This is a genomic window from Morganella morganii, from assembly GCF_041099235.1.
GTDB classification, from domain to species: domain Bacteria; phylum Pseudomonadota; class Gammaproteobacteria; order Enterobacterales; family Enterobacteriaceae; genus Morganella; species Morganella morganii_E.
On sequence record NZ_JBFZSO010000001.1, the window covers coordinates 313,110 to 428,452 of the forward strand.

112 protein-coding genes and 1 other annotated feature (1 of these 113 only partly in view) are annotated in these 115,343 nt (G+C 49.9%); of the genes, 63 read left to right on the top strand and 49 right to left on the bottom strand.

Features of this window, described 5'->3' with window-relative positions; genetic code table 11:
* The first annotated feature begins 138 nt into the window (after window positions 1–138).
* The 15 genes from rhuM (at window position 139) to AB7038_RS01670 (ending at window position 6,788) form a co-directional block, all read left to right on the top strand.
* Window positions 139–1,164 (top strand): RhuM family protein, encoded by a 1,026-nt coding sequence (gene rhuM, locus AB7038_RS01600; RefSeq protein ID WP_195432923.1) that lies wholly within the window; start codon window positions 139–141, stop codon window positions 1,162–1,164.
* A gap of 221 nt (window positions 1,165–1,385) precedes the next feature.
* Window positions 1,386–1,781, top strand: a complete 396-nt coding sequence (locus AB7038_RS01605; RefSeq protein ID WP_369452638.1) for a hypothetical protein — start codon at window positions 1,386–1,388, stop codon at window positions 1,779–1,781.
* 1 nt (window position 1,782) lies between these two features.
* Window positions 1,783–1,956, top strand: a complete 174-nt coding sequence (locus AB7038_RS01610; RefSeq protein ID WP_004242323.1) for a hypothetical protein — start codon at window positions 1,783–1,785, stop codon at window positions 1,954–1,956.
* Window positions 1,949–2,344: a hypothetical protein gene (locus tag AB7038_RS01615; protein WP_195432924.1), complete on the top strand. Its 396-nt coding sequence runs from the start codon at window positions 1,949–1,951 to the stop codon at window positions 2,342–2,344. Before AB7038_RS01610 ends, AB7038_RS01615 begins: the two co-directional genes overlap by 8 nt.
* 2 nt (window positions 2,345–2,346) lie before the next feature.
* Window positions 2,347–2,841 carry a hypothetical protein gene (locus AB7038_RS01620; RefSeq protein WP_195432925.1) on the top strand — a complete coding sequence of 165 codons (495 nt, stop codon included), beginning with the start codon at window positions 2,347–2,349 and terminating at the stop codon, window positions 2,839–2,841.
* Window positions 2,834–3,256, top strand: a complete 423-nt coding sequence (locus tag AB7038_RS01625) for a hypothetical protein (protein ID WP_195432926.1) — start codon at window positions 2,834–2,836, stop codon at window positions 3,254–3,256. Before AB7038_RS01620 ends, AB7038_RS01625 begins: the two co-directional genes overlap by 8 nt.
* 74 nt (window positions 3,257–3,330) lie before the next feature.
* A complete protein-coding gene (locus AB7038_RS01630) occupies window positions 3,331–3,678 on the top strand; it encodes a hypothetical protein (RefSeq protein WP_195432927.1) in 348 nt (115 codons plus the stop codon).
* A 42-nt stretch (window positions 3,679–3,720) separates the two neighbouring features.
* A complete protein-coding gene (locus AB7038_RS01635; protein ID WP_195432928.1) occupies window positions 3,721–4,206 on the top strand; it encodes a hypothetical protein in 486 nt (161 codons plus the stop codon).
* Between the two features lie 9 nt (window positions 4,207–4,215).
* Complete coding sequence (locus AB7038_RS01640; protein ID WP_369452639.1) at window positions 4,216–5,061, top strand: hypothetical protein; 846 nt, start codon at window positions 4,216–4,218, stop codon at window positions 5,059–5,061.
* A gap of 2 nt (window positions 5,062–5,063) precedes the next feature.
* Entirely contained in the window at window positions 5,064–5,672 is a 609-nt protein-coding gene (locus tag AB7038_RS01645; RefSeq protein ID WP_195432930.1) for a hypothetical protein, read from the top strand.
* A complete protein-coding gene (locus tag AB7038_RS01650) occupies window positions 5,669–5,890 on the top strand; it encodes a hypothetical protein (RefSeq protein ID WP_195432931.1) in 222 nt (73 codons plus the stop codon). The genes AB7038_RS01645 and AB7038_RS01650 overlap by 4 nt, the downstream gene beginning before the upstream one ends.
* Window positions 5,887–6,144 carry a hypothetical protein gene (locus tag AB7038_RS01655; RefSeq protein ID WP_195432932.1) on the top strand — a complete coding sequence of 86 codons (258 nt, stop codon included), beginning with the start codon at window positions 5,887–5,889 and terminating at the stop codon, window positions 6,142–6,144. Before AB7038_RS01650 ends, AB7038_RS01655 begins: the two co-directional genes overlap by 4 nt.
* On the top strand, window positions 6,128–6,268 hold the full coding sequence (locus tag AB7038_RS01660; protein WP_004240001.1) for a hypothetical protein: 141 nt from the start codon (window positions 6,128–6,130) through the stop codon (window positions 6,266–6,268). The genes AB7038_RS01655 and AB7038_RS01660 overlap by 17 nt, the downstream gene beginning before the upstream one ends.
* Entirely contained in the window at window positions 6,265–6,585 is a 321-nt protein-coding gene (locus AB7038_RS01665) for a hypothetical protein (protein WP_195432933.1), read from the top strand. Before AB7038_RS01660 ends, AB7038_RS01665 begins: the two co-directional genes overlap by 4 nt.
* Window positions 6,582–6,788 (top strand): hypothetical protein, encoded by a 207-nt coding sequence (locus AB7038_RS01670; RefSeq protein ID WP_004239999.1) that lies wholly within the window; start codon window positions 6,582–6,584, stop codon window positions 6,786–6,788. Before AB7038_RS01665 ends, AB7038_RS01670 begins: the two co-directional genes overlap by 4 nt.
* Here AB7038_RS01670 and AB7038_RS01675 read toward each other — a convergent pair.
* The gene (locus tag AB7038_RS01675; protein ID WP_109882457.1) at window positions 6,745–7,968 is read right to left on the bottom strand and encodes a tyrosine-type recombinase/integrase; all 1,224 of its coding nucleotides are present in this window, start codon (window positions 7,966–7,968) and stop codon (window positions 6,745–6,747) included. The two genes, AB7038_RS01670 and AB7038_RS01675, sit on opposite strands and share 44 nt — an antisense overlap.
* Window positions 7,969–8,175: 207 nt before the next feature.
* Between AB7038_RS01675 and hemP the strand changes: the two genes are divergently transcribed.
* From hemP to AB7038_RS01700, 5 genes are all read left to right on the top strand, one after another.
* Window positions 8,176–8,244 carry a hemin uptake protein HemP gene (gene hemP, locus AB7038_RS01680; protein WP_230486535.1) on the top strand — a complete coding sequence of 23 codons (69 nt, stop codon included), beginning with the start codon at window positions 8,176–8,178 and terminating at the stop codon, window positions 8,242–8,244.
* Between the two features lie 107 nt (window positions 8,245–8,351).
* Window positions 8,352–9,419 carry a hemin-degrading factor gene (locus tag AB7038_RS01685; RefSeq protein ID WP_368889217.1) on the top strand — a complete coding sequence of 356 codons (1,068 nt, stop codon included), beginning with the start codon at window positions 8,352–8,354 and terminating at the stop codon, window positions 9,417–9,419.
* Window positions 9,416–10,243: a heme/hemin ABC transporter substrate-binding protein gene (locus AB7038_RS01690; RefSeq protein ID WP_369452640.1), complete on the top strand. Its 828-nt coding sequence runs from the start codon at window positions 9,416–9,418 to the stop codon at window positions 10,241–10,243. Before AB7038_RS01685 ends, AB7038_RS01690 begins: the two co-directional genes overlap by 4 nt.
* A complete protein-coding gene (locus tag AB7038_RS01695; protein WP_369452641.1) occupies window positions 10,240–11,232 on the top strand; it encodes a FecCD family ABC transporter permease in 993 nt (330 codons plus the stop codon). The genes AB7038_RS01690 and AB7038_RS01695 overlap by 4 nt, the downstream gene beginning before the upstream one ends.
* A gap of 1 nt (window position 11,233) precedes the next feature.
* Window positions 11,234–12,034 carry a heme ABC transporter ATP-binding protein gene (locus AB7038_RS01700; protein WP_368889214.1) on the top strand — a complete coding sequence of 267 codons (801 nt, stop codon included), beginning with the start codon at window positions 11,234–11,236 and terminating at the stop codon, window positions 12,032–12,034.
* Here AB7038_RS01700 and AB7038_RS01705 read toward each other — a convergent pair.
* Complete coding sequence (locus AB7038_RS01705) at window positions 12,031–12,609, bottom strand: hypothetical protein (RefSeq protein WP_368889213.1); 579 nt, start codon at window positions 12,607–12,609, stop codon at window positions 12,031–12,033. The two genes, AB7038_RS01700 and AB7038_RS01705, sit on opposite strands and share 4 nt — an antisense overlap.
* A 289-nt stretch (window positions 12,610–12,898) precedes the next feature.
* Here AB7038_RS01705 and AB7038_RS01710 point away from each other — a divergent pair, with 289 nt between their 5' ends.
* Window positions 12,899–13,267, top strand: coding sequence for a helix-turn-helix domain-containing protein (locus AB7038_RS01710; RefSeq protein ID WP_004235398.1), 369 nt, complete (start codon window positions 12,899–12,901; stop codon window positions 13,265–13,267).
* 52 nt (window positions 13,268–13,319) lie between these two features.
* Here the strand turns inward: AB7038_RS01710 and sodC are convergent, their stop codons facing one another.
* The 16 genes from sodC to pheS all read right to left on the bottom strand — a co-directional run bounded on the left by sodC (window position 13,320) and on the right by pheS (window position 30,620).
* Complete coding sequence (gene sodC, locus AB7038_RS01715) at window positions 13,320–13,847, bottom strand: superoxide dismutase [Cu-Zn] SodC (RefSeq protein ID WP_349418143.1); 528 nt, start codon at window positions 13,845–13,847, stop codon at window positions 13,320–13,322.
* Window positions 13,848–13,922: 75 nt separating this feature from the next.
* The gene (locus tag AB7038_RS01720) at window positions 13,923–14,939 is read right to left on the bottom strand and encodes a lipoate--protein ligase A (RefSeq protein WP_004239991.1); all 1,017 of its coding nucleotides are present in this window, start codon (window positions 14,937–14,939) and stop codon (window positions 13,923–13,925) included.
* 56 nt (window positions 14,940–14,995) lie between these two features.
* Window positions 14,996–15,481, bottom strand: a complete 486-nt coding sequence (locus AB7038_RS01725) for a C40 family peptidase (protein ID WP_072868417.1) — start codon at window positions 15,479–15,481, stop codon at window positions 14,996–14,998.
* Window positions 15,482–15,572: 91 nt separating this feature from the next.
* Entirely contained in the window at window positions 15,573–17,270 is a 1,698-nt protein-coding gene (arnT, locus tag AB7038_RS01730; RefSeq protein WP_369452642.1) for a lipid IV(A) 4-amino-4-deoxy-L-arabinosyltransferase, read from the bottom strand.
* Between the two features lie 194 nt (window positions 17,271–17,464).
* Window positions 17,465–17,860 (bottom strand): 4-amino-4-deoxy-L-arabinose-phosphoundecaprenol flippase subunit ArnF, encoded by a 396-nt coding sequence (gene arnF / locus AB7038_RS01735; RefSeq protein WP_368889300.1) that lies wholly within the window; start codon window positions 17,858–17,860, stop codon window positions 17,465–17,467.
* A complete protein-coding gene (gene arnE, locus AB7038_RS01740) occupies window positions 17,857–18,207 on the bottom strand; it encodes a 4-amino-4-deoxy-L-arabinose-phosphoundecaprenol flippase subunit ArnE (protein ID WP_108656886.1) in 351 nt (116 codons plus the stop codon). Before arnE ends, arnF begins: the two co-directional genes overlap by 4 nt.
* A gap of 6 nt (window positions 18,208–18,213) precedes the next feature.
* Entirely contained in the window at window positions 18,214–19,875 is a 1,662-nt protein-coding gene (arnT, locus tag AB7038_RS01745; RefSeq protein WP_368889210.1) for a lipid IV(A) 4-amino-4-deoxy-L-arabinosyltransferase, read from the bottom strand.
* 6 nt (window positions 19,876–19,881) lie between these two features.
* Window positions 19,882–20,775: a 4-deoxy-4-formamido-L-arabinose-phosphoundecaprenol deformylase gene (arnD, locus tag AB7038_RS01750; RefSeq protein ID WP_072868426.1), complete on the bottom strand. Its 894-nt coding sequence runs from the start codon at window positions 20,773–20,775 to the stop codon at window positions 19,882–19,884.
* On the bottom strand, window positions 20,775–22,760 hold the full coding sequence (gene arnA / locus AB7038_RS01755; RefSeq protein WP_369452643.1) for a bifunctional UDP-4-amino-4-deoxy-L-arabinose formyltransferase/UDP-glucuronic acid oxidase ArnA: 1,986 nt from the start codon (window positions 22,758–22,760) through the stop codon (window positions 20,775–20,777). Before arnA ends, arnD begins: the two co-directional genes overlap by 1 nt.
* Window positions 22,760–23,749 carry an undecaprenyl-phosphate 4-deoxy-4-formamido-L-arabinose transferase gene (arnC, locus tag AB7038_RS01760; RefSeq protein ID WP_349418145.1) on the bottom strand — a complete coding sequence of 330 codons (990 nt, stop codon included), beginning with the start codon at window positions 23,747–23,749 and terminating at the stop codon, window positions 22,760–22,762. The genes arnA and arnC overlap by 1 nt, the downstream gene beginning before the upstream one ends.
* Window positions 23,750–24,895, bottom strand: a complete 1,146-nt coding sequence (gene arnB / locus AB7038_RS01765) for a UDP-4-amino-4-deoxy-L-arabinose aminotransferase (protein ID WP_368889206.1) — start codon at window positions 24,893–24,895, stop codon at window positions 23,750–23,752.
* Between the two features lie 143 nt (window positions 24,896–25,038).
* Window positions 25,039–25,812 (bottom strand): vitamin B12 ABC transporter ATP-binding protein BtuD, encoded by a 774-nt coding sequence (locus AB7038_RS01770; RefSeq protein ID WP_368889205.1) that lies wholly within the window; start codon window positions 25,810–25,812, stop codon window positions 25,039–25,041.
* Entirely contained in the window at window positions 25,812–26,822 is a 1,011-nt protein-coding gene (gene btuC, locus AB7038_RS01775; protein WP_139294215.1) for a vitamin B12 ABC transporter permease BtuC, read from the bottom strand. Before btuC ends, AB7038_RS01770 begins: the two co-directional genes overlap by 1 nt.
* A 111-nt stretch (window positions 26,823–26,933) precedes the next feature.
* On the bottom strand, window positions 26,934–27,230 hold the full coding sequence (ihfA, locus tag AB7038_RS01780) for an integration host factor subunit alpha (protein WP_004235369.1): 297 nt from the start codon (window positions 27,228–27,230) through the stop codon (window positions 26,934–26,936).
* A gap of 4 nt (window positions 27,231–27,234) precedes the next feature.
* Window positions 27,235–29,622 (bottom strand): phenylalanine--tRNA ligase subunit beta, encoded by a 2,388-nt coding sequence (gene pheT, locus AB7038_RS01785; protein ID WP_369452644.1) that lies wholly within the window; start codon window positions 29,620–29,622, stop codon window positions 27,235–27,237.
* 14 nt (window positions 29,623–29,636) lie between these two features.
* A complete protein-coding gene (gene pheS, locus AB7038_RS01790; RefSeq protein ID WP_072868437.1) occupies window positions 29,637–30,620 on the bottom strand; it encodes a phenylalanine--tRNA ligase subunit alpha in 984 nt (327 codons plus the stop codon).
* Here pheS and AB7038_RS01795 point away from each other — a divergent pair.
* The gene (locus tag AB7038_RS01795) at window positions 30,619–30,903 is read left to right on the top strand and encodes a hypothetical protein (protein WP_004235364.1); all 285 of its coding nucleotides are present in this window, start codon (window positions 30,619–30,621) and stop codon (window positions 30,901–30,903) included. The two genes, pheS and AB7038_RS01795, sit on opposite strands and share 2 nt — an antisense overlap.
* Window positions 30,710–30,835 (bottom strand) — a sequence feature (Phe leader region). It overlaps the preceding gene by 126 nt.
* Before the next feature lie 74 nt (window positions 30,904–30,977).
* Here AB7038_RS01795 and rplT read toward each other — a convergent pair.
* The 6 genes from rplT to AB7038_RS01825 form a co-directional block, all read right to left on the bottom strand.
* Window positions 30,978–31,334, bottom strand: a complete 357-nt coding sequence (gene rplT / locus AB7038_RS01800) for a 50S ribosomal protein L20 (protein ID WP_004235362.1) — start codon at window positions 31,332–31,334, stop codon at window positions 30,978–30,980.
* Between the two features lie 40 nt (window positions 31,335–31,374).
* Window positions 31,375–31,572, bottom strand: a complete 198-nt coding sequence (gene rpmI, locus AB7038_RS01805) for a 50S ribosomal protein L35 (RefSeq protein WP_004235358.1) — start codon at window positions 31,570–31,572, stop codon at window positions 31,375–31,377.
* Window positions 31,573–31,663: 91 nt separating this feature from the next.
* Window positions 31,664–32,203: a translation initiation factor IF-3 gene (gene infC / locus AB7038_RS01810; protein ID WP_071592720.1), complete on the bottom strand. Its 540-nt coding sequence runs from the start codon at window positions 32,201–32,203 to the stop codon at window positions 31,664–31,666.
* Between the two features lie 3 nt (window positions 32,204–32,206).
* On the bottom strand, window positions 32,207–34,138 hold the full coding sequence (gene thrS, locus AB7038_RS01815) for a threonine--tRNA ligase (protein WP_004235354.1): 1,932 nt from the start codon (window positions 34,136–34,138) through the stop codon (window positions 32,207–32,209).
* A gap of 332 nt (window positions 34,139–34,470) precedes the next feature.
* Complete coding sequence (locus AB7038_RS01820; protein ID WP_369452645.1) at window positions 34,471–36,024, bottom strand: phosphoethanolamine transferase; 1,554 nt, start codon at window positions 36,022–36,024, stop codon at window positions 34,471–34,473.
* Between the two features lie 478 nt (window positions 36,025–36,502).
* Complete coding sequence (locus tag AB7038_RS01825) at window positions 36,503–37,183, bottom strand: transglycosylase SLT domain-containing protein (RefSeq protein ID WP_072868441.1); 681 nt, start codon at window positions 37,181–37,183, stop codon at window positions 36,503–36,505.
* 237 nt (window positions 37,184–37,420) lie between these two features.
* On the opposite strand from AB7038_RS01825, the gene AB7038_RS01830 reads away from it, so the two are divergent.
* The 5 genes from AB7038_RS01830 to AB7038_RS01850 all read left to right on the top strand — a co-directional run bounded on the left by AB7038_RS01830 (window position 37,421) and on the right by AB7038_RS01850 (window position 42,012).
* Window positions 37,421–38,350 (top strand): metal ABC transporter substrate-binding protein, encoded by a 930-nt coding sequence (locus AB7038_RS01830; RefSeq protein ID WP_369452646.1) that lies wholly within the window; start codon window positions 37,421–37,423, stop codon window positions 38,348–38,350.
* Window positions 38,347–39,231 carry a manganese/iron ABC transporter ATP-binding protein gene (locus AB7038_RS01835; RefSeq protein WP_046893575.1) on the top strand — a complete coding sequence of 295 codons (885 nt, stop codon included), beginning with the start codon at window positions 38,347–38,349 and terminating at the stop codon, window positions 39,229–39,231. The genes AB7038_RS01830 and AB7038_RS01835 overlap by 4 nt, the downstream gene beginning before the upstream one ends.
* Window positions 39,228–40,103: a metal ABC transporter permease gene (locus tag AB7038_RS01840; RefSeq protein ID WP_368889201.1), complete on the top strand. Its 876-nt coding sequence runs from the start codon at window positions 39,228–39,230 to the stop codon at window positions 40,101–40,103. The genes AB7038_RS01835 and AB7038_RS01840 overlap by 4 nt, the downstream gene beginning before the upstream one ends.
* A complete protein-coding gene (locus AB7038_RS01845; protein ID WP_368889200.1) occupies window positions 40,100–40,954 on the top strand; it encodes a metal ABC transporter permease in 855 nt (284 codons plus the stop codon). The genes AB7038_RS01840 and AB7038_RS01845 overlap by 4 nt, the downstream gene beginning before the upstream one ends.
* A gap of 194 nt (window positions 40,955–41,148) precedes the next feature.
* Entirely contained in the window at window positions 41,149–42,012 is an 864-nt protein-coding gene (locus tag AB7038_RS01850) for a fructosamine kinase family protein (RefSeq protein ID WP_368889199.1), read from the top strand.
* A 70-nt stretch (window positions 42,013–42,082) separates the two neighbouring features.
* Here the strand turns inward: AB7038_RS01850 and AB7038_RS01855 are convergent, their stop codons facing one another.
* Window positions 42,083–42,622 carry a YniB family protein gene (locus tag AB7038_RS01855; protein ID WP_072868450.1) on the bottom strand — a complete coding sequence of 180 codons (540 nt, stop codon included), beginning with the start codon at window positions 42,620–42,622 and terminating at the stop codon, window positions 42,083–42,085.
* 180 nt (window positions 42,623–42,802) lie between these two features.
* Here AB7038_RS01855 and hxpB point away from each other — a divergent pair, with 180 nt between their 5' ends.
* The 3 genes from hxpB to AB7038_RS01870 all read left to right on the top strand — a co-directional run bounded on the left by hxpB (window position 42,803) and on the right by AB7038_RS01870 (window position 45,820).
* Window positions 42,803–43,468: a hexitol phosphatase HxpB gene (gene hxpB / locus AB7038_RS01860; RefSeq protein WP_368889198.1), complete on the top strand. Its 666-nt coding sequence runs from the start codon at window positions 42,803–42,805 to the stop codon at window positions 43,466–43,468.
* A gap of 165 nt (window positions 43,469–43,633) precedes the next feature.
* Window positions 43,634–44,191: a metal-dependent hydrolase gene (locus tag AB7038_RS01865; protein WP_369452647.1), complete on the top strand. Its 558-nt coding sequence runs from the start codon at window positions 43,634–43,636 to the stop codon at window positions 44,189–44,191.
* Between the two features lie 234 nt (window positions 44,192–44,425).
* Window positions 44,426–45,820 (top strand): L-cystine transporter, encoded by a 1,395-nt coding sequence (locus tag AB7038_RS01870; protein ID WP_072868457.1) that lies wholly within the window; start codon window positions 44,426–44,428, stop codon window positions 45,818–45,820.
* 173 nt (window positions 45,821–45,993) lie between these two features.
* Here the strand turns inward: AB7038_RS01870 and htpX are convergent, their stop codons facing one another.
* The 3 genes from htpX to maeB form a co-directional block, all read right to left on the bottom strand.
* Complete coding sequence (htpX, locus tag AB7038_RS01875; protein WP_119312732.1) at window positions 45,994–46,875, bottom strand: protease HtpX; 882 nt, start codon at window positions 46,873–46,875, stop codon at window positions 45,994–45,996.
* Between the two features lie 342 nt (window positions 46,876–47,217).
* Window positions 47,218–47,607 carry a VOC family protein gene (locus AB7038_RS01880; RefSeq protein WP_072868459.1) on the bottom strand — a complete coding sequence of 130 codons (390 nt, stop codon included), beginning with the start codon at window positions 47,605–47,607 and terminating at the stop codon, window positions 47,218–47,220.
* Window positions 47,608–47,660: 53 nt separating this feature from the next.
* On the bottom strand, window positions 47,661–49,940 hold the full coding sequence (maeB, locus tag AB7038_RS01885; RefSeq protein WP_368889196.1) for an NADP-dependent oxaloacetate-decarboxylating malate dehydrogenase: 2,280 nt from the start codon (window positions 49,938–49,940) through the stop codon (window positions 47,661–47,663).
* A 453-nt stretch (window positions 49,941–50,393) separates the two neighbouring features.
* Between maeB and AB7038_RS01890 the strand changes: the two genes are divergently transcribed.
* Entirely contained in the window at window positions 50,394–51,023 is a 630-nt protein-coding gene (locus AB7038_RS01890) for a LuxR C-terminal-related transcriptional regulator (RefSeq protein WP_369452648.1), read from the top strand.
* Window positions 51,024–51,052: 29 nt separating this feature from the next.
* Here AB7038_RS01890 and AB7038_RS01895 read toward each other — a convergent pair whose 3' ends face one another.
* Window positions 51,053–51,610, bottom strand: a complete 558-nt coding sequence (locus AB7038_RS01895; protein ID WP_024473281.1) for a hypothetical protein — start codon at window positions 51,608–51,610, stop codon at window positions 51,053–51,055.
* A 162-nt stretch (window positions 51,611–51,772) separates the two neighbouring features.
* On the opposite strand from AB7038_RS01895, the gene AB7038_RS01900 reads away from it, so the two are divergent.
* The 3 genes from AB7038_RS01900 to AB7038_RS01910 are packed head-to-tail and all read left to right on the top strand — an operon-like array spanning window position 51,773 to window position 53,970.
* Window positions 51,773–52,150 (top strand): ArsC family reductase, encoded by a 378-nt coding sequence (locus AB7038_RS01900; protein ID WP_368889195.1) that lies wholly within the window; start codon window positions 51,773–51,775, stop codon window positions 52,148–52,150.
* A 15-nt stretch (window positions 52,151–52,165) separates the two neighbouring features.
* A complete protein-coding gene (gene dapE, locus AB7038_RS01905) occupies window positions 52,166–53,296 on the top strand; it encodes a succinyl-diaminopimelate desuccinylase (RefSeq protein WP_369452649.1) in 1,131 nt (376 codons plus the stop codon).
* Window positions 53,293–53,970 (top strand): M15 family metallopeptidase, encoded by a 678-nt coding sequence (locus tag AB7038_RS01910; protein ID WP_368889193.1) that lies wholly within the window; start codon window positions 53,293–53,295, stop codon window positions 53,968–53,970. Before dapE ends, AB7038_RS01910 begins: the two co-directional genes overlap by 4 nt.
* Here AB7038_RS01910 and AB7038_RS01915 read toward each other — a convergent pair.
* Window positions 53,967–54,383 carry a DUF454 family protein gene (locus AB7038_RS01915; RefSeq protein ID WP_072868473.1) on the bottom strand — a complete coding sequence of 139 codons (417 nt, stop codon included), beginning with the start codon at window positions 54,381–54,383 and terminating at the stop codon, window positions 53,967–53,969. The two genes, AB7038_RS01910 and AB7038_RS01915, sit on opposite strands and share 4 nt — an antisense overlap.
* A 181-nt stretch (window positions 54,384–54,564) precedes the next feature.
* On the bottom strand, window positions 54,565–56,196 hold the full coding sequence (gene mdlC / locus AB7038_RS01920; protein WP_369452650.1) for a benzoylformate decarboxylase: 1,632 nt from the start codon (window positions 56,194–56,196) through the stop codon (window positions 54,565–54,567).
* 1,003 nt (window positions 56,197–57,199) lie between these two features.
* On the opposite strand from mdlC, the gene AB7038_RS01925 reads away from it, so the two are divergent.
* Complete coding sequence (locus AB7038_RS01925) at window positions 57,200–58,849, top strand: methyl-accepting chemotaxis protein (RefSeq protein ID WP_369452651.1); 1,650 nt, start codon at window positions 57,200–57,202, stop codon at window positions 58,847–58,849.
* Window positions 58,850–59,037: 188 nt separating this feature from the next.
* Entirely contained in the window at window positions 59,038–59,235 is a 198-nt protein-coding gene (locus AB7038_RS01930; protein WP_004239956.1) for a YpfN family protein, read from the top strand.
* Here the strand turns inward: AB7038_RS01930 and AB7038_RS01935 are convergent.
* The 7 genes from AB7038_RS01935 to dapA form a co-directional block, all read right to left on the bottom strand.
* Window positions 59,222–61,228, bottom strand: coding sequence for a tRNA(Met) cytidine acetyltransferase TmcA (locus AB7038_RS01935; RefSeq protein ID WP_369452652.1), 2,007 nt, complete (start codon window positions 61,226–61,228; stop codon window positions 59,222–59,224). The two genes, AB7038_RS01930 and AB7038_RS01935, sit on opposite strands and share 14 nt — an antisense overlap.
* A 9-nt stretch (window positions 61,229–61,237) precedes the next feature.
* Window positions 61,238–61,690, bottom strand: coding sequence for a DUF441 domain-containing protein (locus AB7038_RS01940; RefSeq protein WP_025154808.1), 453 nt, complete (start codon window positions 61,688–61,690; stop codon window positions 61,238–61,240).
* 103 nt (window positions 61,691–61,793) lie between these two features.
* On the bottom strand, window positions 61,794–62,681 hold the full coding sequence (ypfJ, locus tag AB7038_RS01945) for a KPN_02809 family neutral zinc metallopeptidase (RefSeq protein WP_108656861.1): 888 nt from the start codon (window positions 62,679–62,681) through the stop codon (window positions 61,794–61,796).
* Window positions 62,682–62,842: 161 nt separating this feature from the next.
* Window positions 62,843–63,556 (bottom strand): phosphoribosylaminoimidazolesuccinocarboxamide synthase, encoded by a 714-nt coding sequence (gene purC / locus AB7038_RS01950; protein WP_004235306.1) that lies wholly within the window; start codon window positions 63,554–63,556, stop codon window positions 62,843–62,845.
* Between the two features lie 225 nt (window positions 63,557–63,781).
* Entirely contained in the window at window positions 63,782–64,810 is a 1,029-nt protein-coding gene (locus AB7038_RS01955) for a glycosyltransferase (protein WP_368889188.1), read from the bottom strand.
* A 277-nt stretch (window positions 64,811–65,087) separates the two neighbouring features.
* A complete protein-coding gene (bamC, locus tag AB7038_RS01960) occupies window positions 65,088–66,137 on the bottom strand; it encodes an outer membrane protein assembly factor BamC (protein ID WP_024473295.1) in 1,050 nt (349 codons plus the stop codon).
* A 17-nt stretch (window positions 66,138–66,154) separates the two neighbouring features.
* A complete protein-coding gene (dapA, locus tag AB7038_RS01965) occupies window positions 66,155–67,054 on the bottom strand; it encodes a 4-hydroxy-tetrahydrodipicolinate synthase (protein ID WP_369452653.1) in 900 nt (299 codons plus the stop codon).
* A gap of 317 nt (window positions 67,055–67,371) precedes the next feature.
* Here dapA and AB7038_RS01970 point away from each other — a divergent pair, with 317 nt between their 5' ends.
* Window positions 67,372–67,914, top strand: coding sequence for an ACT domain-containing protein (locus AB7038_RS01970; protein WP_004235282.1), 543 nt, complete (start codon window positions 67,372–67,374; stop codon window positions 67,912–67,914).
* A gap of 37 nt (window positions 67,915–67,951) precedes the next feature.
* A complete protein-coding gene (gene bcp / locus AB7038_RS01975; RefSeq protein ID WP_368889186.1) occupies window positions 67,952–68,422 on the top strand; it encodes a thioredoxin-dependent thiol peroxidase in 471 nt (156 codons plus the stop codon).
* A 110-nt stretch (window positions 68,423–68,532) separates the two neighbouring features.
* On the opposite strand, the gene AB7038_RS01980 is transcribed toward bcp, so the two are convergent.
* Entirely contained in the window at window positions 68,533–69,627 is a 1,095-nt protein-coding gene (locus AB7038_RS01980) for an AI-2E family transporter (RefSeq protein WP_108656858.1), read from the bottom strand.
* 136 nt (window positions 69,628–69,763) lie between these two features.
* Between AB7038_RS01980 and AB7038_RS01985 the strand changes: the two genes are divergently transcribed.
* Window positions 69,764–71,227 carry a M48 family metalloprotease gene (locus tag AB7038_RS01985; RefSeq protein WP_368889184.1) on the top strand — a complete coding sequence of 488 codons (1,464 nt, stop codon included), beginning with the start codon at window positions 69,764–69,766 and terminating at the stop codon, window positions 71,225–71,227.
* Window positions 71,228–71,238: 11 nt separating this feature from the next.
* Entirely contained in the window at window positions 71,239–71,592 is a 354-nt protein-coding gene (gene arsC / locus AB7038_RS01990) for an arsenate reductase (glutaredoxin) (RefSeq protein ID WP_262859360.1), read from the top strand.
* A gap of 35 nt (window positions 71,593–71,627) precedes the next feature.
* Here arsC and AB7038_RS01995 read toward each other — a convergent pair whose 3' ends face one another.
* Together AB7038_RS01995 and AB7038_RS02000 are read right to left on the bottom strand one after the other, a co-directional pair.
* On the bottom strand, window positions 71,628–72,134 hold the full coding sequence (locus AB7038_RS01995) for a contact-dependent growth inhibition system immunity protein (RefSeq protein ID WP_369452654.1): 507 nt from the start codon (window positions 72,132–72,134) through the stop codon (window positions 71,628–71,630).
* Between the two features lie 2 nt (window positions 72,135–72,136).
* Entirely contained in the window at window positions 72,137–77,425 is a 5,289-nt protein-coding gene (locus AB7038_RS02000) for a DUF637 domain-containing protein (protein ID WP_369452655.1), read from the bottom strand.
* A 263-nt stretch (window positions 77,426–77,688) separates the two neighbouring features.
* On the opposite strand from AB7038_RS02000, the gene AB7038_RS02005 reads away from it, so the two are divergent.
* From AB7038_RS02005 to AB7038_RS02025, 5 genes are all read left to right on the top strand, one after another.
* Window positions 77,689–78,246 (top strand): two-partner secretion domain-containing protein, encoded by a 558-nt coding sequence (locus tag AB7038_RS02005; RefSeq protein ID WP_369452656.1) that lies wholly within the window; start codon window positions 77,689–77,691, stop codon window positions 78,244–78,246.
* A gap of 236 nt (window positions 78,247–78,482) precedes the next feature.
* The gene (locus AB7038_RS02010; protein ID WP_369452657.1) at window positions 78,483–79,112 is read left to right on the top strand and encodes a CDP-alcohol phosphatidyltransferase family protein; all 630 of its coding nucleotides are present in this window, start codon (window positions 78,483–78,485) and stop codon (window positions 79,110–79,112) included.
* 2 nt (window positions 79,113–79,114) lie between these two features.
* A complete protein-coding gene (locus AB7038_RS02015) occupies window positions 79,115–80,881 on the top strand; it encodes a bifunctional alpha/beta hydrolase/class I SAM-dependent methyltransferase (RefSeq protein WP_072868510.1) in 1,767 nt (588 codons plus the stop codon).
* Between the two features lie 66 nt (window positions 80,882–80,947).
* Entirely contained in the window at window positions 80,948–82,279 is a 1,332-nt protein-coding gene (locus AB7038_RS02020; RefSeq protein WP_368889179.1) for a dual specificity protein phosphatase family protein, read from the top strand.
* Window positions 82,272–82,664 (top strand): hypothetical protein, encoded by a 393-nt coding sequence (locus AB7038_RS02025; RefSeq protein WP_262859365.1) that lies wholly within the window; start codon window positions 82,272–82,274, stop codon window positions 82,662–82,664. The genes AB7038_RS02020 and AB7038_RS02025 overlap by 8 nt, the downstream gene beginning before the upstream one ends.
* Window positions 82,665–82,667: 3 nt before the next feature.
* Here the strand turns inward: AB7038_RS02025 and hda are convergent, their stop codons facing one another.
* The gene (gene hda, locus AB7038_RS02030; protein ID WP_369452658.1) at window positions 82,668–83,384 is read right to left on the bottom strand and encodes a DnaA inactivator Hda; all 717 of its coding nucleotides are present in this window, start codon (window positions 83,382–83,384) and stop codon (window positions 82,668–82,670) included.
* A 252-nt stretch (window positions 83,385–83,636) separates the two neighbouring features.
* On the opposite strand from hda, the gene AB7038_RS02035 reads away from it, so the two are divergent.
* Both AB7038_RS02035 and AB7038_RS02040 read left to right on the top strand, forming a co-directional pair.
* Window positions 83,637–84,980, top strand: coding sequence for a two-partner secretion domain-containing protein (locus tag AB7038_RS02035; RefSeq protein WP_369452659.1), 1,344 nt, complete (start codon window positions 83,637–83,639; stop codon window positions 84,978–84,980).
* 244 nt (window positions 84,981–85,224) lie between these two features.
* Window positions 85,225–86,058: a two-partner secretion domain-containing protein gene (locus tag AB7038_RS02040; protein ID WP_369452660.1), complete on the top strand. Its 834-nt coding sequence runs from the start codon at window positions 85,225–85,227 to the stop codon at window positions 86,056–86,058.
* Between the two features lie 96 nt (window positions 86,059–86,154).
* Here the strand turns inward: AB7038_RS02040 and uraA are convergent, their stop codons facing one another.
* A complete protein-coding gene (gene uraA, locus AB7038_RS02045) occupies window positions 86,155–87,447 on the bottom strand; it encodes a uracil permease (RefSeq protein ID WP_274369763.1) in 1,293 nt (430 codons plus the stop codon).
* Window positions 87,448–87,516: 69 nt separating this feature from the next.
* On the bottom strand, window positions 87,517–88,143 hold the full coding sequence (upp, locus tag AB7038_RS02050) for a uracil phosphoribosyltransferase (protein WP_004235255.1): 627 nt from the start codon (window positions 88,141–88,143) through the stop codon (window positions 87,517–87,519).
* Window positions 88,144–88,396: 253 nt separating this feature from the next.
* Here upp and purM point away from each other — a divergent pair, with 253 nt between their 5' ends.
* The gene (purM, locus tag AB7038_RS02055; RefSeq protein WP_368889174.1) at window positions 88,397–89,437 is read left to right on the top strand and encodes a phosphoribosylformylglycinamidine cyclo-ligase; all 1,041 of its coding nucleotides are present in this window, start codon (window positions 88,397–88,399) and stop codon (window positions 89,435–89,437) included.
* Entirely contained in the window at window positions 89,437–90,069 is a 633-nt protein-coding gene (purN, locus tag AB7038_RS02060) for a phosphoribosylglycinamide formyltransferase (RefSeq protein ID WP_369452661.1), read from the top strand. Before purM ends, purN begins: the two co-directional genes overlap by 1 nt.
* 38 nt (window positions 90,070–90,107) lie before the next feature.
* On the opposite strand, the gene AB7038_RS02065 is transcribed toward purN, so the two are convergent.
* Entirely contained in the window at window positions 90,108–90,410 is a 303-nt protein-coding gene (locus tag AB7038_RS02065; protein WP_032098388.1) for a helix-hairpin-helix domain-containing protein, read from the bottom strand.
* A gap of 205 nt (window positions 90,411–90,615) precedes the next feature.
* Here AB7038_RS02065 and speG point away from each other — a divergent pair, with 205 nt between their 5' ends.
* From speG to AB7038_RS02090, 5 genes are all read left to right on the top strand, one after another.
* On the top strand, window positions 90,616–91,206 hold the full coding sequence (gene speG, locus AB7038_RS02070) for a spermidine N1-acetyltransferase (protein ID WP_025154837.1): 591 nt from the start codon (window positions 90,616–90,618) through the stop codon (window positions 91,204–91,206).
* 65 nt (window positions 91,207–91,271) lie between these two features.
* On the top strand, window positions 91,272–93,344 hold the full coding sequence (gene ppk1, locus AB7038_RS02075) for a polyphosphate kinase 1 (protein ID WP_368889172.1): 2,073 nt from the start codon (window positions 91,272–91,274) through the stop codon (window positions 93,342–93,344).
* Window positions 93,345–93,355: 11 nt separating this feature from the next.
* On the top strand, window positions 93,356–94,888 hold the full coding sequence (gene ppx, locus AB7038_RS02080) for an exopolyphosphatase (RefSeq protein ID WP_072868529.1): 1,533 nt from the start codon (window positions 93,356–93,358) through the stop codon (window positions 94,886–94,888).
* Between the two features lie 58 nt (window positions 94,889–94,946).
* A complete protein-coding gene (mgtE, locus tag AB7038_RS02085) occupies window positions 94,947–96,410 on the top strand; it encodes a magnesium transporter (RefSeq protein WP_349418176.1) in 1,464 nt (487 codons plus the stop codon).
* Window positions 96,411–97,080: 670 nt separating this feature from the next.
* Window positions 97,081–98,430, top strand: a complete 1,350-nt coding sequence (locus tag AB7038_RS02090; RefSeq protein WP_368889171.1) for an MFS transporter — start codon at window positions 97,081–97,083, stop codon at window positions 98,428–98,430.
* Between the two features lie 62 nt (window positions 98,431–98,492).
* Here AB7038_RS02090 and AB7038_RS02095 read toward each other — a convergent pair whose 3' ends face one another.
* Window positions 98,493–98,915 carry a DoxX family protein gene (locus tag AB7038_RS02095; RefSeq protein WP_004239916.1) on the bottom strand — a complete coding sequence of 141 codons (423 nt, stop codon included), beginning with the start codon at window positions 98,913–98,915 and terminating at the stop codon, window positions 98,493–98,495.
* Window positions 98,916–99,334: 419 nt separating this feature from the next.
* Between AB7038_RS02095 and AB7038_RS02100 the strand changes: the two genes are divergently transcribed.
* Window positions 99,335–99,610, top strand: coding sequence for a DUF3892 domain-containing protein (locus tag AB7038_RS02100; protein WP_368889169.1), 276 nt, complete (start codon window positions 99,335–99,337; stop codon window positions 99,608–99,610).
* 44 nt (window positions 99,611–99,654) lie between these two features.
* Here AB7038_RS02100 and AB7038_RS02105 read toward each other — a convergent pair whose 3' ends face one another.
* On the bottom strand, window positions 99,655–100,014 hold the full coding sequence (locus AB7038_RS02105; protein WP_004235239.1) for a hypothetical protein: 360 nt from the start codon (window positions 100,012–100,014) through the stop codon (window positions 99,655–99,657).
* A gap of 286 nt (window positions 100,015–100,300) precedes the next feature.
* Here AB7038_RS02105 and AB7038_RS02110 point away from each other — a divergent pair, with 286 nt between their 5' ends.
* The 5 genes from AB7038_RS02110 to baeR are packed head-to-tail and all read left to right on the top strand — an operon-like array spanning window position 100,301 to window position 109,839.
* Window positions 100,301–101,518 carry an MdtA/MuxA family multidrug efflux RND transporter periplasmic adaptor subunit gene (locus AB7038_RS02110; protein WP_369452756.1) on the top strand — a complete coding sequence of 406 codons (1,218 nt, stop codon included), beginning with the start codon at window positions 100,301–100,303 and terminating at the stop codon, window positions 101,516–101,518.
* Window positions 101,518–104,658: an MdtB/MuxB family multidrug efflux RND transporter permease subunit gene (locus tag AB7038_RS02115; RefSeq protein WP_369452662.1), complete on the top strand. Its 3,141-nt coding sequence runs from the start codon at window positions 101,518–101,520 to the stop codon at window positions 104,656–104,658. Before AB7038_RS02110 ends, AB7038_RS02115 begins: the two co-directional genes overlap by 1 nt.
* Window positions 104,655–107,747 carry a multidrug efflux RND transporter permease subunit MdtC gene (gene mdtC, locus AB7038_RS02120; RefSeq protein WP_369452663.1) on the top strand — a complete coding sequence of 1,031 codons (3,093 nt, stop codon included), beginning with the start codon at window positions 104,655–104,657 and terminating at the stop codon, window positions 107,745–107,747. The genes AB7038_RS02115 and mdtC overlap by 4 nt, the downstream gene beginning before the upstream one ends.
* Window positions 107,744–109,105 carry a two-component system sensor histidine kinase BaeS gene (gene baeS / locus AB7038_RS02125; RefSeq protein ID WP_368889165.1) on the top strand — a complete coding sequence of 454 codons (1,362 nt, stop codon included), beginning with the start codon at window positions 107,744–107,746 and terminating at the stop codon, window positions 109,103–109,105. Before mdtC ends, baeS begins: the two co-directional genes overlap by 4 nt.
* Before the next feature lie 14 nt (window positions 109,106–109,119).
* Window positions 109,120–109,839 (top strand): two-component system response regulator BaeR, encoded by a 720-nt coding sequence (gene baeR / locus AB7038_RS02130; RefSeq protein WP_368889164.1) that lies wholly within the window; start codon window positions 109,120–109,122, stop codon window positions 109,837–109,839.
* A 76-nt stretch (window positions 109,840–109,915) separates the two neighbouring features.
* Here the strand turns inward: baeR and AB7038_RS02135 are convergent, their stop codons facing one another.
* On the bottom strand, window positions 109,916–110,677 hold the full coding sequence (locus AB7038_RS02135; protein WP_369452664.1) for a hypothetical protein: 762 nt from the start codon (window positions 110,675–110,677) through the stop codon (window positions 109,916–109,918).
* A gap of 218 nt (window positions 110,678–110,895) precedes the next feature.
* On the opposite strand from AB7038_RS02135, the gene trhP reads away from it, so the two are divergent.
* The 3 genes from trhP (at window position 110,896) to fbaB (ending at window position 114,534) form a co-directional block, all read left to right on the top strand.
* A complete protein-coding gene (gene trhP, locus AB7038_RS02140; RefSeq protein ID WP_368889162.1) occupies window positions 110,896–112,287 on the top strand; it encodes a prephenate-dependent tRNA uridine(34) hydroxylase TrhP in 1,392 nt (463 codons plus the stop codon).
* 240 nt (window positions 112,288–112,527) lie between these two features.
* A complete protein-coding gene (yegS, locus tag AB7038_RS02145; RefSeq protein ID WP_072868553.1) occupies window positions 112,528–113,421 on the top strand; it encodes a lipid kinase YegS in 894 nt (297 codons plus the stop codon).
* Between the two features lie 63 nt (window positions 113,422–113,484).
* On the top strand, window positions 113,485–114,534 hold the full coding sequence (gene fbaB, locus AB7038_RS02150) for a class I fructose-bisphosphate aldolase (protein WP_369452665.1): 1,050 nt from the start codon (window positions 113,485–113,487) through the stop codon (window positions 114,532–114,534).
* Between the two features lie 154 nt (window positions 114,535–114,688).
* On the opposite strand, the gene rluF is transcribed toward fbaB, so the two are convergent.
* Window positions 114,689–115,343 carry the 3' portion of a 23S rRNA pseudouridine(2604) synthase RluF gene (gene rluF, locus AB7038_RS02155; RefSeq protein WP_368889160.1) on the bottom strand. 242 nt of this gene lie beyond the right edge of the window, so 655 of the gene's 897 nt are visible here — the last part of the coding sequence; its start codon lies off the right edge, out of view; it ends in the stop codon at window positions 114,689–114,691.

Below are 115,343 nucleotides of genomic sequence, written 5' to 3' on the forward strand. Positions count from 1 at the left end.
ATGCAAGCTTTACAATGGATGCGTAATAACCGGTTTAAGTTCCTGCTGTCAGTTGTAGTGGTGTTTGAGAGCGTGAACTACCTGATGGCCTGACGACACGTTTTAGGGTGTGGTGTTTTAATTCAATAAGGAAGGTAGATGAGCAATAATGATGAAGTGAATTTCAAAGTTGAGGTTTATCAAAAAGATGACCAACTTATTGATGTAAGGGTAGACACTGAAACTCAAGAAATATGGGTTACTGAAAAAGAGATCGCCAAGCTATTCAATGTAGCCAGAAACACGATAACAGAACACATAAATAATATATATTCTGATGGAGAACTAGACAGAAATTCAACTAGTCGGTCTCTCCGACTAGTTCGAAATGAGGGTAATCGCAAGGTTTATAGAGAAATAAACCACTACAGTATAGATATGATTAACTTCATAGGATTTCGCGTTAATGGTCGTAGAGCCGTCGAGTTTAGGCAGTGGGCCTCTGAATTAATAAAATCATATCTCCGTGATGGCTTCGTATTAAACGAAAAAGCATTACGTGACTCCCCTGAAAAAGCCAATGAGCTTGCTGCAAAAATCCGAGCCATTCGGGCCAATGAGCGACACGTATATGATAAATTAAAGGATTGCTTAAAAGAAAGTGCCTCTGACTATGATGCTTCCGCGCCAGAAGTTCGAAGTTTTTATGCAAAAATGCAAGACAAATTTCATTACGCAATAACAGGCATGGTTAGCGCAAAATTAATACTAGATAGGGCGAACCATGAAGATGATAATATGGGGTTAAGCACTTTTAGTGGTGTCTCACCAAATTTATCAGAAGCCAAGGTTGGTAAGAATTACCTAAAGGAAAATGAATTATACAGAATGAACTTGTTGTCTGAACAATTTTTGCTATATGCGGAGTCTACAGCTCTTCAAGGAAAAAAAATGACAATGAGCTCACTCATTGAGTATGTAGACAAACTGTTGGTTTTTAACGAATATGTTCTTATGCCTGATTATTCACACGGTAAAATGCTTAGAGATGAAGCCAACGAGCACGCGGATAGGCAGCACAAGCTATTTAAAAAGAAAAGAATTATAGAAAAAGCTGGGTATATATATGACCCTGAGCTCATGGCATTGGGAGAATTTAACTTCCTATTTGAAGACCAGGATTAACCCCCCAGCCCTCCCCGCGAGGGCTTTTTTGTGCCTGCAATTCCCCCCGCCCGTGTGATCTGCGTCCAATCGTGACGATTTTCTTAAAAAAATACACAATAGAAAACAACCAATTAACTAAATAAAAGCATATATCCTCACATACAAACAACTTTGGTTGTTGACACAAATACAACTTTGGTTTTAAATCACCTTACAAACACAAAGTGAGGGTTTAAAAAATGCTGACTATACATTGTATGTCAAATAGCGATGTGTCAGAAGTGGATATCCGTACAGCAGTTGGTGCATCCATGTTCACTTATATCTTCGTAAACCGCGATAACTGGAATAAGCGCCGACATATTGAAGCCAAAAACGATATCAGTGCACAAAATATCGTTGGTTCTGACTATATCTTTGCGGCTCGTTTCCGCTGGCGGTGTGACATGGCGCATGAAATTAAATTAGAGACGGTGACCAATAAAGCAGCTCAATTAAACGCCTTATTGTTCACGATTAGCGGTGAATTCACAGGCAACCCAATAACCGACAATCTCATCGAACTGGCTCATGAGTTATCTGACAGCGTCGCCTGCTGGCTGATTGAAGAAAACGCACAGAGAAAGGAGTCGTGACATGTCACAGAAAGCAATTCCCGACCGTGCGCAGCTCATAGATGTATTAACCCGAGTTAAGGCATTTACAACGGCTGCGCAATACCTGACCCGCGATAAAGAAGAACGCCGGTTATCACTGGAATTACTTTGCCAGGCAGAGGCCGAAATTGATGAGGTGCTTGAAAATGAATAATACACAATTAAAAGAAGCAGCCTGCGATGATTTAACTTATGCAAAATCAACCTTATCATTAATTATTAATAATGATGTGCCATTTGATACACATGCATTTAATACGGTCGAGGGTGTGGTTGAACAAATAGACCGGGCATTAAAAAATGTTGCCAGTATCAGTACAGAACAGGCTGACTCCAGCAATGAAGATTGCGATGTGTTTTTCGGTATGGATTTAGAATCATCACTTAACTCCGTACTTGGAACACTGGTAGCTATTGAAAATATGAGTGTAATTTTTGAAAGTAACTCATTAAAGGTAAACGCCACAACCTTAATTGAATTGATTGCATCCGTAAAAATAAATATGGATTCAATCTGCAAATACATTGCGGTACGGGGCTAATTATGGATATTCAAAATATCATTTCTCGCTTGGATTTCTCTGGACTTAATGCGATAGAAATTCAAAAAGCAATGAATAACATGGAGTTCACTGCTGATTCTATATTATCAGGCATTTCCTCATTAGGTAATATCATGTTTTGGGTTTCGGCTAATGATGATTATTCTGATTTTCGTGAAGATAGTGCCAATATCGGTCTGATGATAAAGCAAATAACCTTGATTGCCAGAACACTGACTGAACAGGTTAATGATCTTGATTGCAAAGCCCGTTTAGCCCCCCTGCGCAATCAAAAACCTGATGAACAGAGAAATGAAATTATTGGTGTTATTGGCGATATCAACAACGCTGAATTATCAATACAGCAACTTAAAAGTGATTTATACGAAAACGAACCAGAGAAAGAAATAATATTCGCACAGCTTGATTTAGTGGCATCTAAGTTAAGTGGTTCATTAGACCAACTGGAAAAAATGACAGGAAACAATCATGGCTAATAAATTTGAAGCAATCGAAAAAGCATCAAAGGGTGAAATCACTGTCGAAATGCGCCCTGTGTATGTTGTATCAGGTGCCAATCATGCTTACCTCAGTCAGGGTGGCGCACTGAATAAACTCGCCTACATTATCGCTGAAAAGCAATTTCGTGCGGAAGGTAAGCAGACGAACGAACCGGCTCAACCACACCAATTTGAGGATGGTACGACCGCATGGAAAGCAGGAGCACCACGGGATGAATTTATCGAACGAAAAAACGAAGTGCTGAACGAATTAAAAGCAGCGCTGCGCCATGAAAACGAAATTGTGAAATTGAAAGCTGAGTATCATAAAGCGAATAAAAAATTAGTTTCCGCTCAGGAAAAAGTTTCTGTCGCCAAATGGAAATTGCAGTCAGCCGCTAAAAACAAATAACAAAACACTTAATCAATTTTTAATTACAGCGCCTACGCTGTGGAATCCTTTTATCTTAAATCCGGATATCGATTATGGAAAATAACAAAATTTTATCAAACAGAAGAAAGTCATTCACTGACGCTTTCTTTCACCATCTGAAAAAGAAAGGTAAATCGGCTTCATTTAAACGCTCTGTGGATGGTGTGAAATATCAGATTGATTTAGATGCTGAGGTGCTGACACAGGCATTGATATCGCTCTATGAAAATAAGGCATGTAAAGACGCGGGTTATACCGTTCAGCAGATACTTGATTCATATGCCAACTACTACAACAAAAACGGAAACATCACACCAGACGGGGAAATGTTCATCAGTTTAATTACAGAGTTAATTGCTGAAAACATGCACAGAAAGGAATTAAAGAATGAGCCTGTTTAATGACCTGATTCAATCAAAAATCAAAATCGTAGAGGGTCTGTAATGAAAGATAAAGAAATGACACCAGAAGAAATTGTTGAATATTTAAAGGATACGAGTGCCCCATCATTTTTGTTAGATGCGGAACGCCTCAGAACTAATTATCCGCCATTAACGGAAGATGAAAAATCAGAGTACATGAAACACTCAATTAAAAACTTCAGAAAAATTATTACCGGTAAATATCTGCTGTCCTGTTTTTACCGGTTCGGTCACGGCGTAAATACTACCTTTGCATTCCGCCACGACAATAATGTTATTGCGGTTGATGAAGAAGTAATTGAAACACTACTTATTCATCAAATAGACAACCTGATCCTGAGCAAGCACCCTGATGACGGATATCAGGCTCTGTGGCGCTTTTATATGGCTAATGACCAATACGAGAAAGAGACTGGTCATAAATGGATGCAAGATTTTATCGACTCCATTTTTGCGAAAGGCACAAGTCTATTGGCTAAACCTGTCAGCAACACAACTATTCACTGAGGTGTAACCATGAAAAATGAATTAGTGGCGAAAAATCAGCAGCCGATGATGTCCAGTCGCGAAATAGCAGATCTGACAGGTAAGCGTATCGGCGACGTCCACAGAGATATCAGGGCTATGGTTCCCGCGCTGTATGCCGTTGATAACGGTAACGACGTCAGGTCATACAGTTGGGGAACCAGCAAAGAAGATATGAACTCGTTTTTGCTTCATTATAAAATTCAAGGGGTTATTGTTAATTTTGACGATAGAGGGTATGTATACGAGTTTCTCCTGGATCGCCGTCACACGGAAATCCTGATTTCTGGCTACGACATTGTTCGCCGTGCGGCCATCATCGACCGCTGGCATGCATTAGAGACCGGTGCAGCTTTACCTGATCAGTCATCAATCAGCCGCAAACAGTTAGCCCTTATGGTAATTGAAGCTGAAGACCGTGCAGAGGCTTTTTCAATCGAAAATAAACAGCTTAATGCCACCGTTGAAAACCTCGAAAAACGCTTCCGCAAAGGCATGACAATTACTTCATTTTGCAAATCGCTGAACGGCGTCAACGTCAGTAAGGTGATGTCGTGGGCCGGTGAACGCAACTGGGTGTTTAATTCACGGCGTGACCAGAGCAAAAGCCCTAAATGGCGTGTTTCCTCATATGCGCGTGACAAATACCTGACAGAGGAAGAAACCCAGATCACCCCGCACGGTATGGATGAGTTTACCAAATTCACACCGGTGTTACTGGAAAAAGGCTGTCAGCGGTTGTTTCAGCTTTATATGAAAGGTGAATTACCGATGAAAAAGACATGGAACGGCGAATACAGCCACGATAAAGCCATTTACACAGCGGAAGGTAAATAACAATGAAAGAAAAATTACCATTCATAGATGCCGGATTGCTGCGTGCTGCTCTTATCCTGATTGCCGCAAAAGACGATCCGCGACCGGTAACCAAAGCCGCTCACATTAACGGTGAATTTATCGAGTCAACCAACGGACACGCCCTGGTTCGGATGAAGCACAATGCGTATTTTCACCATGATATCGTTGTGCAATTTAACGACCCCGTCCCTGATGATGCTGATTTTGCTGAAATCAAAGTGCTCGATGATGGCCTTTGCGTTGCAGTGTATTACCGCGAGGAAACAGAAGCAGAGTTTGTCCCGTTCGAAATATTTGCACTGACCCGCAGAACAGAGACATATCCTGATTTCGATATTTTCCTGAAAGGTGAATTTGTAAAAAACGCCCTGCCGCCGGTTAGTGCCAAATACCTGGCATTACCTCACCTGATGTTCGGTGCCGGTGTTGTGGATGCAATGTGCACAGAAGACGGGAAAGCCGTTCTGTTCAACATGGGGCCGCTGACCAATGAAATATATGGTGACCCGCAGCTCGTTGCTATGGCAGTTATGCCGAAGTATTTCGATGCATGCCGTGCCGCCCGTGAAGAAGGTATGGGGGACGAATGAAAATTGAATTTATCTCAAACGGCAACATAGCCAAGGTGGTGATCCGTTCTTTCATCACTGAAAACCGGAAACTGTATCGCCTGATTGATGCTGCCCTTCTCCGTGAAGAAGTGCAGGAATCAACCACCGGATTCTTTTTCCGGGTAACAACGATTTACGGCAAGCAGAACCATGTCCGCCGGGCACATAAGATTATCTGCCGGGAGGTGTCACGATGAGCCTGCAGGAAGAAGATTACGAAATCGGTGTGTACGACGACCCGCTGATAAAGGCGATCCACCATGTGGATGACGGACGGGATTACAGCCAGCGGATTATTCACGATATGCGGCAACGGTATTACATCAGAGCGGGGATATACCTTCCCCGCCCACCAGCACCACAGGTCGTTGCGCCGAAGTTAACCCCGACAATAGCGGGTAAAAAGCGGAATAAGAAAGTCAGGAAGGTGAGCCATGAACAAACAATTTGAAGCCACGATCCGCCGCATGTACGGCAGTCGGTACAGCTTAGAGCGGGATATGGAAGGCAATTACGCCCGTGAAATTGTTCGCCGTATGTTTGAAGTCTGGCGCGCTGCTAAGGGGATCAAATGATGAAAACAACTGATCAGTACCTGGTGCAAATTATCACGGCCGCCGGTCACGACCCGTCTGATATTACAGATGCTGTCTGGGGTGCCGGTTACCGGAAAACAGACTTTACCACTGAGCAGGTTATCGAAATGGCGGTTAATCAGACCGCCGATACGGTGCTGAGCGGCTTCCCTGTTGAGACACTACCTAAAACGCAGGATGACCTCAGTCAGTACCATCTGAATGGGATTATCTTTGAAGCAAAGTGGGAAGGTACGCCTGCAGCAGTGGCAAATGCGGTATTGGTGAACGGGTATAAAAAGGAGTGTGAAAAATGAGCGATATCAGCAAACAGGAATCACCGTGGTTTAAAACCAGCGACCTGGCAGATCGGTATGATGTGAAACCTCACACTATCAGGGTTTGGGCAGGCAACGGAAAACAAAAACGCGAAGGTTTCCCGAAGCCAAAATTTAAATCAAAAGAATTAATTTTTCTCAAGCAGGATATTTTTGACTGGGAGAATGGTAAGCGATTTTAGTCAGTTTATCCCACCACTCCTCATACCCTTTTCTTTGCTCATTCAGGTAGGTGTACTTATCGTACACCTGCCATACCCCCGGTAATTTATGGCCGATCATAATTTCTGCAACATGTGGCGCAGTTATTTCTGACATGCGGGTCCGCATAGTTTTTCTCAGATCGTGTATAGACCATGTAGTGTATTCATCAAAATGGGGGGCCATTTTTTTATTAAGCAATACGGGAATATAAAGGTGCCCACCCTGTGTTAATTTTCCACCGTTAGGAGATGGCAAAAGATATTCACTACCATTGTTAATGGCTATCAGTTCACGCAGCAACACCTCAGCCGGATCAATTATCGGCCTTAAAATTGGCTTTTTACTTTTGCGTCCGGTTTTATGGTTTTCTGGTGGAACAGTCCAGACCCGTTCGGTGAAATCAAAATGCTTAACTTTGGCCTTCATCAACTCACCAATCCTGTTCCCGTAAAGTAGACACAATTTAATAATACAGCGGTTTCTGAGGTTGTAGCTCGGCTCATCTATCAATGAAAATAACAGCCTTATTTCGTCATCAGACAGAACCCTTTCCCCCTGATTCTCAACAATACCAAGATCGGCAGATGATACATTCGCCAACGGACTATTATTGATGATCCCGCGTCTGATCCCCCATGCATGGGCCAGTTTCGTATTTTGTAATACTTTATCAGCCACTGCCGGATACCGTTCGGCCAGTGCTTCAATCAATGAAAGCCACATATGCAGATCAGTTTCATCATGCGGATACTGCCCTATTTTTGGAAATACATGAATCTCAAAGGAGCGGAGGATCTGTTTGGCGTTAACCTTCACACCGTCCATGGATTTTTCCCACCATAAACGAATTACTCCCTCAACAGTTTTCGCCGTAACTGCCTGCTGTATTTTATTCTGCTTTACGACACGCGGGTTTCGCAATTGCTCAAGTTCACCGCGATAAAACAGAGCGGCCTCCCTGGCATCTTTTAGGCTGGTAGCAGGGTATGTCCCTACATCAATTCTTTCGGATTTTCCATCCCAGCGGTAACGAAACTGAAATATAACCTTTCCCTTTGGGGTTACCCTGACTGATAACCCATCCCGGTCTGCTTTTGTTACTATTTTTTCCGCAGTTTTACCTGATACTGAACGGAGCCATGAATCTGTTAATGCCATATCTCTTAACCTCAAAAATTAGCTGCTAAGATGATATTTTATGTACACAGATATGTACACATTTTTCATGATTTAAGGAAAAACAAGATGACTGCTTGTGACTATCCATGATACTAAATTAATAAAATTATACGTAAAAACAACAGAATAAAATACATTTCATATATATCCACTACCATTAATGACTGTTTATTAACACAGGTTATTATCTGCCACCAGAATGAGGAATATCACCTGCGCCGGACCAAAAACGGAAAACTCATTCTGACCAAATAACACACAGGCCAGCCACCTGTTTCCTTAAGGCAGCCAGCTTACTTTTTAATACCGGTTACCCGGTCTGCGCCGGTTTGGTGCAGATCACGAAAAAGTAAGGATCTGCTATGCACAGTGAAGCACTCTCCCGTTACCTCGCCCTGAAAGAACAGGGACATCTGATCCACGCCCGTGATATCGCCGCTGAGATGGGCATATCCGAAGCGGAACTCGCACACTGCCGGACCGGTTATGACGCCTGCCGCCTCACCCCGGATATTCCCGCCATTTTCCGGATGCTGGGCACCGCCGGGGAACTTAAAGGCATCACCCGCAATGACCACGCGGTCCATGAACATACCGGCACCTATGATAATGCTGAATTCGGGGAACACGCCTGCCTGCTGCTGAATCCGTACGGGCTGGATTTACGTTTTTTCCTGTCTCAGTGGCAGACGGTATTTGCCTTCGCGGAAAATACCCCGCGCGGCCTGCGCCACAGCCTTCAGTTTTTTGATCGCCACGGCGATGCTGTCCACAAAATTTACACCACCGCTGATACAGATATGGGTGTCTGGCATCATCTGACGGCACAGTTCGCCGCATATGATAACCCGCCGGTTGTTCCGGAACCGGCTGTCATCCCGGCCAGCGCGTCGCTGACACCGGAACAACAGGCCGAATTTACCCGCCACTGGCAGCAGATGACGGACGTCCACCAATTTTTTGTTCTGTTAAAAAGATTTAATATCAGCCGCTTGCAGGCATTCCGTTGTGTGGATAACACCCTGGCTCAGCGGGTGGATAACAGCGCGTTGTCACGTCTGCTCGCACAGTGTACGGAAGAACAGAATGATATTATGATTTTTGTCGCCAACCGGGGCTGTGTACAGATTTTTACCGGTGCCGTTGGCCGTGTTGAGCCTTATATCAGTCCCCGCGACGGACAGCACTGGATCAATATTTTCAATCCGACGTTCACTCTCCATCTGGTCGAATCGGCTGTTGCGGAATCCTGGATTACCCGCAAACCCACCACAGACGGTATTGTCACCAGCCTGGAATTATTTGATAAAAACGGCCGGGCTATCGCCCAGCTGTTCGGACAGCGTACCGAGGGTGAGCCGGAACAAACGGTCTGGCGCAGTCAGACTGATGCCCTGCTGACAGACTGCGGCGGTGAGGCAGCGGCATGAGAAAATATGTCCTCCTGCTACTGCTCTGCTTTTTTCCGTCTGCACACAGTATGCAGGGCAGCATTATTACCCTTGGCGGTGATGTCACGGAGATTGTTTTTGCACTCGGTGCCGGTGACCGGGTGATTGCCCGTGATACCACCAGCGAGCATCCGCCACAGGTCACTCAGTTGCCGGATGTCGGCTATCTGCGACTTCTGAATGCGGAAGGTCTGCTGTCGCTTCAGCCTTCAATGATCCTCGCCAGTGAACTGGCTTATCCGTCTGCCGTTTTATCACAGGTCAGTGCGGCGGGTATCCCTGTCGTCACTGTCAGTGCCGCTGCAGAGCTGCCGGCCATTACAGCGAAAGTCCGTCAGATTGCGGAGGCGCTGGCTTTGCAGTCAGCCGCCGCCGGACTGGTCGCTGACATTAACCGGAAACTGGATGCTGTACCGCAGACACCACTGCCGGTGAATGTACTGTTTCTGCTCAGCCACGCCGGTACCGCCCCAATGGCAGCCGGTACAGATACGGCAGCAGACAGCCTTATCCGTAGTGCAGGCGGAAGAAACGCAGCGGCTTCTTTCCGCCGTTATCGCCCGCTGTCCGCAGAAGGAATGATTGCCGCTCAGCCCGATTTAGTGGTGATCACCCGCAGCGGTCTGGCTTCTCTCGGCAGCACCGGCAATCTCTGGCAGTTGCCGGGACTGGCCCGGACACCTGCAGGAAAACATAAGCGGGTGCTGGTGGCTGATGATATGGGATTTCTCGGCTTCGGGTTACAAACCCCGGATACACTGCATCAGTTACGTGAAGCGATGGAGGCGGCAGCCGTGTTATGAACAATCCGCCCGCTTTTCATCTGCGCCGCCTGTGTCTCTGTTTTCTGTTGGTGCTCATGATATTGGTTGCCATGAATACCGGCGGACTGCCGGTTTCCGCCGGCGCATTCCTGCGGGATGAAATAACCCCGCAACTCTGGCAGATCTGGTTATCTGTCCGTCTGCCACGGATTGTTCTGGCGGTTCTGGTGGGCATGGCACTGGCCACCGCCGGGGTATTATTGCAGGGATTATTCCGCAACCCGCTGGCAGACCCGGGTCTGCTCGGGATAAGCAGTGGCGCAGCGGTTGCGGTGGCACTGGGAATTGTCTTTATCGCGCCTTATCTGAGTGGTGCAGTCACATTGTATCTGCATATTATTACAGCCTTCAGCGGCGCACTTTGTATCAGCGGACTGATTTTTCTGCTCAACCGCCGCCGTCAGCCTTTGCTTCGCCTGTTACTGTGCGGCATTGCCGTTAACGCAATCAGTATGTCCTTTGTCGGCGTGCTCAATTACCTGAGTGATGATAAAGAATTACGTCAGTTTTCACTGTGGATGATGGGCAGTACAGGGCATATCAGCTGGATACTGCTGCTGCCGGCTATTCTGCTGGCTCTCCCTGTGTTTTATGCTGCATTCAGACTGGCACGTCCGCTGGATATGATTCAGCTGGGGGAAGAAGAAGCGCATTATGCCGGGGTGAATGTCCGCCGGACGCAACAGTGTGTCCTGCTGATCAGTGCCCTGCTCACCGGTATCGCTGTGGCAATGAGCGGAATTATCGGTTTTATCGGCCTGGTTATCCCGCACCTGATGCGCATGATTTTCGGCTGGCACCACCGGCTTCTGCTGGTAACATCAGCGCTTGCCGGTGCACTGCTGTTACTGCTCTCCGATACACTCGCCCGCACACTGGTGGTACCGGCAGAAATTCCGGTCGGATTACTGACCGGACTGCTCGGCGCACCTTATTTTCTCTGGCTGATTTTCTCTGTGAAGGAATGATATGCCCCGTATAACCGCCAATAATCCGCCACCGGTACTGGTTGCAGAGAATGCCAGTTTCTCCCGCCACGGACAGCCGGTAGTCAGTGATATCTCCCTGGCTTTACACTGCGGAACCATCACTGCTGTTACCGGCCCGAACGGCGCAGGGAAATCAACCCTTCTTCGTTTACTCAGCGGCTATTACCCCTGTGACAGCGGGCAGATCATGCTGCGCGGAAAACCAATGGCGTCCTGGTCTTCCGGTGCTCTGGCACAAATCAGGGCGGTAATGACACAACAAAGTGTTATCTCTGCCCCTTACCGGGTCAGAGATATTATTGCGCTGGGGGATTTGCACAGAGAGTACACACACCAGGTAACTATTGATGAAGTGATACACCTGACGGCCTGTGAACCACTGCTGGAGAAACGCTGGTATCAGCTTTCCGGTGGTGAACAACAGCGGGTTCATCTGGCGCGCGCGCTGATGCAACTAAGCTGTCCGCTGCCTCTCCCCCGCCTGTTATTACTGGATGAACCCACTGCTGCACTGGATCTTCACCACCAACAGCATCTGATGCGGATGCTGAAACAGCGGGTAAGCACGACCTCTCTGGCAGTTTTCTGTATTCTGCATGACCTGAATCTGGTCTCTCTATATGCTGACCACGTCATCATGCTGAATAACGGGCGTATTGTCCGTCAGGGAACACCGGGAGAGGTGCTGCAAAAAACGGTACTGGCGGAAACTTATCAGGCAGACCTGATAACACTCCGCCATCCGCTTACCGGCAATACATCTGTGTTACTTGCACCTTAATGTTGATCAGGTTTTGCCGTAACTCGTTGTTTACGGCAAAACATGATTGCCGAAAGCAGACATAAAGTGTAGCCGAGTAATTCACAGCCTTCTTCGGCCATGTTTTTTGCCAGCCGGTTAAAATCATCGCCCATCATTCCGCGCCATAAAATTCCCATGCCAAACAACCGGGAAAAGACCAGAACCACCAGCAAACCGGTAACCATCATTCCGTATGCAGGATGTGAGACAAAGCGATACAGTCCGTTAACTGCCGTGCGCGGATGCAGGAAGGCATAAATAATCGCAATCAGTGAGGCCGGAACGGCAAACCAGAACCATGCCCCGTGAGAAATATAATCAAAAATCTGATCCAATTCTCTGATCAGCATACTGGCAAAAAACCCCGCAATCAGGAAAAAACCCGCCCTGTCCTCCGGCTCCCGCAGCCCTTTGCGGAAAAACAGTACAATCACTGCCAGCAGCATCACCTCGGCAACAATTTCTGTCACCGAGTCTTCACCCAAATCATTCTTAAGAACCAGAATATCAATAAACAACAGACCTGTACTGGCAGCCATAATCAGTGCCAACATAAAAAAACGTCCCATTGCCCCAAAAAGAAACCGAAATTGCTGTGACATAACCATCCTAAATTATATTTATCGTCGGCAGATTCTATCGATTTTGAAACTATAATTGGTGACATATGGTGCTATATGCTGGTGATAAACTAATTGGTTTAATCTATTGGTCTGATAATGATTCTCAATCATGAAAGGCACGATTTGCCTACACAATTCTTGGAAAATTCATAAAATATGGTTAATAACATATGTGACTATTAGAATTTATAGATTGTAAGCCCGATTTTGGGAGGTGAACATGTCAGAAAGTGTAGTGAACGATATTATCAAATGGCTGGAAACTCAGTTACAGCGCAATGAAGGGATCAAAATTGATACTATTGCGGATAAGAGCGGTTATTCAAAATGGCATCTCCAGCGTATTTTCAAAGATATCAAGGGATGCACATTAGGTGAGTATGTCCGTAAGCGCCGCCTGCTGGAAGCAGCAAAATCTCTGCGCGATAACGATATGTCTATTCTGGATATCGCGTTACAGTATGGCTTCAGCTCACAGGCAACTTTTACCCGCATCTTTAAAAAGCATTTCAATACCACGCCGGCAAAATTCCGTGATCACGGTCAGCTGCCGGAGCCGCGCTGTTTTATGGAGTGTGGTTCACACTAAACGGCTGAAAAAATACCCCCGTCTGCCGCAACCGGCCAAACGGGGATATTTTTTATTCTGCTGCAATCACGCCACAGGCAATCCGTGCTCCGCCGCCACCTAATGGTGCCGGTGAATCTGAATGATTGTCACCGCCCGCATGAACCATAATGGCATGCCCTTTAATTTCGCTGAGTTTTTTAAGCCGTGGTGCCAGCACCTGAGTGGTCGCTTTACCGTCATCTGTCACATACAGCACCGGTAAATCGCCCAAATGGCCGTCTGCATATGGCCCGGCATGAACTTTTGTACCTGCAGGGTCAAAATGGCCGCCTGCGGCCAGAGCAGCTACCGGTTTACCCTCTTTCTCTGCAGCATCACAGGACGGATTTTCGTGGATGTGAAACCCGTGCACGCCCGGCGGTAACCCATTCAGCGCCGGTGTAAACAGCAAACCATAATCCGTTTCCTGAATATCAATAGTGCCGACAATCTTCCCGGTACCTTTTTCTGTCGCTTCATGCAGGGTAACGCGCTCAGTTGCCGCCAGGGAGGTTGATGCCCCCATCAGGATTAACAACGGAATAAGTTTTTTCATCATATGCTCCTTCAGTTTATTATTCCTGACCTATCCTACGGCACCGGGTCGGATTGTCTTTCAGATTAACGGCATATTTTACTGAAGCTCTGCCACCAGCCAGTCCCGCAACTGGATCAGTTCATCGTGCATGTCCGGATAACCGGCCATAAGCTCAGTAAATACCGCTGTCACCGCATCAGCACTGTAACGCTGACCCGTCAGCAGTTGTGCCAGTTGCTCCAGCGGAGCCGGGTCAAGACTGTCAGTAAAAATCTGCGCCCGGCTGATCATGCCGCGCTCCACATCAAAATGCAGTTCAATACCGCCCCATTTAAAGCGGGTATCCAGCAGATGGCTGAAGGCCGGAGCATTGCCGAAATTCCAGTCCCAACTGCTTTGTCTGGCAAAGGTCTCTGCAAATCCCGGCAGATCGGGAAGTGAATCCGGCGAAATCAGTTCCGCTTCCGCTTTCTCGCCGTAATAGTCGAAAAATGCAGCTTTAATCGCTTCGCAAACCTGTTCATGGTCAATCCCGGGAATAATTTCCGTCAGATTGGTCACCCGCGAGCGGACAGAAGTGATCCCTTTGGCCTGCAGTTTTTTCGGATCCGGGTTGAGATAATCCGCCAGGCGGCTTAAATCCGCATTGATTAATACCGTGCCGTGATGGAAGCCGCGATCTTTGGTTTCCCGGTACGCCGAGCCGGAAATTTTCCGCTCACCGTCTTCGCAGTTAACCACCAAATCATTACGGCCGGATGCTGATACCGAAATACCGAGCCGGGATAAGCCGTTGAGGATAATATTAGTAGAAACCGTTTTGTCATATTCCGGTTTCCCGGCCATAAAGGTGAAATTCGTATTTCCCTTGTCGTGGAATACCGCCCCGCCGCCACTGCTTCGCCGGGCTAATTTAATATGGTCGGATTCCATTTTGCGGGTATTACATTCCTTCCACGGGTTTTGCGCCCGGCCGATAACCACTGTGTCATTATTCCGCCATAAAAACAGCACACGCTGGTCAGCAGGCATCTGCCGGAAAATACACTCTTCAACGGCAAGGTTAAACCACGGATCAAAGGAATCAGAAATAAAAAGACGAAGTGACGACATGTTGTCCCCCGGAGAAAATAGGCTGCCGATAAGATAGCATATTTATCCCGGTGATTTTAAAGTCTGCGCGCCTGCCAGAAGACTTTTTTCCAATAGACGTTATCAAGGCTGGAACGCATCACACCTTTACTGGTCGAAGCATGAATAAAGGCGCGATCAGAATCATAAATACCGACATGTAACCCGTTTTCGCCGCCGCCGGTTTTAAAGAACACCAGATCACCGGGCTGTAAATCCGCAACATCAATCCGGGTACCGTAAGTTGTCTGCGCTTTGGTGGTGCGCGGCAGAGAAATAGCAAAGCGATCATTAAATGTCCGGTAGACAAAGCCGGAACAATCAATACCGTTTAAATCCATTCCGCCGTAATGATATGGTGTGCCGTACCATTGTGATAACTGTTCCCGTAACTGGGCAATCACCATAATCGGGTCTGATAACTCTGTTTTGACCGGTGGTGCATGATATTTACGCGGCGTCGATGAACAGCCGACAACGGCTAATACGCAGATAAAAAGCAGAGAACGGAATATGATTTTCATTGTATTATCCCCGGTGCGGCAGACCTTCAACCCGCAATACTGTATTAATATCTGCGGGTGAAAGTCAATATTTGCCGTATTTTACCGGGTGTTAAGGCATTTTCCGGTAATAAAGTAGTGTCAGGTTTTCATCAGTAATAAATTCATCCGCCGGAGAAACATCCTCTTCATCCAGCCCGTGACGGTCACGCAGGATCAGCGCAACATTACCGGTTTTACGGGCGTTCTTCAGCCAGGATTCAAAATCATCATGTGCAATAAATTTTGATTTTGTATCCGGATAAATATCGCTCAGCCCGTATTTCAGTTCTCCCGGGCGGTCAAACATATAAATATCACTGCGCTGTAATTCCCAGGCCGCTGAAGTGCCGACACCCACACTGTTAACCAGAATATAACGGGCATCTTTCAGAAGTGCGATATTATCCTGAATAAAAATCTGCGGTAAATTTGCCCGCTCTGTGCGGGCCGGCAGCAGTGAGCTGACCGACAAACTGATCGCTACGGTGCAAAATGCTGCCAGCATCCAGTAACGACACCCCTTTATCAGGGTGAACACCGAAACAGCAATCCAGAACAGAAAAATCGCAATGGCTCCGATAAATTTCCCGCGCTCATCCGCAGAATATACCAGAGCATTTTCCAGATTATTTATCACCAGCAGGGCAATAACTGCGCAACCACCGAAAATAATATTGATCACCGCGTTCAGTTTAAAGATTGATACGGCTTGTTTCTTTATCAGGGTATGGATATACGCCGCCATCAGGAGTGTCAGCGGCGCGATAACCGGCAGAATATAGGTCAGTAATTTTCCTTTGGCAATACTGAAAAATAAGAACGGCAATACTGTCCAGCACAGCAGGAAGAATAACGGCTTATTTTCACGGCGCTGTTGCCAGCCCTGTTTTAATGCCCCGAATAAAAAACCACTCCAGGGTAAAACACCGGCAAACAAAATCGGAATAAAGAACCAGAACGGTGAGAGGTTTTGTGCCTCTTTACTCATAAAACGCTGGATGTGCTCAACCATCACAAAATAGCGCCAGAAATCAGGCTCGGCGTGATAAATCGCCAGCGCCCACGGCAGTGTGATAAGCCCGGCGGCCGCAATTCCTGCCCAGCAATAGCAGAGCATAGTTTTAAGACGGCGGTAGAAAATATGCACCGGGATCAGTGCAATAACCGGTAATACCAGTGCCAGGAAACCTTTTGTCATCAGTGCCATGCCACAGGCCAGCCCGAAGGTGACCCAGTAGCCCAGCAATGCACGGCGTGATTGCGCGGTGGTCAGGCCATAACTGAGGTAAATCACCAGTGTGACCCACATGGTCAGAATCGGATCCAGCGTACTGTAGGTCCCGAGAGCAAGCACCAGTAACATACTGGCATACAGGAAGGCCGCTGTACGGGCGATGACTTTCTCATCCCACATTTTCATTGCCAGCCGGTAAACCAGCAATGTGCTGACCATCGTCGAGAACAGGACACCAAAACGCACTGCAAATTGTGTATGACCGAACAGCATCTGACTGATGTTATTTACCCAGTAACCCGCCACCGGTTTTTCAAAATAGCGGATATCCAGCAGATGCGGCACTACCCAGTTGCCGTCAGCCAGCATTTCCCGGCTGATTTCCGCATACCGGGTTTCATCCGGCTGCCATAACGCACGGAATTCCAAAGGAATAAAATAAGTCACTGCAATAAACAACAGAAATAACACAGTCCACATTGCGGCAGACGGATACGCCACATTAAACGCGGACTTACGGCTGTTAACGTCCAATATAACCTCCGGACAGGGATACAATTTTATGACAATAAGGTAACCATCTCTGTTACTTCCATTAAGACCAGAGCCCTGCAGAATAATTCACGGAAGAACAGGATATTTTTGTTATACAAGAAAGAATAAAAGGGAGGATTAATTCAGGCTTAACGGTTAATGGCGGCTTAATAAAACAGTAAACCGCCCCGTGACTATGCGGCTGGCTTCTCTTTACTGTGGATCAGACGCACACCAAACAGAATAAAAATAATACCGATGCTTTTTATCAGCGACACACCTTCATTAAACCAGGGCAGAAAGGCAGCCAGCAGATAGACAAACACATAACTCAGGCTGATAAGCGGATAGGCTTTATTGAGCGGCAAATCCCGCAGCGCGAGCAGCCAGCACACCATTGACAGGACATACCCCACCAATCCGGCGAAAACGACTGCAAACGGCTGCCACTGAGATAACAGCCGGCGGATATCCAGCCATTGTGAACTCAGTGCAATATCGGGTAATTGTGTCACGCCCAGCTTCAGCAGCAACTGAGCGGCGGTGACAAACAGTACACTGCCGAGCACCCAGAGATATCCGCGCATCAGTGTCCCGCTCCCATCAGAATCACGCCGGTGACAATCGCGGCCACACCGCACCAGTGTCTGCGGGTCACCCGCTCACCGTATAAAAATTGTGCCACCAGGGTGACCACCACAAAGTTGATACTCAGCATCGGATAAGCGATATTCAGCGGCATCACCTGCAGGAGTTTCAGCCACAGCAGCATCCCCAGGCCGAGCAGAAATACCGCCAGCACCAGCCAGTACAGGCCTTTGCGTTTCGCATTTTCCTGCGCCGCCTGCCAGACATCCACTGCCTGCTTTTGGCAGATCTGACCGCCGCAGGTAAGAAAACTGACAATAATCAGTAAAACAATTTGACCGAACACCATCACACCTTATGGCTGTTTATCATAGATATAGAGGGTCATCCGGCTGTTTTCGGTCCGTTTGTCCGCCGGCGGCAGTTTGGCATCATAGGTGTCATTTTTATCTGTTACCAGCAGTGCGACCTGCCCTTTTTTGCGGGTCTCTGCCAGCCAGTCAGCGAAAGTCGCATCATTCAGCAGCCGGTATTCGCTGTCCGGATATTTCAGGCCGTAAGTCAGCTCACCGGAATTATTCAGCAGGTAAATATCACCGCGTTTCAGCTCCCAGGCCAGCCCGGCACCGATGCCGACACTGTTACTAACAATAAACGAACTTTTTTCCAAATCAGCCATATTCTGGCGGATAAACGCCTGCGGCAGTTTGGAATCCACAGAACGATCCGGTACCGCACTACCGAATGTCAGGCTGATCACCAGTGAGCAGGAAGCCGCCCACAGCCAGTGTTTTGCTTTCAGCAGATAACAGAGATACCCGATGATGCCCCAGATAGTAAAGGCGACAATGCCCAGTACCACTTTGGACCATTCATCCGGCTGATAGATTGGTTTTTTCACCAGATAGCTGGCAACGATCAGTCCGGCAACCGCCACCGCACCAAAGGTCAGGTTCAGAATACCGTTCGCCTGCAGCGCTTTCATCCGGTGTTTGCGCACACAGTCAACGCCGTATTTGGCAATCATGACCGCCAGCGGTGCCATCAGCGGCAGCATATAGGTCGGCAGTTTACCTTTGGCAATACTGAACAGCAGGAACGGGGCAACAAACCAGCAGAACAGGAAAAACATCGGCGGATTATTGCGCCGCTCTTTCCAGCCTTTAAACAATGCACCGGGCAGTAATGCCAGCCACGGCAGACAACCGAGCAGGATCACCGGGATGTAGTACCAGACCGGCGAGGCGTGCTGGGCATCTTCACCGGAGAAACGCTGAAAGTGCTCCACCACAATGAAATAGCGCCAGTAATCCGGCTCCTGCTGATGAACCGCAATCGCCCACGGCAGGCTGATCAGCACTGCGCAGATCACCGCCAGCGGACCGAATTTCAGTAACTCAAGGAAACGCCGCTGGTACAGCATCACCGGCAGCATTGCCACCACCGGGATCGCCAGCGCAAGGAAGCCTTTGGTCATAAAGCCCATACCGCAGGCCAGACCCAGCAGGCACCAGGAGGTTATCCTGGTTTTCACATTTTCGGCTTTCAGTGCCCTGAAGCTGAAGGCCATCGAGGCAATCACCCACATGGCAAACATCGGGTCGAGCACACTGTATGTGCCGACACTGAATACCAGAAACATGGAGACAAAGACCAGCGACGCAACAAATGCCGTGTGACGGTTGCGCCACATCAGGAGGGTCATCCAGTAAACCAGCAGAGTGCTGATAAGGATGCTGAAGACAGAGCCTGCACGGACAGCAAAATTGGTATGACCGAAGACCAGCTGGCTGACGTTATTCACCCAGTAACCGGCCACCGGTTTTTCAAAATAACGCAGATCGAGTAATTTGGGAACAACCCAGTCGCCCTGTGTCACCATTTCACGGCTGATTTCCGCATACCGGGTTTCATCCGGATGCCAGAGCAGACGATCATTGATCGGGAAAAGGTAAGTTAACACGAAAAAAAGAGCCAGCAGAAAGGCTCCGATTTTACTCGCCCGGTTATTCAGCATGCAATGCTATCCCTCTTGTTGGCAGCCCAGCCACCCTTCCCGGCCGGGGAAATCACCCCGTACCACTTTGCCTGTCGGTAATGTTGATAAATCAGACGGCAGCAGTTCACTGAGCGGACAAAAGCGGAAATCCTCATTTTTAATCCGTTCCAGTAATGCCTCAAACTGTGCGGCTTTGGACATGCCTTCCACTTCAGTGTGGATAGTATAGACCGGTACGCCCTGATCCCGTCTGATTGCATCGAGGATAAAGTCGTTGAAATCCGCATCAGCCACCTGCGGTCCCACCACTTCATCATAGGTCGGCAGTGTAACAGGAATCTGCACGGTTCCGGTAGTCCCGTCTGCAAGAAGCGGACGAAACGGATGTGTACCGCGGCAATCACTGTTGTAGGCAAAACCAAACGCCTGTTTGGCTTCAATCACACGCTCATCCGCACGCCAGCCCGCTACCGCAGAGCACTGCACCGGCTGTCCGGTGGCCTGTGATAAGGCATCGGTTCCCAGGCGAATCTGCTCTGTGATTTGTGCCGGTGTCCAGCGGCCGATTTTCGCCTGCCAGCCCTGGTGATCCCACGCATGCAGGCCGACTTCATGACCGGCATCCAGTGTCTGTTTCATCAGGTAACCCAGGTCTCGGGCAATTTTCTTACCCGGCCATGCCGTACCGGCCAGCAGAATATCAAGGCCGTACAATGAAGCCGCATTGGAGCGCAGCATTTTCCACAGAAACTTAGGACGCAAAAGGCGCCACAAGTGACGCCCCATATTGTCCGGCCCGACGCTGAAGAAAAAACTGGCTTTAATATCGTGCTGCGCAAATACCTTCAGTAACTGCGGCACACCTTCCAGTGTGCCGCGGTAAGTATCCACGTCAACCCGCAGGCCGACATTTTTCATTACTCGTCGTTCCTCAGCTCTTCAACCGCACCGCGCAGGAAGAAGTCGAGAGTTTCTTCCACAGTCTGGCGGGTATCGATAGTCGGTTTCCAGTCCAGTAAGCGCTCAGCGTTTTTGATGCTTGGCTTACGGTGTTCCACGTCCTGGTAACCTTTACCGTAGTAAGTGCTGCTTTCGATTTTACGGAAGCCGGCAAACGGCGGGAAGTTATCACGCAGCGGATGTTTCTCGAAGCAGTCGAGCAGCATTTCTGCCAGTTCGCGGATACTCGCTTCGTTCACCGGGTTACCTATGTTGATGATCTGCCCGTCACACTTGCCGTCACGGTTTTCAATGATGCGGAACAGGGCTTCGATACCGTCATGGATATCAGTAAAGCAGCGTTTTTGTTCACCACCGTCAACCAGTTTAATCGGAGAACCTTCCACCAGGTTCAGGATCAGCTGAGTGATAGCGCGGGAGCTGCCGATACGCGCAGAGTTCAGGCTGTCCAGACGCGGCCCCATCCAGTTGAACGGACGGAACAGAGTGAATTTCAGACCTTCTTTCGCGCCGTACGCCCAGATAACCCGGTCAAGCAGCTGTTTGGAAACAGAGTAGATCCAGCGCTGTTTGTTGATTGGGCCGACAATCAGGCGTGAATTATCTTCGTCAAACTCTTTGTCATCACACATACCGTACACTTCAGAGGTGGACGGGAAGATGATGCGTTTGTTGTATTTCGCGCAGTAACGGACGATTTTCAGGTTTTCTTCGAAGTCCAGCTCGAACACGCGCAGCGGGTTACGGGTGTACTCGATTGGTGTGGCAATCGCCACCAGCGGCAGAATGACATCACATTTTTTGATGTGATACTCAATCCACTCGGTGTGAATGCTGACATCGCCTTCGATAAAGTGGAAACGCTCGTCACCGATGAAACGGTCAATGGCGGAAGAGCTGATATCCATACCATAGATATCGTAGTTACCGTCTTCCAGCAGACGTTCTGTCAGGTGGTTACCGATGAAACCGTTCACACCCAGGATCAGCACACGCTTGCGGCGGGCAACCTGCGCAGTGGCTTTCGGGCCGACGCGGACATCAGTCACGATACCCATTTCCGCTGCCAGACGGGCACCCTGCACATACAGGCCGGATTCACCCTGGCCGCTGATCACTTCCAGCGCGCCGTTTCCGCAGGCAATCACCAGCGGTTCAGCAGAGATAACGGTTCCCGGACGTTTGCCTTTGTTATCGGTCAGCACACGGCTGCGCCAGATGATCATTTTGCGCTCACCCAGGAAAGTAAATGCGCCCGGATACGGTTCTGTCACCGCGCGGACCAGGTTGTGGATCTGTGCCGCAGACTGATTCCAGTCGATCAGGCCATCTTCCGCACAACGGCGGCCGAAGTAAGTTGCCTGAGATTCATCCTGAACGGTGGTTTTGTAAGTACCGGCCTCAATCAGCGGTAAGGTTTTGTTCAGCAGTGTTTCTGCGGCTTCACGGACTTTACCGTGAACAATCAGGGAAGTATCATCACCACCGATAGTCACTTTTTCCTGCGCGACGATATCGCCGGCATCGGCTTTGGCAACCATTTTGTGCAGGGTAACACCGGTTTCGGTTTCACCGTTCAGCACAGCCCAGTTGATTGGTGCGCGGCCGCGGTATTTCGGCAGCAAAGAACCGTGCAGATTGAATGCGCCTTTCGGTGCCAGCGCCAGAATATCTTCGCTCAGCATATCGCGGTAGTAGAAAGAAAAAATGACATCCGGTTTCAGTTCACGGATGCGATCCACCCACAGCGGATGGTTAACGTTTTCAGGGGCATAAACCGGCAATTCCATGTCCGCACTGACGCGGGCCACCGATGAGAAGAAATGGTTTTCACCCGGGTCGTCCGTATGGGTAAAGACGGCCTGAATATCAAAGCCCGCTTTTTTCAGGGCCTTCAATCCGACACAACCAATATCATGGTAGGCAAATACGATTGCTTTCATTAGTTTTTTTCCTGAGTTTCAGTTTCACTGGTCTCTTTCGCCTGAGCGCCGACCACTTTTTGAATAAAATACCGGGGACGTGCACGAACATCGTTATAAATCCGCCCGATATATTCCCCGAGCAGACCCATTGCCACGAATTGTGCACCGATAAACATAAATAAGATGGCGAACAGGGTAAACACGCCCTCTGCCGCCCACAGCGCACCGAAAGCCACGCGCAGGATAATCAGTAACAGCGCCAGCAGGAAACCGGACGCGGCGATGATACTGCCGACAATGCTTAACAGGCGCAGCGGCGCGGTGGTCAGGCAGGTCAGCAGGTCATACATCAGATTGATCAGTTTGAGGAAACTGTATTTTGAGTCCCCGAACTCACGTTCTGCATGTTTAACATCAATTTCAATCGTTTTACGGGCAAAGGTGTTTGCCAGAATCGGAATAAAGGTGCTGCGCTCATGGCACTGTAACATCGCGTCGATGATATGACGGCGGTACGCACGCAGCATACAGCCGTAGTCACCCATGGCGCTGCCGGTTGCGGCGATGATCATTTTGTTGATCATTTTTGAGGCGGTTTTGCGGAACCAGGAGTCCTGACGGTTTGCGCGGCGTGTTCCGACCACGTCATAACCCTCTTCTGCTTTTTCAACCAGACGCGGGATCTCTTCCGGCGGGTTCTGTAAATCCGCATCCATGGTGATCACCAGATCACCGTCGGCCTGTCTGAAACCCGCCATAATTGCGGAGTGCTGGCCGTAGTTACGGTTCAGCAGGACAGCAACCACATGGTTTTCAGGGATTTCTGCCGCCTTCGTCAGCATTTCCGCTGAGCGGTCACGGCTGCCGTCATCCACCAGCACAATTTCATACGCCTGCTTCAGTGACTGACAGGCTTTGATTGTACGTTCCAGCAACTGAGGGAGACTCTCTTCCTCGTTATAAACCGGAATCACCACTGAGACTTTCTTAATTTCGTTAAATGACACTTATTTCTGCTCCGCAAGAATAGCTCTGATTGCGTCTGTCACACGGGTCACATCACTGTCTTTCATATCCGGGAAGAACGGCAGCGAACATAATGTCGCGGTGTTCCACTCCGAATTCGGCAGTGACAATGACGGGTACCGTTCCCGGTAATATTTCTGGGTATGCGCTGCACGGAAATGCAGGCCCGTCCCGATATTGACCGCTTTTAACTGCTCCATAAAGGTATCGCGATCGATGCCGCAGACCGCTTTATCCACACGGATCATCAGCAGATGATTGGCATGCAGATGCGGGTAATCCGGCACGGATAACAATTTAACCGGCAGCCCGTCCAGGGCTTCACGGTAAAGCTGTGCCAGGTGTGCGCGGCGTGCGTTCAGCTCGTCCATCCGGCTCAGCTGCACCACCGCAATCGCGGCGTGGATATCTGACAGGTTATATTTGAACCCCGGTTCGACCACTTCCGCCTGCGGTTTACGGCCCTGCATCTGACGGTCAAACGCATCCACACCCAGCCCGTGGAACTTAAGACAGCGGATACGCTGTGCAAGTTCATCGTTATCTGTAGTAATTAATCCGCCTTCCGCGCAGGTGACATTTTTAATTGCGTGGAAAGAGAAAATAGCGGTGCCTTTTTCGCCGATCCACTCGTCACGGTAACGGGTACCGACGGCATGTGCGGCATCTTCCAGCAGGAAAATATTGTGTTCCTGCGCAATAGCACGTAAAGCAACCAAATCACAGGGAGCTCCGGCATAATGAACCGGAATGATGACTTTGGTCTTCGGGGTAATGGCCGCACGGACGGCATCCGGCTGAATCATCAGTGTGTCGCGGTCAACATCAATCATCACCGGCACTGCGCCGAGCAGTTCGATCATATTGATGGTGGAAACCCAGGTCTGTGAAGGCGTGATCACTTCATCTCCCGGGCCGACACCCAGTGCCATCAGCGCAACATGCATACCGGCAGTTGCTGATGCCAGAGCGATGGCGTGTTTACAGCCGAAACGCTGACAGAAATCCGCTTCCAGCTGCTGATTTTGCGGGCCGGTGGTGATCCAGCCGGAACGCAGTACTTTTTCAACAGCCGCGATCTCTGACTCCCCGATAGCAGGCCGGGAAAACGGAAGAAACTCAAGCATAAATACAACCTAATAAGAATCGGAAGTGATGATTATATCCTGAATTGATTCAATTGACGCTCAACACCAGGGCTTCGTTTAAACAATTCTTAATCTTTACGGCGACGACATAACAACAAATATTTGTGACAGCATAACAAAAATCAGCGCTGTTGTTGATGCCAATCTGTTATTTGCCACTGTGTTTTTTGCGTTGGTCTGATACTTTTTATTTCGGACTGAAAAAGTTCGCTCAAAATATCTTCAGTCATAATTATCTGAGTTTCACCGGCCGCAAGTAACTGACCGGCTTTAAGTAACACCACGGCATCGGCATGCAGATAACTGTGGTTTAAATCATGACCGCTGGTAATAACCGTCCCCTGCTGCTCACAAAACCGGGCTATCCATTTATCCAGCATCGCCTGCTGGGTAATATCCAGGTGGTTACGCGGTTCATCCAGTAATAAGTATTTCCCGGACAAATCATCCGTTGTCCATAATTGCAGAAATATAGCCGCTATTTTCACCCGCTGCCATTCGCCGCCGGATAATTGCGTCAGCATGCGCGGCAGTAACAGCTCCAGCTGAAAATCGCCGCACAGCTGATAAATCAGCTGTGTATTTTCCTGCACCGCCGGCATATAGAGCTGCAGATACTGAAACACCGTCATCACCGGGACACAGTCGGTGGTTTGGGTCAGATAGGCGCGGAACTGCGCCTGCTGCCGTTTGGGGATCGATTTCAAATCCGTACCACGGTAGCGGATCTGCCCCTCATAGCGGACAGCATCCGCCAGTGCCGCCAGCAGTGTGCTCTTACCGGAGCCGTTCGGCCCCAGCAGATGGATTTGCTGTCCGGCAAAAAATTGCAGGGCATCACAGGAGAGACGGCGACCGATGCGGATCCCGCTGACATCAAGTAACAGATTATCCATCAGCGGCGCCCTCCGTGATGACGGGTCAGCAGATAAATAAAGGCCGGTGCACCGATGGTTGCGGTCACCACACCGATCGGAATTTCGGCATTGGATAAAATCAGCCGTGAACATAGATCCGCCAGCAACAGACTGACGGCACCAAATAATGCACAGGCAGGTAATAATGTCCGGTGATCAGTAATACCCATCAATCGCAGCATATGCGGGATAATCAGCCCGATAAAGCTGATAGCGCCGGCCACCGCCACACTCAGGCCGATCAGCAACCCGACGGCAATAATAAACACATTGCGCCAGCGGTGTGCCGATACCCCGAGCTGCTGGGCATTGACCTCACCCAGTGCAAGATAGTTAAGCACCGGTGCCTGCCACAGCAGCCACACCGCCACCACCGCTATCGCCGCCAGTAACGGGCTGAGCCGCCAGTCCGCCCCGGAAAAACTCCCCATCATCCAGTACATCAGCTGACGTAAATCCAGACTGGTGCTGAAATACACCATCCAGGTCATAAATGCGCCGCAGATAACCCCGAGTGCCACCCCGACCAGCAGCAGCTGACTGTTACTCAGCCGCCGGAAATGGGCAAAATAGAGTAAAATCAGTGTCAGCAGTGTCGCCCCGATCACCGCCCCGCCCCCGAGCACCCACAGCGGCGGCATGCCTTTAAAAAACAGGACGATAAAAACAACAAACACCCCGGCACCGTTACTTACGCCGAGTAACCCCGGTTCCGCCAGCGGGTTTTCAAAAATGGCCTGCATCACCGCACCGGCCATTGCCAGCCCGGCCCCCACGGCAATCACCGCCAGCACACGCGGGAAACGCAGATCCCAGACAAACAACTGCGCGGTTTCAGATAACCACTGGTCCGGTAAAATCCACATCTCACCGGCGCACAGTGCAACAGCGATCATTATCAGCAAGGTAACGGAAAGAAGAATTATGCGCTGTACATCCCGTTTTTTCCGCGTCTGTACCAGCTTGGTGATGGGGTTGTGAATATGCATGAGATCCCTGTCATTAATCAAGACGGGAGATAGTATACCTGAGTCAGAAGGAGGTTAATGTCTGACAAACCACAGAAAAGAAAACGACCTCATAAGAGGTCGTTTCAGGTCTTACTCTTTCGGTGTCGATTTTTCGACCTTGGCTTTCAGTTTCTGCCCCGGACGGAAAGTGACAACACGACGGGCTGTGATAGGAATATCTTCACCCGTTTTCGGGTTACGGCCCGGACGCTGATTCTTGTCCCGCAGATCAAAGTTTCCGAAACCGGATAATTTCACCTGCTCACCATTCTCAAGAGAACGGCGTACCTCTTCAAAAAACAGTTCAACCAGGTCCTTCGCATCGCGTTTGCTCAGGTCCAGTTTTTCCGACAGATTTTCTGACATTTCAGCTTTAGTAAGCGCCATAGGTTTAGTCCCTCAAGGATGCTTTAAATCGCTGTTGCAACGCGGCAACGCATTTGTTTACGGTTGCTGCAATTTCATCTTCTTCAAGTGTACGCTCTGTATCCTGTAAGGTCAGACTGATCGCCAGACTCTTATAACCCTCAGCAACACCCTTACCACAGTACACGTCAAATAAGTTTATGCCAACTAACTGATTTACGCCAACTTTTTTACATTCGTTCAGAATGTCTTGTGCAGCGACGTTTTCCGGCACAACGATGGCGATATCCCGGCGGTTCGCAGGGAAGCGTGAAATTGCTTCAGCCTCAGGAATAATACGGTTTGTCAGTGCGTCCCAGCGGATTTCAAAGACAACCGTACGGCCGTTGAGATCCAGTTTTTTCTCCAGTTCCGGATGAACCACACCGATATAACCAATATGCTCATCTTCCAGATAAATCTCAGCACCTTGTCCCGGATGGAGGGCCGGATTTGTCGTTGCTTTAAACGATACACGATCTAATTTGCCAGTCAATTCCAAAATGGCTTCCAGATCACCTTTTAAATCATAAAAATCAACGACCTGTTTTTCTGATGACCAGTGTTCTTCATAACGGTTACCGGCAATAACGCCTGCCAGCATGGTTTCCTGACGAATTCCGAGGTCTGCGGCCGTATCCGGTACAAAGCGCAGGCCGGATTCAAACAGGCGGACACGGCTCTGCTGGCGGTTCTGGTTGTACACAACCGTGCTTAACAGACCGGTCAGCAGTGACAGACGCATCGCTGACATATCCGCAGAGATCGGGTTAGGCAGAATAATCGTATCCTGAGCCGGATGCAGCAGCGCCTGAATTTTCGGGTCGACGAAACTGTAGGTAATCGCTTCCTGGAAACCACGGTCAACCAGCAGTGTTTTCACACGCTTAAGCGGCAGATGTGCTTCGTGACGGGAAGTCATAATCAGGTCAGCGCGCAGCGGAACATCCGGGATATTGTTGTAGCCGTAAATACGGGCCACTTCTTCCACCAGATCTTCCTCAATTTCCATGTCGAAACGCCATGACGGCGCAGTCACCAGCCACTGATCCTGAGAAATTTTCACATCGCAGCCCAGACGGGTCAGAATATCCGTTACCTGCGCATCATCCACATAATGGCCGATCAGACGGTCAAGCTTGTTACGGGTCAGTGTAATCGTTGCCGCTTTCGGTAAATCCGCTTCAGAAACCACTTCAATGATTTCGCCCGGCTCACCGCCGCAGATATCCAGAATCAGACGGGTGGTACGCTCTGCCGCAATACGCTGTAACTGCGGATCCACGCCGCGCTCAAAACGGTGTGACGCATCGGTATGCAGACCATACTGACGTGCACGGCCGGTGATAGCCAGCGGGTTAAAGAATGCAGTTTCCAGCAGGATATTTTTAGTGGTGTCAGACACACCGGAGTGATCGCCGCCGAAAATACCGGCCATACCCAGCGCACCACGGCGATCTGCAATCACCAGAATGTTATCTGTCAGTGTGACTTCGTTGCCGTCCAGCAGCGTCAGTTTCTCACCCTGCTCTGCCATGCGGACAATCAGCTCACCCTCAAGGGTATCCAGATCATAAGCATGCTGCGGCTGCCCCAGCTCCAGCAGAACGTAGTTGGTGATATCCACGACCGGATCGATAGAGCGGATACCGCCGCGGCGCAGTTTTTCCACCATCCACAGCGGAGTTTTTGCTGTCACATCGACGTTTTTAATCACACGTCCGGTAAAACGCGGACACGCCTGCGGCGCATCAACACGGATAGGGAACGTGTCCTGATGAACAGCGGCGACCGGGGACATATCCGGAGCCTGATAATCCATCTTATTGAGAACCGCCACATCACGGGCCACACCACGGATGCTCAGGCAGTCCGCACGGTTCGGCGTGATGCTGATTTCAATCGCGGTATCATCCAGCTTCATATACTCACGCAGATCAGTACCGATCGGCGCATCTGCCGGTAATTCAATAATGCCGCTGTGATCAGCGCTGATACCCAGCTCAGAGAATGAGCAGAGCATACCTTCTGACGGCTCGCCGCGCAGTTTGGCAGCTTTGATTTTGAAATCGCCCGGTAAGACCGCACCGACTGTCGCAACAGCCACACGCAGCCCCTGACGGCAGTTTGGCGCACCGCAGACGATATCAAGCAGGCGGTCACCGCCGGTATTCACTTTTGTTACACGCAGTTTATCAGCGTTCGGGTGCTGTCCGCACTCAACCACTTCCCCGATAACCACACCGTTAAACTGACCGGCAACGGCTTCTGTGCCGTCCACTTCCAGGCCGGCCATAGTAATCTGATCAGATAATGCGTCGCTGCTGACAGCCGGGTTTACCCATTCGCGTAACCAGAGTTCACTGAATTTCATGAGAGTATCCCGCCTTATTTGAATTGCTTGAGGAAACGAAGGTCATTTTCGAAGAATGCACGTAAATCGCTCACGCCATAGCGCAGCATAGTCAGGCGCTCCATTCCCATACCAAAGGCGAAACCGGAGTAAATGTCCGGGTCAATGCCGACATTGCGCAGCACATTCGGATGCACCATCCCGCAGCCCAGCACTTCCAGCCATTTGCCGTTTTTACCCATCACATCCACTTCCGCTGACGGTTCAGTGAACGGGAAGTAGGACGGACGGAAACGCACCTGCACTTCTTCTTCAAAGAAATGATTCAGGAAATCATGCAGTGTGCCTTTAAGATTGGTGAAACTGATATCGGTATCCACAATCAGACCTTCTGTCTGATGGAACATCGGGGTGTGAGTCTGGTCGTAGTCATTACGGTAAACGCGGCCCGGCGCAATAATGCGGATTGGCGGCTGTTTATCTTTCATGGTACGGATCTGCACACCGGAGGTCTGTGTACGCAGCAGGCGTTTGGCATCAAACCAGAAGGTATCGTGATCAGCACGTGCCGGATGGTGTGCCGGAATATTCAGTGCATCAAAGTTATGATAGTCATCTTCAATTTCAGGGCCGGATTCAACAGAAAAGCCCAGTTCGCCGAAAAAGGTTTCGATACGCTCAATGGTACGGGTGACCGGATGCAGACCGCCATTTTCCATGCGGCGTCCCGGCAGAGAGACATCAATCCGCTCTTCAGCCAGACGGGCATTCAGCGCCGCAGATTCCAGGGAATCTTTACGGGCATTCAGTGCAGTCTGAACTTCTTGTTTGGCTTCGTTAATCACTGCACCCGCAGCAGGACGATCTTCCGGCGGCAGATCCCGCAGCGATTGCATCTGTAAGGTTAAATGCCCTTTTTTACCCAGGTATTCAACACGTACCGATTCCAGCGCTGCAACATCCTTTGCCTCTTCGACGGCTGCTTTTGCCTGAGCAACCAGTTCAGCGAGATGTGGCATGTTTTCCTATTCCTCTGACCCTGTGGTCTTCAATTATGACGACGGTGCTGCCGGACGTGATTATCTCACCCGTTCCGGCAAACCCCTGAAACAAAAAAGCCTCCAAACTGGAGGCTTACGGCGTTACTTTTCGTTTCTTTTTTACGCGCAAAGCCCCCTGAGTTCAGGCGCTAAAGTAAAAAAAGAAGCGGAAAGAAACGATATTATTCATTTTCTCAACTATTTATCAGTTAACCGGATGTATTTTGTCATATTACGCGAAAAACATGCGGATATACAATGACAAATTATTCATTCCGCAGATTTTTTCTGCCGGATAGCAAAAGAGGGAGCAAGCTCCCTCTTCTGTCTGAACAATTACGCCAGAGCGCCTTTTGCTTTTTCGACCAGCGCAGTAAATGCGGCTTTATCGAATACAGCGATATCGGCTAAGATCTTACGATCGATTTCGATGGATGCCTTTTTCAGACCGTTGATGAAACGGCTGTAAGACAGACCATTCTGACGAGCTGCTGCGTTGATACGTGCAATCCACAGCTGACGGAACTGACGCTTACGCTGACGACGGTCACGGTAAGCATACTGGCCAGCTTTGATTACTGCCTGGAAGGCAACACGATAAACGCGCGAACGGGCACCGTAGTAACCTTTCGCTTGTTTCAGAATTTTTTTGTGACGTGCGCGAGCAATGACACCACGTTTTACACGAGCCATACTAATCTCCTAAAGTCGTAAACTTTGCTAAAAAACTTGCTTATGCGTATGGCAGGCAAGCGACAACTAAACCCAGATCCCCTTTGGAGACCATACCTTTCGGACGTAAATGACGTTTACGCTTAGTTGATTTTTTAGTCAGGATATGACGGAGGTTAGCATGCTTACGCTTGAAACCACCTTTAGCGGTTTTTTTGAAACGCTTCGCTGCACCACGTACAGTTTTAATCTTTGGCATTTTTATTTCCACTTCGCATTGTTAAACAACGAATTAATCCGGCGAATAAAAGCCGGGGTTACCCCCGGCATTTATTACTTGGATTGCCGGACTATTTCTTCTTAGGAGCGAGCACCATGATCATCTGGCGACCTTCGATCTTCGACGGGAAGGATTCGACGGAAGCTAATTCACTCAGATCGTCTTTGATGCGGTTAAGCACTTCAATACCAATCTGCTGGTGCGCCATTTCACGACCACGGAACCGCAGTGTGATTTTGGCTTTATCGCCATCTTCAAGAAAACGAACCAGGTTGCGTAGTTTGACCTGATAGTCGCCTTCATCTGTGCCAGGACGGAATTTGATTTCCTTAACCTGGATAACTTTTTGTTTCTTCTTCTGCTCTTTAGCCGATTTGCTTTTCTCGTAGAGGAATTTGCCGTAATCCATGATACGGCAAACGGGCGGTTCGGCATTAGGGCTGATTTCAACTAAATCAACCCCGGCTTCCTCGGCTTTCTCAAGAGCTTCTCTCAGGCTGACAACACCAAGCTGCTCGCCTTCAAGACCAGTTAAACGAACTTCATTGACACGGATTTCCGTATTGATACGGTTCGGACGTGCTGTTTGAATTCTTTTTCCGCCTTTAATACCTTATTCCTCCGGTTGTTCTTCAAGTCTGCGACTGCGAATTTCTTCAAGCAGTGCGTCTTTAAATTCGCTCACGTTTATGCTGCCAAGATCGTTGCCGCGGCGGGTACGAACAGACACTTCGCCTGTTTCCATCTCTTTATCACCGCAGACCAGCATATACGGAACACGACGTAGCGTGTGTTCGCGAATTTTAAAGCCAATCTTCTCATTTCTCAAGTCTGCTTTTGCACGAATTCCGGCATCCTGCAGTTCTTTGACGACTTTCTGAACATAATCGGCCTGAGAATCAGTGATGTTCATCACCACTACCTGGTTAGGCGCTAACCATGTCGGGAAGAAACCGGCAGTTTCTTCAGTCAGGATACCAATGAAGCGTTCCATCGAGCCTAAGATCGCGCGGTGAATCATCACCGGGGTCACGCGTTCATTGTTTTCGGCAACATAAGTTGCCCCCAGACGAGCCGGCAGAGAGAAATCGAGCTGCACTGTACCACATTGCCATGCACGATCCAAACAATCATACAAAGTAAATTCAATTTTCGGCCCGTAGAAGGCACCTTCGCCCGGCAGATATTCGAATTCGATGTTGTTTTCTTTCAGTGCACTTGCCAGGTCAGCTTCGGCTTTGTCCCACTGGACATCAGAACCGATGCGTTTTTCCGGACGGGTGGACAGTTTAACCACAATCTTTTTAAAGCCGAAAGTGGAGTACATGTCATAGACCATGCGGATACAGGAACTGACTTCGTCCATCACCTGCTCTTCGGTACAGAAGATATGCGCATCATCCTGAGTAAAGCCGCGGACGCGCATCAGGCCGTGCAGTGCACCGGAAGATTCGTTACGGTGGCAGCTGCCGAACTCCGCCATACGCAGCGGCAGATCACGGTAAGAACGCAGACCCTGGTTGAAGATCTGAATGTGACCCGGACAGTTCATCGGCTTAATGCAGTATTCACGGTTCTCGGAAGAGGTTGTGAACATGTGCTCTTTGTAGTTTTCCCAGTGTCCTGTTTTTTCCCACAGAACGCGATCCATCATAAACGGACCTTTCACTTCCTGGTAATCGTACTCTTTCAGTTTCACACGGACGAACACTTCCAGCTCACGGAAAATTGTCCAGCCGTCGTTATGCCAGAACGCCATACCCGGCGCTTCTTCCTGCATATGATACAGGTCAAGCTGCTTACCGATTTTACGGTGGTCACGTTTTGCGGCTTCTTCCAGGCGCTGCAGATAAGCGGCTAACTGCTTCTTATCGCCCCACGCTGTGCCGTAAATACGCTGCAGCATTTTGTTTTCGCTGTCGCCGCGCCAGTAGGCACCGGCCACTTTCTGTAATTTGAAGTTATGGCAGAAGCGCATATTCGGTACGTGCGGACCACGGCACATATCGACATATTCTTCATGGAAATACAGTGCAGGATGCTCATCCTGACCGATATTTTCGTCCAGAATTTCAACCTTGTAATCTTCGCCGCGGGAAACAAACGTCTCGCGGGCCTCGCCCCATGTGACGCGTTTTTTAACGACGTCATAATCTTTTTTGGCGAGTTCCATCATCCGCTGTTCGAGTTTCTCGAGGTCTTCCTGGGTCAGTGACTCATCAAGATCAACGTCATAATAGAAACCGTTATCGATTACCGGACCAATCGCCATGCGGGTGTTCGGCCATAATTGTTTGATGGCATGACCTAACAGGTGAGCACAGGAGTGACGGATAATTTCCAGTCCTTCCTCGTCTTTGGCGGTGATAATGGCTAAATTTGCATCGTGTTCAATCATGTCGCAGGCATCGACCAGCGTACCGTTGACACGACCCGCGATACAGGCTTTCGCCAGACCGGCACCGATATCGTTCGCAACATCAAGGACAGAAACAGGATGGTTAAACTGGCGCTGACTGCCGTCAGGAAGAGTAATTACAGGCATTTTTAAATCCTTATCTACAGTGGTGACCCATACGTAAGATCACATATAGAAATCTCATTTATTTGATTTTCAGTACGTTACCGGCAATTTCTTGCGTACATTGCAAGCCGGGTCACACCAGCGGATCATAATCTGCCGGGCGCCCTTGCCGGAACTCAAAATCCATACTAGCACAGCAAATAAGGATTAATAGATTTATGTGACCAGGTATCTGAAAAAGTGTGCCGTGTCACAAAGAATGCAGAAATTATGAACATTTCCTTTTTAAAACAGTGCCTGCGGCGGATTTTAAATCATTTTTTTGTACTGCCGGAATCCGCCGCAGACCGTTTTCAGGGAAGAACAGGATTGTCTTCAGGTAATGAATCAAATGATTTCAGTTCATTTTTAAAATCCACCACATTTCTCTGGCCGGCACATTCCGTATCCCGCAGCCAGTCACAATGGTTATCCAGCTTAGCCTCTTTAATGCCCATCCACTGGCTCAGCAGCGGCAGCATCGATAATCCGCTGCGGAAATGTGTTATACGGTTTTGTGATTGTGCATCAAACGCAGTAATAAAAAACGGCACCTGGAAATTTTGTTTCATGCTGTCGCCGTGTGTCAGATTGGTATTCTCAGTGCCCTTATCCGTAAACAGCAGACCGTGGTCAGAGAAGTAAGCCATTGTCCAGCGCTGATGCTCCTGCCCTGCCATCGCGGCAATACCGGACAGTAATTTATCGGTATTCTCAATACTTTTGATATAACAGGAAATATTACGGGAACCGATAAATTTATCGAAATTTTCCGTCAGCCTTCCGCAGGGTTGCGGATGGGAACCGATCAAATGCACCACAATCAGTTTTTTACCGTTCTTCTCTGCCAGCGCATCGCGGACGAACGGCAGCAGCATTTCATCCGGCCCGCCTTTATCCGAACGGTTCGGGGCGAGAAAATGATAAAAACCGGCTTTTTTCCCCATGATCCCCACCGGAGAATCATAAATGCCTTTCATATGCTGATTTGAAATCCAGTAGGTATGAAAACCGGCTTTATTGGCCAGTGCCACCAGATTATCACTCAGGTTTGTCACCTTCCCTTCACGGACAGCCAGTGCATTTGTCAGAGACAACGTGGTGGAGCCGGATGCCGAAATATAGTTATCGAAAAACAGGCCGTTGCGGCTGCTCATCCACGGTGTATTCGGGTGTAACTCAAAACCGAAGGCATGCATAAAGTCTTTGCGGACACTTTCACCGATGACAAGAATATAGGTGTCATAACCGGTCTCTGTGACTTGCGGATTCCAGTGATCACTGGTTTCAATAACCTTGGCATAACGCAGATTGTCTTTGCGGATTTGCACATAACTTTCATAACTGTCACGGAAAAAACGGATTTCCGGCAAACCGGACTTAAATACCGAGACAAATCCTTCCGATTTCCCCTGAATATAATCTTTTGAGGATGACCAGAATGCGGTAATAAAAAAGACGGTAAACAATACAATTCGCTGATGACGTTTTTTCAGCGGCTTCATCAACAGCGCACAACCCGCAAATACCAGCAGTCCGGCAAGATACAGATAGGTTTTAAACGGCAGCCCGGCAATATATTCCAGTGATTCCCCGTTATCCGTATACATCAGTGAACCAACCGCATTCACATCGGGATAACCGTAATTGATCCCCACCGCCCCGTAAATAAGGCCCGAAAGTAAATATATCGTCAGCAGCAGAACATACAGCACCCGGCTGAATGACAGGCAGAATGTAAACAGTGCTGCCGCACTGAGAACATAAATAAACTTATATTCATAACCAAAACTTAAATGCAGAACCGACAGAAACAGAAAGAGTCCGGCTGTCGCAATAAAAATCCGTAACACACGTGTTGTCATCATACCCGGCAATTTTAATTATCAGTACAGAGAAAGTCCCGCATTATAGCGGGATTTCCCTCCGGGGACGACCGCTTTGTAACAATCACGGCCCTCAATTATTCACATCACAGAACTACCAGGTAAAACATTGATACAATTTATCATTGTTAATTCACCAATTGTAAAATGTTGTCCGTTATACTCCGTCCGTAGTAGAGATAAGTGAACTTTTGGTATTTCTCTTGCCCTGATCCTGAATCAGGGCTTTTTTTTCATTTTTTCCGCACAACACACAATTCCTCACACTCCCCCATTCTTTTCTTCATTATTAATGATGCAGGTCGTATGCTTTTTATACACAGGAAACGGGCGTGCCATGTAAAAAGGTCTGACCGATTATTGGCAGCGGGAAATTCTGCGGGACAATGTCCATTGCAGATTCACACTGCAGCGCAGTATCTGCAACGGAGAAATAATTTATGAAGGAAAAGTCAGAGGATCAGTCGGCCATTGCCAGCGCGCGGTACGCGTTTTTCACTTTCCACAGATAACGGGGAGCCTGTGACGCAGGGTGTTTGCTCTGCACATGCTCATAAAATTCATCGGCTGACAGCGCGTTAATTTTTTCAATCGCCAGTGCACGGTTGTTATCAAACGTCCGCAGCAATGCGCCGGCGCCGTTAACATAAGAGACAATCGTTGCGTAATTGAGGGTTTGCGGGTCAGTAATTCCGGCCAGATGCTGGTCACGGATAATCCGGATGTAGGTGGTACCGATATCGATATTGGTTTGCGGATCCAGCAGTTCGCGGGTGCTCGGTTCGCCGTTGCGGCCTTTCACACGGTAGGCATCGCGCCCGGCGGTTGAGGCTTTAATCTGCATCAGACCCACCGCGTTGGATTTGCTGATCACATCCGGCCGGTAAGAGGATTCCACCTCAATAATGGCGCGGATCAGTGTTTCATCGACTTCATAACGGTTGGATGCCTGACGGATAAACTGATCAAACGGAGTGGCCGGATAGGCACCATTGCCCTTTGCCGGATAGGCGGAATAGTCACCGATGCCGGACGATGGCGGCGTTATCCAGCCACCGGAACCGGTACGGGACTGTTTGCTGCTTCCTGAGCAGCCCGCCAACAATAATGCTAAAGCAATCACACTAACGGTTTTTTTCACTCTGTTACCCTTAATCCGGCATTCTGACGAAGCTAAGAATACTGAAAACACACATAAACCAAAAGGAGTTTACTTAACTTTTACATTTTATGTGATTCATAGCATAGTGTGAATCGATCGTACTGAATGTTATAAAGATATTACGGAAGTGCTTGACATCATCAAATGATATTGATAATCATTATCAATAACGATATCCTTAGTGATTGTCACACTTTAACCAGGCAGGCTGATAAAATGAACAAAAAACAAAATACCTTTTCCCTTCCGTCCCTGGCACAGATATTCCGCCATGCTGTGCTGCTGCTTACCCTGTGCGCGGTCAGCGGGTATGCTGCAGCGGCGGAAAAAAAATTTAAGGTCGTAACCACCTTCACCATTATTCAGGATATGGCGCAGAATGTGGCCGGTGATGCCGCTGTTGTGGAATCCATCACCAAACCCGGTGCCGAAATTCATGATTACCAGCCGACCCCGAAAGACATCATGCGGGCGCAGGATGCGGATCTTATCCTGTGGAACGGCCTGAACCTGGAACGCTGGTTTGAGCGCTTTTTTGAAAATTTACAGGATGTCCCGGCGGTTGTCATTACCGAAGGTATTACCCCTAATTCCATCCGCGGCGGCGCATATAACGGTAACCCGAACCCGCATGCATGGATGTCCCCGACCAACGCGCTGATGTACATCGAAAATATCCGGGCTGCGCTGGTAAAACATGACCCCGCGAATGCGGAAACCTACAATAAAAACGCAGCTGAGTATGCCGCGAAGATAAAAGCACTTGATGCCCCGCTCCGTGCCCGTTTGGCCAACATTCCGGAAAACCAGCGCTGGCTTGCGACCAGTGAAGGCGCATTCAGTTATCTGGCGAATGACTACGGTTTTCAGGAAGTATACCTGTGGCCGATTAACGCAGAAGAGCAAGGTACCCCGCAACAGGTCCGCCACATGATTGATACCGTCCGTGAATATAAAATTCCGGTCGTCTTCAGCGAAAGCACCATTTCTGACAAACCGGCTAAACAGGTCGCCAAAGAAACCGGCGCAGAGTACGGCGGTGTACTGTATGTGGATTCCCTGTCTGCCGCTGACGGCCCTGTTCCGACCTATATTGATCTGCTCAATACCACTGTAGATACTATCGCCAAAGGATTTCATCAATGAGTGATCAATTCAGCAAACCACAGCTGGTTGTCGATAACGCCACTGTCACTTATAACAACGGCCATACCGCGATTTTTGATGCCAGTTTCAGCATAGAGGGCGGCTCTATCTGTGCCCTCGTCGGTATTAACGGCAGCGGTAAATCCACCCTGTTTAAAACCATTATGGGGCTGGTCACACCAACACAGGGCCGGGTGACACTGAATGATGAACCAGTACGTGCCGCGCTGAAAAAGAATGTGATTGCCTATGTCCCGCAGACAGAAGAAGTGGACTGGAACTTTCCTGTTCTGGTCTCTGATGTGGTGATGATGGGCCGTTACGGAAAAATGGGGTTTCTGCGCATTCCCGGTAAAGAGGACAAAAAAGCTGTCGCCGATGCACTGGAACGTGTCGGTCTTACCGGGCTGGGTCACCGCCAGATAGGCGAGCTTTCCGGCGGCCAGAAAAAGCGTGTATTTCTGGCCCGCGCCCTGGCACAGAACGGCAAAGTATTGCTGCTGGATGAGCCGTTTACCGGTGTGGATGTCAAAACAGAGAATGCGATTATCGATTTACTGCGTTCACTGCGCGAAGAGGGGCATCTGGTACTGGTCTCCACCCATAACCTCGGCAGTGTGCCGGAGTTCTGTGATCATGTGATCCTGATAAACCGTACTGTGCTCGACAGCGGCCCGACTGCCACCACATTTACACAGAAAAACCTGGAAAAAACCTTCGGCGGTGTGCTGCGTCATATCAATCTGTCCGGGCCGGATCTGCATGACGACGATGACCCGCGTTCACTGACCGTTATTACGGATGACGAACGCGCCGCTGTCTTCTACGGCCATCAGGATAATCTGACGGTGAAAACCGGCAGTAAGGACGAGCAGCCATGACAGAGCTGTTACTCCAGCCGTTTGAATACAATTATATGGTGAAAGCTATCTGGGTGAGCGGCATTGTCGGTGCCGTGTGTGCCTTTCTGTCCGCTTACCTGATGCTCAAGGGCTGGTCACTGATGGGGGATGCCCTCTCCCACTCCGTAGTTCCCGGCGTGGCGGGAGCTTACGCTCTCGGCTTTCCCTACTCTGTCGGTGCGTTCTTCACCGGGATGCTGGCTGCCCTTTCCATGACCTTTGTCCGTCATCTGACACGGTTGCGGGAAGATGCGGTGATCGGGTTTATATTTTCCACCTTCTTTGCCGCCGGTCTGCTGATCGTTTCCCTGAACCCGACCTCTGTGAATGTGCAGACCATTATTATGGGGAATATCCTCGGTATTGCCGATGAAGACATGCTGCAGGTGGAAATTATTATTGCTGTTTCTTTCCTCGTGCTGATGTTTATCTGGAAAGATCTTCTGGTGGTATTCTTTGATGAAACCCATGCCCGCTCAATCGGCCTGAACCCGCTGGCACTGAAAATTATTTTCTTTACTCTGCTCAGTGCCTGTACCGTCGCGGCACTCCAGACAGTCGGGGCAATTCTGGTAATTGCAATGGTGATTACCCCGGGAGCTACCGCCTATCTGCTGACCGATCAGTTTAAAAAGCTGCTGATTATCGCCGTCGTTTTAGGGGCAGTCACCAGCAGTACCGGTGCCTACATCAGTTATTTCCTGAACGGCGCGACCGGCGGCATGATTGTGACCTTACAGACTATTGTTTTCCTGATTGCCTTCTTCTTTGCACCAAAACACGGCATGCTCTCTGCCCGCCGCCGTGCCCGCCGTGAATCAGCAAAACTGCGTCAGGAGGCAAACTCATGAGTGATTTTCTGACCTCTCTGTTTATTGACCCGTTTGCCTTTCCGTTTATGCAGCGTGCCATGTTTGCCGCTATTCTGACCGGTGCAGTTTGTGCAGTTCTCTCCTGCTTCCTGGTGCTCAAAGGCTGGTCGCTGATGGGGGATGCGATTTCCCATGCGGTCCTGCCGGGTATTGTACTGGCCTTCGTGATGGGCATTCCGCTGATTATCGGTGCGTTTGTATCGGGACTTTTCTGTGCTTTTGCCACCGGTTACCTGAAAGAACACAGCCGGATCAAAGAAGATACCGTAATGGGGATTGTTTTCTCCGGCATGTTTGCCCTCGGTCTGGTGCTGTTTACCCGCATTGATACCGAACAACACCTGACACACATTCTGTTTGGTAACATCCTCGGGATCACTCAGGCAGAACTGCGTCAGACCCTGATTATCGCGGGGCTGACCATGGTGGTACTGATGGTGAAATACAAAGATTTCATGCTGTACTGCTTTGATCCCAACCAGGCACGGGTTATCGGGCTGCCGGTCCGTATGCTGCACTACGGGCTGTTATCGCTGCTGGCACTGACTATCGTCGCTTCTCTCCAGGCTGTCGGGATTATTCTGGTGATCGCCATGCTTATTTCACCGGGTATCATCGCCTTCCTGCTGTGCCGCAGCTTCGGTAAAATGATTCTGGTGGCGATTATGGTCTCTGTCAGCTCCAGCTATATCGGCACTGTCGTCAGCTTCCATATCGACGGCGCTACCGGCGCCTGTATTGTCCTGGTACAGGCACTCTATTTTGTGCTGGCACTGATTTATAACCAGCTGAGGTTATCTGCCCTCAAACGCCGCAGACAGGTTGCCTGACCTTCTGCATCACGGGGGATATTCTGTCACCGGGATATCCCCCGCTTCCGGACTCTTCCGAAACAACCATCCGTTTTTGTCCTTTTCTGTATTTCCCTGCTCTTACTGTGTAATTTGTGTGAGATGTCCGCTTTTTTCTTTTATTTTCCGGCGGTAAGATAGACTGACTGATAGACGGCTTAGTGAGGTGGCTCATGTGGCAGGCAGCAGGACGTATACTCAGTGAACATTTCGGCGAACACTCGTTCTCTGACAAGAAACAACTCGATGGCGGTGAAATCCACCGTTCCCGGAGTGCCCGTTACGGCGATCATCCGGTTTTTATCAAATATAACCGGCGTGACATGTTGCAGGTATTCAAAACCGAGGCGGAGCAGCTTGATGCTCTCAGCCGCAGTCGTACGCTGACAACCCCCGCTGTTTATGGTGTCGGGTCGACAAAAGAGTTCAGCTTCCTGATTATGGAATATCTGCCGCTGAAGCCTTTTGATTCCCATTCCGCCTATATGTTCGGGCAGCAGCTGGCCCGTCTGCACCAGTGGCATGAACAACCCCGTTACGGTTTCGATGAAGATAATCTGCTCGGCACCAATCCCCAGCCGAATGCCTGGGATAAAAAATGGGCTTCTTTCTTTGCTGAAAAACGGATCGGCTGGCAGTTACAGTTGGCGAAAGAAAAAGGTATCATCTTCGGCGATATTGACAGCATTATCCGGCGTGTACAGCAAAGGCTGTCTGACCACCAGCCGCAGCCATCCCTGCTCCACGGTGATCTGTGGCCGTCAAACTGTGCTGCGGTGGCTGACGGCGGAACAGTTGCGTTTGACCCGGCGTGTTACTGGGGTGATCGCGAGTGTGACCTGGCGATGCTCTCCTTTTTCCCTGAACTGCCGATGCAAATCCTCGACGGCTATCAGCAGATCTGGCCGCTGGAAAGTGGTTTCTTAGAGCGCCAGCCGCTCTATCAGCTCTATTATCAGCTTCACCGCAGTCATTTATTTGGTGATCGTTATTATCAGAGTGCACAGACGATTATTGACGATATTCTCGCCGGCTAATCCCTGTTTTGCAGATAAAAAAATACCCCGTCAGAGACTCTGCGGGGTATTTTTATTCAGGCTGTTTTGCTTACCAGTTAAGAAACTTAATTAAGAACCACGCAATCGCGCCGATAAATACCGGCAGCACATACAGCACAAAAATTTGCCGGAAAATAGTGTGATTCGGAATACGTATTTTCGCGATTAAATCCGCCGGTGTTTTTCCGCTCTCTCTGGCATTTTCAATAATGGCCTGATCTTCAATATTCTCGCGGATAAATTTTACCTGCCGGGACATACGGATACCGGATGCACTCAGCGCCAGCCCCACAAACATCAGGATATAAATCAGTAAAAAACTCAGATTGTGACCTTCAAAACCGAGTAATTTATCCGGTACAGGAGAGTTATTCCAGAATGTGTTCAGGAACGGTGTATTCACACGGATCATTTCCGTCACCACATTGATAAAATCCCCGATAACGGCATTAATTTTATCACTGCCGGTACTCTGCTGATGGGCCAGTTTCAGTAACGAAACAAGGGTTGAGATCAGGGCCGGAATAAAAACCACCCAGCCTGCCACCCGTTTAAATACAGCAACCCAGCGTGCCTGTTGCAGCGTCATGCGCTTTCCTCATTTGATTTTTTCCCTGTCATCATAGCGCAGAAATCAGGAGAAGATCATTATCATTATTCCTGACTTTTTTACCCCGTAAATAATTAAGTCACTTAATGAACTCTCTGCCCCGGCTTGTTACAATCAGAGAATGTTTTAATTCATTGCAGGATCTCAGGAGCATACACTATGTCCCACGCCTTACCGGTACAGGCCGCTATTTTTGATATGGATGGTTTACTGATTGACTCCGAGCCGTTCTGGCTTCAGAGCGAAAATCAGATTTTCAGCAGCATCGGACTGGATATGTCACTGCGTGATAAGCTGCCAGATATGCTGGGTCTGCGTATCGATCAGGTCGTGGAGCTGTGGTATCAGGTTTCGCCGTGGCAGACCCCCTCTAAAGAAGATGTCATTCAGCGGATTATTGATTCCACGATTGCCATGGTGGAAAAAGAGCGTCCGCTTCTGCCCGGTGTGGAACATGCATTGTCTTTATGTCAGTCACAGGGTCTGAAAATCGCCCTGGCCTCCGCTTCACCGCTCTATATGCTGGAATCCGTGCTGGAAATGTTTAATATCCGCCATTATTTTGATGCAGTGGTGTCCGCCGGTGATCTCCCTTACAGCAAACCGCATCCGCAGGTTTATCTGAATGCCGCTGAAGCGCTGGGTGTTCTGCCGGTGCAGTGTGTGGCGCTGGAAGATTCGGTTAACGGCATGATTGCCTGTAAAGCCGCCCGCATGCGCTCCATTGTGGTTCCGTCCGCTGAAATGGCCGCCGACCCGCGCTGGTCTCTGGCGGATTACCGTCTGTCATCGCTCAGCGAACTGACTGCGGCGATGGTCAGCTGATTATTTTTGTGGCGGGAAATATCCCGCCCTGCTCCGTTAGTGAAATATTCCGGAGTTATTCATTAATAAATAAGCCTTTTTCTTTCTTACCCTCTGGCCGGGCGTCATAAAAAACTTTATACTGTAACACTGTATAAATAAACACCTGAGTATTTACCCGGTATCATGACGGCTGAGGGTCACCTGCTTTTCTCTGTCGCTTCTGTAGTGATGGTTCATCAGCTTCAGATTTCGCCTGATATCAGTCAGGGGGACTGGCTGCACCTGATCCCCGGCGCCCTTGCCGGTGCACTGCTGCCGGATATTGACCATCCGAAATCCATGCTGGGACAGTGGGTCCGCTTTGTTTCAGTGCCAATCTCCCGTCTGTGCGGCCACCGGGGCTTCACCCACAGTCTGCTGGCTATTCTGACCGGCGTTATTCTGTTCCGCACACAACTGCCGGTCAGCTGGTCTGTTCCTGCGGATTTTTATCAGGCCGTGATTGTCGGGTATCTCAGCCACCTGGCCGGCGATATGCTGACGACCGCCGGGATCCCGCTGTTATGGCCGGTACGCTGGCGTTTCTGCATTCCGCTGCTGGGCAGCAAGGCCAATAAACGGGCGGAACGCAGTGTGGCGCTGATTGTACTGGTAGCTTCGTTCTATCTGCCTGCACACTGGGAAGCCTGGTGGGATCACCTGCGGGAGCTGGTGCTGGCTCAGATATCGGCCAGACTATAAATAATCAGTTTTATATAACCATCCGCTATAGAAAATAGTCTGTTTAATGACTATTCAGGCTAAATTAATCCCTGTGATCTACAATATAGCTATAAATAATTCAGATTAATTATAAGTACTGCAGAAAACTCCTGTTAATCTATAACGCATCCTTTACAGTTTTAGCATCTGCATAACTGTATGCGATTTAGTCAACACACTATAACAACATACCAACAGGTATCGGAGACCGGGATGAACTTTCCATTAATCAGCAATCTCGCCATATTCGTTATTCTGCTGCTGGTGCTGATGAAGCTCAGCAGTAATAAGGACTGGAGTCTGTCCAAAAAGGTACTCACCGGTCTGGTGATCGGTGTTCTGTTCGGCCTCGGGCTGAATGCATTCTACGGCACGGAACACGACGCGGTAAAACAGGCGCTGCCGTGGTTTGATATCGTCGGTAACGGCTATGTGAAGCTGTTACAGATGGTGATTATGCCGCTGGTCTTCGCGTCTATTCTCAGCGCGGTTGCCCGTCTGCACCAGGCATCTTCACTGGGTAAAATCAGCGTACTGACGATCGGCACCCTGCTGATCACCACGGCAATTGCCGCCTTAATCGGTATTCTGATCACCCTCGCTTTCGGTTTAACCGCAGATGGTCTGATTCAGGGCGTGAAAGAAACCGCGCGTCTGACCCAGCTGGAATCTCAGTACGCAGGCAAAGTGTCTGACCTGACACTGCCGCAGCTGATCCTCTCCTTTATTCCGAAAAACCCGTTTGCTGACCTGACCGGCGCTAACCCGACCTCCATCATCAGCGTGGTGATTTTTGCCGCTTTTATGGGTGTTGCCGCACTTCAGCTGATTAAAGATAATGAAGAGCGCGGTGCCAAAGTGCTCAGCGCGATTGATATCCTGCAGGCGTGGGTGATGAAACTGGTGCGTCTGGTGATGCGCTTTACCCCGTACGGCGTATTTGCTCTGATGACCAAAGTGGTTGCCGGTTCAAACATTCAGGACATCATTAAATTAGGGACTTTCGTCGTTGCCTCTTATATTGCGATCCTGCTGATGTTTGTGGTTCACGGCCTGATTGTCGGTATTGCCGGTATCAACCCGCTGCGATTCTTCCGTAAAATCGCACCGGTACTGACTTTCGCCTTTACCAGCCGTTCAAGTGCGGCCAGTATTCCGCTGAGTGTGGAAGCACAAACCCGCCGTATCGGTATTCCTGACTCTATTGCCGGGTTCGCGGCTTCCTTTGGTACCACTATCGGTCAGAACGGCTGTGCGGGGATTTACCCGGCCATGCTGGCGGTAATGGTTGCCCCGACCATGGGTATCAACCCGTTTGACCCGCTGTGGATTGCCACACTGGTCGGTATCGTCACCGTCAGTTCAGCCGGTGTTGCCGGTGTCGGCGGCGGTGCCACCTTCGCGGCACTGATTGTTCTGCCTGCAATGGGTCTGCCGGTCACTCTGGTCGCGCTGCTGATCTCCGTCGAGCCGCTGATTGATATGGGCCGTACCGCCCTGAACGTCAGTGGTTCCATGACTGCCGGGACAGTTACCAGCCAGATCCTGGGCCAGACAGACAAAACCCTGTTTAATAACGATAACGACGAAGATTTACAGCAGGGATAATATCCCGCTGCTGATTATCATCAGATAACAGAAAGCCCGTATTCAGGACATGAATACGGGCTTTTTATTGATATCACAATGGCGCCTGCAGACTAATCACCCGCGTCACACAGCCAGACCATAAAAAGGCCGCAACGCAGGGCGTTACGGCCTTTTTATCATTGTGTCTGAGATTAATTCAGAAACTCACCGCTGCGCAGTGCTTCAATACGCTTATCCAGTGGCGGGTGTGATAAAAACAGTTCACTGAATGATTTATTGCGGCCGTTGATGCAAAACGCCATCATGCTGCCCTCTTCCTGCGGTTCATAGCTGGTTTTCAGGCGTTGCAGTGCGGCGATCATCTTCTCGCGGCCCACCAGTTTTGCCGAGCCCGCATCCGCGTAGAATTCACGGCGGCGTGAGAACCACATGGTGATAATGCTGGCCAGAATGCCGAACACAATTTCCAGTACCATCGATACCGCGAAATAAATCATCGGGTTGCCCTGGCTGCCGGCATTTTCGTCATTGTTGTTTGACATAAAACCTGCCGCCAGTTGTGCCAGAATACGGGAAATAAAGATAACAAAGGTGTTTACCACGCCCTGTAACAGCGTCATGGTCACCATGTCACCATTCGCGATATGGCTGATCTCATGGGCGATAACCGCCTCCGCCTCATCGCGGCTCATATTTTCCAGTAACCCGGAACTGACCGCTACCAGTGACGCATCACGGCGCGCGCCGGTTGCAAAGGCGTTAATATCCGGTGCGTGGTAAATCGCCACTTCCGGCATGCCGATACCGGCCTGCTGTGCCTGACGGCGTACCGTCTCCACCAGCCAGCGTTCCGTCTGAGTGGACGGATTGGTGATCACCTGTCCGCCGACAGAGCGCAGCGCCATCCATTTTGACATCAGCAGAGACACAAATGCGCCGCCGAAACCAAATAACCCTGCCATAATCATCAGTCCGGTCACACTTTGACTCTGAACGCCGGTCAGCGACAGAATAATGCCGAAGACGACCATTACGGCCAGGTTTGTGAGTAAAAATAATGCAATTCGCATCATATCAGTATGATCCTTTAAATAGTGTGCCCATCATATGCCTCAGAAAATAGGGGCATTTTGCCATATTTCAAGGCTTTTTAACCGAATAACTTTAATTATTAAACAACTTTACACTTAATTTTAATAAAGTGATCTTTTGCTGTTTTGTGCGGTTTGGTTTGCTGTGCAGATAATCAGCGTTTTTTATTAAAAAAACACTTTACTTTTTAAATGGGAAAAATTATCATTCTCGTTGTCGGTACCTGAGTAAATTACTAAGGTATTGGCAAACGACATTGCTCACATTGCTTCCAGTATTTCGAAGTTTCTCAGCCAGCCATCGCGCTGGCTTTTTTTTATCCGTCAGCGGGCATAAAACTCCACCGGCAGATTATCCGGGTCAAAACAGAAGAAAAATGACTTGCCGGTAAATTCATCCGTGCGAATGCGGTCACAACGGACACCGCATTGTTTCAGATGTGTTTCCCATGCGGTCAGATCCTGCACTGCAAATGCCAGATGGCGCAGACCGCAGGCTTCCGGCTGTGATACCCGCACCGGACTTGCCGGAAAGGTAAAGAGTTCCAGCAGATACTCTCCGTTCAGTGCCAGATCCACCTTGTAAGAATCCCGTTCCGCACGGTAGTGTTCACTGAGCACGGTAAATCCCAGAACATCACAATAAAACGCCAGACTGGCCGTGAGGTCAGAAGCAATCACGGCGATATGATCCACTTTTTCAATCTTCAGCATATCTTTCCTGTATAACGCCCCGTTACCGGGGCGTTTGATTAACGCGCTCTGTTTTACAACGGCTGAGTCTGTGCTTCCACCGCTGCCAGCGCCACCATGTTGACAATACGCCGCACGGAGGAGATAGACGTCAGAATATGCACCGGCTTGTTAATCCCCATCAGCACAGGACCGACTGTCACCCCTTCCGAGGTGGTCACACGCAACAGGTTATAACTGATACGGGCTGCTTCCCCGTTCGGCATGATCAGCAGGTTTGCCGCGCCTTTCAGCGGGCTGTCCGGCATCAGATCACGGCGGATAGCTTCCACCAGCGCCGCGTCACCGTGCATTTCCCCGTCAATTTCCAGTGATGGTTCCCGCTCGCGGATCAGCGCCAGAGTATCGCGCATTTTCTCTGCAGACGGTGACGGACACGAACCGAAGCTGGAGCGGGACAACAGCGCCACTTTCGGCTCGATACCGAACCGGCGCACTGCTGCTGCGGCCATCAGGGTGATTTCCGCCAGTTGTTCGGCTGTCGGCTCATCATGCACATAGGTATCAGCGATAAAGGTGTTGCCGGTCGGCAGACTGAGCGCATTCATAGCCCCTGCCGTGTGCACACCGTCATGGAAACCAAACACATTTTCCACAATCCGGTAGTGATCATGGTAATCCCCGACTACTCCGCAGATCATGCCGTCCGCCTCACCACGGTGTACCATGATGGCACCGATACTGGTCGGGTTGGTGATAATGGCACGGCGGGCCTGCTCCTGAGTCACGCCCTTGCGTTTCATCAGCTGATAATATTCCTGCCAGTATTCAGCAAAACGCGGGTCACTTTCATTGTTAACAATTTCAAAATCCTGATCCGGCACAATTTGCAGTCCCAGTTTTTTGATTCGCATTTCAATCACATCCGGGCGGCCAATCAGGATCGGATACGCCAGCCCCATGCTGACCAGTTCCTGTGTCGCATGCAGCATGCGCGGCTCTTCCCCTTCGGCCAGCACGATACGCTTGCGGTCTTTGCGTGCCATGGAGAAAATCGGCTTCATAAACAGGGTGGTTTTGTAGACAAACTCATTGAGGTGTTCCAGATAGACACTGAAATCCTCAATCGGACGTGTCGCCACGCCGGTTTCCATCGCTGCTTTTGCCACAGCCGGAGCGATTTTCAGGATAAGACGCGGATCAAATGGTTTCGGGATAATATATTCACGGCCGAAAGATAATTCCTGACCGCCGTAAGCGGAGGCAACCTGCTCGCTCTGCTCTGCCAGTGCCAGATCGGCAATCGCCTTCACGCAGGCCAGTTTCATCTCTTCATTAATCGCCGTTGCGCCAACATCCAGCGCACCACGGAAAATAAACGGGAAACAGAGCACGTTATTGACCTGGTTCGGGTAATCCGAGCGCCCGGTACATATAATGGCATCCGGACGGACGGCCAGTGCCAGCGGCGGCAGAATTTCCGGTTCCGGGTTAGCCAGTGCCAGAATCAGCGGGTCACGCGCCATGCCTTTAACCATCTCCGGTGTCAGCACACCCGGACCGGAACAACCGAGGAAAATATCCGCGCCCGGCATCGCATCCGCGAGTGTCCGCATGCCATTATCGTCAATGGCATACGCCGCTTTGGTTTCCGCCATATTGGCCTCACGGCCTTTGTAGATAACTCCTTTGGAGTCGCAGACAATAATATTGTCGCGTTTCAGGCCCAGCAGCACCATCAGGTTCATACAGGCAACAGAGGCGGCACCCGCACCGGAGACCACCAGACGGACATCACCGATCGCTTTATTGACGATACGCAGTCCGTTGAGTACGGCTGCAGTACTGATAATCGCAGTACCGTGCTGGTCATCATGGAAGACCGGGATTTTCATGCGTTCGCGCAGTTTCTTTTCAATATAGAAACATTCCGGCGCTTTGATATCTTCCAGGTTGATACCGCCGAATGTCGGCTCCAGAGAAGCGATGATATCCACCAGTTTGTCCGGGTCGGTCTCATTGACTTCAATATCAAAAACATCCACGCCGGAGAATTTTTTAAATAAAACCCCTTTTCCTTCCATCACAGGCTTACCGGCCAGCGCCCCGATATTACCGAGACCGAGCACCGCCGTACCGTTGGAGATTACCGCGACCAGGTTACCTTTGGCAGTATATTTATAGGCTGCCAGCGGGTCATCCGCGATTTCGAGGCAGGGAGCCGCCACCCCGGGTGAATAGGCCAGAGCCAGATCACGCTGGGTGGTCAGCGGTTTTGTCGGGGTGACGGTAATTTTACCGGGAGAGGGAAACTGATGAAACTCAAGGGCACTTTGTTTTAATTGTTCGTCCATTTCAGGATCCTTTACAGGCGTTAATAACAGGGTCAGGGCGGACCGGCGGCGTAAGCTCTGCCACCGGCCACGTTATTCAGCGCTACATAATCAGTATACTGATAAATAGCGGAATAGTGAAAAAAGTGTAATATTCATGTAGTTAATGTGCTGAACCTGTTGAAAAAAACAACATATCTCTTATTGGTTATCTGATAATAGCGACCTTCTCCGGCTATACCGCCAATTATATCTTCCTGTCTTAAACCCTGAACTTCATCCTTATAATATGCTCCATGTTATTAGGGACATTATTATTTTTAAATACTTTGTTATTTGCACATATAACACTTTTGCGTAAAAATTAATTGTCCTGGCGATTATGGTATATTTTGCATTTAAATAATTAATATATCAATTAAATCGTTTTAATTAATATTATCTCATACCGTACACCCGGCAAGGGAGAACTCTATGCCTCATCACACTATTATGGTTATTGATGACCATCCGTTGTTACGTTATGGTTTTAAAATGCTTTTACAGCCGGATTATGCATTAACCATTATGCCGGAATTCACTGACAACAATGGTTTGTTCAGTCATATCCATCAGAATACCCCCCGAATGATTATATTAGATATCAATGTCCGTGCTTTTTCCGGTATTGATTTTATTAAAAAATTACGCCATAAGAAAATATCCAGTTATATCCTGGTGTTTTCGCAATCACGGGAACGGAATGATATATACGCTGCTATTGATGCCGGTGCTGATGGTTATTTATTAAAGAATTGCGATGTTGATTATTTATTAAGTCAGATTAAAAATGCCTTTAAAGGAAAAAAGATTTTCAGTGAGGCAATTTATAAAATTTTGCAGGAACGTGAACACTATCACGATCCGGTCAGTTACCTGACACAGCGGGAAGCCGATGTTCTCAAAGAACTGGCCTGCGGGATGAAAAATAAGGAAATTGCACGGGCACTGTTTATTTCGGAAGAGACAGTGAAAGTACACATCCGCAATATACTGAAAAAGCTGAATGTTTCCACACGGCTCGCCGCCAGCCTGCTCTATCTGAAATACCGGCTGCCCCGCTGAGAGCGATCCCCGGGAACGTTTTCCGGGGGTTATTCGCTTTCTTCATCGATACTCGCCGGTGTCGGATAATTGAGCAGCTCCAGGGTACCGTCCGGATTTTCGCGGACATCCACCTGGATCACCTCTTTATTCATCCCCCGGAGGATCGTATCCACTTCACTGTAGGCGTAGCGGATATTTTTATCCCGTGCCCAGTCCGGCATGCCGGTCACACCATAGTAAAAGTACACGGTACTGATGCCGTTGCCCTGCGGCTCTATCGCCTTAATTTTACTGATACGCAGTGCGCCGTAACAAAAATCCTCGTGCGCCTGCCAGGCTTCTTTACCTTTGTCCGTCAGCTGATATTCCACGCCGGACGATTCAATAGTCGCACTGATAAAACCGACGGAAGCCAGTGCATTCAGCCGTGAAATCATCCATGGCTCTGACTGACTTGAGCTGAACTGCGGCCATTTGTGTTCATCCAGGCACAGTTCGCTGTTTTCCGTAAATTTGAGCTGAAGTTCATTCAGATACACGTCCGTTTGTCCCGCGAGGGTAAAGCTGGCAAATAACAGCGTGCTTCCGGCTAAGTACTCTTTCATCGATCCTGTCTCAACATCTTCCGGATGTTTTTGTCATGGTTATGGCGTAATGCTACCCCACTTTTTTGCATTTATCGAATACTCTCTGCACGTAAGATTCTGGATAACTGCATCAAATTCCCGCATTATGCTATTTTTCGTGTTCACGACAAAGGATAAAAGATGAAAAATACAACCTCCGTCTGCCGGATTTTCGGGATTAAAAACTGCGACACGATGAAAAAAGCCCGGGCATGGCTGGATGCTCATCAGATAGCGTATGAGTTTCATGATTACCGGCAGGATGGCGCGGATACAGAACTGCTCAGTGAGTTCGCCCGTCATATCGACTGGACACAACTGCTCAACAAACGCGGCACCACCTGGCGTCAGCTGGATAAAACAGAGCAGGATGCAGTGACAGATGTTCAGTCCGCTATCCGCCTGATGTCTGAGAAACCGGCGCTGATCAAACGCCCGGTGCTGATCTCTGCGGACGGCCGTTATCACCTTGGTTTTAAAGCTGATGATTATCAGCAGTTCTTCAGTCTTCCTGCCTGATACAAAGGAAACACCATGCATTGTCCTGTAACAGAACTGGCAAAACAACTTATCAGCCGGGAATCGGTCAGCCCGGATGATAAAGGCTGCCAGACACTGATGGCTGAACGCCTGACTGCCGCCGGGTTTACCGTCGAACACATGCCTTTCGGCGACACACAAAATTTCTGGGCATACCGGGGCGGCAGCGGCACAACACTGGCCTTTGCCGGTCACACCGATGTGGTACCCCCTGGTGACCTCAGCCACTGGCGCACCCCGCCGTTTGAACCGGCACTGATTGACGGCATGCTGTACGGGCGCGGTGCTGCCGATATGAAAGGCTCGCTGGCGGCCATGATTGTCGCCGCCGAACGTTTCACTGAACGCTATCCGGACTATCCGGGGCGCCTTGCCTTTCTTATCACCTCAGATGAAGAAGCGTCAGCCGTTAACGGCACAGTGAAAGTGGCGGAAACGCTGATGGCGCGCCATGAAAAGGTGGAATATTGCCTGGTCGGTGAGCCGTCAAGCCAGTCACAATTAGGGGATATGATTAAAAACGGCCGCCGGGGTTCCGTTACCGCAAATCTGACCATTCACGGCACCCAGGGCCATGTGGCTTATCCGCATCTGGCTGATAACCCGGTTCACCGCGCCGCGCCGTTTATACAGGAGCTGGTGGCAGAGCACTGGGACAGCGGCAATCAGTTCTTCCCGCCGACCAGCATGCAGATAGCCAATATCCGTGCCGGTACCGGCAGTAACAATATCATTCCCGGTGATCTGTTTATTCAGTTCAATTTCCGCTTCAGCACCGAATCCACCGCCGAATCACTGAAAGCCCGTATTGCCGCGCTGCTGGAAAAACATCAGCTGAAACACACCATTCACTGGTCACTGTCCGGACATCCGTTCCTGACCCCGGAAGGCCCGCTGACCGGTGCGGTCTGCCGTGCCATCGGTCAGTACTGTAATCTGACACCGGAACTCTCCACCAGCGGCGGAACCTCTGACGGACGCTTTATTGCGCGGATGGGCACACAGGTTGTGGAGCTGGGTCCGGTCAATGCCACCATTCATAAAGTGAATGAATGCGTCAGTGCCGCTGATTTGCAGCAACTCAGCCGTATCTATCAACGGATTATGGAGCAGATCCTGCTATGATGACCTTTGAAATGCTGACCGGGCAAACCCGAGATCATGTCATTAATTTTTCCGGTAATCATCATCTGCAATTTAATGCCACCAAAGCGTTTCTCGCCATGCAGAAAGCGGCGGCAACCGCCGGATTTAAGCTGATGCCCGCCAGCTCCTTCCGCGATTTTTCCCGTCAGCAGATTATCTGGAATGAAAAATTTGCCGGGGTCCGCACTGTGAATGATACAGAAAACCGCCCGCTGGATGTCTCCGGACTGTCAGAAGCGGAACGCTGTCAGGCGATCCTGCGCTGGTCAGCCATTCCGGGTGCCAGCCGTCACCACTGGGGAACAGAGGTCGATTATTACGATCCGTTCCGTCTGCCTGCTGACACATCCCTTCAGCTCGAGCCTTGGGAGTATGAGGAAGGCGGCTATTTTGCCGCCCTTTCCGCCTGGCTGGCGGACAATATGGCACAGTTTGATTTTTATCTGCCGTTCACACAGCGTCAGACCGGCGGTGTGGCTTATGAACCGTGGCACATCAGCTACTGGCCGCTCTCTTATGAGGCGGAGCAGCTTTACACCACGGAAACGCTTGAAAGAGTGCTGAAAACACAGGATATCGCCGGTAAAACATGGTTACTGGCTAATCTTGACGCAATTTATCAGCAATATGTCACATTACCGGAGAGCCATTAATCCGGTGATTTCCTCTCTGACGCCGGGGTATTCTCCGGCGTCATTTCATCTGTTTCCGGCAGACGCAGCATAAAGATCAGCAGCCAGACCAGAATACACAGCAGTAACAGCCGGATATAAATCAGTTTCACCAGCCAGAGCGACACCGCGAACGTCAGCAGGATCACGATCACTGCACGCCGCTTTGCTTTGCGCGGCAGACCTCTGTGTGTCTGCCAGTGGCGGATATACCCGCCGAACCAGGAACGGTACAGCAGCCAGTGATGGAACCGGGGGGATGAACGGGAGAAACACCACGCTGCCAGCAGCAGGAACGGCGTTGTCGGCAAAACCGGCAGCACAACCCCCAGCGTTGCCAGGATGACGGCAATCCAGCCTGATAACAGCAGCAGTATACGGGTGAACGGCTTCACGTCCTGAGTCTCCGGTAATGAGAATGCAACTCAATGTTATCGTTGTGTAACACCTTATTCAACCGGCTTGTGATCACAAATGATAATCTGCCGACAAAACGGCGCTCTGTGCCACACAGAGCGCCGTTCAGGCTGCCGGCAGTATTATTACCGGCAGAAAATCAAATGATTGATACTGATATCACATCAGCGGCGGCACCGAAGGCCGGATCGGCACAACGAGCACGGTCGGCCCCTTGCGCTCCAGTGCCGCTTTGCAGGCCGCAATCACCTCAGCTTCGGTTTCTGCCCGGACTGCGGTGCAGCCGTAACCGGTGGCAAGAGCCGCAATATCCAGCCCCGGAATATCCAGACCCGGCACGCCCGGCGTGTCTTCCAGCACCGCGAAAGATTTCAGAATGCCGTACTGCCTGTTTTCCGGAATGACAAACAGGATCGGTAACTGATGCTGTGCGGCAGTCCATAATCCCTGCACAGAATACTGCATAGAGCCGTCACCGATAATCGCCGCCACAGGACGGTTACGTCCGCTGTCCCGTTCACCGAGAGCAATCCCCGCACTGGCCGGTAATGTCCAGCCGAGTGACCCGCTGGCAAAGGTATAGAATGAGTCCGGTTTATCCACCGGCCAGGCCGCATGCAGCTCCCCGAGGTTAGAGGGGGATTCCTCGGTCAGAATCGTTTCTTCCGGCATCGCGCTTCTGACCGCACGGAACAGTTGTGAAGCACTCAGTAACCCGTCTGATGCCGCTTCCGGCGCGGCAGGATGCGGTGCCATACCGTGCGGCTGTTTACTGACGGCGGCTGCCCGCACCGGTCGTGCATTCACCAGCTCAGTTAACTGCTCAACCGCCAGTACCGCATCACATAACAGGCTGTCCCCGACCGGTGCCCGTCCCGCTTCCTGCGGATCATCAGTGATATGCAGCAACCTGAGTCCCTGCGGGATATAGTCACCGGCCACATACGGGTAATAGCGGAAGACCGGTGCACCGATGATCAGCGCCACATCATGCCCGGCGAGTTTGTCCGAGAGCGGTTTCATGGCAAACGGCAGGCCGCCTGCATACAGAGGATGTGATTCCGGAAACGGCGGGCGCTCGGAGGCGGGAGCTGAGTACACCGGCATATTCAGTTTTTCTGCCAGCCGGATCCCGGCGTCCCAGCCTTCTCCCCGCGCAAGGGATGAGCCGTAAATCAGCACCGGATTTTTCGCTTCTGACAGGCACTGTGCAAATTCCCGTATCCGCAGCGGATCGGCGCTGATGCGGTGAGATACCGTACGCACAACGGCGGCATCCGTTTCTGCCGGTTTGTCCCAGTCATCCAGCGGGATCGATAAAAATACCGGGCCCGCCGGCGGTTGCAGTGCCATCGCATACGCCCGCATAAAGGCGGCCGGGACATCTTCCGCCCTCACCGGCTGATAACTCCATTTCACCCACGGCTCCGGCAGTGTTTCCGGCTTAATATTGGTCAGCCACGGCTCCATCAGCAGCATGTCGCGGGTCTGGTTACCGGCGGTAATAATCAGCGGCGTGCGGTTCATATACGCGGTAAGAATATTACTCATCGCGTTACTCAGCCCGGCGGAGGTATGCACATTGACCAGTGCGACATGACGGGTGGATTGTGCATAGCCATCAGCAACAGCAACCGCAGAGGATTCATGTAATGTCTGGATATAACGAAAATCTGCCGGAAAGTTTTTCAGAAAGGTTTCTTCTGTCGACCCCGGATTACCAAAGACAGTGGTGATATTCAGTTGCCGGAGTAATTCAAATGTTACCTGACGGATTGTTTTTCCCATCATAATGCTCCCGTGAAATCATTATTCCGCTGGTACTGAATATACCGGCGAACGCAAAAAGGCATGCAGCCTGTATTATCTGTCTGACGACATTTTTTACTGAAATAACAATAACAAACCAAGGAAATATACATTAACAGAAAACGGAAAAACGCAGATATCCAGACTCTATTACAGTGAAAAATAAAGATCAAACCGCCTCATTGTACTGCGGAGCCGGGTTATCAGGCCGGGTGGTTCATGATTTCTGATATAAAGCAGAAAGATAGAGGTAAGACCAGACAACGGCATCATAAAAAGTCAGTGAAATACACCTGCCCGGGCCAATTGAGAGTGAATAACACGATAACATGCTGTCTGTTTGTGAATCCGTTACAGTATCGTTTAACCCGCAACTGTTATTGTCTGCCGCGTGGTACCAATTGGTTATTTTGGCTTTTTTTTCGGCTCTCTGCGGGTGCAGAGAGCTTTTTTTTTGTGCATCCGGTATACTATCCTGATTATCCGGACCATTTATATGCAGAGGCCATATGCTGAAAATATTCTGCTTTATTACTGTTATTCTTCTGTCAGGCTGTGCCGGAGTCGGTGTTGGCGCATCCGGAGGTTCTGAAGGCGCTTCTGTGGGAATCGGTACGGGCATCGGCTTTTAACCCGGCTCAGTCACGGGGGGTTGAGTCTGACTTCCCTCATAATTTATCAGTCATTTATATTGATAGTGATCCTGTCATATCGGATGACTGTGTTCATATAAAAGCCGGTAATTACCGGCTTTTATTCACAAAGACCCCCCCCGGATTTTTATTTCATATTCCTGATGAAACCCTGCATTGTAATATTATTTTTTACTTTCGCTAATTTTTCATTCCCTCTGTTCATTTCAATAAAAATTACCCCTGTTTTTAGTGTAGATATCCGTAGTGAATATCCGCTTTAATTACCTTCAGCCATAAAACTTATCCCATTGCCGCTCAATACAGTCAGAATGTTAACAAAAGGTAGCGATATGTCAGAAAAAGTAAAGATATCAACAGGCATCCTTATAATTTTAATAGTATTTCTTGTGATTCAATTTATATCATCATTTTATTTTTTCCGATTTATAAACTCACAGAATGAAATAAATAATACGATAACCGTTCAATCGAAAAAAAACTATGCTCTTGACAAGGTATGGATTGGGTTTTTAGAAAACAGATCATTACTTAACATTATATCCAAAGGGCTGATGAAACGTGTTTATGAAAATGACGCACAAAAAAACAAACGACTGGATTATGCTGAAGAACAGATAAAGAAAACAGAATCGGATTGGTTGAAATTCAAATCAACACCAACAAAAACCGGCACCGAAATCGAAAGAAACATGGAATCTGCCTTCAATGAATATTACAACGCTCAGCTTGAGTTAGTTAATTATTTACGAAACAACATGCTGGATAATTTTGATAACCACCCCACCGGTGACTATCAAAATGCATTCGGAAAGTTATATGAGGATTACTATGCGGCAGATGAGAATCATTATCAAAAACTTATTCAAAATAGTAGTGACAATGAAAAATTGACAGTATGGATAACAATATTACTGCTTTCCGGTATCTGCATTACTATTGTTTTGGTCTGGGTTGGTATTCGTCGCTTACTTATTTTACCGATGAATCACTTTCTGGAGAGTATTCAGCATATAGCAAAAGGTGATCTGGTAAGACCGATTAATGTTACAGGGAGTTATGAAATCAAAAAACTCGCTGAAACATTACGCGACATGCAGCACGAGCTTTCAAAAACTGTTGGTGATGTCCGTAATGGTGCAAATACCATTTACAGCGGTGCCGGTGAAATCGCAGCCGGTAATAATGATTTATCTGCCCGTACAAAGCAGCAGGCCGCTTCTCTCGAAGAAACCGCAGCCAGTATGGAGGAGCTGACAGCCAGCGTCCGTCAGAATGCTGATAATGCCCGTCAGGCCAGTCTTCTGGCACTGACAGCCTCCGGGATAGCAGAGCGCGGTGGTAAGGTGGTTAATGATGTCGTGGATACCATGCGTGGTATCGGCGACAGCTCGAAAAAAATTGCGGATATCATCAGTGTAATCGACAGTATTGCATTTCAGACAAATATTCTGGCGCTGAATGCTGCGGTGGAAGCAGCCAGAGCGGGTGAACAGGGCCGGGGGTTTGCAGTCGTGGCCGGTGAGGTCCGTAGTCTTGCCCAGCGCAGCGCACAGGCTGCCCTTGAAATCAAAACACTGATTGAGAATTCTGCCGGCAACGTGGATGCCGGTTCTGTACTGGTTGAACGTGCCGGGGGGACGATGAATGAAATTGTCAGTGCCGTCACCAAAGTGACAGATATTATGAGCGAGATTGCCTCCGCATCGGATGAGCAAAGCCGGGGAATTAACCAGATTGGCGTGGCAGTGACAGAAATGGACCGGGTAACTCAGCAAAATGCAGCATTAGTTGAACAATCAGCAGCGGCTGCCACATCTCTTGAAGAACAGGCGGGCAGGCTGACGCGGGCAGTATCCGTATTTCAGATACAGGCCGGAGAGCAGAAGACCGCTGCGAAAACCAGCATTATAGCGCCGCTGCAACAATCTGTTCCCAAAAAACCGGCAGATAATTCAGATGATGGCTGGGAAACATTTTAATGTTCATTTTGCCTTTATTTACCCGTTTTCCATGGGCTTTTTTACTGTTACCCGTGCAGCAAAATGAACCGGACAGATATCAGGGATAAAATTAAGAAATGTTATTCAGTGCAGAGTGAGTGTGATAATCTTACGTTTACCGGATGCCGGGCAGTATACTGGCGATACAGACAAAAAAGGTAACAACAATGCATTGGTTAGCAGACTACTGGTGGGTCATCCTGGTGCTGTTTGTCGGCGTGATCCTGAACGCCATTAAAGATCTCAAACGCGTGGATCACAAAAAATATCTGCAGAACCGCAGGGAACTGCCGCCTCACCGTGATAATAACGCGCAGTGGGATGATGAGGATGACTGGCCGGATAATAAATCTAAAAAGCCCTGATTTCTTCTGCTGTCTGCTGCGCCCACTTCGGGCGCAGTGTCTGTAATATCACTGCCGTTTCCAGCCTCAGCGCACTAAGTAATGCCTTTTTCCCGCTGATATGCCGCGCTTTCAGTATCTCCGGTTTACCGGACAGCAACTGTGATAACTCTGCTGTCTGTACCGGATATTCCCTTTGCAGAAGTACCAGTGCCGGCTCTGCCACCGCCTGTGGTTTGGCAGCATACGCAAACCCGGCCAGCATCCGCCATTCCCGTTCATTGAGTGATTCTGCCTGCGCCGGCGGTACCGGCGCAAATCCCCATATCCGGGAAAAAACCGCGCAGTCGCGGGCAAACTGCTGTTCTGCTGCATCCGTCAGTGCCTGTCCGGCCGGGGTCAGCGGCAGCAGCAGCATCGCGGTGTAACATCCGCTGCCTGCTTCCGTGTGGGTGCCCGTGCGGACAAAACGAAAGCCGCAGGATGTCCAGAATGCAGCCAGTTCCGGGGTGTAGCCGAAGCTGACTGACAGATAGTCTATACCGCTGTTTTTTGCCGCCTCAGCCGCCCGCTGTAATAACTGACGTCCCAGCGCATTGCGCCGGTAACCCGCATGTACGGCAATACGACTGATACGGCGTGAGTGTAGTTGTGCCGCCTGCGGGAAGTAACTGTGCGCCGCCAGCGACTGTGCCAGCAGGTTTCCGCGCGGCCGCCGCGTACCCGCCCAGACGGACTGTGTCAGTGCCGGCGGTAAGCCGCCCTCGTCTGTCAGCCAGAGGGCCGCTGTCACCTGCTGCCGGTGGCTGAATAACGCGAAATGCTGTCCGGGTGCATCGGCCAGCCGCCGTAAATCCAGCGGGGACGTCCGGTAATGTGCCGCCGTCAGCAGGCCGTAAAACCCGGACAGTAAATCCGGGTCATCACATAACGCCTGCTGTGTTACAGACTGATATTCACACTCACCCGCCGGTGTAATTTTCTCTGCCGGTTCGGTGAGCAGCAGTGCCTCATTCAGCCAGGCTTCTGCCGGGTCATGCTCTGCCCAGCGTACCGGCTGCGTCAGCGTCAGTGGGGTAAACTGCGGCAGTGAGTGACAGAATTTCAGTAAAAAACCCCGTCCGGTGCCTTCATAACCCTGAACAGTGGTCAGCAGCAGCACCCGGGGAAATACCGCCGTAAAACGGGTAAGCAGCGGCAGCGGGATCATAGCCGCTTCGTCAATCACCAGCCAGCCGTAAGCGCTGACATCCGCCGTTTCTGCCAGCGTCAGTAAATTATCCGGGGCGATAAATTCCGTTTGTTGTGAATCATGAAGATAGCGTTGTATCACCGTGACCGTGGCTTTTGCCGGGGCGCATAATAAATGACGGCCCGGCGCTTCTGCCAGGAACAGACCGGCCACGGCGGATTTGCCCCTTCCTCTGGCCGCGGTCAGACAGAAAATACCGCTTTCCGCACGGCGGAGCTGTGCCAGTATCTGCTGCTGCGCAGGGGTCGGGGTGCCGTCCGGGGGCTGCCACCCGTTTTGCGGCGGCAGCAGTGTCATATCAAATGGCCGGTCTTCATAGCGGCAGAGATGAGCAGGATGGATAAGTGTACGGGCGAAGTGGCGCATAAAATGCGGCGCGGGGATCATCTGCCCGCCGTCATTCCAGCGCAGGCTGTCCTCATCCGGCCGGGTCTGCCACTGTGATTCCGGCGGCAGCAGCAGGATCAGCCAGCTGCCTGCCTGCAATGTGCCTGTCAGCATAGCCAGTGCTTCGCTGTGAAGCCCGCGCCGGGCATCAAACACACCGTGGCGGAACTCCTGTCCCAACAACAGACGGGCTTTTTCCGCCGCGATGCCGCCGGGCAGCAGAGCGGAAATCACCGGCCAGTCGCCGGGCGCTGCGTCTCTGATTTCCCGCAGCCGCGATTCACACCAGTCGTCGCTGCCGCTCAGTACCCACAGACGGCGGATACCCTGTATGCGGAGCTGTTCTGTGCAGACGTGAAACAGTGCGGGTAACATAGAAAACCGCTACATCTTACCGACAAGCAGCGACAGGATCCCTGCCGCAATCAGCGGTCCGACCGGTACCCCTCTGAACAGTGCAACACCGATAATGGTACCCACCAGTAAGCCGGCAACCGTGGATGGCTGGTTACTCATCAGTGTGACGCCCCGGCTGCCAAGCCAGGACACCAGTATGCCAATCGCTATCGCCAGCAGGGATTTCCAGTTCAGAAAGGAGCCTAAAACGTCATTAGCACTGATTTTTCCGCTGGCAATCGGTGCCATCACGCCAACGGTCAGAATGAGGATCCCCAGCTTCAGGCCATATTTTTCCACAAACGGGAAATAGCCGTTGAGCGGCGTGATGCGCACAGCCAGCAGAAAAAGAATAGCCAGGGTTACCGTCATGTTATTACTGATAAGCCCGAGCCCGGCTAAGACCAGGAGGATAATCAGGGTCGGGTCAATATTACTCATAGCAGATCCTGCGTGTCGGGGGGAATGAAAGCCGCCAATAGTATGCCGTTATACGATGATAATCAAACTCTGCCGGTTTTGCAGGAAAAACCGGCAGAAAGGCTTATTTCAGTGCGGAAAATGTGTCACATTGCGCAATATTACCGCTGTCAAAACCGCGTTTGAACCACTCATAACGCTGTGCGGATGTTCCGTGTGTGAAACTGTCCGGGATAACCCGTCCCTGACTCTGTTTTTGCAGGCGATCATCACCGATAGCCTGCGCCGCATTCAGGGCATTTTCCAGATCACCGTTTTCGAGGATCCCGGCTTTTTCCATCTCGTGACCCCAGATCCCGGCAAAACAGTCAGCCTGTAATTCCATTTTCACTGACAGGCGGTTTGCCTCTTTCTGGCTGCTGCGCTGCTGACGTTCACGTACCTGACGATCAATACCGAGCAGATGCTGAACATGGTGTCCCACTTCATGAGCGACTACATATCCCTGCGCGAAATCCCCGCCCGCCCCTAATTTGGTGCGCATGTCATCATAGAAAGAGAGGTCGATATAGACTTTCTGATCAGCCGGACAATAAAACGGCCCCATCACCGCCTGCCCCGCACCACAACCGGTCGGAGTGGCTCCGCGGTACAGCACCAGTTTCGGCTCGCGGTACTGCCGGTTCATCTGTGCGAATTTTTGTCCCCAGACCGCTTCGGTTTCCGCCAGCATCACGCCGGTGAATTCCGCCTGTTTCTGTTCCTGTGCACTGCTCTGTGCCGGACGCTGCTGTGAGGTGGTCTGCCCGATATTAACCGGGTCACCGGTAACCAGGCCGGTCAGGTCAATACCGTAAAAACCGGCCACGACCACGATAACGACCACAACCAGTCCGGCCTTGCCACGCGGCAGCGGAATACGCGGCCCGCCTGCGGATCCGCCCGGAATTCTGCCCCCCGCACTGCGGCGGTCTTCAATATTGTCGCTCTGGCGACGCCCTTGCCAACGCATGATGATTCTCTGCTTATCGGATAATAGTCGGATAACCACATAGTACAGAGAAAATGAAGTGAGGAAAAATGCTTCTTTCTTTCAGGGGAGTAATAAATCAGCTTAACGCCGGTGATAAGCGGGTTCTGTTATCACCGGCAATGCATTCATTGAGTCAATGATTAATCCAGTTTCACACCCAGACGGCGTGCCACTTCCTCATAGGCTTCAATCAGGCCGCCCAGGCTCTGACGGAAGCGGTCTTTATCCATTTTATCCAGCGTTTCTTTATCCCACAGACGGCTGCCGTCCGGTGAGAACTCATCACCGAGTACAACCTGACCTTTATACAGACCGAATTCCAGTTTGAAATCCACCAGAATCAGACCGGCATCATCAAACAAGCGGGATAACACGTCATTGGCGATATAACTCAGGCGTTTCATTTCCGCGAGGTTTTCCCGGCTGACCCAGCCGAAGGTTTCGCAGTAGGATTCATTGATCATCGGGTCATGTTTGGCGTCATTTTTCAGGAACAGGTCGAAGATTGGCGGATTCAGCACCATCCCCTCTTCCACACCCAGACGCTTCACCAGCGAACCGGCAGCGCGGTTGCGGATGACACACTCCACCGGCACCATATCCAGTTTTTTCACCAGAATTTCGGTATCGGATAACAGACGTTCCATCTGAGTCGGGATACCGGCGGCTTCCAATTTGCCCATGATAAAGTGATTGAATTTATTATTGACCATGCCCTTGCGGTCAAACTGCTCGATGCGCTCACCATCCAGTGCTGATGTATCATTACGAAATTCCAGAATCAGCAGATCGGGATTATCCGTGGTGTAGACCGTTTTGGCTTTCCCACGATACAGTTCAGCATGTTTTTGCATCTTGCACTCTCCAGACAGGATTAATAATAGGCGTATCGCCTGACGCGCAATATTCTCCCTCAGAACGAGGCAATAAGCAATCGTTTGCGTAAGAAAAGATACAGACAGAAAACATGGCCGGTGTACGGCGTAACTCCGCACACCTTATTTATACTCAGTGATAATCCCGGTTACAGCCCGCGCAGGGGAAGTCCGTTTTTTCAGATAATCATGATATAACAGGTATCAGACCGGTGTTGCTATATTCTCCGCAGCGTCTTTCAGAATTGCTTTCAGACGCGGATAACGGCGGGCCAGCCGCCAGCGCAGCCGCAAATCTTTGGCGTTATCCCAGATGAGCGACCAGATCCCGCGATCAAACAGCTCACGCACAATCTCCTGTTTCACCTCCGGCGATTCTATCTCACTGATGGTGTGCAGGATCCCCAGTCCTTCTTTGGAAATCTGCCAGTAACAAGCCGGGATCTGCTTCGCGATATCCGCATGGCGCTGATTGATATCGTTAAGCATTTCCAGAATTTTCATGTAATTATGGACTGTCCGCACCCGGATTTTGTCATCAGGCGGCGTATGCGAAACCGATTCGGAATGGATCAGATAATCGTAATAACGTTCATCAATATATTCCACCCGTGCTGCGGTCATCAGCAGTTCGGTTGTCCACGGAATATCCTGATGGTGCAGCCCGGGCTCAAAATAATAGCCCTGCTCACGCAGGAAATCAGTGCGGTACAGGTTCAGCCAGGTCACATGCAGGAACTTACGGGAGTTGAGCGCCCTTTTCAGCCAGTCCGGTCCGGAAATAACCCCGGTGGAACGCAGACGATCCGGCGGGAAAATCGGCCGCGGCTCACGCCCGTCTTCATAAACATAGGTGCCGTTGCAGGTTGCCACATCCAGTTTTCCGGCAAGTGCAATCTCCAGCAGGCGGCCGTACATCTGCGGGTGAATCACATCATCAATGTCCGGGAAAGTGATGTATTGCCCTTTTGCCACTGCAAAACCGGTATTCCGCGCCACAGAGACGCCCTGATTTGCCTGTTCCAGAATAGTGACTGACGGGAATTTATCCTGCCATTCACGCAGTACAGCATCCGTATTATCTTTGGAGCCGTCATTAACGAGGATCAACTCCCAGGCAGGAAGTGTTTGTTTCAGCAGGCAGTCAAAAAACTGAGGAAGAAATTTTTCCCCGTTATAGACGGCAACAACAATGCTCAGTAAAGGTCGTGAAGAATCCGAAGATAAATCCATGTCAGCCCTGTCAATTCCGGGTAGCCTGATATTCAGCAGACAATGCGGCTGAATATAGCGACAAAATAATTATAAGTTTTTAAATATAACCGGAGAGTCTGGTATAAACGTGGCTAATAATGCTATATGACAGACAGGAAAATAAGAATTTATCTTAAAAATTATTCGGTTGTGTATCAATTTATTACAAAATAATAACGGCATAAAAAAATACCGGCCATTAACAATGACCGGTACCGATAATTATATTTACGCGTTTATATGTTGCGTGAATATATTATTTTACAGATGATTTGCTGAATGCCGCTTCCAGTGCTTTCACCATTTCATCATTTTCTTTCTGTGTCAGCGGTTTCCCTTTGGCACTGATGAACTGGAGGCTGCTGCGGTTATCCAGATCACCGACCTGTAAGGTGTAATCACCTTCGGCCACTGACGGATCATCCATACCCAGGCTGCTCCACTCTGCAGAACTCAGCCCTTTGTATGTCACTTCAATATTCCCGGTCGAACGGGTACGGTCACCCACTTTCATGCCGACGCTTTCCAGCACAACCGGCAGACGGGACCAGACCACATCAAACGGCGCGCGGACAATAATCTGCGGCAGACCGGTCTTATCACTGCCGCTCTGAACGTCCGGTGCGGCATACTGTGATGCATTGGTTTCCTGGCGCGCGGCATTACGCATACGGTCAAGGCCGTCCACCAGCTCGTTGAGCGTCAGGTTGTTATAACGGGTGATTTCCGTTTTGTCTGTCACCGGGTTTTCGCCCTGCTTCAGACCTTCACTGGTCACGACAACCGCCACCTGTGAACCGGCCGGTTCAATTTTGATGCGCTGGCGGGACTGTAACGGCAGATCTTCATCCGCACGCTGCCAGACAATCCAGTCAGTGACAATCACGCCACCGGCTTCATCACGCTGGCTGACCGGCACTGAGCGATCGGCCAGAACGCGGTTAATCTGAGCCCACAGCGTTCTGTTTTCCGCTGAATTCTCCAGCAGAAGACGGCTTGCGTCTCCTGCTGTTTCAGTACGGGAACCTGCTAACAGGCTGACAGTCTGTACCGGCGGACGGATGTCCAGCGCCAGACCGGTCGCACCATCCTGCTTAACCTGAGGAATATCATACTGGCCGCTCTGTAACGGCAGGATCATCCCCTGAGGAACATTCAGCGCCTGTAACTGCGGCGCATCCAGGTACGAAGTATCGCCGCTGACCTGACGCTTATAGTGCTGATCGCCGGAGCAGGCTGCCAGTAATAAAACCACGGAAAGACCAGCGAGCTTCGTAACCTTTGATTTTTGCAGTAGTGTTGCCATTCAGATTCCCTAAAATATTATCGTATGCCCGCCGTCTTCATGGCACGGCCGACCGTATTCTGCCCCGCTTCCGTGAGCGGTAACAGCGGCAGACGCAGTGTCTGCTCTGCGATCAGACCCAGCTGATGACAGGCCCATTTTACCGGTGACGGGCTTGGCTCACAGAATAATGTGTGATGCAGGTCCATCAGTTGATTATTAATCACACGCGCACGGTCAAAATCCCCGCACAGGGCAAGATCAAACATCTGTGCCATCTCTGCCGCAGCCACGTTGGCTGTCACAGAAATCACACCTTTGCCGCCCAGGAGAGTGAAATCCAGTGCTGACGCGTCATCACCGCTGAGCAGAATGAAGTTTTCATCATTCACCAGGGTTTTGATTTCATTTACACGGCTTAAGTTCCCGGTCGCTTCTTTAATTGCCACAATATTGTCCAGTTTTGCCAGACGGGCAACCGTGGCAGGTAACATATCACAGCCGGTGCGCGTTGGCACATTATACAGAATTTGCGGTAATGCGGTATTCTCTGAAATCACTTTAAAGTGCTGATACAGACCTTCCTGTGACGGACGGTTGTAATACGGGGTAACGGTCAGACATGCCGCCACGCCGCTGTTTTCAAATTGCTCAGTAAACCAGACGGCTTCGTTGGTCGCGTTAGCGCCGGTACCGGCAATAACAGGAATACGGCCTTCCGCAAACTCCAGTGTCGCCATTACCACATCCACATGTTCCTGATGTGACAGGGTGGCGGACTCCCCGGTGGTTCCGACAGCCACAATGGCGGACGTACCTGCCGCGACATGGTAATCCACTAATTTCCGGAGCCCCGCCTTATCAACACGACCCTGTGTGTCCAGTGGTGTAACCATCGCAACAATACTGCCTTTTAAAACGTCATTTATGTGTGACATGTACGAAACCCTCATAATCGGATAAATATAGGACAACATTTTAATGGTACTTGTTCAGAGCACAGAAAAAAACACCCTAACTGTACGTTTTTAATGAATTTTGTTAATACCCGGCGGCACACCTTAAAAAGAAGTAATAATGTCCGCTTTTTTCACCGGTAAAACGGCGGAACACATGATAGCGTGTCTGTATCCGGCAGATTTGATATGCCGCAATCATTTGATTATTACCGCAGAGCACACAACAGGTTATTGCTATCGGCCTTATCTTTCTTTATGTTTAACACATTCACGGTGTCATGAAGAGGAATGTGGGTTTGCCGCAACGCGATCAGCAATATCTGGTTATCACTGCACTGGGACGGGATCGCGCAGGGATTGTGAATGCGATTACCCGTCATGCCGGAGAGTGTGACTGTAATATCGAAGACAGCCGTCTGGCGATTTTCGGTGAGGAGTTCACGTTTATTATGATGCTGTCAGGCAGCTGGAATGCCATTGCCATGCTGGAAGCCACCCTGCCGGTACTGGCGGCGGAACTTGATCTGCTGACGGTCATGAAACGGACACAGCGCGGGCATCAGCCTGCTGCGACCACCGGAGTCAGTGCACAGGTCACTGTACCTGATGCCGCCGGGCTGGTGGAACGCTTTACCAATCTGTTTATGAGACTGGATTACACCCTGGCTGAACTGGTGTCCAAAACCCGGCCGGAGGATGATACAGACGCAGTACTGCTGGAGATTCAGATCACCGCGCATCACCCGACAGGGGAAAACAACGCGGTGCTGCAGCAGCAATTTTACCGTCTTTGTGCTGAGTTACAGGCCGAAGGCACTATTACCCTGATGAATCATTAATGTTTGTGTTTATTATTACGTTTACGGAGAGTGTGTAATGAGCCCATTGAACGCCGGTGATAAGGCGCCCCTGTTCAGCCTTCCCGACCAGGATGGTGAATCGATCAGCCTGGCCGATTATGCCGGTCAGCGTGTGCTGGTGTATTTTTATCCCAAAGCCATGACGCCGGGCTGTACTGTCCAGGCATGCGGTTTGCGCGACAATATGGATGAACTGAAACAGTTCAATGTTGAAGTGCTGGGGATCAGTACAGACAAACCCGAAAAACTGTCCCGTTTCGCGGAAAAAGAGTTACTGAATTTCACCCTGCTGTCAGATGAAGACCACGCGGTTGCTGAAGCATTTGGTGTCTGGGGTGAAAAACAGTTTATGGGGAAAACCTATGACGGTATTCACCGCATCAGCTTCTTAATCGGTGCTGACGGTAAAATCGAGCATGTTTTTGATAGATTCAAAACCAGCGACCACGACCAGGTTGTGCTTGAATACCTCAAAGCCCACAGCTGATTAGTCAGTCTGCCCTGATATAAACACCATCTTACCATGGTGTTTTTTTATCGCTGTTATCTGACATAAAAAAACACCGGCATCATACCGGTGTTTCTTATCGTGTCAGATTACGCCTGCCCTGACATTTTCTTATCCGGTATTTTGTCATCCGGCACTTTTTCTTCCGGCCAGGAGTGGATCACGGCTTTAATCAGGGTTGCCAGCGGGATCGCGAAAAATATCCCCCAGAATCCCCACAATCCGCCGAAAATAATGATCGACAGAATAATGACCAGCGGATGCAGATTCACCGCCTCAGAATAGAGGATCGGCACCAGGATATTGCTGTCCAGCCCCTGCACCACCAGATAGGCAATAAACATGGTCCAGAAATCCGAATCCAGTCCCCACTGGAACAGCCCGACCAGAACCACCGGCACCGTCACAATCACTGCCCCCACATACGGGATAAGGACTGACAACCCCACCAGCACACCCAGCAGTAACGCATAATTCAGACCGACCACCGCGAAGACGATATAAGTACAAACACCGACAATAATCATCTCAGTGACTTTACCGCGGATATAGTTGGAAATCTGCTGATTCATCTCCAGCCACACTTTTCCGGCCAGCGAACGGTTACGCGGCAGAACACGCTGAAAACCCCGCAGCAGCTGTTCTTTATCTTTCAGTAAAAAGAACACCATCAGCGGCACCAGAATCAGATAAATCGTCAGCGCCAGTAATCCCACCAGCGACGCCAGCGACATTTTCACCACCGAATCCCCGACCGAGAGCAGCTTGCTGCGGGCATTATCGAGGATCATATCCATCAGCCCGACATCCATCAGTGCCGGGAACCGGTTCGGCAGTTCGCGGGCGAACTCATTGAAACGGCTGAACATATTCGGCATATCCAGCAGCAGATTGCGACCCTGTCCCCAGACCGTCGGCGCGAGGATAAAGATCACCAGCACACTAACCCCGATAAACAGCGTCAGGATCAGCATAATCGCCAGCTTGCGTGAGCAGCCGCGCTTTTCCATCTGATGAATCGGCCACTCCAGCAGGTACGCCAGTACAATTGCCACCAGCAGCGGCGCTAAGATACCGCTGAAAAAATAAATAATTCCGAAACCCGCCAGTAAAATAACGGTCAAAGCAACTGCCTGCGGATCGGCAAAACGTCGTCGGTACCACTGAATGATCAAATCTAACATTATTCTGCTCCCGGGATTAGCGGCAAAAATATGACAAATCCTGCCCACCGGGCAGACTGTGTGAGGATTTTACTTGAGTGTTTGCTATGATACACGAATTATTACCAGTGATAATCAACGGGGAAAGCGTCATCCTATGAATACGTTTCTGAAAAAACCGTTAGCCGTCTTACTGAGCCTTGCCCTGACCTTCCCGGTGCTGCCTGCCGCACAGGCTGCGGTTGAGGATGCATTACCTGAAATCGGCACGACTGCCGGCGGTACACTCAGTATCGGACAGGAAAACCTGATGGGGGATTTTTATCTGCGGATGATCCGCAGCAGCTCCCCGATGGTCTATGATCCTGTTTTGCTGCAATATATCAATAACCTCGGCCAGCGCCTGGTCTCAAACGCTGACTCGGTCAAAACCCCGTTTAATTTTTTCCTGATAGCCAACCCGAACATTAACGCCTTTGCTTTCTTCGGCGGCAATGTGGTGCTGCACACCTCTTTGTTCCGCTACAGCCTGACAGAAAGTGAACTCGCTTCTGTCATGGCGCACGAAATAGCTCACGTCACCCAGCGCCACCTCGCGCGGATGATGGAAGATCAGCAGAACAAAGCACCGCTGGCCTGGGCTGCAACACTCGGCTCTATTCTGCTGCTGATGACCGGCACCCCGGTCGGTGCCGCAGCCATGACCTCGACCATGGCCGGGATCCAGCAGAATATGATCAGTTTTACACAGTCCAACGAGCAGGAAGCAGACCGCATCGGCATGGGTACACTGAGCCGCGCCGGGTTTGATCCGCAGGGCATGCCGGACTTTATGACCATCATGGTGGACATGTCCCGCTACAGTTCCAAACCACCGGAAATGCTGTTGACTCACCCCCTGCCGGACAGCCGTCTGGCGGATGCGCGTAACCGCGCCAGTCAGATGCCGCGTAAAAATCCGCCGCAATCCTTTGATTTCCTGCTGGCGCGCGCCCGGGCAATGGCAATGTACGGCGGACAGCCTCTTCGCAATGCAACTGACCAGATGATTGAGAACTACAGCAAAGGCAATAATAAGGAGCAGATGGCGGCAGATTATGCCCGCGCCATTCTGCTTTACCGTGACAACAAATATGAGCCGGCCTCACAAATTCTGACGAAATTACTGGCCGCCGACCCGGACAATGTCTGGTTTATCGATGTTATGACAGATGTGGATATCGGCCTGAACAGAACCTCTCAGGCGGTAACCCGGCTGGAAAATGCCCTGAAACGGGAGCCGGGGAATTCGGTGTATCAGATAAACCTCGGCAACGCCTATATTCAGAATAAACAGTATGATAAGGCGACGAAGATTCTGCGCAATTACACCTTTGACCATCCGTCCGATCCGAGCGGCTGGGATCTGCTGGCCGAAGCAGGCGGAAAAGCTGGCCGCCGCACGGATGAACTGGCCGCCCGGGCGGAATATCAGAACTTAATGGGCAACTTTGACGGTGCTATCCGCAGCCTGACCGAAGCCGCCCGCCAGGCGAAACCCGGCAGTTATGATCAGGCCCGTTATGATGCGCGGATTGACCAGATCCGCCAGTTACAGCTGCAATTCAAACAATTTAAATAATGAGGGAAACCATGACTGATACTGTCACCATCTGGCACAACCCGCGCTGCTCCAAAAGCCGTGAAACTCTGGCGCTGCTGGAAGAAAATGGCGTATCTCCGGCAGTGATGCTCTATCTGGATACCCCGCCGTCAGTAGCGGAAATCAAAACCGTGCTTCGCGAACTGAAATTTGATGATGCCCGCAAGCTGATGCGCACCAAAGAAGCACTTTACAGTGAGCTGGGCCTCGCAGCGGTCACTGATCAGGAAGCACTGATTCAGGCCATGCATGATCACCCGAAACTAATTGAGCGCCCTGTGGTGATTAAAGGTAAACAAGCCCGCCTCGGCCGTCCGCCGGAGCAGGTGCTGGAGATTATCTGAGCCTTCTGTCCCCGGTGACTGCCGGGGACAAAAACTCAGAATTGCCTTCCCTTACAACGGGAAAACGCCTCAATAACGGCATGACCCAACTCTTCATCTGAAGCCGATACCGGAATAATGACATAATCAGTTTCTGATATACCATCACCTCTCCAGGATTCAAGTTTAACGTGATTCAGAGGACTTATTGTAATAAATTCATCAAGTTGTACTACACTGCATTTATTCATTTGTTTAAAAACTGACTTTTTATTTTTATATCCACGTAATTTGATGATATTTTTAATCCATCCTTCATATCTTTCTTTTACTTTTTTATAGTCAAAGAAATCATAATTTCCCGGATCTACTATCCGGCTTTGTTTCAGGCATTTCTTTAAACATAAACCAAGAATTTCCGGCGTAGTATCTTTTGATAACAGACAAGACTCAAATAAATTATCCACAATTAAAATACCATGCCCGGACATGGTATCAACGTGATAAAAATCGCCATTAAAACCTATTTTGGCATTTAACCCCTGTTCAGTATTTTGGTTCATATTTATTCACCTTTTATAATGGTTATTTTAATCTCTATATTTTTATCATTTGCATTCTTTACTGAGCTACTAATTGACTTCCATTGCTCTGACGTAGTTTTCTCTGGGATGCCAATGTGTAATATCTTTTTATTTATCATATTAGGTTTTAACGATACTCCCTCCTTATCGTCTTCGGAGAATTTCATTATTTCATTAACATGGCCATTAATGGTATATTTTATGGCATCAGGTTTATTTAGTCTACTATCTGTTTGAGTGTTAATAGTTTTTACGCTAATCGCTATTCTATCTTTACTGTCATAATAATCAAAGGTTTTGAATCCATCCGGAAGTTTTGAGCCTGGCGGTAATTGTGTACCAATATAATGCTCAAACGGCATACCCTGCTGGTTGATAGAGGAACCTGACTGATACCACTCCATCGGGATTTTATTGCCCTTTTTATCGGTGGTATAGATTTTATTTAAATCTGCATAACTGACCTTTCTGATATGTTTATGCATTCTGGCAGGATTACCTCTCCTGCCATTCACTGATGACATCAATATACTGTCGATAATAATTTCGGCAGTTGCTTTTTTCAGACCGGTAAAATCTGTTATATATTCCGCATATTGATTACGGACAAAATCATCAATATCATCATGTCGTTCAGTTTCACTGTAAGTAAAAAGCTGTACTTTTTCAGGTGCAACTGACCAGGGATAATAACGAATGCCGTCATCCGCTTTTGTCACCCAGTAATTTGTCAGTAAATTATCTTCAAGATACGTCTCCGGATATTTTGCCATTAACGCATCAAAACGTAATTTATCCGGTGAATTTGCAGATTCCTGTACAGTACAGTTGATCAGACGGCAACCTGCTGCAAGCAGACGCTCTTTTTTAAAATGATTACCGTCAGCCAGTTCCTCTATCGCTTTTAATTCCTGCAAATGAAACTGACGGTTATAACGTTCAACGATCTCAGCAGCATCCGCCGCGGTGGTCAGCCCGTTGATATGACCTGTTGCAATCAATCCGGCAACAGCACCTGTCATCCGGGCCAGTTGTGCCTGGTGTTCATGTTCCTGCGCTGTCTGGCTTAAAGTGTCACCTAATATGATACCGGCTGCCGACGCCGCCAGCGCCCCGGTAACCGCTCCCCTGACACTCCGGTTGGTCAGCTCAGCTCTGACAGCGGCAACCGCAGCATGCGTAATTGCTTTGCCCGGTTCCGTTAATATTTCACCGTGGTCACCAATTAATTTTGCGCCCTCAGCACTAAACTGATTTCCCGTGTTACTGAGAAGCGCAGTAATAAAGTTCTCCCTGAAGCTTGTTTCTGATACTGCTGAGCCCACCGCTGAGCTGATTACGGACTGTGCGGAAACACGTTGTGCAACCTTGTGCCAGTCTCCGTCACTCAGTAACGGAATCCGCGATTGTGCCGGATTTCCGTTCTGCCAGCCCATCGATTTATCCAGACCATTGAACGCCCCTCCGACAACCATCTGACCAATAACAGATTTAACATTTTCACTGCGTCCCAGTGACTTAAATGTTTCAGATAAATCACCTTTATTCTCTGCCAGTGCAACCGCAGCCTGTGTTGTCAGTGCTATCATTCCGGAATGCGCGGCTCCGGAAATAACAGCGGCAGCCGTTCCTGTGGCTGCGGAAGATGCGGTACTCCCCGCCCATGCGGCCAGCCCGGAGCCCGATGTCGCAGCGGTGACGGCGACAGCCAGAACAGCCGATGCAACCGGATTAAGGTGCTGCTCTTTATAGTCCCAGCGCTGATAGGCATCTGCGACCCGGTTCCACTGAACATCATCACGGGTTATCAGTTCTTTCAGCCAACCTGTTCCGGTATGGCTGCTCAGCATCATTGCGGATTCTTTAAATTCAGGAATGCTGAAAGTTTTACTGTCTGCGGTTATGCCTTTTGCTGCATCAACAGATAAATTTCCGCCGTAATAAATCTGCGGCAACCGCCAGCGGCTCAGCGAGTGCCCCTGATCCCGGCGGGTAATGTAAAAACCCTTTGAATGGCTGATGGTTTGCTCATAAAGTGAGTCGTTAATGGCTTTAAAATTAATTTTTCCTGAGATACTTTTCAGCCTGGCATTTTTAGCTGCTGAAATTTTTGCAGCTTCAAGTGTGATATCATCCAGGGCGATTAAATTAATATCTTCTTTCGATGTAAATTCTGTCGTTTTATTTTTTACTTCATGTTTTACCTTTGTAACCTCTTTTTTTGTTATACAGAATGTCCAACGATTACATTTCTTTTTCTTATCTTCATAATGACTCGTTTCTTCCATTGCCTGTGCATATAAATACCCGCCCTTTGCCGAGATATCCATTACTTCGTCTGAGATAAGTTCAGCGCCCTGAAATAAAATACTGCCCTCAGATAATAGTGTTAATTTGTTTTTGCTTTTTACCAGTGTGCTGACATGGCGATATGTATCTTCCAGATAATCACGTCTTTTCTGACGATAGTGTATTTTTTCAGACCCCAACTGAATATTTCCACTATTACGAATATATATATCATCATCAGAGGAGAGTATTGCCGCATGCAGATTAACATCACCTTCCGCCACTAATGTGATATTTTTCTTTGCGGTAAGATAAGAACTTACATAGCGATTATCAATGTAATCATCATAAGAATACCTTATTGCTGAATAGGGAATGCCTGTCAGATTAAATTTTCCGCCAGAAAACAACAATAAAGATTCATCAGCATGCAGGCCTGCATTTAATAGATTTACATCTCCGGCAGAATTAATAATAAAATTTCTTTCTGAATGAATGCGTATTTTAGGCCTTAAATATCTTGCATAGATATCACTACGGCCTTCCCATTTTTTATCAAAGGTAATATCTACATTTCCGCCGGAATAAAAACCTATATCATTTTTGCTGCTGATATCTGTACCGTTAATAGCAATATCACTTCCGGCATTCAGGGTGATATAATCTGAAAGTGTCCATTCCTGAAATTTATCAGACAATGATTTTATTTCATAATCTGTCCTTTTTGTCGATATTCCTGATATCGCTTTCGGGTCAAAATCAATCCGTATATTTTTACGGGAAGATAAATCCACATGACTATTTAACGTAAGTGCTATATTCCTGAATGTAATATCACCTCCTGCATCTGCATAAATACCACCAGGTGCATGTAACAGAGGAAGAGCAGAAATGTCAGATGTAAATACAGGCCGGATTCCTGTTGAGTATATTATGTCTCCTTTTTTTGCAATAAGAGACAGTTCACCGGACTTTATATTGGTATTTTCAAGTTCAATACTATCTGCTGTTAATGATAATGACTTACCTGCTGCCAATGTACTTTCACGTGAATATATTTTTTCTTTAGCCTGAACATTTAAGTTATTAATTGCACCTACTTTTGACTTCAAATCTATTAATGAAGAATTCAACAATATATTTTCCGCAGCTAAATGATGACTAAAACCATCTCTGACAATCTCATTTACCAGATAGTGTTTTTCAGGAATCTTACTCTCTACATTAATTTTATTGCTATAATCTATAATCAGATTTTCTGAACTTACAGATGGACTGTCAGCCACCCCATGGCTAATCCATGTATAAAATTGCTCCTTTTTCTGAAAGGGAATTTTAATATCATTAACCATTACCCCGGGAGGAATAGTATCCGGCTCAACAGAAAAACGCAGCCATTCACTGTTAATATCTTCCGGTTCATATCTTTCCCATAGTTTTAGAACACCCAGACTATGATTTTTAATATTGATATCCTTGCCGGTTAAAACTATATTTTCCCCCGCAGATAAAAACGAATCATTATTGTCAAAATTATTCGCATTTATATATATATTTTTGCCGGAATCTATATGCGCAGGATGATAATCACTCTTATATCTCACTGCATACTTTTCAACATTAACACTGTCATTAGATAATAAATCTATTTCATCAAACCATTTTTCATATTTAAAGTTTTTTAATTCCGGATATACAATCAACAACCCATCTCGCCGCCACATAGGCAAATAACGCAACTGATTCCCGACGCTGCGCACTTCGGTAGATTCCGCCGGAATTTTAAGAAACTCAACAGGCTCTGAGTTACTGACATTAGTTAATGTCTTCGCTTTTATAATTAAATTACCACGTTCAGACTTTAGTAAAGCTGATTTATTAACAACACTCTTGCTAAAATCACCTTCCGGATTTTTTTGTATCCATAAATTTTCCTCTGCCTGTATAATTGCTTCGTGACCCTGATTATTAACAACATCAGAAAAAATACGTACATTACCTTTCGATATAACCTCTCCGGCATTTAAAATATCATTTGATATAAGAGTAGTATCACGACCGGAAGCAACCTTTGCTTTATCTTTTATAATAATGTTGTCGGCTATTACTCTTATTCTTTCTTTTGATGTTATATCCCCTGATAATAATACCGATTTTTTTGCTGTTACACTTATACCATTATTAACAGACTCAATATTATTTAGTTGTACATTGCCATCACTGTTTGTATTAACAATGCGGATTTTTTCAGCCAAAATCCCACCACCTTCAGTCATATTTACTGATGATGATTGATTCCCCATAAAACCGGATATAGATTCCTGAATACCATCCTGGTAATTAATTTTATTTGCGCCATTTATAATGGCAATGTTTTTTGCATTTATCTTTCCATTTATTTTTGCATCAGCACTGATAAGATTAGTGTTCTTTTGTGCATATGTATCCATCCCTTTTTTATTTATCGTGATTGACCCATTTCTTACATTGAGAGATGAAAATTTATTTTCAGGATTAAAATTAACATTCCCCGCGACAAGTGTAATATCTGACGTGTTAATAAAATTACAGCCATCACAGATAATACCATTAGGATTAGCGATAATAACTGATGCCGGATTACCGGAAACCTCCATAGCCCCCGACAAGTCAGATGGTTCATCACTGATTACCTCATTAATAATTAAACTGGCACTCCTCCCTCGCAGATTTATGTTTCCCTCTATTTTACCTGCCAGATCAGATTGACTGTCTTTTGTTCCGTTATTTAATACCACACCAGTTTCAGGAACATTAAATCTACTGTATTGATTATGTGACAACCCATTTTCATCCGGCTTTGAAATATCAACAATAGTTACATCTCTTTTGATATTTACTTTTAATCGGTTATCAGATGAAATTATTCCCGATGCATATAGACAACAGGGAAAAACAGAAAATAATATAATAAATAATTTTTTCATTTTTCTGATAAACACATAACACCTCCGGTGTGTTAATTAAGCAATACAGTCATATACTCACCGAAAGATATCCTATGAACAATCATTGCTGATACTCATGATGACCTTATCAATAATGATTGATTCATTTTTAAAATAACAATCTTGCATATAGTTATATTTATTAATAATTCAGCTTTATTTTATGCACATGTTCTTTTTATGAAATCGTCATTTATTTCAAGTGCTAAAGTTCGTTTGGTTATTTACACTTAACATAATGATTAAAGGAATAAATCATGAAAAAAACATTAGTTGCATTATCATTAATTTCCGCCGCATTATTTTCCGCACACACCGTTGCCGGGCCGGGGAGCACTGAATATACCTACAAAAACGGCGATAAAATCCGTGTAGTCAGCCCGGAAGTCCAAACCAAACTGTTTAAAGATGAATCAGGAAAACCGGTACTGGTCATTAATTCACCGGATGGTCGCGGGATCTCTCACAATGTCTTCTCAGACTATAATGTCGGTAAAAAAGGATTGGTTATTCATAATAAAGAAAATGCCAAGACCATTATTAATGAAGTGATCGGTGACAATAAAACCCGTCTGCGCGGTAATACCCTCGTTGCAGGCGGTAAGGCCAGCCTGCTGATTGTTAACCCGAATGGTGTGGTCTGTCAGGGTTGCAGCTCAACCAATACCTCTCTCTATTCTCACCGCAAAACACTGCCGGTGATTATCAATACCGCGCAGAATAACGATGTGGTTTTTGATGCCCGCAAACAAACAGGTAAATCAGACCGTCTGACGGATATCCGCCACAATATTTCTGTAAATTCACCGCGCTGACCCTTGTTATACCGCCGTATTCACGGCGGTATTGCGATTGCTGACAAAGCAGGATAAAACGTGGTTTTTCCTGCTTTGTGTTATCAGCCGAAACTTTCCCTGCCCCTGATTGTCATACCTGTAACAACACAGCCCTGTGATCACACCGTATTAACTTAAGAAAACTCTTATTGCGGTGATCACAGAATAACGTATTGATAATACAGATAACTGACTGTGTGCCATCAGGGAAAAAAATGACCATTTATGATCTAAAACCGAAATTTCAGAACTTACTGCGCCCTGTTGTTATCCGCCTGTATAATGCCGGGATCACGGCCAACCAGGTCACCCTGGCGGCGATGTTTCTTTCCCTGCTCACCGGTTTCATCCTGATCCTGTTTCCCGATCCGCGTCTGTTTCTGCTGCTTCCGCCGGTACTGTTTATCCGGATGGCGCTGAACGCCATTGACGGCATGCTGGCCCGCGAACATCACCAGAAAAGCCGCTTCGGCGCGATCCTCAATGAACTGGGTGATGTGGTATCCGATACCATTCTTTACTTCCCGTTTGTCCTGCTGTTCCCGGGAGCCGCCATCTGGATACTGCTGATCCTGTTTCTCTCTGTACTGACTGAATTTATTGGTGTACTGGCACAAACTATCGGGGCATCACGCCGCTATGACGGCCCTGCCGGAAAAAGTGACCGCGCCTTTTTGTTCGGCGCACTGGGTCTGTGGGCGGCGGTTTTTCCCGCATCCCTTGACTCCGTCCTGTTTCCGGTGCTGTTTGCGCTCTTTACCGCCCTGCTGTTTCTTACCTGTTATCACCGTATCCGGCGTGCGTTGCAGGAATCTGCGCAACAAAGCGCATCTCAAAAGGACTGATTATGAGCGTATCTTCTGATTATCCGACTCAGCGTGAATGCATTGAATCTCACTTTACCACCAGTGACCAGCAGCAGCTGTTTTTCCGCCACTGGCCTTCCGCAACGGCGGAAAAGAAAGCTATTGTGCTGTTTCACCGGGGACATGAGCATTCCGGACGGGTGGCGCATCTGGCGGATGAGCTGGCGCTGCCTGATTTCGCGGTATTTGCCTGGGATGCCCGGGGTCACGGCCGTAACGATGGACCGAGAGGCTACAGTCCGTCGATGGGCACATCAATCAGTGACATCAATGAATTTATTAATTTCATTTCATCCGAATATGAAATTCCGGTCGAAAATATGGTCGTGCTCGGACAAAGTGTCGGCGCTGTCACCCTGACCGGCTGGGTGCATGATTTCGCACCGAAAATCCGGGGTCTGGTACTGGCTTCTCCGGCCTTTAAAGTCAAACTCTATGTGCCATTTGCCCGCAGCGGGCTGGCCCTGATGCAGAAAATACGCGGGCTGTTTTATGTTAATTCCTATGTCAAAGCCAAATATCTGACCCACGACCCGGTGCGTATCGCTTCATTTGAGCGGGATCCGCTGATCACGCGGCCGATTGCCGTCAATATCCTGCTGGAGCTCTACAAAACCGCTGACCGCCTGGTGGCGGATGCTGCCGCGATAACGGTGCCGACTCAGCTGTTTATCTCCGGCAGTGACCACGTGGTACACCGCAAGCCGCAGAATCAGTTCTATGCGCGGCTTAATACGCCGTATAAAGAAAAACATATTCTGCCGGGATTCTATCACGACACCCTGGGCGAAAAAGATCGTCATATCCCGCTGGCAGAAATCCGCCGCTTTGTCACCACTCTGTTTGAACAGCCGCGCTATCAGCACGACTACCGGTTTGAGGATGTGTGCAGCGCCGGTGCCGATGCTTATCGTGAATTGCAGGCTCCGCTGCCGGATTACTGCCCGAAAAACCTTGGCTATAAACTGCTCAGCAAAGCGATGTCCACCCTCGGCAAAGCTTCAGAAGGGGTCAGTATCGGCTATGATAAAGGCTTTGATTCCGGCTCTACACTCGATTATGTCTACCGCAATCAGGCTCAGGGCAAAGGGATTTTCGGCCGCATTGTTGACCGCCAGTATCTCAACAGTATCGGCTGGCAGGGGATCCGCCAGCGCAAAGTGAATATCGAAAAAATCCTGCGCCGCACCATCCGCGCATTACAGGAAGAAGGCCAGCCGGTGCGGATCATGGATATCGCCGCCGGTCAGGGTCGCTATCTCTTTGATGCCATTAATGATTACAGCCGGATAGAGTCTGTTCTGATGCGTGATTACAGCACCATCAATGTGGAACAGGGTCGTTTGCAGATCAAAGAGCGCTTTCTGGAAGACAAAATCCGTTTTGAAGAGGGCAATGCCTTTGATACCGCCGATCTGGCAGCGGTCACCCCGAAACCGACCCTCGGCGTGGTGAGCGGGTTATATGAACTGTTCCCGGAAAACCATCTGCTGCGCGATTCCCTTGCCGGGCTGGCACAGGCGATTGAAAGCGGCGGTTATCTTGTCTACACCTGTCAGCCGTGGCACCCGCAGGTAGAGATGATAGCCCGCGTTCTGCCAAGCCATCAGGGCGGTAAAGCCTGGGTGATGCGCTGCCGCAGCCAGGGGGAAATGGATGCGCTGGTGGATGAGGCCGGGTTTGAAAAACTGGATCAGCTCATTGATAACTGGGGCATTTTCAGTGTCTCAGTCGCCAGACGCCGCTGATTGTTATCATACTGAATGAAGATGTGCCTTTCCGCGCATCTTCTGTTTTACAGGGAATGAAAAACGATGACTGATGCCGCTCTGCCGCTGCCTGTTTCCCGCCGCAAACGGTGGGGATTTGCCCTGCTCTGGCTGCTGTTTCTGGCACCTTTCTTTTTTCTGACTTACGGACAGGTCAATACCTATACCGCTTCGCTGCCGTCAGTTCCTTCTTTTGCGTTCAGCTGGGAAACACATATTCCGTTTCTGCCGTGGACAATCATCCCGTACTGGAGCATCGATCTCTTCTACGGTTTATCACTGTTTATCTGTACCTCTCTGCGCGAACAGTGTATTCACGGGTTGCGGCTGGTAGTTGCGTCACTCGCAGCCTGTGCCGGGTTTCTGCTGTTTCCGCTGAAATTCAGTTTTCCCCGCCCGCAGACGGACGGCACCGCCGGCTGGATGTTTGACCAGCTGGAGATGTTTGATCTGCCGTTTAACCAGGCACCTTCTCTGCATATCATTCTGCTGTGGTTGTTGTGGCTGCGTTTCCGGGCGCATACACCACAGAAATGGCGCTGGTTTCTGCATCTGTGGTCAATTCTGATCTTAATTTCTGTACTGACCACCTGGCAGCACCATTTTATTGATGTGATCACCGGTGCCGCCGCCGGTGTGGTGATAAGCTATCTGCTGCCGGTAAGCACACGCTGGCAGTGGGTCCCGCACCGTATCCGCCGCGGCTATCAGCTGGCCGGACGGTACGCCATTATTTCGCTGGTGCTGATAACGGCGGCTGTCGTGACTGGTGGCCAGGGTTGGTGGCTGCTGTGGCCGGGGCTGGCATTTTTATGTATCACTGCCGGTTATCTCGGCGCCGGCGCATCGGTATTCCAGAAAGACAGCGCCGGACAAATTTCGCCATCTGCAGCACTCCTGCTGTTGCCTTACCGGATTGCAGCACAAATCAGCTATTACTGGTATGCAAAACAGTGCCGTCACACCAGTGTGGTCAATGAACATATCGCGCTGGGCGGTTACCCCGCAGCACCGCTGACTGCCGCCGCCGTACTGGATATGACCGGGGAATTTCCCCGCAGCCGCTATACCGCCGGGCTGGCTTATCACTGTCAGCCGCAGCTGGATCTGTTTCCGCTGACAGAAATGCAGATTGAAACGGCGGTGAACAATCTCATTCGCCTGGCGCAATCCGGTCAGGTTTATGTACACTGTAAACTGGGTTATACCCGCAGTACGACCGTCGTGGTCGCCTGGCTGATACGCGCCGGGCTGGCAGACAATGTGGAACAGGCTCTGGCAGCCGTCAGACAGGCCCGTCCGCAGATTGTCCTGCGGGAACAGACAATTGCCGCCCTGACCCGCTGGGCAGCCCGTTACGGAAAAAACGATGAATAACAGACCTCATGACGAACAGATTATTGTGATTTTTACAGCGGGCTGGCGTTTTCTGGCCGCCTTATCGGTGATGGCCTTTCTGACGCAGTTTCTGCTTTATCTTTCCGGATTTTCCGGTGAGTATCCGATGGCAGCGGGGATCCTGTTCTTTCTGTGTGCTGCGTACTTTATCTTCCGGCTGTGGCTGGATCACCATCTGTTCCGCCGCCTGGCGCAATCGTCCGACACGGATATTTTTGATGAATCCCTGACCACTCTGTTTCCCGGCAGAGCACAGCACACCCACTTCTCACAACGCTGGCGCGGCACAAAACGGCTGTTTCAGCAGGGAGCACTCTGTATGGTGCTTCAGTGGGGGGTAACGGTGATTGCCCTGCTTAACTGACAGTCACAGCCGCAGAATATCCTTGACGAACGGAATGGTCAGCTTACGCTGCGCGACAATCGACGCGTGATCGAGCCGGTCCAGCATATCAAACAGTGTGCGCATCTGACGGTCGAGGCGTTTTAAGATAAAGCGCCCGACATCTTCCGGCAGCTCAAACCCGCGCAGTTTTGCCCGCAGTTGCAGTGCCTGAATTTTTTCATCATCACTGAGCGGATGAAGTTTGTAAATCTGCCCCCAGTCCAGCCGGGAAGCCAGATCCGGTAATTGCAGCGGGATCTGACGTGGTGGTCTGTCCCCGGTGATCAATAAACAGGTTTTGCCGGTCTCAAGAATGCGGTTGTAGAGATTAAACAGCGCCATTTCCCACTCTTCATCCCCCGCAATACACTGCACATTATCAATGCAGATCAGCGACAGATGTTCCATGCCTTCCAGTACATCCGGCACAAACCAGGCGCGTTTATCCAGCGGCACATAACCGACCGCACGGTCTTTGGAAGAGACTTCGGCACAGGCGGCATGCAGCAGATGGCTTTTTCCGCCGCCGTCGCGGGACCAGAAATAGAGATAACTGCCGTGCGGCTGATTGATCGCCGTCTGAATGGCGGATAACAGAGATGCGTTTTCCCCCGCGTAGAAACTGTTGAAAGTCTCATCATCAGGGAGAGAGAGCGGTAGTGACAGTTGTGATGGCGTGTTCAGAGTTACCTCGGCCAACGGGTGAACAAACATGTCTAGTTTAACATAAATTCACCGGCTAAATGAACCCGTTCCGGGTAAAACCTCACCGGATGCAGAAAATTGCAACAGTTAATCCCTGTTTGGTTTCATCATCAATAATTCAGATCACCAATAATTGCATAAAACATCCACCTCTGAATGGCTCAACGATTATTGATACTTTATTTTATCCCGCTCTGCTAACGTAGCATCTGCATGACGCACAATATTTATATAAGGATATATATAATGAAGTTTAAATTATTATCTGCGGTTATTTTAACTGCACTTTCTGCCACGGCTTTCTCTGCAACTGAACAGACATTCTCTGATGGTTTAAAAATTAAACTGAATGAAAAAAGCACCGGGTCTGACTTACGGATTTACAAAGACAAGCCGGTTCTGGCGATTGCTGACCCTGATAAAAGAAAAATATCTCATAATTACTTTGATGAATTTAATGTCGGTAAAGAAGGTATGTATATTGGCAATAACAAAGGCGCCAATACTATCATCACCGAAGTGGTCAGCCATTCCCCGTCATTGCTGAGAGGTAATATTGATATCGTCGGTAAGCTTGGCACTCTGATTATTGCCAATCCTAATGGCATTACCTGCAACGGATGTAATTTCAGTAATATCGCTGACGTGACACTTGCAAATGCCGGTATCGAAAAATTATCCTCTTATTCTGGTCTGAATCTCTTTAAGAACAGCAAAGGCGGGATTCACATCACTGATGCTGATATCGATACAAACACGCAAGGGGGTAGCCTGAAAAAACTATCGCTTATCTCTGATAATATTTCAATTTCACGAAGTAAAATAAATGCCCCGGAAATCAATGTTGAATTAATCAGCCATGATGGGAACAATGTTAGCTGGAGCTCTTTATTTGGCTCGGCTTATCTCGATGGTGGAAGAAAATTTAATTCATCCAGAGATGCCAACACGGTTAAATCATCATTAGCCGTTAATAAAAACACCACGTTAAAGGCAAATAAAATAAACCTTAATCTTAGCGAATCATTATTCATCAATAAAGGAACGTTAGAGAGTAACCACCTGACGATTGAAAATACCATCAGGAAAGATAGCTTCCACCACAATCCTTTAGCTGTACCTGAAATGACTATGCTTAATAAAGGTAAAATAAACAGTAAAATATTAAATATAAAAACAACACCATCTGATAGTTCATTAAACGATGTATTTACAGCAAAGAGTACATTTGTTAATGATGGATTCATTACCGGTCATGTAAATGCTGATTTGAATAACAGCACTTTCATTAACAATAATGTTATAAGAAAGAATAAGGATATTGGCGGAAGTATTAAGTTGAAAATGAGAAATTCCGAATTCATTAACAACCATTATATCCGGACCTCAGGGATGACTATTGAGCATACAGGAGATGCCAAACTCACAAACAATAAAACCATTTACCTTTCTGACCTGATTGATTATTCCGGTATAAACCCGGCTTCTGGTGAGTTTGATAGTGAGAATCTCAAAGTTAAAAACAAGGGGAAAATTTATAAATATAACAGCTACAAAAATAATTACAGTAAATTAGACATTGGTAATTAAAAAACAGGATTCAGCAGGCAACTAAATTGTTGCCTGTTTTTGTTTATCACAATCAAATATCGCACATAACAACTTAACTATCGGGTTGAGTTTCCCACACCTTCATTACTGTTTTAAATAAAACAGAAATCACACCCATTTAAATTTAAAATAACAACCGCATTATTTAAATAATTATTTTTTTATTACAACACGATGTCTTTTTATGATAAAAAATACACTCAAACACATAAAAGGATATGCAATGAAAAAGAATGGACTGTTACTTTCACTTTTAGTTTTATCTCCGTTATCATCGTCTCTGGCACAGATAACAGACATCAGCATTGTAAATGATGCAGCGAAACTTAGTCATGGTGAAAATAAAAATATCATTACTGTTTCAGAAAAAGACAATTCCAATCTGTCTCATATTAAATATGATAAATTTAATGTCGGCAGCGAAGGTGTGATTTTCAATAACCAGGTCGGTGCTGATACGATTATCAACGAAGTCATTTCCCAATCCGTATCTGAACTGAATGGTGAAATCCGTATCAAAGGCAAACAGGCTAAATACACACTGATAAATCCTAACGGAATTATTTGTACCGACGCATGCAGCTTCAGAAATATAGCTTCAGTGAATCTGGTTACCGGAAAAATGATGCTTGCCGATGGCCGGGTTATCGGGCGTTCCCCGGGTGATGCCAAATTGATTATCAAAGATACTACAAAAAAAATTGCAAACCGCCTGATACTTAACGGCAAGCATATTGAAATCCGTAACAGCCGGGTGAAAACGGATTATCTTCAACTTTCTAATATGTTTAACCATATGAATGGCAGCCCGTTAAGAAACAGCATAACCCTTGATAAGCAATCAACGATAAAATCCAACAATATCAAACTTAATATTATCGATACCGATATCTCTAATTACGGCACCATCAATGGTAATGTAAACGGAACACTTCTTGTTTCAGATATCGTTAATGACGGGAAAATATCCGGAGATAATATCTCCTTTACTCTGCGTGATGCTGTTAATGTATCCGGAAACGGAAAAATTAAGTTTAAAAGCGGTCAATCTTTTTAATCACTGTTTTGAATGATGCTCACTAAAGGAAAAATCTTTCACAGCAGTGTTAAATAATCATACCGGTGAAGCCGTTACGGCTTCACCGGTATCGTATTAACTGTCTTTCTTCACTTCATCCAGATTCACATCCACCACCCGTTCTTCCGGACGGATAATATTCACCAGACGGAACACCAGTGCCAGACCAATCCCGACAACCGTTGCCAGTGCCATCCCTTTCAGTTCAGCGGCACCGATATGAATAGTCGCCCCACTGACACCGATAATCAGGATAACCGCCGTCAGGATCAGGTTTTGCGGCTTGTTATAATCCACTTTGGAATCAATCAGCACACGAATACCGGATGCACCGATAACCCCGTACAGCAGCAGTGATACCCCGCCCATCACCGGAACCGGAACAGCGGCAATCGCGGCAGCCAGTTTACCGACACAGGAGAGCAGAATCGCCAGTACCGCTGCCCCGCCGATCACCCAGGAACTGTACACTTTAGTGATCGCCATAACACCGATATTTTCGCCGTACGTGGTGTTCGGTGTGGAACCGAAGAAGCCGGACAATACCGTCGAGAAGCCGTTGGCAAACATCGAACGGTGCAGGCCCGGGTCTTTCATCAGATCTCGCTTGACAATATTCGCCGTGACCACCAGGTGACCGACGTGCTCGGCAATCACCACCAGCGCGGCCGGTAAGATGGTCAGAATGGCAAACCATTCAAAACGTGGTGTATAGAACGTCGGCAGTGCAAACCACGGTGCTTCACTTACCGGGGTCAAATCCACCGCGCCCATAAAGAAGGCCAGCGCATACCCGGTCAGCACCCCGATAAGGATCGGGATAATCGCCAGGAAACCGCGGAACACCACAGAGCCGAGAATCGTCACCCCGAGTGTGGTCAGAGAGATAATCAGCGTCGTGCTGTCCGGTGTTGCACCGTTCTCGAATTTCAGCCCGGCCATACCGGCAGCGGTACCGGCCAGCTCAAGACCGATAACCGCCACAATCGCCCCCATGGCCGCAGGCGGGAACAGCACGTTGATCCAGCCGCGTCCGGCGATTTTGACAATCCCCGCCACCAGCATAAATAACAGCCCGCAGATGATAAACCCGCCGAGGGCAAGCTCATACCCGAGCGGCAGTAAAATCAGCACCGGTGAAATAAAGGCAAAGCTGGAGCCCAGATACGCCGGGATTTTTCCTTTACAGATAAACAGATACAGCAGCGTCCCGATACCGTTAAATAACAGGATCGTGGCCGGGTTTACCTGAAACAGGATCGGCACCAGAACGGTGGCACCGAACATCGCAAACAGGTGCTGTAAACTTAACGGAATGGTGACCAGCAGTGGTGGGCGTTCATCGACTTCAATAACGCGGCGCGTCATCTTAAACCTCTTAAATGATTACTCAGGGATATGCCAAAAAAAAGCCGACTTCTCAGTCGGCTCATTAACTTATTTCGTACCAAATATCTTATCGCCCGCATCACCCAGGCCCGGCACAATGTAACCGTGTTCGTTGAGGTGATCGTCGATGGATGCGGTATACAGCTCAACATCCGGATGGGCTTTTTCCAGCGCTTTCAGACCTTCCGGCGCCGCAACCAGCACGAGGATTTTAATCGCGGTGCAGCCTGCTTTTTTCAGCAGGTCGATAGTGGCGATCATTGAACCGCCGGTTGCCAGCATCGGGTCAACCACCAGCGCCATACGCTCTTCAATATTAGAGGCTAATTTCTGGAAGTACGGTACCGGCTCCAGTGTTTCCTCATCACGATAAACACCGACAACACTGATACGGGCACTCGGGATGCTTTCCAGCACACCGTTCATCATACCGATACCCGCACGCAGGATAGGTACGACGGTAATCTTTTTACCCTTGATTTGTTCAATTTCGACCGGACCACACCAGCCGTCAATTGTCACTTTCTCAGTTTCTAAGTCTGAAGTTGCTTCATAGGTCAGCAGGCTACCGACTTCTGAGGCCAGTTCACGAAAGCGTTTTGTGCTTATATCATGATCTCGCATCAGGCCAAGTTTGTGTTTAACGAGCGGGTGTTTTACCTCGACGACTTTCATGGGTTCTCCTACTGTGTAAGCCCTGGCGGACAAAAAAATCGCGAGATTATACCGCTTTTCTTTCGCAGCGCCACCCCGGATTTGTTGATTATAGTCAATTATCACGCGTTTCATGTTCGTTACATGAATAAGTGTGATCTGACGCATTTTGTCAAAAACCGGCGTAAATCCTCTCGCAAACGTTTGCGTGGCCTGTTAGAATAGCCGCGTTTTCGATACACCCACTTACTTGCAATCGCCGTTGGGGGCCGCAGTGACTGACAAAACTTCCCTGAGTTACAAAGATGCCGGTGTTGATATTGATGCCGGTAATGCCTTAGTTTCCCGTATTAAGCATGTTGTCAAAGAGACACGCCGTCCTGAAGTTATGGGCGGGCTGGGTGGTTTCGGTGCGCTGTGTGCGGTACCGCAGAAATATAAAGAGCCGGTGCTGGTTTCCGGCACTGACGGTGTCGGCACCAAGCTGCGCCTGGCGATGGATCTGGCGCGTCATGACACAATCGGTATCGACCTCGTCGCCATGTGTGTGAACGATCTCGTCGTCGCCGGTGCTGAGCCCCTCTTCTTCCTCGACTATTACGCAACCGGCAAACTGGATGTCGATACTGCCGCCCGTGTGGTCACCGGTATTGCCGAAGGCTGCAAACAGGCAGGTTGCGCGCTGGTCGGCGGTGAAACCGCTGAGATGCCGGGCATGTATCACGGTGATGATTATGACGTAGCCGGATTCTGTGTCGGCGTGGCGGAAAAATCAGAAATTATTGACGGCAGCAAAGTCCGTGCCGGTGATGTGCTGATCGCGCTGGCATCCAGCGGCCCGCACTCCAACGGCTATTCTTTAATCCGCAAAATCCTGGAAGTCAGCAAAACTGACCCGGCAGCCACAGAGCTTGGCGGCAAATCCCTGGCGGATCATCTGCTGGCACCGACCAAAATCTACGTTAAATCTGTGCTGAAACTGATCGAAAATACCGATGTTCACGCCATCGCTCACCTGACCGGTGGCGGTTTCTGGGAAAATATCCCGCGTGTATTACCGGCCTGTACCCAGGCGCGGATTGATGCTTCCTCCTGGCAGTGGCCGTCTGTCTTTAACTGGCTGCAAAAAGCCGGCAATGTGGAAGACTATGAAATGTACCGCACCTTTAACTGTGGTGTCGGTATGGTGATTGCGCTGCCGGCAGCATCTGTACCAGCCGCCCTCGCCCTGCTGACAGAAGCGGGTGAGAATGCATGGCTGATTGGTGATATCGCGGTCTGCCGCGAAGATGAACCGCAGGTCATCATCCGCTGATGAAAAAACGCCTTGTTGTTCTGATTTCCGGCAGCGGCAGTAATCTGCAGGCGTTAATTGACGCCTGCAGTGCACAAACCCTCAATGCGGAGATTGTTGCGGTTTTCAGTAATAAAGCGGACGCTTACGGGTTACTCCGCGCACAACAGGCCGGTATTCCCGCACTGGCGCTCAGCCCGGCGGAATTCTCTTCACGGGATGATTTTGATGCCGCATTACAGGTACAGATTGATGAGTATCAGCCGGACTTAATTATTCTCGCCGGATATATGCGGATTCTGACACCGGCCTTTGTCCGCCATTACCACGGCAGAATGCTGAATATCCACCCGTCTCTGCTGCCGAAATATCCGGGCCTGCACACTCACCGCAAAGCGCTGGAAAACGGCGATGCCGAACACGGTACCTCTGTACATTTCGTCACGGAAGAACTGGACGGCGGCCCGGTCATTTTGCAGGCACGCATTACGGTTCTGCCGGATGATACCGAGGACACCCTCACCACACGGATACAACAGGAAGAACACCGCATCTATCCGCAGGTGGTTAACTGGTTTGTGCAGGGGCGTCTGGCGCTGAAAGACGATGGTGTGTATCTGGACGGGAAATTACACTCTCACAATACTATCTGATAATCTGCGCCCGGTTTTTCCCGGGCGTTTTTTCATCACTACCGCAGTTTCGCCATCTCATTAAGATACGCTTTGCGCTGCCCGGTATAATTCCACCACGGCTGTGCCGGTTGTCCGGCAAGAAAATCGGTCACTGACCAGAACACATCAATAACGCAGGGATCCTGACGGACACCGGTTACCGCACAGAGCATTTCATACATAATCACCGGATCTGAACCGGTAATATCCTGCGGCGTCTCATACCCCAGCAGACGCAGATCTTCCGCCATCGCCTCGCCGATATTCGGCAGGTCGGTAAGCGTATTAAGACGGGTGCGGCACACTTTTGTCGGGTTCATGGAAATATCCGGTATTTATTAATGATATGCGTATTACCACATACTTTATCATCTGTCTGCTGTGACCGGTACTCAAATAACACGTAATTGTCATAATTTTACACGGCTGTGCCTGTCATGACGCGGAAAAGCGGATCCCCGGATAATTCCGTTTCTGTTATGTGTTACACTGACTGATAAAATACAACCAATACTGAGGTGATTTATGTCCGGTGGTACTGCTGTTCCGCCTGTAAAACTGCGCCCGCTTGAGCGTGAAGATTTAGCGTTTGTTCATCAGATGGATAATAACGCCAGCATTATGCGTTATTGGTTTGAGGAGCCGTATGAAGCTTTTATTGAATTAAGCGATTTATACGACAAGCATATTCACGATCAGTCAGAACGCCGCTTCATCGTGGAAAGCGACGGTACCAAAGTCGGGTTGGTGGAACTGGTGGAAATCAATCATGTACACCGCCGTGCTGAATTCCAGATTATTATCGCCCCGTCACATCAGGGCCACGGGTTTGCATCCCGCGCCGCCCGTCTGGCTATGGATTATGCGTTTTCTGTCCTCAATTTATATAAACTGTATCTGATTGTGGATATCGAAAACGAAAAAGCGATCCACATTTATAAAAAGCTCGGTTTTCATACCGAAGGCCAGTTAATTGATGAGTTTTTCGTCAACGGGGAATACCGCACTGCCATCCGTATGTGTATTTTTCAGCCGGAATATCTGGTCATGAAAAATAAATCTGCAGATGCGGAAAGCTACGTTGAAAAAAATGCCCGCGTAAAGCAGAACCTGTAACGATTTTTTAGTAAACTGTACGCTGTGTTTAACCCTGATTCAGAGTAACCCGTTCCGGAGTAACAATGTCCCAAGATAGGCTCTATATGGAAAAAGAACTCAGTTGGCTGTCGTTCAACGAGCGGGTTCTTCAGGAGGCTGCCGACAAACGCAACCCGCTGATCGAGCGCATGCGTTTTCTGGGCATTTACTCAAATAACCTGGATGAGTTTTATAAAGTCCGCTATGCGGATGTGAAACGCCGCATCCTGATTAATGAGGAACAGCGCGGTTCCGGTGCCAGCGGGCGTCATCTGCTGCGTAAAATTGAAAACAAAGTGGCAAAACAGGATCAGGCATTTGATACCCTGTATAACGATCTGCTGCTGGAAATGGCGCGTAACCAGATTTTCCTGATCAACGAGCGCCAGATTTCACCGAAACAGCAAATCTGGCTGCGTCAGTATTTCCGTCAGCATCTGCGCCAGCACATCACGCCGATTATGATCCAGACCAGCACCGATCTGGTCGAATTTCTCAAAGACGATTACACCTATCTGGTGGTGGAGATTGTCAAATCCGGCCGTGAGACCCGCTATGCGCTGCTGGAAATTCCGTCCGATAAAGTCCCGCGTTTTGTCAATCTGCCGACCGAAAACGGCCGCCGCCGCCAGTCGATGATCCTTATCGACAATATTCTGCGCTACTGCCTGGACGAAATCTTCAAGGGCTTCTTCGATTTCGATGCCCTCAATGCCTATTCCATGAAAATGACGCGCGATGCCGAATATGACCTCGCCACCGAGATGGAATCCGGCATGCTGGAAATGATGTCTTCGACCCTGAAACAGCGGCTGACCGCCGAGCCGGTCCGTTTTGTCTATCAGCGCGATATGCCGGATGAAATGGTGACACTGCTGCGCGAAAAACTCGGCCTGACCAATGATGACTCCGTGATTGCCGGCGGGCGCTATCATAACTTCAAGGACTTCATCCGCTTCCCGAATGAAGGCAATAAGAATTTATTAAACAAACCGCTGCCGCGTCTGCGTCATGTCTGGTTTGATCATCACCGCAACGGCTTTGATGCTATCCGTGAACGGGATGTACTGCTCTATTATCCGTATCACACTTTTGAGCATGTGCTGGAACTGCTGCGTCAGGCCTCCTTTGACCCGAGCGTGATTTCCATCAAGATGAATATCTATCGTGTCGCCAAGGACTCCCGCATTATCGATTCCATGATCCACGCGGCACACAACGGCAAAAAAGTCACCGTGGTGGTGGAGTTACAGGCGCGTTTTGATGAAGAAGCCAATATTCACTGGGCGAGACACCTGACCGCTGCCGGGGTGCATGTTATTTTCTCCGCGCCGGGGCTGAAAATCCATGCCAAACTGTTTATTATCTCGCGTCTGGAAGACGGGGATGTGATCCGCCGGTATGCCCATATCGGTACGGGTAACTTCAACGAAAAAACCGCGCGTATCTACACGGATTACTCGCTGCTGACGGCCAACGAAGAGATCACCAATGAAGTCCGGCGCGTGTTCAACTTTATTGAGAACCCGTACCGCCCGGTCTCCTTTGATAACCTGATGGTGTCACCGCAGAATTCACGGGCAATGCTGAATCAGCTGATTGATGATGAGATTGCCAATGCACTGGCCGGCTATGAAGCCGGAATTACATTGAAAATCAACAACCTGGTGGATAAGCAGCTGAGTGAGCGTCTCTATGATGCCTCAGAAGCCGGGGTGAAAATCCGTCTGCTGGTGCGCGGTATGTGTGCGCTGGTACCGGGACAGGTGCCGTACAGTGAAAATATCCAGGTGACCAGTATCGTTGACCGGTTCCTGGAGCATGACCGGGTGTATGTGTTCACCAATAAAGGGGATGAAAAAGTCTATCTCTCCTCTGCGGACTGGATGACCCGCAATATCGATTACCGGATTGAAGTGGCGGTTCGCCTGCTGGATCCGGTGCTGCGCCGCCGGGTGCTCGATATTCTGGATATTCAGTTCAGTGATAATGAGAAGGCGCGTTATCTCGACAAAGAGATGTCCAACCATTATGTGCCGCGCGGCAACAAGCGGAAAGTCCGCTCGCAGATGGCAGTTTATGACTATATTCGTTCCCTGGAACAACCGGATAACTAAAAGGCCCGTTCATGCCATTATCACTGATCACGGAAAAAGATCGTCCGCTGGAAATTGCAGCCATCGACCTCGGGTCGAACAGCTTTCATATGGTGATTGCCCGTATTGTCAACGGTGCACTCCAGGTTCTCAGCCGCCTGAAACAGCGGGTGTATCTGGCTGAAGGTTTAAATGATCAGAATGAGCTGAGTGAAGAAGCCATGGAGCGCGGGCTGGCCTGTCTGGCGCTGTTTGCCGAGCGCCTTCAGGGTTTTCCCGCCGCACAGGTCACGATTGTCGGGACACACAGTCTGCGTGAGGCGGTCAATGCGCACGAGTTTCTCGAACGCGCCGCATCCGTTATCCCCTATCCGATTGAAATTATTTCCGGTCACGAGGAAGCACGCCTGATTTTTATGGGTGTTGAACACACGCAACCGGAAAAAGGCCGCAAACTGGTGATCGATATCGGCGGCGGTTCAACCGAGCTGGTGATCGGCGAACGTTTTGAGCCGATTTTAATTGAAAGCCGCCGTATGGGCTGTGTCAGTTTCAGCCGTCAGTTTTTTCCGGACGGTAAAATCACCGAAGCCAATTTTAACCGCGCCCGGCTGATGGCCGTTTCCAAACTGGAAAACCTGGCAATTGCCTTCCGGGTACAGGGCTGGGATGTCTGCCTCGGCGCATCCGGCACCATCAAAGCGGCCTGTGAGATCCTGCGTGAACTCGGGGAGCGGGACGGTATTATCACCCCTGTCCGCCTGGAAATGCTGGTCAAACAGGTGCTGCGTTATAAACGGTTTGATGCCCTGAATTTACCGGGGCTGTCTGACGATCGCAAAAAAGTGTTTGTGCCGGGCCTGGCGATTCTGTGCGGCCTGTTTGATGCACTGGAAATCACCGAACTGCGCCTGTCTGCCGGAGCCCTGCGTGAAGGGGTGCTGTATGAGATGGAAGGCCGTTTCCGCCATCAGGACATCCGCCAGCGCACCGCACAAAGCCTGGTGGAACACTATAATGTGGACAACGCCCAGGTGCTGCGTGTCCTGACCACCATGAAAAACCTGTACCGGCAATGGGCGGAGCAGAATCCGTCCCTGGTTGATCCGCAGCTGGAAGCAATTCTGGTCTGGGCGGTCTGGCTGCATGAAGTCGGGCTGAGCATCAACCTCTCCGGCCTGCACCGTCATTCGGCCTATATTCTGCAGAACACCAATTTACCGGGATTCACCCAGGAACAGCAGCTGCTGCTCGCCACACTGGTGCGTTACCACCGCAAAGCGGTAAAAAGTGACGATATCCCGAAATTCACACTGTTTAAACGTAAACAGGTCATCCCCCTGATACAGATCCTGCGCCTCGCGGTATTACTGAATAATCAGCGTCAATCCACCACCAAACGTGCAACATTGCGTCTGGAAACCAGGGACGGACACTGGACCCTGTTTTTTCCGCGCCACTATCTGACTATCAATACATTAATGCAGCTTGATCTGGAAAAAGAGCAGGCTTACTGGGATGATGTGCCCGGCTGGCACCTCGGTATAAAAGAAGAAGACGTCTAACAGGGAGAATCCCCGGCCAGTCTTATTTGTTTAAAAGTTTTATGTGTAAAGGAAAATCATGTCTGAACACAGTTTCTCCATTGACAATTCATCACCGGTCAATCCGCATTCCCAGCGGCTGGCTCACATTCGTCAGCAGGTTTTGCCCCTGTTTCTCAACGACACACAGTTTGTGGAAACCATTCTGGGCACCGCCGATGAACATGCCAGGCTCAGTGATGATGAGCTGCATTCAAAATCGAAGTTAGTCAAAAATCTGCTGACTGACCTCCACGCCGCTGACCTTGCGGATATGCTGGAAGCCCTGCCCTATGATGAACGTCTCGCGCTCTGGCATCTGATTGATAACCACCAGCGCGGGGAAGTGCTGGTGGAAGCCTCTGTCTCCGTATGGGACAGCCTGATTAAAGATATGTCAGACAAAGAACTGCTGCGCGCCGTTGCCACCCTGCATGTGGATGAGCAGGCGTATATCGCCGAGCACCTGCCGCGCGATACCATGCGCCGCCTGCTGACCTATCTGGAACCGAGCCTGCGTAACCGCATCCGCACCGTTCTTCAGTACCCTGCGGACAGTATCGGCCAGATGATGGACTTTGAGTTTGTCACCGTACGCGGCAATGTCCCTCTGAAAACGGTTCAGCGTTTTCTGCGCTACCGCAGCAATATCCCGGAAGCCACCGATAAAATCTTTGTTATCGACAGTAATAATATTTTGCAGGGCGAACTGCCGCTGACCACCATTCTCACCCAGTCACCGGACAAACTGGTCTCTGATGTAATGAAAACTGAGCCGGTCACCTTCCTGCCGGACGAAAAAGGCGAAGATGCCTCCGGTGCGTTCGAACGTTATGACTTAATTTCCGCCGCGGTTGTCGATAATAACGGGCGGCTGCTCGGACGACTGACCGTTGAGGATATCGTTGATAACCTGAATGAAGAGAGTGAAGAAAACATCCGTCGTATGGGGGGGTTAAGCCCGGAAGAGGATGTCTTTGCCCCGGTCGGCCAGGCGGTGAAAAACCGCTGGGCGTGGCTGGCGATTAACCTTTGTACCGCGTTTGTGGCTTCCCGCGTGATTGGTGTGTTTGAGCATACCATTTCCCAGCTGGTTGCACTCGCCACCCTGATGCCGATTGTTGCCGGTATCGGCGGTAACACCGGTAACCAGACCATTACGATGATTGTCCGCGCTCTCGCGCTTCACCAGATCCAGAAAGGCAGTTTTTCCTTCCTGCTGCTGCGTGAGCTGGGCGTTGCCTTTATCAACGGCGTGGTCTGGGGCGGGATTATGGGGGTCGTCACGTACCTGCTCTACGGCGATATCGCCATGGGTGCGGTGATGACGCTGGCTATGGTGCTTAACCTGCTGATGGCCGCCATCATGGGGGTGCTGATCCCGCTGACGATGATGAAACTCGGACGCGACCCGGCACTCGGTGCCAGTGTGATGATCACCGCGATCACCGATACCGGCGGATTTTTCATCTTTTTGGGCCTCGCCACGCTGTTCCTGGTCTGATTTTTGCTCAGATAGTCCTCTGCGGCCACGGAAAGAGAAGTTTTGCTTCTGCTCTCCGTGGCCGTTTTTGTCTCTTCCCGCTGCGTTTCCGCCCTCTTGTCATTATCCCGCCGCAGAGGATTATGATGCCGGACTGGCAATATCCGGTGAATATGATCACTTCTGCACTGCTGCTCTGAAATAATCTTCATGCCCCTCACACTTATTTATATTTATTTACCGCTGTTCACCCGGGTGTATATTGATAAGCCTTATTCATATAATGCTATTAATCGTATTTTATAAACCAGTATTCCGGGTAAATAATAATAAGGGCTGAATCTTTAATTATTCCGTTAATTATCTGTTCCGGTTTTCATAATATGCTGTCATTCCGGATTCCTTAACGTTATCATCCGTGACGCAAATCATATTTAGCTCAATAATCCAACCTATGGCATACAACAAGAATGTTCATCTTGTTTTAACCGGTGCTGTTTACAATATACGGAACTTCTTGCTATAACAAAGCATACCCTCCGGTAACAGACAATTCCCGTTTTTTATTTCCGGTTATCCCCGTGATAACCGGGATTGTGTTGCCGCCACCTCTCTTTTGGGAAACACAAATGAGAAAAAAAATGACACGACCCCCGTCATTGAATAAATGAGTAAATAAAAGGACATAATTATGACAACCGATACATCGCCATTAAGTCAGCCTCAGGCAAGGCCATTAAATAAAAACGATTATAAAACACTGGGATTATCTTCCCTCGGCGGCACGCTTGAATTCTATGATTTTGTCATATTTGTCTTTTTTACCGGAACACTAACCCACCTGTTTTTCCCGGGTGATAACGAATTTATCGCCCAGATGAAAACGCTGGGGATTTTCGCCGCCGGTTACCTGGCACGCCCGCTCGGCGGGATCATCATGGCGCACTTCGGCGATATTATCGGCCGCAAGCGCATGTTTACCCTGAGTATTTTCCTGATGGCAGTACCGACACTGGTCATCGGTATGCTGCCTACCTACGAAAGTATCGGTGTGGCGGCGCCTGTCCTGTTACTGCTGATGCGGATTTTACAGGGCGCGGCTATCGGCGGTGAGATGCCGGGCGCATGGGTATTTATCGCGGAGCACACACCGGAACAGCGCTACGGGCTGGGTGTCGGTACGCTGACCTCCGGGATCACCGGCGGTATTTTGCTCGGTTCGCTGGTCGCTATCGCAGTTCAGGCGTCTTATACTGCAGCGGAGGTGACCGCATGGGCATGGCGTATTCCGTTTATCCTCGGTGGTGTGTTCGGACTGATTTCTGTTTATCTGCGCCGCTTTTTGCAGGAAACGCCGATTTTTAAAGAAATGGCCGCCAAACGGACATTATCCGAAGAAATGCCGGTGAAAACGGTTCTGAAAAACCACAAAATGGCCTGTTTTGTCACCGCCGGGCTGACCTGGTCGTTATCCACCGCTATCGTGGTGATCATTCTGATGACCCCGTCGGTTGTGGTGGAAAAGATGTACGGCATTGATCGCACATTGTCATTACAGGCAAACTGTGTGGCCACGCTGACCTTAACCCTCGGCTGTATTTTCTGGGGCTGGCTGGAAGATAAGATCGGCAGCCGTGTGACACTGGCGTTGTCCTGGGGCGGATTAGCGATCACCGCATTCCACTTCTACAGTGCGCTGTCACCGGATATCGCAGCGGCGTCACTGGTGATTAACTATGCAGTGATGGGCTTTTTTGTCGGCGCGATTGCCACCACGCCAATCATCAGTACACGGGCATTTCCGCCGGCAATCCGTTTCTCCGGCTTGTCCTTTGCCTACAACATGGCTTACGCGGTATTCGGCGGCTTAACGCCGATGCTGACCGGTGCCTGGTTACAGAAAAGTGCAATGGCACCGGCGTATTATGTGGCAGGCGTGTCCGTACTGGCGATTGTCATCGGCTTCTTGCCGCTGGCACACAAAGGCTGGACCGCGCGTAAAGCACAGAATATGAAAACTGTCGCGGCACAGCAGTCTTAACGAAACAAATGAAACAGCAAGGGCGGATGATTATCCGCCCTTTTTCTTTTCCGTCTTCTGAATCAGCGCCAGGCCGGGTTTTTCATTACCGAATATTTACCTGGGCCGATAAAGGCCAGTGCAATACCGCTGATAAAGAAATACATCAGGCTTTCAATCGCCCACGCCCCGGTCGGATCCAGCATAAAGGTCTTATTCACACCGATCATCAGCCAGGCAACAATCATGGTAAAGGACACCAGCAATGCGGACGGCCGGGTCAGAATACCGAGAATAATAAAGACCGGCGCGACAATTTCCCCGAAATAAGTGCCGTAAGCAATAAACTCCGGTAACCCGAAAGAGGCCAGCAGCCCTTTTATCCCTGCCGCACCGGTGAGTAATTTACCGATACCGTGAAACAACATTAACCCGCCGACCGCCAGCCGCAGTAATAATTTTCCGGCATCGTCGTGTGATAACAGCCTGTTGATTACACCCGTCATAATATACCCCTGTTGAATGAGAATCTTACTCATTGTGAGTATACGCAGTGATACGCAAAGCGGTAGCGGAAACATTCATTGACGGTGAAAACCGGGAAATTTTATTCATTTTAATTGTTAATAATTTGATGACAGAAGAGAATTTTTATTCTTTATATTTTCTTGCAATATCCGCATGTTATCTTTTTCAATAATATCAATAAGGTCTTATTTATCAGTTTATTAACAACGTATCGTGTCGTTTTTATCAAATTATCTGAAGATAACCATCAAAAAAATTTACTTATTTTATTGCTATGACGGGTGCGCTCACTCATGAACTATCGGATTTATCACAAGTATTCTGCCCGGGTTATAAAAAGCAGAAGGCATGATATATATACAGTAACATCAGCCATTCACTAAAAGGATATCTTGCTATGACAGATTTTTATATCTCAGCTATTCGCATGGATAAAACGAGTCAGCATATTGAATTTGTAAAGGTTTTTGAACCAGGAAAAAGTATGTCTGTCAGTTCGCGACAATTTATTGGCGAATTAATAAATACCGGAAAAATTGAATTTAGAACAGCCATCCATATGAATGGAAAATGGAAAGCAGGCGCAGTAGTCCGTGTAACGTCTGCTGGCTATATCACAACCGACCCCAATGGCACCACGCTCGACAACCTGGGAAATTTGCCGACATTTTAAGTATGTCAGTCAGGGCAGTGCAATATCTGCCCTGATATTCCTGTTTATTCCCACATCCAGCGGTCTTCCCGATCCCAGCCCTTTGTTTTCATGCAGCTGTAGAAATAACGGTTGCGGCTGTCTTCATTCACATCCATCACATAACTTTCCGTTACCGGAGTCTGCTCTTTGTAGGTTTTGCTGTTGCCGCAGTCATCATCCTTTTTACAGCGTTTCTCCACGTCCCGCATCACACTGCGCTGGGCAACTTCATTTTTGACCGGGTAAAGCTTATGAGATTCCGGTTCACAGAAGGCATTTGCCTCTGCCCGTGTGTATTCAGAGCCGCCCGGGACTTCCACCCAGACAGATGAACAGCCGGACAGCAGCAGTGCAGAGACAAGAATAAGTCTGTTTTTCATCATTATAGTGTGTATTATCAGCTTGTTAAGAACGCGTAATATTACTGCACATCATAAATTGAGTAAACCGCACCGGTAATATTTCCTTAAGGGATGATAAAGCGACTGACATAAAGGCGGACTCCGCTGAAACCACGTATATTTACCTGTATCAACGTTATTTTCACAATTCTTCCATTTTTACGATCAGATTTACCGGTACACTATCCCCATCATATTTCAGGCTGTTTTGTGCCCTTACGCGTACCCCGGCAGCGCCGGGTAAAAAGGAATGATGAGTAATCCCAAAATGAATAATGTACAAAAGAGAAAGAAACGCACAGGCATTACGATTGCCGTTCTCCTTCTGGGCGCAGCCGGTTACGGCACCTATCATTACTTTTACTCTGCGGCACCGGCCACCCCGCCTGCTGCCGGAACGCCGGGGGCTTCCGCAGGCAAAAACAGCAACCGCCCGGGTCGTCCGCCGCTGGCGCCGGTACAGGTGGCGAAAGCCGTTTCTGAAACCATTCCCCGCACCTTGTCAGCACTCGGTACCGTGCAGGCGGCCAATTCTGTGACAGTGACCAGCCGCGTGGAAGGCCAGCTGATGCAAATCCATTTTGAGGAAGGTCAGAAAGTGAATGCCGGTGATCTGCTGTTCACCATCGACCCGCGTCCGTTTGAGATCCAGCTGGCACAGGCTCAGGGACAACTCGCCAAAGATCAGGCCACGCTCGCCAATGCCCGCCGTGACCTGAGCCGCTATCAGAAACTCGCGGCCACCAATGTGATTTCGCAACAGGAGCTGGATACCCAGCAGGCAACCGTCAAATCGGCGGAAGCCGGTATTAAGGTGGATCAGGCTGCTATCGACAGCGCAAAACTGCAACTGACCTACAGCCGCATCACCGCGCCTATCAGCGGAAAAATGGGTCTGCGTCAGGTGGATACCGGCAACTTTATTACCGCCGGAACTGCCATGCCGCTGGTGGTGATCAACCAGACCGCTCCGGCCGATGTGCTGTTTACCGTTCCGGAAAATAATATTCCGCTGATCCGCATGGCGCAGCGCACTATGCCGGAACTCACAGTCACCGCGCTGAGCAAAGATAACAGCATCCGTCTGGCACAGGGCAAACTGCTGACACTGGATAACCAGATAGATGCCGCCACCGGCACAGTAAAAGCCAAAGCGCGGTTTACCAATGATGATGATCTGCTGTTCCCGAACCAGTTTGTCAATATACTGCTGCAGGTCGGGCAGCTGGAAAATGCGGTGGTGATCCCGAATGCCGCACTGCAGATGGGCACCGAAGGTAATTATGTCTGGCTGCTGGAAGCCGAGAATAAAGTCCGTAAACAGATTGTGAATGTGGAATTACAGACCCCGGAACGCGTGGTGATCAAAAGCGGCGTCAGCGCCGGTGATACCCTGGTGACTGACGGAATAGATCGCCTGACTGACGGCGCGCAGGTGGAAGTGGTGTCCGGTGAGAAAAAAGCCGCAGCCGGAGATAAGGCCTGATGTCCGGAAACACCCCTGAAACCCGTGCCGGCGGCCCGTCCCGCCTGTTTATTCTGCGTCCGGTCGCCACCAGCCTGTTTATGCTGGCGATCCTGCTGGCGGGGATTGTCGGCTACCGCATGCTGCCGGTCTCTTCGCTGCCGGAAGTGGATTACCCGACTATCCGCGTGGTGACACTCTATCCCGGTGCCAGTCCGGATGTGATGACCTCCGCCGTGACCGCGCCGCTGGAGCGCCAGTTCGGGCAGATGTCCGGCCTGAAACAGATGTCATCGCAAAGCTCGGGCGGCGCTTCGGTGATCACCCTGATGTTCCAGCTTTCCCTGCCGCTGGATGTTGCAGTGCAGGAAGTGCAGGCGTCCATCAACGCGGCAACCAATCTGCTGCCGAATGATCTGCCTTATCCGCCGATTTACAGCAAAGTGAACCCGGCGGATCCGCCGGTGCTGACCCTTGCCGTCACCTCCGATGCCATGCCGATGACGCGTTTACAGGATATGGTGGAGAACCGCATCGCCCAGAAAATCTCCCAGGTGGAAGGGGTCGGGCTGGTGACACTGGCAGGCGGCCAGCGCCCTGCTGTGCGGGTACAGTTAAATGCCAATGCTGTCGCCGCTTACGGGCTGGACAGTGAAACTATCCGCACCGCGATTAACAACGCCAACGTCAACTCCGCCAAAGGGAGCCTTGACGGCCCGGCGCGTTCGGTGACGCTGTCCGCCAACGACCAGATGAAATCGGCGGAAGATTATCAGAACCTGATTGTCAGCTACAAAAACAATGCACCGATCCGCCTGCGGGATGTGGCAACCGTACAGGAAGGGCCGGAAAACACCCATCTGGGAGCATGGGTTAATGATAAACAGGCCATTGTCATTAATGTGCAGCGCCAGCCCGGTGCAAACGTGATTTCCACTACTGATACCATCCGTGCTCTGATCCCGGAACTGGTGGAAACGCTGCCGGAATCCGTGACCGTAACGGTTCTGACTGACCGGACAGATGCTATCCGCGCTTCGGTCAAAGATGTGCAGTTTGAACTGTTCCTGGCGATCGCGCTGGTGATCATGGTGATGTACCTGTTCCTGCGCAATATGGCCGCGACCCTGATCCCGGGCGTGGCGGTGCCGCTCTCGCTGGTCGGTACCTTCGCGGTGATGTATTTCTGTGGTTTTTCCGTCAATAACCTGACTCTGATGGCGCTGACTATCGCCACCGGGTTTGTGGTGGATGATGCAATTGTGGTGGTGGAAAACATCGCCCGCTATCTTGAAAAAGGCGACAAACCGCTGACCGCAGCCCTGAAAGGTGCCGGTGAGATTGGCTTTACCATTATCTCTCTGACCTTCTCGCTGATTGCCGTGTTAATCCCTCTGTTATTTATGGGGGATATTGTCGGCCGCCTGTTCCGTGAGTTTGCCATCACCCTTGCGGTGGCTATCCTGATTTCCGGTGTGGTGTCACTGACACTGACACCGATGATGTGCGCCCGGTTCCTGAAACCGGAATCTGCTCACCGCCATAACCGCTTTAACCGCGCCACTGAACACTTTTTTGAGCGGGTGATTGCCGGTTACGGCCGCTGGCTGACATGGGTGCTGCGCCATCAGTGGCTGACACTCGGGGTTGCGTTCAGTACCATGGCGATCACCGTCATGCTCTATCTGTTTATCCCGAAAGGCTTTTTCCCGATCCAGGATAACGGGTTGATTCAGGGCACGCTGGAAGCACCGCAGTCCGTGTCGTTTCAGGCCATGAGTGAGAAACAGCAGGCGGTCAGCCGTCTGCTGGCGGATGACCCGGCTGTCGCTAATATCGCCGCCTTCGCCGGTATCGACGGCAGCAATGCCACACTGAACACCGGCCGTCTGCAAATCACCCTGAAACCGCTGTCTGAGCGGGCTGACCGTGCGGAAGCTATCATCACCCGGTTACAGGAGAAAGCTGATACCCTGCCCGGCGTGAAACTGTATCTCCAGCCGTCTCAGGATCTGACTATCGATACCCAGACCTCCCGCACGCAGTATCAGTTTACCTTACAGGCGAATTCCCTTGAGGAGCTTGATCTGTGGGTGCCGCGTCTGATGACAGAATTAGAGAGCAGTGATGCCCTGACCGACACCGGTAATGACTGGCAGAACAAGGGACTGGTGGCTTATATCGATATCGACCGCGACACCGCGTCACGGCTGGGGCTGACCATGACAAATATTGATAACGCGCTGTACAATGCGTTCGGTCAGCGTCTGATCTCCACGATTTATACCCAGGCCAGTCAGTACCGCGTGGTGCTGGAAAATAACACCGCGCTGACACCGGGCGCGGATGCCCTCAGCAGCATCCGTCTGACCAATAAAGACGGCAACTCCGTGCCGTTGTCAGCCTTTGCCACTGTCTCGCAGCGCTTCGGGCCGCTGGCGATCAATCATCTGGCGCAGTTCCCGTCCGCGACCTTCTCCTTTAATGTCCCGGCGGGCGGTTCGCTGGAAGCGGCTGTTAATGCGGTGAAATCAGCGGAGCAGCGTATCGGCCTGCCGAAAGATATCACCACACAATTCCAGGGCGCAACCCTCGCCTTTGAAAATGCTCTGTCCAACACCCTGTGGCTGATCCTTGCCGCTGTCGTGGCAATGTATATTGTGCTCGGCATTCTGTATGAGAGTTTTATTCACCCGATTACTATCCTCTCCACCCTGCCCACCGCCGGGGTCGGTGCCCTGCTGGCGCTGATGATGGCGGGCAATGAGCTGGATGTTATCGCGATTATCGGTATTATTCTGCTGATCGGGATTGTGAAGAAAAACGCCATTATGATGATTGACTTCGCCCTTGCGGCAGAACGCGAACAGGGGCTGTCGCCGTATGATGCGATTTATCAGGCGTGTCTTCTGCGTTTCCGCCCGATCCTGATGACCACCATGGCCGCACTGTTCGGTGCGGTGCCGCTGATGCTCAGTACCGGGGTCGGTGCCGAGCTGCGCCAGCCGCTGGGGGTCTGTATGGTCGGCGGACTGATTATGAGCCAGATCCTGACCCTCTTTACCACCCCGGTGATTTATCTGCTGTTTGACCGCCTGTCTCACTGGCGCGATAACGCCCGGTTTACCCCGGAAAATGACAACACGGGAGCCTCATTATGAGGCTGTTCGCCCTGTTTATCGCCCGTCCGGTGGCCACGACGCTGATAAGCCTCGCCATCACCCTGTGCGGTGCGATCAGCTTCCTGTTCCTGCCGGTGGCGCCGCTGCCGCAGGTGGATTATCCGGTGATTAATATCACGGCATCACTGCCGGGTGCTTCGCCGGAAACCATGGCATCGTCTGTCGCCACGCCGCTGGAGCGCTCACTCGGGCAGATAGCCGGGGTGTCGGAAATGACATCCTCCAGCTCGCTCGGCAGCACCAGTATTACCCTGGAATTTGAGCTTAACCGCGACATCAACGGCGCTGCCCGTGATGTGCAGGCGGCGCTCAACGCCGCACAGAATCTGCTGCCGTCCGGGATGCCGTCCCGCCCGCGTTACTATAAATCCAACCCGTCCGATGCGCCGATTATGATCCTGACGCTGACATCGGACACCCTCGATACCGGCAAACTCTATGATATCGCCTCCACCCGGCTGGCACAGCGCCTGTCACAGATTGAAGGCGTGAGTGAGGTTTCGGTCGGCGGCGGCTCGCTGCCTGCCGTGCGTGTTGAGCTTAATCCGTCACAGCTGTTTAACCAGGGGGTTTCCCTCGACAGTGTGCGCAAAGCGATTACCGATGCCAACGTGCTGCGTCCGCAGGGCTCGGTGTCTGACAATGAACGCCGCTGGCAGATTGACAGTAACAGTGAACTGAAAACGGCTGAGGATTATCGTCCGCTGATTGTGCATTACAATGACGGCGCGGCGGTACGGCTGGCAGATGTCGCCACCGTGAAGGACTCGGTGCAGAACGTCCGCGCCGCCGGAATGAGCAACGGCAAGCCTGCAATTCTGCTGGTGATCCGCCGTGAAGCCGGTGCCAATATTATCGCCACCGTAGCCCGTATCCGCGAACAGCTGCCGGTATTACAGGACGCCATTCCCGCCAGCGTGGATTTACAGGTCGCCCAGGATCGCACACCCACCATCCGTGCCTCACTGACCGAAGTGGAGCGCGCACTGACCATTGCGGTGGGGCTGGTGATCCTGGTGGTGTTCCTGTTTCTGCGTTCCGGACGTGCCACCATTATCCCGGCGCTGGCCGTGCCGGTTTCTCTTATCGGTACTTTCAGCGCCATGTATCTGTGCGGGTTCAGCCTCAATAACCTGTCACTGATGGCCCTGACCGTCGCCACCGGTTTTGTGGTGGATGATGCCATTGTGGTGCTGGAGAATATCGCCCGTCATATTGAAAACGGACTGAAACCGAAAGAAGCCGCGCTCAAAGGGGTCAGCGAAGTCGGTTTTACCGTGCTTTCCATGAGTATCTCCCTGGTGGCGGTGTTTATTCCGCTGCTGCTGATGGATGGCCTCGTCGGGCGGCTGTTCCGTGAATTTGCCATCACCCTGACCACCGCTATTGCTATCTCGCTGGTGATCTCCCTGACACTCACCCCGATGCTTTGTGCTCATCTGCTGAAAAACCGCGCGTCACCGGCGCGGGAACGCAAACGCGGCGCAGGCCGGATCCTGTTCCGCATCCAGCAATGGTACGGGCGCAGCCTGACCGTGGTGCTGGCACACAGCCGCTGGGTACTGCTGATTTTTACCGGCACCATTGCTCTCGCAGTCTGGCTCTATATCTCTGTACCGAAAACCTTTTTCCCGGATCAGGATACCGGGCGGCTGCTGGGCTTTGTCCGCGCTGACCAGAGCATTTCGTTCCAGTCGATGGAGCAGAAAATGCGCACCTTTATGCAGCGTATTCACAGTGATAAAGATGTTGCCAGTGTCACCGGCTTTACCGGCGGCGGACGGGTGAACAGCGGATTTATGTTTATCTCGCTCAATCCGCTGGATGAACGGACAGACAGCGCCCAGGATGTAATCAACCGGCTGCGTGTCACTCTGGCGGATGAACCGGGCGCTAATCTGTTCCTGATCCCGGTTCAGGATGTGCGCGCGGGCGGTCGTCAGTCCAATTCCAGTTATCAGTACTCCCTGCTGGCGGACGATTTATCCCTGCTGCGCGAATGGGAGCCGAAAATCCGCAAAGCACTCGGCGAACTGCCGCAGCTGACCGATGTCAACTCGGATAAAGAAGATAAAGGCGCAGAGATGGCACTGACTTATGACCGCGATGTGATGGCACAGCTCGGGATCAGTGTTAATGATGCCAATAATCTGCTGAATAACGCCTTCGGTCAGCGGCAGATCTCCACTATTTATGAGCCGCTGAATCAGTACAAAGTGGTGATGGAAGTCGCGCCGCAATATACACAGGATGTCAGCGCGCTGGATAAGATGTTTGTTATCAATAAAGACGGACAACCGGTTCCGCTGGCGTATTTCGCACAATGGCGCCCGGCGAATGCACCGCTGAGTGTTAACCATCAGGGATTGTCAGCGGCCTCAACGATCGGCTTTAACGTGGCGGAAGGCTATTCCCTGTCCGATGCGGTGGCGGCGGTCGAACGCACCATGGTGGAGCTGGGTGTACCGTCCGGAGTGCGCGGCACTTTTGCCGGAACCGCGCAGCTGTTCCAGGAGACCCTGCAATCTCAGGTGCTGCTGATTATCGCCGCCATTATCACGGTGTATCTGGTGCTAGGTATGCTGTATGAGAGCTTTATTCATCCGCTGACTATCTTATCCACCCTGCCCTCAGCGGGGGTCGGCGCATTGCTGGCGCTGCGCTTCTTTGATACGCCGTTCAGCCTGATCGCCCTGATCGGGATTATGCTGCTGATCGGGATTGTGAAGAAAAACGCCATTATTATGGTGGACTTCGCCATTGCCGCCCAGCGTGGCGGGCAAAGTGCGCGGGATGCCATTTTTCAGGCTTGCCTTCTGCGCTTCCGTCCGATCCTGATGACCACTCTGGCCGCTCTGTTCGGCGCACTGCCGCTGGCGCTCGGCAGCGGAGACGGCGCGGAGCTGCGCCAGCCGCTCGGGATAACCGTGGTCGGCGGGTTGCTGGTCAGTCAGATTCTGACACTCTATACCACGCCGGTGATTTATCTGTTCTTTGACCGGCTGCGCCGCAAAAAAACCGGAGAATCCGCCGGACAATCCGTTCTCAGTACGAAGGGAAATGTATGAAAACCGGAATAGGTCACAAACTGTTTCTTGCCATTTTTGCCACCTGTATGCTGGTGGTGCTGACCATGCATCTGGCTATCCGTTTCAGTTTTGAGCAGGGCTTCCTCGGCTATCTTCAGCGCTCCGCCGAAGACCGGACGGAGATGATCGCCGATGTTGTCGCTGAACAATATGCCGATTACGGCAGCTGGTATTTTCTGCGCAATAATCAGCGCGGTTTTATGCAGGCACTGCGGGCGCTGGATACCGACCGCCATATGGAACATATGGAACGCGGCTGGAAAATGCGCTTCTGGCTGCTGGATGAGGATGACCGCCGCCTGTTCGGGCACGGACCGGTACCGCCCGGCGAGCTCTACCGCAAACCGGTAAAATACAATAATAATATCGTCGGCTGGGTGGTGATGCCGGCGGATGACAATATCAACCGTGCCGCCGACCAGAGCTTTTCACATCAGCAGGCACGTACCAGCTGGATAGTTTCGGCGCTGGTGCTGCTGGTGACTCTGGTGGTCACCTGGCTGCTGACACGCGGCTTTCTGCGTCCGGTCAAACGGCTGGCGGAAGGCACACATCAGCTGGCGGCGGGTAATTTCAGCAGCCGCGTACCGGTTCACGGTAAAGATGAAATCGCGCAGCTGGCCAATGATTTTAACCAGCTCGCTTCCGCGCTGGAGAAAAATGAGCTGATGCGCCGCGACTATATGGCGGATGTCTCACACGAGCTGCGTACCCCGCTGGCAGTATTACAGGGTGAACTGGAAGCTCTTCAGGACGGGATCCGCCAGCCGACACCGGAGACCCTGGCGTCTCTGCTGGCGGAAGTGCAGACCCTGACAAAACTGGTCAGCGATCTGCATCAGCTGTCATTATCCGATCGCGGCTCACTCTCTTACCGCAAAGAGTTATGCAATCTGACTGATGTGATCAGCCGGTCTATCGGCGTATTCCGCCACCGGCTGCAGGAAAAAGGTCTCTCTGTCACAACGGAACTGCCGGATACCCTGATGATTTTCGGGGATGACGCGCGGCTCGGCCAGCTATTCCATAATCTGCTGGAAAACAGCCTGCGTTACACCGACAGCGGCGGACAGATTGTGGTACGCGGTCAGCAGGATGAAACACAGATCCGTATCGACTGGTCAGACAGTGCACCGGGGCTGACTGAGGAGCAATTTTCACAGATTTTTGAGCGTTTCTACCGCAGCGAATCCTCCCGCAACCGGGCCAGCGGCGGATCCGGACTCGGCCTTGCGATTTGTGATAAAATCGCGGAAGCGCATCACGGGCAGATAAGTGCATCCGCGTCCCCGCTCGGCGGTGTGACCATCACACTGATTCTGCCCCGCTCTGACTGACAGGAGTTGACTGCATGGAACAAAATGCTGAACTGATTCTCATTGTGGAAGATGAGCCGAAACTGGCTCAGTTACTGACAGATTACCTGCATGCCGCCCATTACCGCACGCACTGGCTGGCACGTGGCGGCGAAGTGACGGCCTGGGTGCAGGAAAATAAACCGGATCTGATTTTGCTGGATCTGATGCTGCCGGAGAAAGACGGCCTGACACTCTGCCGTGAAATCCGTCAGTTCAGTGATGTACCGGTGATGATGGTCACGGCCAAAACCGAAGAGATTGACCGCCTGCTGGGGCTGGAAATCGGTGCGGATGATTATGTCTGCAAGCCTTACAGCCCGCGTGAGGTGGTGGCACGGATCAAAACCATTCTGCGCCGCTGTCAGCGCAATAACGATACGTCAGAGGATAAGCGTGACACCCTGACTATTGATGAGGTGAATTATCAGGTGCGTTTCGGGACACAGAGTCTGGATCTCACTCAGGTTGAATTCCGTCTGCTGCGCACCATGGTGTCACAGCCGGGCACCGTGCTGTCACGCAATCAGCTGCTGGATAATCTGTATGATGATTACCGCGTGGTAACTGACCGCACTATTGACAGCCATATCAAAAACCTGCGCCGCAAGCTCGGACAGTTAGACGGTGACCGTGATTTTATTCATTCCGTCTACGGGCTGGGTTACCGCTGGGAAGGCGGACCGGCGGAGATTATTGCCGCCACCATTATCTGACAGCTGTTATCTGACAGATATAAAAAACGGCGGAATATCCGCCGTTTATTGTTTCTCTGATTACTGAATAACTCAGTTACTGAATGACGGACGGACGCTTCAGCCGCGCCAGGATTTTATCGAGCGTATTTTGCTCATCCTGCAATAAATCAGCTTTAGCGATACGGAATGACCGGTCCAGTTCAGCGGTTCTGATATGCAGTTTCAGCGCAGCGCGGTTGTCTGTAATCACGGTGAAAGCACTCAGCGGCGCTTCATAGCAGACCGCATACTGCCCCGGGGTAAACAGCAGGTTATCACCGGCAATCGCCAGCATCGGATAATACTGAATACGCCGTGCGTTAATCACCAGCACAATCGCCACCGCGACCATAATGCCGCCGATATCCATCCCGAACACCAGCAGTGCCACGCCGAGTATTCCGTACAGCACCGCCATGCTGATCTGGCGCTGTTTATTGAATTTCAGCAGGACCTCAAACGGCAGTTGTGCCAGTTTCGGTACTGTTTTCAGTGAACGGTAGACCACGCGGTTGTAGTCGTAGAGGTAACCGACGATAAAGACAAAGCCCAGCGGAATAAAAATAATACCGCCGATCATGGCGAGAACCAGGCCCAGTTTCGGCTGGTTGCGCAAAAATGCCAGACTGGCCAGCTGTGCGGCCATCCCGCCGGTCATCAGAATTTTCACGTACGGTAAGACTTCAATCAGTTGCTGCATCTGATAATCCAGTTGATCCCGGTACGGCTCAAGTGCCGACGGAATATAGGAGATAATCCCCAGGAAAATCAGGTTAAGAGCCAGACCGATCCAGACTGCAATATGACGTTTTTCCATGTATCCACGCTGTAACAGACTATAGTAAATGATAGCGCGGCAGAAATTATCCGCCGCACCACTGAATTTAACGAAACTATATCAAATCGTTATCCGATATTCATGCCATTTTCAGTAATTCATTTGATACCGGGCGGATGACGCGCTAGAATCCAACGCCTTGATTACGCCTCCCCCTCCGGGGAAGGTTCTGACTTGAACTCAGATCGGAATACATTATGTTTACACCCGAATTACTCTCTCCGGCGGGCTCGCTGAAGAATATGCGCTATGCGTTCGCCTATGGTGCGGATGCGGTCTATGCCGGACAGCCACGTTACAGCCTGCGTGTCCGTAACAACGAATTTAACCACGAAAACCTCGCCAAAGGCATTCAGGAAGCCCACGAACTGGGCAAGAAATTCTATGTCGTGGTCAATATCGCCCCGCATAACGCCAAACTGAAAACCTTTATCCGTGACCTGGAGCCGGTGATTGCCATGGGCCCGGATGCACTGATTATGTCTGACCCCGGTCTGATCATGATGGTGCGCGAGCATTTCCCGCAGATGGATATTCATTTATCCGTTCAGGCCAACGCCGTGAACTGGGCAACCGTCAAATTCTGGCATCAGATGGGGCTGACCCGTGTGATCCTCTCCCGTGAACTGTCACTCGAAGAAATCGCCGATATCCGCAAAAATGTGCCGGAAATTGAGCTGGAAGTGTTTGTTCACGGTGCGCTGTGCATGGCCTACTCCGGCCGCTGCCTGCTCTCCGGTTATATCAACAAACGTGACCCGAACCAGGGTACCTGCACCAATGCCTGCCGCTGGGAATATAAAGTTGAGGAAGGCAAAGAGGATGTGGTCGGTAATATCGTCCACAAGCAGGAGCCGATTCCGGTGAAAAACATTGAGCCGACCCTCGGTGCCGGTGCCCCGACAGACAAAGTGTTCCTGATTGAGGAAGCACAGCGTCCGGGCGAATATATGACCGCGTTCGAAGATGAACACGGCACCTATATTATGAACTCCAAAGATCTGCGGGCTATCGAGCATGTCGAAAAGCTGACGCAGATGGGTGTTCACTCCCTGAAAATCGAAGGCCGTACCAAATCCTTCTATTACTGCGCCCGTACCGCCCAGGTTTACCGCCGTGCCATTGATGACGCTGTTGCCGGAAAACCGTTTGATCCGTCGCTGCTGACCACGCTGGAAGGCCTGGCACACCGCGGTTATACCGAAGGGTTCCTGCGCCGCCATACTCATGATTCTTATCAGACTTATGAATACGGCTATTCCGTTTCTGATTCCCAGCAGTTTGTCGGCGAGTTTACCGGCAACCGCGTGAACGGCCTTGCTGAAGTGGATGTGAAAAACAAATTCTCTGTCGGTGACAGCCTGGAACTGATGACCCCGAACGGTAATATCAGCTTTACCCTCGATGCCATGAATAACCGCAAAGGGGAAGCCACCGGTGTCGCACCGGGTAACGGGCATATTGTCTATCTGCCGGTGCCGGATGATGTGAATCTGGAATTTGCATTGCTGATCCGTAACTTACCGGGTACCAGCACCCGTAATCCGCATATGCCGGAATTTACCGACGCTGCGGCCACAAACGGGTAAAATTCTGAATTTTCGAATCCGATCACAACAATCACTTTGGTTATTTCGTAGTATCGGACAAGAAAATGAAGAACTAAAACGCAACATGTAATACCAGGAACCACCTCCTTGGTTGGCTCAATCTCCCTTGAGCCAACCTTTTCTTTTTGTGTCCTCCTCTTTTTCTCCGCCCATTTTTCCCGGCATAAACCGTCCGTGTTTGTTATCTTTAAAAGACGTAATCTGAACACGGAGTCTGGTATGGCGGAAACGCATATAGTGGTTCTTAACGGAAAACGCGCCGGTGATGACGGTATCCGTCAGGCTGTCCGGCATTTACGGGAAAACGGAGAAGACATTCAGGTGCGGGTGACATGGGAGCCGGAAGATATTCCCCGCTTTGTCCGCGAAGCACATCAGCTGAAAGCAGCAACCGTGATTGCCGCCGGGGGCGACGGCACGATTAATGCCGTATGCAGCGCTCTGATGGCATATCCGGCTGAAAAGCGCCCGGTCCTCGGTATTCTGCCGCTCGGTACCGCCAATGATTTTGCCACCGCAGCCGGAATACCGGCGGATAAAACCAAAGCCCTGCTTCTGGCCGCCAAAGGCAGCGCGGTCGCCATTGATATCGGCTGTATCAATGAATCTCATTATTTTATCAATATGGCCACGGGCGGGTTCGGCCCGAAAATCACCACAGACACCCCGGAAGCCCTGAAAAGCACCTTCGGCGGTGCCGCGTATTTCCTCCACGGCCTGACACGCAGCGATTTGCTGAAAGCGGACCACTGTACTATCAGCTGTGATGATTTCCACTGGCAGGATGACGCGCTGGTGATTGGTGTCGGCAACGGCTGCCAGGCGGGCGGCGGGCATAAACTGTGTCCGGATGCGCGGATCAATGACGGTCTGCTTAACCTGAGTATTCTGCCGGAACGCAACTGGCCGCGCTCACTCTGGAACAGTCTCTTTAATGAGGGCGAAGCGGAAGGCGTTATCATGAAGCGCAGTACACGGATCACCATCAGCGCGGCACATGAGATGGTGTTTAATCTCGACGGCGAACCGCTGACTGGTCAGCAATTCACCTTTTCCGTGCTGCCTGAAGCGATCCAGTGCCGGTTACCGCCACACTGCGGGTTGTTATCTTAAACACAATCCACGACAATCCGTGACAATTTTATAACACGCTACAGTAATCGGAGTTTACATACCATGACTGATATCGTTAAGTTGTTAGGCAATGATTCATCATCTCTTCTTGAACACACCTGCACCACCATTCCCAAAGACAATCTCTATCTGCCGGGCGATGACTTTGTCACCCGTGTGATGATTGATAACAACCGGCCAAATACCGTGCTGCGCTCCATGCAGTCGCTGTTTAATCACGGTCGTCTGGCGGGAACCGGTTATCTTTCCATTCTGCCGGTGGATCAGGGTGTTGAGCACTCTGCCGCAGCCTCTTTTGCCGCTAACCCGCTCTATTTTGATCCGAAAAATATTGTTGAGCTGGCTATCGAGGCAGGCTGTAACTGTGTGGCTTCCACTTACGGCGTACTGGCTTCTGTTGCCCGCCGCTATGCACACCGCATCCCGTTCCTTGTCAAAATCAACCACAATGAAACCCTGAGCCTGCCTGCGCAGTATGATCAGACACTGTACGCCAGTGTTGAACAGGCTTTCGAAATGGGCGCGGTGGCTGTCGGGGCAACGATTTATTTCGGTTCACCGGAATCCCGCCGTCAGATAGAGGAAATCTCTGCGGCCTTTGAACGCGCGCATGAACTGGGCATGGTAACGGTCCTGTGGGCGTATCTGCGTAACCCGGCCTTCAAAAAAGACGGGGTGGATTATCACGCCAGTGCGGATTTAACCGGTCAGGCAAACCACCTTGCGGCCACTATCGGTGCGGATATCGTCAAACAGAAAATGGCGGAGAATAACGGCGGCTTTAAAGCCATCGGCTTCAGTCATACTGATGAGCGCGTTTACAGCACGCTGACCACAGATAACCCGATCGATCTGGTTCGTTATCAGCTTGCGAACTGCTATATGGGTCGTGCGGGGCTGATTAACTCCGGCGGTGCATCCGGTAATAATGACCTTTCCGATGCGGTCCGTACTGCGGTGATCAACAAGCGCGCCGGGGGTATGGGGCTGATCCTCGGCCGTAAAGCCTTTAAGAAATCGATGAAAGACGGGGTGGCACTGATTAATGCAGTGCAGGATGTGTATCTCGATAAGAAAGTGACGATTGCTTAATAACCAACCCGTTCTGCTGATCCTGAGGGATTCGCGGTAACGGGCAGGCGAACGAAAAGCATGCGCGTCATGGATGACGCGCCTGAGCTTACAGGGATGTATTTACAGCGACTTTTCGTTTTGCCCGTTGTCCGCGGAGCCGTGCCCCGAACTATCAGCGTTTCTTCTTCTTCCGCCCTGCCCGGGCAAAGCGCTGGCGGTTGCTATCACTGCTGCTTTCTTTCTTTTTCTGCTGTTTGTCTGACCCCGGATAAACCGGCGGAGCAACTTTAATTTTGTTATCGCGCTTCTGTGGTTTTGCGGCCGGCTTTTTGACTTTTTTATCTTCAGAGGAGGATTTTTCAATCGCATCAAAGAGTTCGACCAGCTCATCATCGGTCAAATCACGCCATTCCCCCACCGGGATCCCGGTCAGGCTGATATTCATGATGCGGACGCGCTCGAGTTTCGTCACTTCATAACCGAAATGCTCACACATGCGGCGGATCTGACGGTTCAGCCCCTGAATCAGCGTGATGCGGAAAACAAACGGCGCTTCCTGCTTCACTTTACATTTTTTGGTCACCGTACCGAGGATCGGCACGCCCGCGCCCATACCACGGATAAAATCATCGGTGATCGGTTTATTCACCGTCACCACATACTCTTTCTGGTGATCGTTACCGGCACGCAGAATTTTGTTTACCAGATCGCCGTGGTTAGTCAGGAAAATCAATCCCTGAGAATCTTTATCCAGGCGGCCGATAGGGAAGATACGGGTGCTGTGATTGACGAAATCGACAATATTGTCTTTCTCGCCTTCATCGGTT

Bases quoted from the DNA above. Each gene is read 5' to 3' on its own strand.
- AB7038_RS02095 (WP_004239916.1), bottom strand. From the start codon at position 98,915: ATGACGGGTGTAATCAACAGGCTGTTATCACACGACGATGCCGGAAAA.
- AB7038_RS02025 (WP_262859365.1), top strand. From the start codon at position 82,272: ATGAATAACAGACCTCATGACGAACAGATTATTGTGATTTTTACAGCG.
- dapE (WP_369452649.1), top strand. From the start codon at position 52,166: ATGCATTGTCCTGTAACAGAACTGGCAAAACAACTTATCAGCCGGGAA.
- AB7038_RS02135 (WP_369452664.1), bottom strand. From the start codon at position 110,677: ATGGAAAAACGTCATATTGCAGTCTGGATCGGTCTGGCTCTTAACCTG.
- speG (WP_025154837.1), top strand. From the start codon at position 90,616: ATGTCCGGTGGTACTGCTGTTCCGCCTGTAAAACTGCGCCCGCTTGAG.
- AB7038_RS02015 (WP_072868510.1), top strand. From the start codon at position 79,115: ATGAGCGTATCTTCTGATTATCCGACTCAGCGTGAATGCATTGAATCT.
- AB7038_RS01690 (WP_369452640.1), top strand. From the start codon at position 9,416: ATGAGAAAATATGTCCTCCTGCTACTGCTCTGCTTTTTTCCGTCTGCA.
- AB7038_RS01720 (WP_004239991.1), bottom strand. From the start codon at position 14,939: ATGTCGTCACTTCGTCTTTTTATTTCTGATTCCTTTGATCCGTGGTTT.
- ihfA (WP_004235369.1), bottom strand. From the start codon at position 27,230: ATGGCGCTTACTAAAGCTGAAATGTCAGAAAATCTGTCGGAAAAACTG.
- uraA (WP_274369763.1), bottom strand. From the start codon at position 87,447: ATGACGCGCCGCGTTATTGAAGTCGATGAACGCCCACCACTGCTGGTC.
- AB7038_RS01625 (WP_195432926.1), top strand. From the start codon at position 2,834: ATGGCTAATAAATTTGAAGCAATCGAAAAAGCATCAAAGGGTGAAATC.
- pheT (WP_369452644.1), bottom strand. From the start codon at position 29,622: ATGAAATTCAGTGAACTCTGGTTACGCGAATGGGTAAACCCGGCTGTC.
- AB7038_RS01840 (WP_368889201.1), top strand. From the start codon at position 39,228: ATGACAGAGCTGTTACTCCAGCCGTTTGAATACAATTATATGGTGAAA.
- AB7038_RS01655 (WP_195432932.1), top strand. From the start codon at position 5,887: ATGAGCCTGCAGGAAGAAGATTACGAAATCGGTGTGTACGACGACCCG.
- AB7038_RS01835 (WP_046893575.1), top strand. From the start codon at position 38,347: ATGAGTGATCAATTCAGCAAACCACAGCTGGTTGTCGATAACGCCACT.
- yegS (WP_072868553.1), top strand. From the start codon at position 112,528: ATGGCGGAAACGCATATAGTGGTTCTTAACGGAAAACGCGCCGGTGAT.
- AB7038_RS01645 (WP_195432930.1), top strand. From the start codon at position 5,064: ATGAAAGAAAAATTACCATTCATAGATGCCGGATTGCTGCGTGCTGCT.
- AB7038_RS01895 (WP_024473281.1), bottom strand. From the start codon at position 51,610: ATGAAAGAGTACTTAGCCGGAAGCACGCTGTTATTTGCCAGCTTTACC.
- bamC (WP_024473295.1), bottom strand. From the start codon at position 66,137: ATGGCAACACTACTGCAAAAATCAAAGGTTACGAAGCTCGCTGGTCTT.
- AB7038_RS01870 (WP_072868457.1), top strand. From the start codon at position 44,426: ATGAACTTTCCATTAATCAGCAATCTCGCCATATTCGTTATTCTGCTG.
- AB7038_RS01650 (WP_195432931.1), top strand. From the start codon at position 5,669: ATGAAAATTGAATTTATCTCAAACGGCAACATAGCCAAGGTGGTGATC.
- AB7038_RS02065 (WP_032098388.1), bottom strand. From the start codon at position 90,410: ATGAACCCGACAAAAGTGTGCCGCACCCGTCTTAATACGCTTACCGAC.
- trhP (WP_368889162.1), top strand. From the start codon at position 110,896: ATGTTTACACCCGAATTACTCTCTCCGGCGGGCTCGCTGAAGAATATG.
- AB7038_RS02115 (WP_369452662.1), top strand. From the start codon at position 101,518: ATGTCCGGAAACACCCCTGAAACCCGTGCCGGCGGCCCGTCCCGCCTG.
- fbaB (WP_369452665.1), top strand. From the start codon at position 113,485: ATGACTGATATCGTTAAGTTGTTAGGCAATGATTCATCATCTCTTCTT.
- AB7038_RS02100 (WP_368889169.1), top strand. From the start codon at position 99,335: ATGACAGATTTTTATATCTCAGCTATTCGCATGGATAAAACGAGTCAG.
- mdlC (WP_369452650.1), bottom strand. From the start codon at position 56,196: ATGATGGGAAAAACAATCCGTCAGGTAACATTTGAATTACTCCGGCAA.
- AB7038_RS01995 (WP_369452654.1), bottom strand. From the start codon at position 72,134: ATGAACCAAAATACTGAACAGGGGTTAAATGCCAAAATAGGTTTTAAT.
- baeR (WP_368889164.1), top strand. From the start codon at position 109,120: ATGGAACAAAATGCTGAACTGATTCTCATTGTGGAAGATGAGCCGAAA.
- AB7038_RS01670 (WP_004239999.1), top strand. From the start codon at position 6,582: ATGAGCGATATCAGCAAACAGGAATCACCGTGGTTTAAAACCAGCGAC.
- AB7038_RS01705 (WP_368889213.1), bottom strand. From the start codon at position 12,609: ATGTTGGCACTGATTATGGCTGCCAGTACAGGTCTGTTGTTTATTGAT.
- AB7038_RS01855 (WP_072868450.1), bottom strand. From the start codon at position 42,622: ATGACGCTGCAACAGGCACGCTGGGTTGCTGTATTTAAACGGGTGGCA.
- AB7038_RS01725 (WP_072868417.1), bottom strand. From the start codon at position 15,481: ATGAAAATCATATTCCGTTCTCTGCTTTTTATCTGCGTATTAGCCGTT.
- AB7038_RS01685 (WP_368889217.1), top strand. From the start codon at position 8,352: ATGCACAGTGAAGCACTCTCCCGTTACCTCGCCCTGAAAGAACAGGGA.
- arnB (WP_368889206.1), bottom strand. From the start codon at position 24,895: ATGCTTGAGTTTCTTCCGTTTTCCCGGCCTGCTATCGGGGAGTCAGAG.
- ppx (WP_072868529.1), top strand. From the start codon at position 93,356: ATGCCATTATCACTGATCACGGAAAAAGATCGTCCGCTGGAAATTGCA.
- pheS (WP_072868437.1), bottom strand. From the start codon at position 30,620: ATGCCACATCTCGCTGAACTGGTTGCTCAGGCAAAAGCAGCCGTCGAA.
- maeB (WP_368889196.1), bottom strand. From the start codon at position 49,940: ATGGACGAACAATTAAAACAAAGTGCCCTTGAGTTTCATCAGTTTCCC.
- AB7038_RS01610 (WP_004242323.1), top strand. From the start codon at position 1,783: ATGTCACAGAAAGCAATTCCCGACCGTGCGCAGCTCATAGATGTATTA.
- AB7038_RS01605 (WP_369452638.1), top strand. From the start codon at position 1,386: ATGCTGACTATACATTGTATGTCAAATAGCGATGTGTCAGAAGTGGAT.
- AB7038_RS01845 (WP_368889200.1), top strand. From the start codon at position 40,100: ATGAGTGATTTTCTGACCTCTCTGTTTATTGACCCGTTTGCCTTTCCG.
- arnT (WP_368889210.1), bottom strand. From the start codon at position 19,875: ATGCTGAATAACCGGGCGAGTAAAATCGGAGCCTTTCTGCTGGCTCTT.
- AB7038_RS02090 (WP_368889171.1), top strand. From the start codon at position 97,081: ATGACAACCGATACATCGCCATTAAGTCAGCCTCAGGCAAGGCCATTA.
- sodC (WP_349418143.1), bottom strand. From the start codon at position 13,847: ATGATGAAAAAACTTATTCCGTTGTTAATCCTGATGGGGGCATCAACC.
- hxpB (WP_368889198.1), top strand. From the start codon at position 42,803: ATGTCCCACGCCTTACCGGTACAGGCCGCTATTTTTGATATGGATGGT.
- rpmI (WP_004235358.1), bottom strand. From the start codon at position 31,572: ATGCCAAAGATTAAAACTGTACGTGGTGCAGCGAAGCGTTTCAAAAAA.
- thrS (WP_004235354.1), bottom strand. From the start codon at position 34,138: ATGCCTGTAATTACTCTTCCTGACGGCAGTCAGCGCCAGTTTAACCAT.
- arnD (WP_072868426.1), bottom strand. From the start codon at position 20,775: ATGAAAAATGTCGGCCTGCGGGTTGACGTGGATACTTACCGCGGCACA.
- bcp (WP_368889186.1), top strand. From the start codon at position 67,952: ATGAGCCCATTGAACGCCGGTGATAAGGCGCCCCTGTTCAGCCTTCCC.
- AB7038_RS01615 (WP_195432924.1), top strand. From the start codon at position 1,949: ATGAATAATACACAATTAAAAGAAGCAGCCTGCGATGATTTAACTTAT.
- AB7038_RS01820 (WP_369452645.1), bottom strand. From the start codon at position 36,024: ATGATGACAACACGTGTGTTACGGATTTTTATTGCGACAGCCGGACTC.
- arnA (WP_369452643.1), bottom strand. From the start codon at position 22,760: ATGAAAGCAATCGTATTTGCCTACCATGATATTGGTTGTGTCGGATTG.
- AB7038_RS01635 (WP_195432928.1), top strand. From the start codon at position 3,721: ATGAAAGATAAAGAAATGACACCAGAAGAAATTGTTGAATATTTAAAG.
- AB7038_RS01865 (WP_369452647.1), top strand. From the start codon at position 43,634: ATGACGGCTGAGGGTCACCTGCTTTTCTCTGTCGCTTCTGTAGTGATG.
- AB7038_RS01700 (WP_368889214.1), top strand. From the start codon at position 11,234: ATGCCCCGTATAACCGCCAATAATCCGCCACCGGTACTGGTTGCAGAG.
- AB7038_RS01665 (WP_195432933.1), top strand. From the start codon at position 6,265: ATGATGAAAACAACTGATCAGTACCTGGTGCAAATTATCACGGCCGCC.
- ppk1 (WP_368889172.1), top strand. From the start codon at position 91,272: ATGTCCCAAGATAGGCTCTATATGGAAAAAGAACTCAGTTGGCTGTCG.
- AB7038_RS01940 (WP_025154808.1), bottom strand. From the start codon at position 61,690: ATGAGTAATATTGACCCGACCCTGATTATCCTCCTGGTCTTAGCCGGG.
- AB7038_RS01675 (WP_109882457.1), bottom strand. From the start codon at position 7,968: ATGGCATTAACAGATTCATGGCTCCGTTCAGTATCAGGTAAAACTGCG.
- AB7038_RS01710 (WP_004235398.1), top strand. From the start codon at position 12,899: ATGTCAGAAAGTGTAGTGAACGATATTATCAAATGGCTGGAAACTCAG.
- btuC (WP_139294215.1), bottom strand. From the start codon at position 26,822: ATGCATATTCACAACCCCATCACCAAGCTGGTACAGACGCGGAAAAAA.
- AB7038_RS01935 (WP_369452652.1), bottom strand. From the start codon at position 61,228: ATGTTACCCGCACTGTTTCACGTCTGCACAGAACAGCTCCGCATACAG.
- AB7038_RS02005 (WP_369452656.1), top strand. From the start codon at position 77,689: ATGAAAAAAACATTAGTTGCATTATCATTAATTTCCGCCGCATTATTT.
- AB7038_RS01620 (WP_195432925.1), top strand. From the start codon at position 2,347: ATGGATATTCAAAATATCATTTCTCGCTTGGATTTCTCTGGACTTAAT.
- AB7038_RS02035 (WP_369452659.1), top strand. From the start codon at position 83,637: ATGAAGTTTAAATTATTATCTGCGGTTATTTTAACTGCACTTTCTGCC.
- AB7038_RS01980 (WP_108656858.1), bottom strand. From the start codon at position 69,627: ATGTTAGATTTGATCATTCAGTGGTACCGACGACGTTTTGCCGATCCG.
- AB7038_RS01880 (WP_072868459.1), bottom strand. From the start codon at position 47,607: ATGCTGAAGATTGAAAAAGTGGATCATATCGCCGTGATTGCTTCTGAC.
- AB7038_RS01985 (WP_368889184.1), top strand. From the start codon at position 69,764: ATGAATACGTTTCTGAAAAAACCGTTAGCCGTCTTACTGAGCCTTGCC.
- AB7038_RS02020 (WP_368889179.1), top strand. From the start codon at position 80,948: ATGACTGATGCCGCTCTGCCGCTGCCTGTTTCCCGCCGCAAACGGTGG.
- AB7038_RS01925 (WP_369452651.1), top strand. From the start codon at position 57,200: ATGTCAGAAAAAGTAAAGATATCAACAGGCATCCTTATAATTTTAATA.
- AB7038_RS02105 (WP_004235239.1), bottom strand. From the start codon at position 100,014: ATGATGAAAAACAGACTTATTCTTGTCTCTGCACTGCTGCTGTCCGGC.
- AB7038_RS02010 (WP_369452657.1), top strand. From the start codon at position 78,483: ATGACCATTTATGATCTAAAACCGAAATTTCAGAACTTACTGCGCCCT.
- AB7038_RS01795 (WP_004235364.1), top strand. From the start codon at position 30,619: ATGTTTTCCTATTCCTCTGACCCTGTGGTCTTCAATTATGACGACGGT.
- dapA (WP_369452653.1), bottom strand. From the start codon at position 67,054: ATGTCACACATAAATGACGTTTTAAAAGGCAGTATTGTTGCGATGGTT.
- rhuM (WP_195432923.1), top strand. From the start codon at position 139: ATGAGCAATAATGATGAAGTGAATTTCAAAGTTGAGGTTTATCAAAAA.
- AB7038_RS01930 (WP_004239956.1), top strand. From the start codon at position 59,038: ATGCATTGGTTAGCAGACTACTGGTGGGTCATCCTGGTGCTGTTTGTC.
- purN (WP_369452661.1), top strand. From the start codon at position 89,437: ATGAAAAAACGCCTTGTTGTTCTGATTTCCGGCAGCGGCAGTAATCTG.
- AB7038_RS01900 (WP_368889195.1), top strand. From the start codon at position 51,773: ATGAAAAATACAACCTCCGTCTGCCGGATTTTCGGGATTAAAAACTGC.
- arnE (WP_108656886.1), bottom strand. From the start codon at position 18,207: ATGGTGTTCGGTCAAATTGTTTTACTGATTATTGTCAGTTTTCTTACC.
- AB7038_RS02110 (WP_369452756.1), top strand. From the start codon at position 100,301: ATGAATAATGTACAAAAGAGAAAGAAACGCACAGGCATTACGATTGCC.
- AB7038_RS01770 (WP_368889205.1), bottom strand. From the start codon at position 25,812: ATGGATAATCTGTTACTTGATGTCAGCGGGATCCGCATCGGTCGCCGT.
- AB7038_RS01630 (WP_195432927.1), top strand. From the start codon at position 3,331: ATGGAAAATAACAAAATTTTATCAAACAGAAGAAAGTCATTCACTGAC.
- AB7038_RS01695 (WP_369452641.1), top strand. From the start codon at position 10,240: ATGAACAATCCGCCCGCTTTTCATCTGCGCCGCCTGTGTCTCTGTTTT.
- AB7038_RS01910 (WP_368889193.1), top strand. From the start codon at position 53,293: ATGATGACCTTTGAAATGCTGACCGGGCAAACCCGAGATCATGTCATT.
- AB7038_RS01890 (WP_369452648.1), top strand. From the start codon at position 50,394: ATGCCTCATCACACTATTATGGTTATTGATGACCATCCGTTGTTACGT.
- mgtE (WP_349418176.1), top strand. From the start codon at position 94,947: ATGTCTGAACACAGTTTCTCCATTGACAATTCATCACCGGTCAATCCG.
- mdtC (WP_369452663.1), top strand. From the start codon at position 104,655: ATGAGGCTGTTCGCCCTGTTTATCGCCCGTCCGGTGGCCACGACGCTG.
- baeS (WP_368889165.1), top strand. From the start codon at position 107,744: ATGAAAACCGGAATAGGTCACAAACTGTTTCTTGCCATTTTTGCCACC.
- htpX (WP_119312732.1), bottom strand. From the start codon at position 46,875: ATGATGCGAATTGCATTATTTTTACTCACAAACCTGGCCGTAATGGTC.
- AB7038_RS01850 (WP_368889199.1), top strand. From the start codon at position 41,149: ATGTGGCAGGCAGCAGGACGTATACTCAGTGAACATTTCGGCGAACAC.
- AB7038_RS01955 (WP_368889188.1), bottom strand. From the start codon at position 64,810: ATGGATTTATCTTCGGATTCTTCACGACCTTTACTGAGCATTGTTGTT.
- AB7038_RS02040 (WP_369452660.1), top strand. From the start codon at position 85,225: ATGAAAAAGAATGGACTGTTACTTTCACTTTTAGTTTTATCTCCGTTA.
- AB7038_RS01830 (WP_369452646.1), top strand. From the start codon at position 37,421: ATGAACAAAAAACAAAATACCTTTTCCCTTCCGTCCCTGGCACAGATA.
- AB7038_RS01640 (WP_369452639.1), top strand. From the start codon at position 4,216: ATGAAAAATGAATTAGTGGCGAAAAATCAGCAGCCGATGATGTCCAGT.
- arsC (WP_262859360.1), top strand. From the start codon at position 71,239: ATGACTGATACTGTCACCATCTGGCACAACCCGCGCTGCTCCAAAAGC.
- rplT (WP_004235362.1), bottom strand. From the start codon at position 31,334: ATGGCTCGTGTAAAACGTGGTGTCATTGCTCGCGCACGTCACAAAAAA.
- ypfJ (WP_108656861.1), bottom strand. From the start codon at position 62,681: ATGCGTTGGCAAGGGCGTCGCCAGAGCGACAATATTGAAGACCGCCGC.
- purC (WP_004235306.1), bottom strand. From the start codon at position 63,556: ATGCAAAAACATGCTGAACTGTATCGTGGGAAAGCCAAAACGGTCTAC.
- AB7038_RS01660 (WP_004240001.1), top strand. From the start codon at position 6,128: ATGAACAAACAATTTGAAGCCACGATCCGCCGCATGTACGGCAGTCGG.
- upp (WP_004235255.1), bottom strand. From the start codon at position 88,143: ATGAAAGTCGTCGAGGTAAAACACCCGCTCGTTAAACACAAACTTGGC.